This window comes from Pantoea sp. JKS000250 (assembly GCF_003201065.1).
GTDB classification, from domain to species: Bacteria; Pseudomonadota; Gammaproteobacteria; order Enterobacterales; family Enterobacteriaceae; genus Pantoea; species Pantoea vagans.
In genome coordinates, this window is sequence record NZ_QICZ01000001.1 from 2,979,611 (window position 1) to 3,094,953 (window position 115,343).

Genomic DNA, 115,343 nt, shown 5'->3' on the forward strand with positions numbered 1-115,343 from the left:
TTGAGCTGGAAGGAACTGACAGCGAGCCGTATAGCGAGGCGCAGTATCGGGCCTTGCAGCAGGTCACGCAGTTACTGCTGCAACACTATCCGGTAACGCCTTCACGTATCACGGGGCACAGCGACATCGCGCCGGTACGCAAAACCGATCCCGGACCTGCTTTTGACTGGGACTACTACAAACAGCTGTTAACGCAGCAAAAATCGTGATTTTTGCGGAGTCAGTATGACGTTGTTTACCTTGTTGTTGGTTTTAGGCTGGGAGCGCCTGTTCAAACTGGGCGAGCACTGGCAGCTCGAACACCGGCTGGAGCCGATTTTTCGCCATCGCCGCCATTACTCCATGATGCGAACCCTGCTGATGACCGTACTGGCGATGGCGCTGACCGCGCTGGTGGTCTGGAGTCTGAAAGGATTACTGTTTGGCGTACTGCAACTGCTGTTCTGGATCGTTGCCGGACTGCTCTGCATCGGTGCCGGCTCAGTACGTCAGCACTACCATAGCTACCTGAAAGCGGCCAGCCATGACGACGACGCGGCACATCAGGCGATGGCGGCTGAGCTGACGCTAATCCATGGTGTGCCGGTGGAGTGCAGCGAACGTGAGTTCCTGCGCGAGCTGCAGAATGCGCTGATCTGGATAAACTTCCGTTTCTATCTCGCCCCGATGTTCTGGCTGGTGGTGGGTGGGCCGTGGGGACCGGTGCTGCTGGTGGGTTACGCGTTTCTGCGTGCCTGGCAGGGCTGGCTGGCAAAGCACGGTACACCGATGGCGCGTGCACAATCTGGCGTGGATGCGATTCTGCATCTGCTCGACTGGATCCCAGTGCGGCTGGCGGGTGTCGCTTACGCGCTGCTGGGCCACGGCGAAAAAGCGCTGCCCGCCTGGTTTGCCTCGCTGACCGATCGTCACCGTTCTCAGTATCACGTGCTGACGACGCTGGCGCAGTTCTCACTGTCGCGCGATCCGCACACCGATAAAGTTGAAACGCCACGGGTGGCCGTGGCGTTAGCAAAACGGACTTCGCTGGTGCTGGTTGTTGCCGTCGCGTTGCTGACGATTTACGGCACGCTGGTGTAATCAGCAGGTGGCACGCCAAAATCGGGCGTGCCATCTTCCCGCCAGCTGAAATATTTCAGTCGGGTATGGCGGTTCGGATCCCAGAGCGGATCGCCCTCAATTTCAGTGTAATTACGCGCGTGGTAAACCAGCACGTCGCGTCCTGCCTCATCCTGAGTAAAGCTATTGTGACCCGGCCCGTACTGGTGGTTGTCCCAGCTGGACACAAACACTGGTCGCGCTGATTTCTGCCAGGCTGCGGCATCAAGCGGGTTGGCATCTGCGGCAATCGACAGGAGCCCCAGACAGTAATTCTCATCGGTGGCGCTGGCGGAGTAGGTCACAAACAGCCGATCGCCGTGACGGATGACCGCCGGACCTTCATTAACGCTGAACCCTGCACACTCCCACTCATATTCCGGCCGGCTCAGCATTACGGGCGTGCCTTTTAACGTCCAGGGATTCAGCAGCTCAGCCAGGTAGAGGTTAGAGTTGCCAGGAATCAGAGGATCTTTCTGCGCCCAGAGATACCAGTTTTTGCCCTGATGCACGAAGTGGGTAGCATCCAGTGAGAAGCTGTCAAACTGACTGAAGACGCGGCGGCAGGGCTGCCATTCGCCCTGCAACGGATCTGCCGCCTCACACACCAGCGCATACATCCGGTGCTGAAACAGTCCTTCTTTGATCTCCCGCGTCGGGGCTGCCGCGAAATAGATGACCCATTGACCGTCAATGTAGTGCAGCTCAGGTGCCCAGATTAATTCGCTGCAGGAACCACTCGCGGGCTTGCGCCAGACCACAACCGGTTCGGCGCTGCGCAGGCCAGCCAGCGTGGTAGCGCGCCGGATCTCCAGCCGGTCATACTCCGGCACCGAGGCCACAAAATAGTAGTGCTGTTCATGGCGCAGGATAAAGGGATCGGCGCGCTGCTCAATAAAAGGATTCGGCAGGATTGTGGTCATTTAACATCTCCGGTTGGCGTGACAACACCGTTACGCAGGCGAACAGTGTGTAACTCATGGAAGTTTTCGCGGCGCAGCGCAAGATCCTGCTGGATGGTAATCATCATTTTGCGGTCAACTTTCATCAGCCGCACCACACCTGCAGTAATCAGATAGCCAACGCCCGGAATAACGGTGAACAGCAGCATGATGCCGTTAATCGCTTCCGGTGACTGCTGTTTAGCGCCTGCATTGTAGCCGTAGATCGACAGCAGAAAGCCGACCATCGCACCGGCGACCGCCAGCCCCACCTTAAGGAAGAACAGGTTGCCGGAAAAGCTGATACCGGTAATGCGTTTGCCGGTTTTCCATTCGCCATAGTCATCCACATCGGCCATCAGTGACCAGTGCAGCGGAGAGGGGATCTGATGCAGAATATTCAGCACAAAATAGGCGACCACAACCATCACGGTAGCGTGGGGATCGATCCAGTAGAAGGCGCTGGAGAAGAGAGCCAGTACGATATTGGTCCAGAAGAAGACTTTGAGTTTGCACCAGCGATCGGTGAGCAGTTTTGCCAGCGTGCTGCCGAACATCATGCCAATCACCCCCAGGCTGATAAACAGCGTGGCAAAGTGCGTTGACTGGCCCATGACCCAGGTCACGTAATACATGGTGGCCGCCATGCGGATAAAGCCAGGACAGACGTTGCAGAAGGTCAGCAGCAGAATGCGCACCCACTGGTCATTCTTCCAGACGTCACGCAGATCTTTCTTCAGGTCATCATTGCTCGGCACGGCCGGGCGAATACGTTCCCGTACCGTGGCAAAGCAGAACAGAAACATCGCCAGACCAATGGTGGCCAGTACCGCCATCGCCATCTGATAGCCACGTGCTTTGTCTTCACCGCCAAACCACTCCGCCATCGGCAGCAGCGACAGCGACAGTATCAGCGTGGCGATGCCGACCATAACAAAACGGTATGACTGACAGGAGACACGCTCACCGGGATCGTTGGTAATCACGCCGCCCAGCGAACAGTAAGGAATGTTAATCGCGGTGTAGGTCAGCGACATCAGGAAGTAGGTGACGAAGGCCCAGATCACCTTATTGTGATAAGTCCAGTCTGGCGTGGTGAACATGAGAACGCTGAAGACCACATAGGGCACGGAAACCCACAGCAGCCAGGGACGAAAACGGCCCCAGCGACTCTGGGTGCGATCGGCGATGGCACCCATAATCGGGTCGGTGACCGCATCCAGCACCCGGACCGAAAGCAGCAGGGTCCCGACCAGCGCCGGAGCCAGCCCGAAAACATCGGTATAGAAGTAGTTCAGGAACAGCATGATGGCACCGCCAATCATGTTGCATCCGGCATCGCCCATGCCATAACCCAGTTTTTCCCGAAACGAGAGGGCTGCACCTTTCATGGTTTTCTCCTGCGCATCCAGTGTGAACAGGAATTATTGTCATCAAATCAGCGAGATGAACGGGAGTAATTCGTCATGAAGATGGACAAAACAGGTGCGGGAAGAGAAGTGTGAACTGGATCGGGGCTGAAGAGGGGCAGGGGAACGCGGGTGACGTACTGCAACCTCCCACAGGAGGTTGCAGTACGCGGTAAAGCATCAGGCCTTTTGCGTCTGGTTCTTGATAAAGTAACCAATACCCAGAATGACCAGCCAGACCGGGATCAGCCAGACAGAGATCGCCATGCCCGGCGTGGTCGCCATCAGCACCAGAATCGCCGCCAGGAAGACCAGGCAAATCCAGTTACCCGCCGGATAGAGCAGCGCTTTGAAGCGGGTGGTGACGCCCTGCTGATCTTTCTTACGACGGAACTTGAGGTGCGCCAGGCTGATCATCGCCCAGTTAATCACCAGCGCGGAAACGACCAGCGACATCAGCAGGCCAAATGCTTCACCCGGCATCAGGTAGTTGATCAGCACGCACAGCGCAGTGGCGACAGCCGAGACCAGAATCGTTAAGACCGGCACACCGCGACGATCGACTTTCAGCAGCGCTTTCGGCGCATTGCCCTGCTGTGCCAGACCAAACAGCATGCGGCTGTTGCAGTAAACGCAGCTGTTATAGACCGACAGGGCCGCCGTCAGGATCACCACGTTCAGCGCATTCGCCACCATGGCATCGCCCAGCTCGTGGAAAATAAAGACGAACGGGCTGACTTCTGACGTGACACGGCTCCACGGCATCAGAGACAGCAGCACCGCCAGTGAACCAATGTAGAAAATCAGGATACGCCACAGCACCTGGTTAGTTGCTTTTGGAATGCTCACTTCCGGGTTGTCAGCCTCTGCAGCGGTGATACCCACCAGCTCCAGTCCGCCGAACGAGAACATGATAATTGCCATGACCGCGACCAGACCGCCGATGCCATGCGGGAAAAAGCCGCCCTGTTCCCACAGGTTGCGCACGGTCGCCTGCGGACCCGCGTGACCGCTAAACAGCAGCCAGCCACCAAACAGGATCATGCCGATGACCGCGACCACTTTAATAATGGCGAACCAGAACTCCATCTCACCAAACACTTTCACGTTGGTCAGGTTGATGGCGTTGATCATCACGAAGAAGATGGCGGCTGAGGCCCAGGTCGGAAAGTCTGGCCACCAGAACTGGATATATTTACCGACGGCGGTAAGTTCCGCCATGGCAACCAGTACGTAAAGGACCCAGTAGTTCCAGCCCGAGGCGAAGCCGGCAAAGTTGCCCCAGTATTTATACGCGAAGTGGCTGAAGCTGCCGGCGACCGGTTCTTCCACCACCATTTCACCCAGCTGACGCATGATTAAAAAGGCAATAAAACCGGCAATCGCATAGCCCAGAATAACGGCCGGTCCGGCGGATTCAATGACCGATGCACTGCCCAGAAACAGCCCGGTTCCCACTGCACCACCCAGCGCGATGAGCTGAATATGGCGGTTCTTAAGACCACGTTTCAGCGCTTCGCCTTGCTGTTGTTCCATACAAACCTCGTGATGTTTTTATTCTTCGTTCGCAGCGCAGTCCGCTGTAATGAAGTAGTTACAATAACGTATTGATTATTTTACGGTATCTGGCCTGCTGAATGCTGCCATCTGCTACCCTGGCGACAAGAATAGTGATAAGCGAATCGCTTTGCACCTGCTTTCGCCTTTCGTGCTGAGAGTTGACTGAAAAAACGCCGTCCCGGTCACGTCTGTCCCCCGCAAACTTCTGCCATGAAATGCCGTTAATGACGAATAGCTTTCACTTATGGTTACCGCTGCGCTCAGGCCCTGAGCGGGTGTAAGGTTTGGTAAAAGTGCATTTATTTAACATTTACAGGAACGGGGATTTTTCATTTTTTTAACCGCGAGTTAGCGTCAGCACAGGCTTGCGGGGGAGGTGAATGTCGCAGACACCATATAGACACAAGGTGAATACTTTGTTACTTTACCGGCACCTCTTTGCAATTGGTATTACCAATTTACTCCGGACGATTGGCTTAATAAGAAGGGATGATGGCTTACAGTAAGATTCGCCAACCTAAGCTCTCCGACGCTATCGAGCAACAGCTCGAATCCCTGATTATGGAAGGGACACTGCGTCCGGGAGAGAAGCTGCTCCCTGAGCGCGAACTCGCTAAACAATTCGATGTCTCACGTCCATCTCTCCGCGAAGCGATCCAGCGCTTAGAAGCCAAAGGATTATTGCTGCGCCGACAGGGTGGCGGAACATTCGTACAGGAGCATCTCTGGCAAAGCATGAGCGATCCACTCGTTGAGCTTCTCGCCGACCATCCGGAATCACAGTTTGATCTGCTGGAAACGCGTCATGCCTTAGAAGGCATCGCGGCCTATTACGCAGCTCTGCGCGGCACGGAAGAAGACCTGCTGCGCATTCGCGACTGCCATGTGCATATCCAGCAGGCGCAGGACAGCGGCGACTTAGACGCCGAAGCGGACGCAGTGATGCAGTATCAGATCGCTGTCACAGAAGCGGCCCATAATGTTGTGCTTTTACATTTGCTACGCTCAATGGGCCCTATGCTGGAACAAAACGTTCGTCAGAATTTCGAATTGCTCTACTCGCGCCGGGAAATGCTGGCAAAAGTGAGCGGTCACCGCGCCAGAATCTTTGAGGCGATTGTGGCTCGTGAGCCAGAAAAAGCGCGCGAGGCTTCACACCGTCACCTGGCGTTCATAGAGGAAATCTTGCTGGACAGAAGTCGGGAGCAGAGCCGTCGAGAACGCTCCCTGCGTCGTTTACAGCAACGTAAGGAATAACGTGCGACAAAGATCGTACGGACATCAGACGAGGCTGCCTGCATCTGCTTTAACAGGCTCCCGATTATTCAACGTATTAGACACAGATAAGGAACACACCCATGTCAGAACGTTTACACAATGACGTGGATCCGATTGAAACTCGTGACTGGCTACAGGCGATCGAATCGGTCATCCGTGAAGAAGGTGTTGAACGTGCACAGTATCTGATTGATCAGGTACTGGGTGCAGCCCGCAAAGGCGGCGTAAAAGTGGCTGCAGGTTCGTCTGCAATCAGCAACTACATCAACTCTATTGCCGTTGAAGATGAACCCGATTATCCGGGCAACACCTCTCTTGAACGTCGTATCCGTTCCGCAATCCGCTGGAACGCCATCATGTCGGTGCTGCGCGCGTCGAAGAAAGATCTGGAGCTCGGTGGTCACATGTCCTCCTTCCAGTCTTCTGCGACGATTTATGAAGTGTGCTTCAACCACTTCTTCCGCGCCCGCAGTGACAAGGATGGCGGCGATCTGGTCTATTTCCAGGGCCACATCTCTCCAGGCATCTATGCCCGTGCGTTCCTTGAAGGTCGCCTGACTGAAGATCAGATGAACAACTTCCGTCAGGAAGTTGACGGTAAAGGCCTCTCTTCTTATCCGCACCCGAAATTAATGCCGGAATTCTGGCAGTTCCCGACCGTATCAATGGGTCTGGGTCCATTGTCAGCGATCTATCAGGCGAAGTTCCTGAAGTATCTGGAACACCGTGGCCTGAAAGACACCTCTGCTCAGACCGTTTATGCCTTCCTGGGTGACGGCGAGATGGATGAGCCGGAATCTAAAGGTGCGATCACCATCGCCACCCGTGAAAAACTGGATAACCTGGTCTTCATCATCAACTGCAACCTGCAGCGTCTGGATGGTCCGGTAACCGGTAATGGCAAGATCATCAACGAGCTGGAAGGCATCTTTGCCGGTGCTGGCTGGGAAGTGATTAAGGTCATCTGGGGCGGACGCTGGGATGAGCTGCTGCGCAAAGATACCAGCGGCAAGCTGATTCAGCTGATGAACGAAACCGTTGACGGTGACTACCAGACCTTCAAATCCCGTGATGGTGCCTATGTGCGTGAGCACTTCTTCGGCAAGTATCCGGAAACCGCGGCGCTGGTTAAAGATATGTCCGATGATGAAATCTGGGCATTGAACCGTGGCGGCCACGATCCGAAGAAAATCTATGCGGCACTGAAAAAAGCGCAGGACACTAAAGGCAAGCCAGTACTGATCCTGGCGCATACCATCAAAGGTTATGGTATGGGCGACACCGCGGAAGGCAAAAACATTGCTCACCAGGTGAAGAAGATGAACATGGATGGCGTACGCTATATCCGTGATCGCTTCAACGTGCCGGTTGCTGACGATAAAATCGAAGAACTGCCGTACGTCACCTTCGAGAAAGGCTCAGAAGAGCATGCTTATCTGCACGGTCAGCGCGAGAAATTAGGCGGCTACCTGCCAACGCGTCAGCCGAAGTTCACTGAGAAGCTGGAAATGCCAGCACTCGAAGAGTTCAGTGCGCTGCTGGATGAGCAGAACAAAGAGATCTCGACCACCATCGCCTTTGTGCGTGCCCTGAACGTGATGCTGAAGAATAAGTCGATCAAAGATCGTCTGGTTCCGATCCTCGCCGATGAAGCGCGTACCTTTGGTATGGAAGGTCTGTTCCGTCAGATTGGTATCTACAGCCCGAACGGTCAGCAGTACACCCCGCAGGACCGCGAGCAGGTTGCTTACTATAAAGAAGACGAGAAAGGCCAGATTCTGCAGGAAGGGATCAATGAGCTGGGCGCAGGTTCATCCTGGCTGGCTGCGGCGACCTCTTACAGCACCAACAATCTGCCGATGATTCCGTTCTACATCTATTACTCGATGTTCGGCTTCCAGCGTATCGGCGATCTGATGTGGCTGGCGGGCGACCAGCAGGCACGCGGCTTCCTGGTCGGCGGCACCTCCGGTCGTACGACGCTGAACGGCGAAGGTCTGCAGCATGAAGATGGTCACAGCCACATTCAGTCGCTGACTATCCCGAACTGTATCTCTTACGATCCTTCATACGCTTATGAAGTGGCTGTCATCATGCATGACGGTCTGGTGCGTATGTATGGCGAAGCGCAGGAGAATGTTTACTACTACATCACCACGCTGAACGAAAACTACCATATGCCAGCCATGCCCGCTGGTGCAGAAGAAGGTATCCGTAAGGGTATCTACAAGCTGGAAACGGTAGCAGGCAGCAAAGGTAAAGTGCAGCTGCTGGGCTCAGGTTCTATCCTGCGTCACGTGCGTGAAGCCGCGCAGATCCTGGCGAAAGATTACGGTATCGGCTCTGATGTCTACAGCGTGACCTCGTTCACCGAGCTGGCGCGTGATGGCCAGGATTGTGAGCGCTGGAACATGCTGCATCCGACTGAAGAAGCGCGTGTACCTTACATCGCTCAGGTGATGAACGACGCACCAGCTGTTGCTTCAACCGACTACATGAAACTGTTCGCTGAGCAGGTTCGTAGCTATGTCCCGGCCAGCGATTATCGCGTACTGGGTACCGATGGCTTTGGTCGCTCTGACAGCCGTGAGAATCTGCGTCATCACTTCGAAGTTGATGCATCTTATGTGGTGGTTGCCGCGCTGGGTGAGCTGGCTAAACGCGGCGAGATCGAGAAGAAAGTGGTGGCCGATGCGATCACCAAATTCAATATCGATGCCGATAAAGTTAACCCGCGTCTGGCTTAAGAGGTAATAGAGTAATGGCTATCGAAATTAAGGTACCGGATATCGGGTCTGACGAAGTTGAAGTCACCGAGATTCTGGTGAAAGTTGGCGACAAGGTGGAAGCCGAGCAGTCGCTGATCACCGTGGAAGGCGACAAAGCCTCAATGGAAGTGCCGTCGCCACAGGCTGGCGTAGTGAAAGAGATTAAGATCTCTACCGGTGACAAAGTTGAGACCGGCTCACTGATCATGGTGTTTGATGCTGAAGGTGCTGCTGAAGCAGCACCAGCACCGGCCGCAGAGAATAAAGCGGACGCGGCGCCAGCGCCAGCGCCAGCCGCTGCTGCGGCCACTGCCAGCAAAGAAGTGGCGGTTCCGGATATCGGCGGTGACGAAGTCGAAGTCACTGAGATTCTGGTTAAGGTTGGCGACAAAGTCGAAGCCGAGCAGTCACTGATTGTGGTGGAAGGTGATAAAGCCTCAATGGAAGTTCCGGCTCCGTTCGCGGGTGTGGTCAAAGAGATCACCATTGCGACTGGCGACAAAGTCAGCACCGGATCAGCCATCATGGTCTTTGAAGCAGAAGGCGCAGCACCGGCCTCTGATGCGAAGCCAGCAGTGAAAGAAGAAGCAGCATCGGCACCCGCTGCTGTTGCAGGCGCAAAAGAAGTTAACGTGCCGGATATCGGCGGTGATGAAGTCGAAGTCACCGAGATCCTGGTCAAAGTTGGCGACAAAGTTGACGCTGAGCAGTCACTGATCGTGGTTGAAGGCGACAAAGCCTCAATGGAAGTCCCTGCGCCGTTTGCAGGTACGGTCAAAGAGCTGAAAGTCGCAACGGGCGATAAAGTCAGCACCGGCTCACTGATCATGGTGTTCGAAGTCGAAGGTGCAGCTCCGGCCGCCCCTGCGGCTGCGAAACAGGAAGCTGCTCCGGCGCCTGCTGCGAAATCTGATGCTAAGCCAGCCGCCGCGGCGCCAGCAGCCAAAGCCGACAGCAAAGGTGAGTTCGCAGAGAACGACGCTTACGTTCACGCAACTCCGGTGATCCGTCGCCTGGCGCGCGAGTTCGGTGTTAACCTGGCGAAAGTCAAAGGCACCGGCCGTAAAGGTCGCATTCTGAAAGAAGACGTGCAGACTTACGTGAAAGACGCCGTGAAACGCGCTGAAGCAGCACCTGCTGCGGCAAGCGGCGGTGGTCTGCCGGGCATGCTGCCATGGCCGAAAGTTGATTTCAGTAAGTTTGGCGAAATCGAAGAAGTCGAACTGGGTCGTATCCAGAAAATTTCTGGCGCGAACCTGAGCCGTAACTGGGTGATGATCCCGCACGTTACGCATTTCGACAAAACCGATATCACCGATCTGGAAGCGTTCCGTAAGCAGCAGAATGCTGAAGCAGAGAAGCGTAAGCTGGATGTGAAGTACACGCCTGTCGTGTTCATCATGAAAGCGGTCGCGGCGGCGCTTGAGCAGATGCCACGCTTCAACAGCTCGCTGTCTGAAGATGCGCAGAAACTGACGCTGAAGAAATATATCAACATCGGTGTGGCGGTTGATACGCCAAATGGCCTGGTCGTTCCGGTCTTCAAAGACGTGAATAAGAAGGGCATCACCGAGCTGTCGCGTGAACTGATGGCAATTTCGAAGAAAGCGCGTGACGGTAAGCTGACAGCGGGCGACATGCAGGGCGGATGTTTCACCATCTCCAGCCTGGGCGGCCTGGGTACCACACATTTCGCGCCGATCGTTAACGCGCCGGAAGTGGCTATCCTGGGTGTCTCTAAATCGGCGATGGAGCCGGTGTGGAATGGTAAAGAGTTTACGCCGCGTCTGATGATGCCGATTTCTCTCTCCTTCGACCACCGCGTGATCGACGGTGCTGATGGTGCGCGATTCATCACCATTATCGGCAATATGTTGTCTGACATTCGTCGTTTAGTTATGTAAATGTGAAGAAGGCCGGCGGATGCCGGCCTTCCTTTAACGATTCGTCGCGCCGCTGTTGGCAGTTTGTTAACAATTCTGTAAACTCTTGCGGTGAAAGTCCCGGTGGAACAAGGGCATTATAAGAACGTCTGACCCGCCGGATATCAATTAAGAGGTCATGATGAGTACAGAGATTAAAACCCAGGTCGTGGTACTTGGGGCAGGTCCTGCAGGTTACTCTGCAGCCTTCCGTTGTGCGGATTTAGGTCTGGAAACCGTACTGGTAGAGCGTTACAGCACCCTCGGTGGTGTTTGTCTGAACGTCGGTTGTATCCCATCTAAAGCGCTGCTGCACGTTGCTAAAGTGATTGAAGAGGCGAAAGCCCTTGAAGAGCACGGCATTGTGTTTGGCCAGCCATCTACTGATATCAACAAGATTCGCAGCTGGAAAGAAAAGGTTATCAACCAGTTGACTGGCGGCCTGTCAGGTATGGCAAAAGGTCGTAAAGTCACCGTGGTGAATGGTCTGGGCAAATTCACCGGTGCTAACACCCTGGTGGTTGAAGGAGAAGGCGGCGCGACCACCATCAACTTCGATAACGCCATCATCGCTGCGGGTTCACGCCCAATCGAACTGCCATTCATTCCACATGAAGATCCACGCGTCTGGGACTCTACCGATGCGCTGGAACTGAAAGAAGTTCCGAAGCGTCTGCTGGTCATGGGCGGCGGCATCATCGGTCTGGAAATGGCGACGGTATATCACGCGCTGGGTTCAGAGATCGATGTGGTTGAGATGTTCGACCAGGTTATCCCGGCTGCGGATAAAGACGTGGTGAAAGTCTTTACCAAAAAAATCAGCAAGAAATTTAACCTGATGCTGGAAACCAAAGTGACCGCCGTTGAAGCAAAAGACGATGGCATTTACGTTTCAATGGAAGGCAAAAAAGCACCAGGCGAAGCGCAGCGTTATGATGCCGTGCTGGTTGCTATCGGTCGTGTGCCGAACGGTAAAGGTCTGGATGCCGGTAAAGCGGGCGTGGAAGTGGACGATCGCGGCTTCATCCGCGTCGACAAACAGATGCGCACCAACGTGCCACACATCTATGCTATCGGCGACATCGTTGGTCAGCCAATGCTGGCGCATAAAGGCGTGCATGAAGGCCACGTAGCGGCTGAAGTGATCTCTGGTCTGAAGCACTACTTCGATCCGAAAGTGATCCCTTCAATTGCCTATACTGAGCCAGAAGTTGCCTGGGTCGGTCTGACCGAGAAAGAAGCGAAAGAGAAGGGCATCAGCTACGAGACCTCCACCTTCCCGTGGGCTGCCTCAGGCCGTGCTATCGCTTCTGATTGTGCAGACGGCATGACCAAGCTGATTTTCGACAAAGAGACGCACCGTATTATCGGTGGCGCGATTGTCGGTACTAACGGCGGCGAGCTGTTAGGCGAAATCGGTCTGGCCATTGAGATGGGTTGTGATGCGGAAGATATTGCGCTGACCATACACGCTCACCCGACCCTGCATGAGTCAGTGGGTCTGGCTGCAGAAATCTTCGAAGGCAGCATCACCGATCTGCCTAACGCGAAAGCGAAGAAGAAGTAAGTTTCTGCTGCTGCAAAGAGAAAGCTCCCGCTATGGGGGCTTTTTTTTGGTCTGTCATTTTGATCATAAGCGTCAGTAGATTCTGCCATTCATTTCTCTGACAGACACGTTAGGCCGAGGGAAAATCGCCCGGAATCGCACTTCAATATTACTGATATTCAGCCTTTGTGCTGCCGGACTAGCAATGACAGTAAGCCGTTAACCCCTAACGTGCGAGGCGGTGTGTCAAAAAGCCCGGCAGGGGATGTGGGGCATCAGAACGGCTATATAGATTTAAGAGAAGGCATGTTACCTGCCAGAAATGTGCGGATGGCATTATCGATGACTTCACGCGTCAGCTCTGACTCTGCGACGATAATTTGCAGACCAATACCACTACGATAGCCATGTTGGATGCGATAACCAGGGGTGATTACGGGTGGGGTGTCGCGGAGAATATCTGCCACGCGCTTGTTAATGTAATCATGATATGTCATCCCGCCGAACTGGGGATAAGCAACGCGGGTGCGTTTTACCTGCTTATAGCTGACAATCTTTCCTTTCGCGTCATAGTTGGACACTGTCTCTAAACGGAATTCATCCTCCAGTTGGGTCTGGTCAAGCATTGCAGTGGCTTCATTGAGTACCCGGTTTTCGATGATATCCATGCGAGCGACATCAGCAGTAATGATTTCGGCGTTCCAGTAGATGGTGGGATCTTGATCATCCAGGAAAAGAACATCACTCCAGGTCCAGACCCAGCCTGCCGCAATAGCCTCTGCGTTTTCAGAATCACAATCATCGTAATGTAGCCCACCGCAGCGCTCACGCTCGCGATGGATAAGATTTTTGATGTGTTGGACACGCGTGCGACGGTGGCGGCGGGAAAGGGAGGTGAAGGGCTTGAATTTGCGGGTCATGGGTTACTCTGCGCAATTTATGCTGGGAGGAATCCAGCCCCGCAGTTTAGCGAAAGGAAATGATGAGAGCTAGCGAAATAGCGGGGTTATAAGGAGCGAGCGGCCAGAAAGAGCTGCTGTGTGCGTGCCCTTCAATTTACGTTCAGCGGCGCACCTCCCACGCCGCCACCCGTTCCATAAACATCTGCGCCAGTTCAGCAATGGCGCTGTTGCCGGGCAGTCTCTCTTCATTGATGTACATCACCAGCGTACTACTGCGTCGGCGGCCCTGAAGCAGCGGCAGGGGACGGAGTTCACCGCTCTTTAAGAGGCTGGCGATATTTTGTTCCGGCAGCCAGCCATAGCCTAGCTGGTGCTGGACCGCTTCAATCGCTGCCGACAGGGTAGTGAATGACCAGTTTTCTGCCTGATCGCCACTCACCTCTGACTGCTGCTGTTGCTGGCGATCCAGAATGGTAATGCAGGGCCAGCGCGCCAGTGTGGCAGCATTAAGCGGGGCAGGTTCACTGTGCAGCGGGTGATCGCGATGGGCAACGGCGACGAAATCGACACTCATCAGGCTTTCGCCCGCTAAAGGGGTATCACCGTATTGCGCCACCAGCCAGAGATCGGCCTGTTGTTCCGCCAGCCTGTCTGGGGTTTCGCTGCGGACAATTTCGCTGAACCAGATGCGCACATGTGGATAGCGTTGCTGAAATATATTGAGCACATCAAACAGCAGAGGTTTTGGAAAGGTAGCATCCACCATTAAATCAATGCGCGAACGTTCACCCCGTCGCAGGGCACTGGCCTTAGCTTCAAGCGCGCTAAATCCTTCCAGCAGTGGACGCACCTGTGCAAGTAACTGATGTCCTTCAGCACTCAGGACGGCACGGCGTCCCACCTGCTCCAGCAGTTCCATGTCTAGCCGTTGTTGAAGCAGACTCAACTGATAGCTCAATGAGGACTGGCTACGATTATTCTTCTCCGCTGCCAGCGCAAAACTCCCTTCCTTTACGACGGCATCGAGCAGATACCACTGTTCCAGCGTTGTTTTGTACATGGAAACCCATCTAAAAATTGAATAATTTAGTGCTAAAAATAGCGTTATTCATCGCTTTTGTAACGCGCAATAATCACTTCAAGGAAAACAAATGAGGAATTAATTATGAGCACTTTTGATAAACATGACCTGTCTGGCATCGTTGGCAAACATCTGGTTTATACCTATGACAACGGCTGGAACTACGAGCTCTACATTAAAAATGCCAGCACCATCGACTATCGCATTCACAGTGGCATGGTCGGCAATCGCTGGGTTAAAAATCAGCATGTTTATGTGGTTCGCCTGGCGCAGGATGTCTATAAAGTCTCCTGGACTGAACCAACCGGCACTGATGTCAGCCTGGCCGTTAATCTGGCGGATAAAATTTTCCACGGCACCATCTTCTTCCCACGCTGGGTCATGAACAATCCGGAAAAAACCGTCTGCTTCCAGAATGATCACCTGGAAGAGATGGCGAAATTCCGCGAAGCGGGTCCGGCTTATCCAACCGAAGTGATTGATGAGTTCGCGACGCTGACTGTGATTCGTAATGTCGGTGAAAACAACGAAAGCGTGATTGACTGCCCGCCTGATCAGCTGCCCGCCAATTTTCCGGAAAACCTGAAAAATTAAGAGTGAACAAAAGAGGCCATCATGGCCTCTTCTGCTTAGTTGTTTCTGACGTGTAGCTTCTGATGTGTAACGTATGAGGACGAAAAATGGATTTATCGACGAAGGTTTTTATCAGCAGTGACCAGCACGACGGCTTCGGTGTCAGTTCCACCATTATTATGGGTGAGAAAGAGGCGATATTAGTCGATGCCCAGTTCACGCTGGCGAATGCGCATCGGTTAGTCGCTGAAATTATCGAAACCGGTCTCGACCTGAAACGCATTTTTATTACCCACCTGCATCCCGATCATTTTCTGGGTCTTGAAGTGATTAAATCGGTCTTTCCGGCTGCTGAAATTCTCTCTTACAAGCAGGTCGCCGAAGATGTTAATGACGCCTTTGACTTCAAAATTGATTACTGGGGTAAGCAGGTTTTAAAAGAGAACGGTGCCCGCACTAAGTTTGCGATCACCGAACTGGAAGAGGATACGATCTGGCTGGAAGGGCAGGAGATTAAAATTATTAGCGATCTCAGTGGCGATTGTATTCGTGTGACACCGCTCTGGATCCCCTCGACGAAAACGCTAATCGCCTCCGACGTGGTCTTCGCGGATGCACATGTCTGGATTGCCGATATGCGTACGCCGGAACGCATGGCGAAATGGATGGAAAGTCTGGATAAACTTGAAGCGCTGGCGCCGAAAGTCCTGATCCCTGGCCATTCGCGAACGACGCCATCGCTCAGCCCCTCAGCAATAGGCTTTACCCGCACCTATATCAACGATTTCATTAAGACGCTGCACAAGGTCAAAAACAGCGAAGAGCTGGTGCAGGAGATGGAGCGAATCTATCCCAACCTGCCGGTGAAAATCTGTCTCGACTACAGTGCGCGGATTCTGAAAGACCACTACGTCTGGCCGGGTGACTGGCCGGTATCACTGCGGGAAATGAAAACCACGCTGTAATCGTCTCAGGTGCCAATGACACCAGGCTTATCTCTGGCCTGGTGTTGCTATCCGCCTGCATTCGCCTCTGCGGTAACCCGGAGGACCGTTCACTTCTATTCCTGCCAGTTATCTATTCCCCTGAATCACCTCACTAAAACTGCGCCAACGCTGACATAACCCTGCCGTTTTTACTCTGAGATGCGGTACGCTGCGGAGTGACCCGATTAGCCAGCTTAGCTGGCTGATGCGGGAGTATAAGCGGGCAGAACGGGCGCAGTGGATTATGTTGTATTTTTGTAAACAGATTAACAAACAGACGAAATCCTGCTATTCTGCCCTCCGCGAAACCGGGCACCTCAACCTGGACGAGAAAGGGAAGTGTGTTCTCCATAAGTGAGCAAGGTGGTCGGAAAGCCCTACATAATGAGAGCGAGGATAACGTCGTGCTAGAAGAATACCGTAAGCACGTTGCCGAGCGTGCTGCCCAGGGAATTGTACCTAAGCCTTTAGAGGCTTCCCAGATGGCCGCGCTGGTTGAACTGCTGAAAAATCCACCTGCGGGTGAAGAAGAATTTCTGACCGATTTATTGGTCAACCGAGTCCCACCTGGCGTCGATGAAGCGGCGTATGTCAAAGCCGGTTTCCTGGCGGCTGTCGCCAAAGGCGAAGCAACCTCTCCTCTGATATCTCCTGAAAAAGCGGTTGAACTGCTCGGCACCATGCAGGGTGGTTATAATATTCATCCGCTGATTGACGCGCTGGACGATAGCAAACTGGCACCCATCGCGGCGAAAGCCCTTTCACACACGCTGCTGATGTTCGACAACTTCTATGATGTCGAAGAGAAAGCGAAAGCGGGTAATGAATACGCGAAGCAGGTGATGCAATCCTGGGCCGATGCGGAGTGGTATCTGTCACGCCCTGAGCTGGCTGAGAAAATCACCGTTACGGTGTTCAAAGTCACTGGCGAAACCAATACCGACGACCTCTCTCCGGCCCCGGATGCCTGGTCACGTCCTGATATCCCGCTGCACGCCCTGGCGATGCTGAAAAATGCCCGTGAAGGTATTGAGCCGGATGAAGCGGGCAATATCGGCCCGATCAAACAGATCGAAGCACTGAAGACCAAAGGTTTCCCGCTGGCGTATGTCGGTGACGTTGTCGGAACCGGTTCTTCACGTAAATCCGCCACCAACTCGGTGCTGTGGTTTATGGGCGACGACATCCCGAACGTGCCGAATAAAAAAGGCGGCGGCGTGGTACTGGGCAGCAAAATTGCACCCATCTTCTTCAACACCATGGAAGATGCGGGCGCACTGCCGATTGAAGTGGACGTCAATGACCTGAATATGGGCGATGTTATCGACATCTATCCGTTCAAAGGCGAAGTCCGCAACCACGAAACCAACGATCTGCTGGCCAGCTTCGAACTCAAAACCGAAGTGCTGATTGACGAAGTACGCGCCGGTGGCCGTATTCCGCTGATCATCGGTCGCGGTCTGACCACCAAAGCGCGCGAATCTCTGGGTCTGCCGCACAGCACCGTATTCCGTCAGGCGAAAGATGTCGCGGAGAGCACCCGTGGTTTCTCACTGGCGCAGAAAATGGTTGGCCGTGCCTGTGGCGTCGCCGGTATTCGTCCGGGTGCCTATTGTGAACCGAAGATGACCTCGGTTGGCTCGCAGGATACGACCGGTCCGATGACCCGTGATGAGCTGAAAGATCTGGCTTGTCTGGGCTTCTCGACCGATCTGGTGATGCAGTCCTTCTGTCACACCGCTGCGTACCCTAAGCCAGTGGATGTGAACACGCACCATACGCTGCCTGACTTCATCATGAACCGTGGCGGTGTCTCACTGCGTCCGGGCGACGGCATTATCCACAGCTGGCTGAACCGTATGCTGCTGCCGGATACCGTGGGCACCGGTGGTGACTCGCATACCCGTTTCCCTATCGGCATCTCTTTCCCGGCGGGTTCAGGCCTGGTGGCGTTTGCGGCAGCGACGGGCGTCATGCCGCTCGACATGCCGGAATCAGTGCTGGTGCGCTTCAAGGGTAAGATGGAGCCAGGCATTACCCTGCGCGATCTGGTTCACGCCATTCCGCTGTATGCTATCAAGCAGGGTCTGCTGACCGTTGAGAAGAAAGGTAAGAAAAACATCTTCTCTGGCCGCATCCTTGAGATTGAAGGTCTGCCGGATCTGAAAGTCGAGCAGGCGTTTGAACTGTCCGATGCGTCAGCCGAGCGTTCCGCTGCGGGCTGTACCATCAAGCTGGATAAAGCGCCGATTATCGAATACCTGAACTCCAACATCGTGCTGCTGAAGTGGATGATCGCAGAAGGCTACGGCGATCGTCGTACGCTGGAGCGTCGCGTTGAAAGCATGGAGAAATGGCTGGCCGATCCTCAGCTGCTTGAGCCGGATGCGGATGCTGAATATGCCGCCGTAATCGAAATCGATCTGGCTGACATTAAAGAGCCGATCCTGTGTGCGCCAAACGATCCGGACGATGCCCGTCTGCTCTCTGACGTTCAGGGCGAGAAGATCGACGAAGTGTTTATCGGTTCGTGCATGACCAACATTGGTCACTTCCGTGCCGCCGGTAAACTGCTGGATAGCCACAAAGGCCAACTGCCAACCCGTCTGTGGGTGGCTCCGCCAACCAAGATGGATGCGGCACAGCTGACCGAAGAGGGCTACTACAGCGTATTCGGTAAAAGCGGTGCGCGTATTGAGATCCCGGGCTGTTCACTCTGTATGGGTAACCAGGCACGTGTGGCAGATGGTTCGACGGTGGTTTCTACCTCGACCCGTAACTTCCCGAATCGTCTGGGTACCGGCGCTAACGTCTACCTGGCATCTGCAGAGCTGGCGGCAGTGGCTTCACTGTTAGGCCGTCTGCCAACGCCGGATGAGTATCAGCAATTTATGGCGCAGGTCGATAAAACGGCCAGCGACACCTATCGCTATCTCAACTTCGACCAGCTGGCGCAGTACACCGATAAAGCTGACGGCGTGATTTTCCAGACCGCGGTCTGATTCTTCACCTGCCAGTCATGACTAAGGGGCGATGATTCGCCCCTTTTTTACGTCTGTGCATTGAGGGCGGTTCGATCAAAAGCTGGATTTCGCCAGACAGCCTGTAATAATGCGCGACGTGTCACACTACGCCGCGCAGGCAGCGCTGACACTCATTTAGTGACGCGATGACGTTAAGAGGAACGGGCGATGGAATATGAATTTTTACGCGATGTGACCGGACAGATTAAGGTTCGTATGTCGATGGATCATGAAGCGGTCGGCCACTGGTTCAACGAAGAGGTGAAAAACGATCCAGGATTGCTGGATGAAGTGGAAGCCGCAATCGAAGACGTCAAAGGCAGCGTACGTCAGTGGCAGCGCATCGGCAGTGAGTACACCATCCTGCTGGATGAGGAAGAGGTAATGATTCGCGCCAATCTGCTGGCACTGGAAGATGACGGAATGGAAGAGGGGATGAACTACTACGACGAAGAGAGCCTCTCCTTCTGCGGCATTGAAGATTTTCAGCTGGTGATCGCCGCCTATCGCCAGTTTGTGAACCAGTACGGTAAACCCGTACGGTAATTTTTACGCTGATACAGGCCGGGCTACCCGAATCGCCCGGCCTGTTCATTAACTCAGCGACGCACCGCCGCACATCACCAGCTGCTGACCGGTGATTGTCGCGGCCGCAGGCGAAAGCAGGAACCCGACCAGTCCGGCGACTTCCTGCGGCTGAATATAGCGGCCTATCGGTGGCAAGCGCGGCGGGGAACTGGCCCGGCCCGGCTGTTGTAGCATCGGCGTTTCGGTGGCACCTGGCGCCACGATATTGGCTGTAATGCCGCGCGGTGCCAGCTCTGCCGCCCAGCTGCGCACCATGCCGATCATCGCCGATTTAGTGGCCACATACTGACTACGGCACGCCGCACCGCCTGACGTGCGACTACCCAGCAGCACGATTCTGCCGCCCGCGTTCATCCGGGGCGCAAAATGGTTGGCCAGCTGTTCTGCGGCGGCAACATGCAGTTGCCACAGGCGTGTGCTGGCGTTCAGATCCAGCTCCCCGAGCGGCGCGGCCTGCATCATTCCCGCTGCATGGATCACCGCCTGCGGCACCGGCAGTTTGTCCAGTAAAGCCTGCAATGCCGCACTGTCGCTGATATCGATCTGATGGCTCTGCCAGCCCGCGTCTGACCGGTTTATCGCCGATCGGCTCAGGCCAATCACCTGCCAGCCCTCATCCAGCAGGCGATCCACAATCGCCTGACCGATGCCGGAACTTGCGCCGGTCACCAGCGCCATCTTTTCAATCACGCGTCACCTCCCTGCACCCAGGACTCCCCGACCCGCACATATTTAATTGCCTGGCGATACCAGGTGTAGGCGATATGGAGTTCGCCGTTCACACCCTGCTTGATGCTGGGGTAAGAGAACTCACGGTTTAACTTCTGCTGAGAGTTATTGGTCATGCAGTAGCCGTCGCCCTCGTCCAGATTGCGCTGCAGCGGCCAGCTTTTGCCACCATCTGTTGAGATCGCCAGCGTCATTGGCGCTCGTGGCGCGCCCCAGAAGGCGGTGCGCCCGCTGTGCACCACCGGCTCGGCGGCAACCGCAACGTCACCGTCTTCTTCATCATCTTCAATTTCGTCATACAGCGACAACCGGCGCTCGCTGGCCCCTTCGGCGCTCATCGCATTGAACACCAGCGCCAGATGACCGTTGCGCAGCGTCGTGACCTGAATGGAGGAGTTATTGTTGGGCAGCGACAGCGGCTCGGGCGCACTCCAGCTTTCACCCTGATCAAACGAGCGGCTCTGGTAGATATGGTCGGCCCAGCGACTGCGGTAGAGTGCCAGCAGCGAGCCATCATCCAGCAGGGTCACGTTCATATGAACGCAGCCGGTGCTGTCAGGCACGCTGACGTCGCGCCAGCTCTGGCCTTTATCTTCTGAGATTTTTACCGCGCTGACGTCATAGCTGCCGACCCACTTTTCGCCGGGCTGCGTCAGGCAGTAAAACACCGGCAGCAGCCAGTTGCCGTTGGGCAGCACGACAATCGGCTGACGAATAAAGGTGCCGGGCTTATCCAGCAGGGTTTTGATCTCGCCCCAGCTTTTGCCCATATCGTGAGACTGGCGATAGCGCACGATCGCGGTGTCCTGATTGCCCGATTTCTGCGCTGTCCACAGCAGCCACAGCACCTGGTCTGGATCGAGAAACAGCACCGGATTCTGTTCTGAGCGACCCGGATCGTCAGAAAGCTTCTGCGCGTCACTCCAGCGATCGCTGCCTTTTGTCAGCCGGGAACACCAGACTGAGATATCGGCAATCCCTTCCTGCGTGCCACCAAACCAGACGCAAAGCAGATCGCCATCGGGCAGCGGCAGCAGGTTAGCCGCATGGTTTTGCGGGCAGGAGGAGGGCAGCATCGCAATCTGCTGGGCGCTATCCTGCGGGTGCGGCGCAACCAGGCCGGTGCGTTCTGCGGTGACGGTTTCCTGAGTCATATTAGGCTCCACTATTTTGTGCATTGTGTTGCGGTTGAGGCTGAGACTGGCGTGACGGGATACAGCGGTCAATCACCATAATGATGGCCGGCGTAATCAGCGCCACATACATATTGTCGATACCGAACGGATTACCCATCAGGAACCAGACGGACGTGACCACGCAGGCACCAATCAGACCGGCGTTGGCACCGCGCGTGCTCTTAAACCACGGCAGATAGAACGCCATGATCGCCACCACGGTGATCGACAGGCGAATCGCGCGGGTAAAGAACGAGAGCTTCAGCACTTCCGGGAAGAACAGGACAAACAGCAGCGGGAAGAAGCCGATGCCAATCGAGATCCAGCGCGTCACTTTAAATTCGCGCTCCGGCGTCGGGTTACGATAAGGCACGTAAAAATCTTTGACGACCAGCGAGGCGATGGCCAGCGCAACGGTGCCGACGCTGACGAAAATCGAGGCCACCAGCGAGGTGGTGACAATGCCTGCCAGCCACGGTGACATATCCTGCAGAAACACTGGCAGCGCATAGAGGCTCTTGATATCGGGATGCGCGAACTTCGCCGCCACGCCAATCAGCGCCATCGCCAGACCGATTGGCAGGCAGAAGATGAAGGCGACCCAGGTAGCGCGCTTCGCGGACTTCACATCTTTGGTGGAGGAGATCGCCTGGATCACAAACTGCGTACAGAAGATCGATCCCACGGTCCCGATCAGCCAGGCCACAATGGTACTGGCCCCGACGTGACCGTCCCACGTCCAGTAGAACGCCGGCATTTTCTCGATCATCGGGGCCACGCCGCCGGTCATCTTCAGTGCCACATAGAGAATAATCAGAATCCCGATGTACTTGATGGCGCTGTGCAGCAGCGTAACCCAGGCGACGCCTTTCATGCCGCCAAACGCAAAGTAGAAGGTACTGACCACCGCAGTGATAAAGGCCGCCTGCGTCAGGTCGATCTTCAGCACCGTGGAGATCGCCGCCGCACCGCTGATGTAGTTCCCGACGTTCACCAGCAGCAGCGCATAGATCATAATCAGCGAGATAATGTTCTTGGTTGAGCTGCCATATTTCTCGGCGATGGCACCGGAGATCGTGATTTTTCCGGTGTTGTAGATGCGTTTGACCAGAATCAGGCCAAACAGCGGGAACCCAATCGCCGCGCCAATCACCGACCAGGAGGCGGCGAAGCCATCCTCAAAGGCTGCCTGCGCCGTGCCAATGGTCGATTTTGCCCCGATATACTCTGACATCAGCATAATGCCAACGATAAAGGCGGGCATGGCGCGGGAGCCTTCCATGAAGTCGCCGCTGGTTTTACTGCGCAGCCGCCAGGTCAGCCAGGTGGTGAACAGGATATAGGCGACCACCATGCCGACGATCAGTAAGGTGCTCTCAGTTGAAAATGCTTTCATCATGACCTCGATTGTTCTGGCAGATGGCGACCATCAGGTTCGTTCTCATCTGACCGATAGGGTACAAAGGCGATGGACGTTATTGCAGGTAGTGGTTCACGATTTGACGGATCTGCTGCTGCTCGTCGGCGCTGAACTGCACCGCATAGCGGCTTTCACCCACCTCAAAGCCCTGCAGGCTGACCGCTTTTTTCACAGCGGCCGGAGAGAACCCGATGCTGTACAGCGCGGTGCGCAGACCGGTGACGTTCTCCTGTGCCTGATGCGAACCGGCAATGTCACCGGCACTGAAGCGCGCCCAGATGGCGTTAATCGCTTCCGGTGCCACGTTTGCCAGCCCGGAAATGGAGGCGGAGCAGCCATCGACAAATCCCTGATGAATCAGCGAGTCAGGGCCGTTCAGCACATCAAAGCCCTCACAGTCGGCGGTGGCCTGCAGAAATCCGCTCAGACTTTCATAGCTGCCTGCGGAGTCTTTAATACCGATGATGTTCGGGTGCGCGGCCAGCGTACGAACGGTCTCTGGCTGCAGGGTATTGCCGGTTCGCGCCGGGATGTTGTAGAGAAATAGCGGCACCGTCAGCGCGTCCGCTACGCGCTGATAGTGGTCGATCAGCTCCTGCTGTTTCAGCGGCACAAACCACGGCGTGATCGCTGAGACGGCATCCACGCCCAGGCGGGCAATCTGTTTGCCGAGCCGGATCGTTTCGCGGGTCGAAATTTCGCCGATGTGCGCCACGACAGGCGCGCGGCCGTTGATCTCATCGACGCAGGTGGTGGTGACGGCGATCTTCTCCTGCTCGTTCAGCACAAAGAACTCGCCATTGGTGCCGCCACAGAAGATGCCGTTTCCGGCGTTGATCTGGCGTCTGACCTGCTCACGCTGTTTCATCGGATCAAAGGCACCTTCACGGTCAAAGGTGGTGACGATGGCGGTCAGTACGCCGTTGATTTTCTTATTCATGACAATCCTCATTACGCCTGGCAGGAAGGGAACAGCGTCAGGTAGACGGCGCGCACATCGTCGGCGGTGACCGCCATCGGCACGTTTTTCATCAGGCGCTGCACGTCGAGCGCCGCTTCCACTAAATAAGGCAGGTGATTCGGGCCGATGCCCAGTGCTTCCAGGCTGGCAGGCAACTGCAGCCGTGCAACCAGCGCGGTGAAGTAGTCGACCAGCGCGTGTGATTTCTCTTCATCGCTTAAACGGACGTCGGCGTCGGGCAGCAGGTCATAGGCCTGAGCGAATTTGCTCACCGCGGCCGGACGGACAAAGCGCATGCAGGGGGCCAGCAGAATGGCGTTGGCAACGCCGTGTGGCAGGTGATATTTGCCGCCAAGCGGATAGGACATCGCATGCACCAGATGCGTCCCGGCATGGGCAATCGATGCGCCGCCATAATAAGAGGCCCAGAGCATCTCCAGCCGTGCCTGCAGATTCTCCGGCTCGCGCAGCGTGGTTTCGAGATTCGCGAACAGCTTTTTCATCCCAATCAGCGCATAGTTGTCGCTGACCGGGTTAGCCACGTTGGCGGTGAAGCACTCAATCAGGTGACACAGGGCATCAATGCCGGTAGACGAGGCGATGTGCGGCGGCATGCTGGTGGTGAGTTCCGGCACCAGCGCTACCACATCGGGCAGCATCACCGGTGAAATAATGCCGACTTTGGTCTCTTTCTCCGGGATCGCCAGAATCGCATTCGGCGTCGCTTCAGAACCGGTGCCAGCAGTGGTCGGGATGAGCATTGAACGGGTGCGACGCTGCGGTTTTTCGCCTGCCAGCAGGGCGTCCAGCGACGGTGCTCCGTCGATGCACAGCACCGAGAGCAGCTTCGCCACATCCAGTACGCTGCCACCGCCGATGCCAATCACCATGTCGGCCTGGCGCTGCGAGAGCGTTTCTATAATCGCGGCCACATCATGCTGGCTCGGCTCGGGCGGCACGCTGTTGACCACGCTGATACGCGGAATCTGATCCCGGAGTTGCCCCATCAGCGCCTGAACCGCCGGAATCGCTTCAATGTTCCGGTCAGTCACCACTATCGCTGTCGTTACGCCCCTCAGCAGATAGCGCATGTCGTTTAACGCCTGATAACCGCTAATTACCGTGCTGTTAATGTTCATTTCATACCCTTTTTTCTGTCATGACTGAGCAGATGATTAATTTTGCTCAGCGCAATGCGAAGTCAGTCACTCTCTGTGGCTAATTTTATAAGGCATATCGATTTCGATTAATTTGAACTTGCTCACATATAATCAATCATGATTGAATATAATCAAATACAGCGGCAATAGCCTGACAGGAGTGAGGATGGGCTCATCAGTATGGAAAACCCCGGTGCTGGTCATTGCCGATGACTTTACCGGTGCCAACGATGCAGGTAGTGGACTGGCACAGGCCGGCGCCCGTGTAGATGTGCTGTTCGGCACCGCCGTGCCGCAGCCCGACGAGGCGGCGGATGTGCTGGTAATCAGTACTGACAGCCGGGCGGTCAGCATCAGTCAGGCGGCAGAGCGCATCACGCAGGTGGTACAGCATTACGCGGCACAGTTTCAGCAGGGCTGGCTGTTCAAAAAGATCGACTCCACGCTGCGTGGCAACGTCGGTGCTGAAACGGTGGCGGCACTGCGCGCCAGCGGCAAAAGGCTGGCGCTGGTGGCACCGGCCGTGCCACGCCTGGGCCGCACCACACGTGAGGGCAGCGTGTGGGTCAATCAGCAGTTACTGACGGATACCGAATTTGCCAGCGATCCCAAAACCCCGATCCTCAGCGCCCGCATTCTCGATCAGATGCAGATCGACGGCATGGAGATCGATCTCGCCACGCTGCGCAGCGATCGGCTGGATGCCGTGCTGGCGGCTGCGCAGGGCGTGGTGGTGGTAGATGCCGAAACGGAGGCCGACCTGGCGCGACTCATTACCGCTGCGGCGCGGCTGGCAGAGAAGCCTCTGCTGGTCGGGGCCGCCGGATTAAGCGATGCGCTGGGTGCTGCGCTCTCAGTTCGTCCTTCTTGTCCTTCGCGGCCTGTGCTGGCGGTGGTGGGATCGATGAGTCGTCAGGCAGAGCAGCAGATCGCCACGCTGCTTAACCAGCAGGCAGTGGAAATCGTGGATGTTGATATTCGTCAGCTGTTTCAGCAGCCCGCCTGGTGTGGCCGGGATAGCTGGATTGAACAGGCGGCTGCCGCACTGCGCGCCGGTCGCCATACGGTAATCCGCACCTGCCAGCATGAATCGCAGCGACACGCGATCGAGGATCTCTGCCAGCAGCACCGCGTGACGCGCCAGCAGCTGGGCGAGGCAATCTGTCAGCTGCTGGGCGAAATGACGCTGAGTCTGTGCCAGGCACAGCTGCCGCATGCGCTCTATCTGTCGGGTGGCGATGTGGCGATTGCCGTCGCCCAGGCACTCGGCGCCAGCGGCTTTAAAATTCAGGGTCTGGTGGCGGGCTGTGTGCCGCATGGGGTTCTGCTTAACAGTGAATTTACTCTGCCGGTGATGACCAAAGCGGGTGGCTTTGGTGATGAAAATACTCTGGTAGCAGCCATTAGTTTTATTGAGGAGAAGTCGAGTGAGTAAAATTATTGCGATCACCATGGGCGATCCTGCGGGCATCAGCCCGGAAATCATTATCAAATCACTCAGTGAAGGTGAGCTGAATGGCATTCCTGCCGTGGTGATTGGCTGTGCCAGTACGCTGCGCCGTATTATGGCGATGAACATCACGCCACAGGCCGAGCTGCGGGTGCTGGATCGGGTACAGGATGCACGGTTTGCGCCCGGCATTATCAATGTGATCGATGAGCCGCTGGCCGATCCCGACGCGCTGAAACCTGGCGTGGTGCAGAAAGAGGCGGGGGATCTGGCATGGCGCTGCGTAAAGCGTGCCACCGAACTGGCACTGGCCGGTGAGGTGTATGCCATAGCCACCGCGCCGCTGAATAAAGAGGCGATGCATGCGGCGGGCCATCTCTATCCGGGGCACACCGAACTGCTGGCGCACCTGACTGACACCAAAGATTACGCTATGGTGCTCTATACCGATAAGCTGAAAGTCATTCATGTCACAACCCATATTGCGCTGCGTAAGTTCCTCGACACGCTCAACCAGACACGCATTAAAACCGTGATTGGTATGGCGGATACCTTCCTGCGTCGTGTCGGCTACAGCGCCCCGCGTATCGCCGTCGCGGGTGTTAATCCGCACGCTGGTGAGAACGGGCTGTTTGGCGACGAGGAGATCACCACCGTTGCCCCCGCGATTGAGGCGATGAAAGCGCAGGGGATTGATGTCTCCGGGCCTTGCCCGCCGGACACGGTGTTTCTGCAGTGCCAGGATGGACGCTATGACATGGTGGTGGCGATGTACCATGATCAGGGGCACATCCCGCTTAAACTGCTGGGCTTCTATGATGGCGTGAACATTACCGCAGGCCTGCCGTTTATCCGCACCTCTGCTGACCACGGCACGGCATTTGATATCGCCTGGACAGGTAAAGCGAAGTCTGACAGCATGGCGATCTCGATTAAACTCGCGATGCAGCTCGCATAGGGAAATATGAAGGGACAGAGCCGTCTTGACCAGATTATGGATTACCTGAAAAGCCATAATCTGGTGACTGTTGAGCAACTGGTCAGTGCGATTTCCGCCTCACCCGCCACGATTCGACGTGATTTAATTAAGCTGGATAAAGAGGGCGTGATCAGCCGCAGTCATGGCGGCGTCACCCTGAATCGTTTTATTCCTGCCCAGCCGACTACGCTGGAGAAAATGCAGCGGAACCTGGCCGAGAAGCAGGCGATCGCCGAGTGCGCCGCGAGCTTTGTCCGGGCGGGCGATGCGGTGGTGCTGGATGCAGGAACCACCATGCTGGAGCTGGCGCGACAGCTCACGCATCTGCCGCTGCGGGTCATTACGGCCGACCTGCACATTGCGCTGTTTCTGTCAGAATTTAAGCAGATTGAAGTGACCATTATTGGCGGGCGGATCGACGACTCCAGTCAGTCCTGTGTGGGCGAGCATGGACGGCGGTTGCTGCGCAGCATCAATCCCGATATTGCGTTTGTCAGCTGTAACTCCTGGAGCCTTGAGCGCGGTATTACCACGCCGACTGAAGAGAAAGCGGGGCTGAAACATGACCTGCTGGCCAATGCGGCGCGTCGGGTTCTGCTGGCGGACAGCAGTAAATATGGCTCCTGGTCGCTGTTCTGCGCGTCACCGGTGGATGATCTGACCGATGTAGTGACCGACAGCCGGTTAGACGAGGATGTCTGCCGCACGCTGCGCGAGCGCGGTATTACGCTGGCGCTGACCTCTGCCTGAACTGAACGCGCCGTGCTTCTCTGACCTTATCGTAAAGCAGGGCGAGAGCAGCACCGCGCGTTTATCTTCTGCAATCGCCATTAACGTGCGTAGGCGTCATGCTCTTCGCGCGTCATTGCCGGCGCGTCTAACGTAACCCGCTCAAACCTCAGATTCGTTACGCCCGCTATTTTACCAAACTCCTGCGCCTGCAGCGTGATGTCGCTGAAACTCAGCTGTTCGATTGGATTTTCCGGCGTGCCTTCAATAAAAAAGGCGCGGGAAAACACCGCAGCCTCAGTCAGGCTGCTGCTGATATGACTGATACTGATATTCTCAACCCGCGTCAGGCCAGCATCACCCGTGACGCCTGACGCCAGCTTACGCCAGTGCGAAGGCTGTTCGGTATCGGCAGGCTGTTCGCTGTAGCTGTACTGCGGGAACCAGTTCAGCTGCAGCATAAACGGATAACAGACATCCTCCATCTTCAGGTGGCGAACCACGATGTTTTTGATCCAGCCGCCGCGATTCCGGGCGGACTTGATGCGAAAGCCGACGCCGGTTCCAGAAAAGCGGTTATGTTCGATGATGACGTTTTCAATACCGCCAGAGGTTTCGCTGCCCAGGGTAATGCCCGAACCTTTCAGCAGGGTGCAGTCGCGAATAATGATATCGCGTGCGGTTCTCCCGAGCTGCTGTGCTTCCGCGCCGCGACCCGATTTCACGCAGATATTGTCGTCATTGCAGGAGACCGTACAGCCCTCCACACGCACTAACTGGCTGGAATCAATATCAATTCCATCGGTGCTGGGGCCGGTGGCGTTCATGACACGTAGCCTCTGCAGATTCACCTGTTTCGAATAGCAGACGTGCAGGTTCCAGAAGCCGGAATCCTGTGAGGTGAAGTCCTCCAGCGTCACGCATTCGCTCTCGTAAACCACTACGTTACGTGGACGCCTGCAGTCGTAATCCACCACCCAGCGCAGGCCGCGACGGGTATAGTCCGCCAGCATCCCGCTGTTTTCGTCGTCGCCCCAGAATTTATGCCACCAGACGGCACCCTGTCCGTCGAGCGTGCCGCTGCCGCAGACGGTGACGTTGCGGCAGTGATTGATGTTAAGCATCGCCGCGGGCCAGACCATATCAATGCCCGCCACGCGCGTAGGGATGTCCGGGTAGTCCTCCAGCCGCTGGCTGCCGAGCAGTACGGCATCTTTCGCCAGCTCCAGCGTCATCTCACTTTTCAGAAACAGCGCGCCGGTCAGAAAGCGGCCCGCTGGGATCAGTACCGTGTCGCCTGTTGATGCGCTATCAATCGCGCGCTGTATTGCCTGAGTGGAAAGTGAGGTGGCGTCCGGGACGGCAGCGAAATCAATAATGTTAATTCTTGCCATTTTTTTGCCTGTAGTGGTTGAGAAATGAGCGTTCAGCGCTGAAATTAGCACGCTCTGACAGGCAAATTATTGCTGGCGATCAGGGAATTACGGCAGTTGCCGTGATGAAAAGTCGGAGGGATAAGCGGGAAGAGACGCGCAGGTTTTTGGGTGTCACGCTGCGCGCCGGATCATCAGAGGGTCTTCAGGCCCACTGAGGGGATATTTCTGCCGTAGTAGATCTCACGCATCTCTTTCCACAGCAGGTCAGTAATACGCTTGTGCTCCTGCGGGCTGAGATCTTCCGGGCGGGTGTTAAACAGGTAGTGTTTCAGGTCAAACTCTTTCAGCAACATCTTGGTATGGAAGATGTTCTCCTGATAGACATTCACATCCACCATGTCATACATCGCTTTCATATCGTCAGACATGAAGTTCTGAATCGAATTGATCTCGTGATCGATAAAGTGCTTCATCCCTTTCACGTCACGGGTAAAGCCGCGCACCCGGTAATCGACGGTAACGATGTCTGACTCCAGCTGGTGGATCAGGTAGTTCAGCGCCTTGAGCGGTGAGATCACGCCGCAGGTTGAGACTTCAATGTCCGCGCGGAAGGTGCAGAGCCCGCCTTCAGGATGGCTTTCCGGATAGGTATGCACACAGATATGGCTTTTATCCAGATGCGCCACCACCGAATTGGGCAGCGGGCCGGGATGTTCGGAATTATCGATATCTTTGGGATCGATCGGCTCTTCGCTTACCAGAATCGTGACGCTGGCCCCCTGCGGTTCATAATCCTGGCGCGCAATATTAAGCACGTTAGCCCCGATAATAGAGCAGGTTTCGGTCAGGATTTCCGTCAGACGATTAGCGTTATATTGTTCATCAATGTAGGCGATATAACCATCGCGTTCAGCTTCAGTATTTGCATAGCAGATATCGTAAATACAAAAACTCAGGCTTTTCGTCAGGTTGTTGAAGCCATGTAGTTTTAGCTTTTGCAATTTTGTTCACCCCCTTAAAAATGCACTGTCAGCACGCGGCCCATAGCGCATTTAACAGATATTGTGGCAGGGCAAAGCTGCCGGTATGGATCGCTGGTGTGTAGTAACGGCAGGTCAGGCCAGCAGCCTCGAAACGCGCCTGCAGGGTGGCGGTATCGAGCTGGCGCAGCGCCGGATTATCACTCGCCCAGGCAAAGGTCATGATGCCGCCGTAATAGGTCGGAATCGCCGCCTGATAGAAACTGACATCCGCAAAGTAATGGCCCAGTTTGCGATGGCTGTTTACGGCCTCATCCTGCTGCAGGAAGCAGACGCCATTCTGCGCCACGAAGATGCCATTTTCATTAAGGGCCGCTTTGCAGCCGGCATAAAATTCGGAGGTAAACAGACTCTCGCCCGGACCAATCGGATCGGTGCAGTCGGAGATGATGACATCGAATTTTTCCTGCGTCTGATTAACGAAGTTAACCCCGTCATCGATCACCAGCGTAAAGCGCGGATCGTCATAGGCGCCTGCGCTGTGGTTCGGCAGATACTGGCGACAAAAGGTCACCACGCCTGCATCGATTTCCACCATGGTAATCTTTTCGATTTCCGGATGACGTGACACTTCACGCAGCATGGCGCCGTCACCACCGCCGATGATCAGGACGCTCTTCGCCGCGCCGTGCGCCAGCAGCGGAACGTGGGTCATCATTTCATGATAGATAAATTCGTCGCGTTCGGTGGTCTGCACCACGCCGTCCAGCGCCATTACGCGGCCCATCGCGGCATTTTCGAAAATGATTAAATCCTGATGCGCAGTCTTTTCACGGTACAGTTCTTTATCGACCGTGAAATACTGGCCAAAACCGGCATGAAGGGTTTCATACCACGTTTCATTATGGGCCATGGTGCTCTCCTCTGATGACATCGCCATGAAGATGGGCGGCACATGATAGCTAACACTGACCGTGGTTGCACGGTCAATGTCCGGCAGCAGAGGGCAGAGTAATTACCTGACGTAGGCCAGCAGGCTCAGTGAATCGCGGGCCAGTGACTTGCACTTTTTGTCGTTGGTGATGGCGATGCCGCTGAGATCGCGATAGCTGTCTTCACCCAGCGCTTTCATGTTGTAGTTGCTGTAGTTGCTTAAATCCCAGCGGTTCTGCTGAGCAAAAAAGACCAGCGCTTTGCGAATCTGTGCGTCCGGTAAATCCTGATAGCCACAATCATTTTTCAGATAGACGAAAACCGCCGTGAGATCGGCCAGATCTTCCGCTTCGGATTCGCTCAGGGCAAAACTGGTGGAGGAGAAGCCAAGGAGTCCCGTCAGCAGCAGGATCCTGATACTTTGCTTCATAGTCGTTCTCTTCAATGGATATTACTCATGACGTTAGCACAGTTATTCTCAGGTTTTCGATTAATTTGGCGCTGTGAGCCGCTGCACCGCCTTTTTTCATCAGATTCTCACGGCTAACACTTGACCTTCCCATAAGGTCAGGGTTTAGGCTGTGCGCTCTGATGCCACAAGGATGATCACCATGCAACGTCGCCACTTCCTGAAACTCACCGCCGCACTGAGTGCAGCCGGAGCCTTGCCGCTCTGGAGCCGTTCACTGATGGCAGCCACCCGTCCGCTGCTGCCGATTCCGTCACTGCTGGAAGCGGATGCCAGGGGCAGCTACAGCCTTACCGCGATGCAGGGCACCACGCAGTGGAACGGCAAAGCCGTGCCGACCTGGGGGTATAACGGCAGCCTGCTGGGACCGGTGCTGAAGTTGCAGAGTGGCAAACCGGTGACGGTGAATATCCATAACCGGCTCAGCGAAGCGACTACCCTGCACTGGCACGGGCTGGAAATCCCCGGCGCGGTAGATGGTGGTCCGCAGGCCGTGATTGCGCCTGGTGCTTCGCGTCAGGTCTCTTTTACCCCTGACCAGCCCGCTGCAACCTGCTGGTATCACCCGCATCTGCATGGCAAAACCGGGCATCAGGTCGCACAGGGACTCGCAGGACTGATTCTGCTGGAAGACAAGGAGAGCGGCACGCTGCGCCTGCCCACGCAGTGGGGCGTGGATGATGTGCCACTGATTTTCCAGGATAAACAGCTGACCAAAGATGGGCACCTTATCGATTATCAGCTCGACGTGATGCGCGCGGCCGTGGGCTGGTTTGGCGACATGATGCTCACCAACGGCGTGCAGTATCCGCAGCATGCGGTGCCGCGCGGCTGGCTGCGTCTGCGTCTGCTGAACGGCTGTAATGCCCGTTCGCTGCACGTTGCCGCCAGTGATAAACGCCCTCTTTATGTGATCGCCAGCGACGGTGGCCTGCTGGCTGAGCCGGTGAAGCTCGACGCACTGCCGATCCTGCCGGGCGAGCGTTTCGAGGTGATGATCGATACTTCTGACGGTAAAGCGTTTGATCTGGTGACGCTGCCGACCGGACAGATGGGCATGACGCTGCCGCCGTTTGACCAGCCGCTGCCGCTGGTACAGATCCTGCCGCTGCGGGTGATGGCCAGCGCCACGCTGCCGGATAAGCTGGCAACGCTGCCTGCGCTACCCGCCACCGACGGACTGACGACGCGCTGGCTGCAGCTGATGATGGACCCGCAGCTGGACCAGCAGGGAATGCAGGCATTAATGCAGCGCTACGGCGAGAAAGCGATGGGCAAGGGCGGTCATCATTCGATGCCGGAGAAAACGGCTGACGAGCCGATGCCGCCGATGGAAAACATGGAAGGGATGGATCACAGCATGCACGGCATGGCGAAGCCCGCCGTTTACGATTTCCGCAACGGCAATAAGATCAACGGCCAGGCCTTTGATATGACGAAGCCGTCATTTGCGGTGAAGCTGGGTGATTATGAGAAGTGGACGATTTCAGGGGAAGGTGACGCCATGCTGCATCCGTTCCATATTCACGGCACCCAGTTCCGCATTCTCTCCGAGAACGGCAAACCGCCCGCCCCGCATCGGCAGGGCTGGAAAGATATGGTGAATGTCGACGGCTGGCGCAGTGAAGTGCTGGTGCGCTTCAACTATGTCGCCGCCGCCGAACACGCTTACATGGCCCACTGTCATCTGCTGGAGCATGAAGACACCGGCATGATGCTGGGCTTTACTGTGAGCTGATTACGCCTGAACGAGCGCCAGCCTGATATCTTCAATCAGGTCACCGGCGTTCTCGATGCCAATCGACAGCCGCACCGTGGCGTCCGTGATACCAATACGCTGACGCACCGCCTGCGGCACGCCGGAGTGGGTGGTGCTGCCAGGATGGCTGGCCAGCGACTCGGTTCCACCCAGGCTCACCGCCTGTTTAAACAGCGACAGCGCATTGAGAAAACGGAACGCAGCGGGCTGATCGCCGACGATATCAAACGAGAAGGTCGAACCTGCGCCGCTGCACTGTTCGCGATACGTTTTCCCTTCGGCGCTCTCCGCATCCAGATAGGGCAGCCAGTGCAGCTTCGCCACTTTCGGGTGATCGCGCAGAAACGCCGCGACCGCTTCTGCATTGTGAAAGGCTTTCTCCATCCGCAACGATAATGTTTCCAGTGAGCGGCTGAGCATCCAGCTTGAGTGCGGATCCAGTTGCGTACCGATGGCGCTGCGCAGGGCGCGTACTTTCGCCATCAGCGCCTTACTGCCCATCGCCGCGCCCGCAATCAGGTCAGAGTGACCGCCCACATATTTGGTCAGCGAGTAGAGCGAGAGATCCGCGCCCAGCGTCAGCGGCTGCTGGAACAGCGGGCCGAGCAGGGTGTTATCACAGGCGATAATTGGTCGTGAACCCTGCTGCTGGTCAATCTCATCGGCGATGCGCGCCATCAGGCGGATATTGACCAGGCTGTTGGTGGGATTTGCGGGTGTTTCAATCAGGATCACCGCCACCCGGCCCTGGGCCATCGCCTGCTGAGCGGCTTCACGCACTTTGACTTCATCATTCCCGTCGCTGAAACCAACCGCTTTAATATCCAGATTGTGCAGCGTTTTGCTGAGCAGCGTTTCGGTGCCGCCATACAGGGGCTGCGAGTGCAGGATCACCTCGCCCGGGCGGGCAAACGTCAGCAGGGCCGTGGAGATGGCGGCCATACCGGAAGAGAAGAGCGAACAGCTCTCCGCCTGCTCATAAACCGCCAGCCGGTCTTCAACAATTTCGCTGTTAGGATGGTTAAAGCGGGAGTAGACCAGCCCACCCGATTTACCTTCCGGCGGCTCACGACGACCTGAGACATAATCAAAGAAGTCCCGTCCCTCTTCGGCGCTGTTAAAAACAAAGGTTGAAGTCAGAAACACCGGCGGCTTCACCGCACCTTCAGAGAGGCGGGGATCATAGCCATAGTTCAGCATCTGGGTTTCGGGGTGCAGCGGCCTGTCGCCGATATGCGTCTTTTTGCTTGATGATGAAGTCATTGTGATCTCCGGCCAGCGGCGCGAGTAGGGTAACGATCTGTTGGATAAAGGCTACCACGCAGCGAATCATGCTGGTAAATGCCAGAATGTTCTAAGGTAATGCGCATTTCAGCCAGCCGCCGGCAGCAGGGAATAATTTTCACGACGTAATCGTTTGCTCAGGAGCCGGCAGAGCCCTCATAGCTGCGTCTGTGGTAGACTTCGGGGCTTTTCTGACGTAACCGGGCTGAACGCAATGAAACACACTGTTGAAGTGATGATCCCTGAAGAGGCAATCGCCACGCGCATCGCTGAACTGGGCAAAGAGATTAACGAGCACTACCGCGACAGCGGCAGCGATATGGTGCTGGTGGGGCTGCTGCGCGGCTCATTCATGTTCATGGCTGATCTCTGTCGCGCCATTGATGTGCCGCATGAAGTCGACTTTATGACGGCGTCCAGTTACGGCAGCGGCATGTCCAGCACGCGTGATGTGAAAATCCTGAAAGATCTGGATGAAGACATTCGTGGCAAGGATGTGCTGATCGTCGAAGATATCATCGACTCCGGCAACACCCTGAGCAAAGTGCGTGAGATTCTGCAGCTGCGTCATCCAAAATCACTGGCGATCTGTACCCTGCTGGATAAGCCAGAGCGCCGTGAAGTTGAAGTCAATGTCGAGTATGTCGGCTTTGCCATTCCGGATGAGTTCGTGGTGGGCTTTGGTATCGACTACGCTCAGCACTATCGCCATCTGCCTTACATCGGCAAAGTGGTGCCGCTGGAATCCTGATACTGCTCTGACCGCACATTCTTCCAAGGCCTGCACCCGATGCCTGGTGTAGGCTATGTCGCACTTTACGCCGCGATCGGCTCAGGCCTCGCCGTTCATCTGCAGATTAGCAATGCCGTGACGGTAGCGCTGTTCAAGGATCTCCCGGCTGTTTGCCGTGACATCCAGGTTACGCAGACAGCCATCCTGAATGCCGTAAACCCAGCCGTGCAGGGAGACATCCTTGCCACGTTTCCAGGCTGACTGCAGGACGGTCGAGTGCCCCAGGTTATAGACTTGTTCAATAACGTTGATTTCGCACAGCTTGTCCAGGCGCTTATCCGGCGGGAGTTCCCCCAGCAACACGCTATGCTTGTACCAGAGGTCGCGGATGTGCAGCAGCCAGTTGTCGATTAACCCCAGCTCCGGGTTATCCATCGCCGCCTGCACGCCGCCGCAGCCGTAGTGGCCGCATACGATAACGTGTTCCACTTCCAGCACTTCGATAGCGTACTGCACCACGGACAGACAGTTCAGATCGGTGTGGATAACCAGATTGGCAACGTTGCGGTGAACGAAGAGCTCGCCCGGTTCCAGTCCGGTCAGGCGCTCGGCAGGGACTCGGCTGTCAGAGCAGCCAATCCACAGGAAGCGCGGTTTTTGTGCCTGGGCGAGCCGCTCAAAAAAGCTGGGATCTTCTTCAACCAGCAGTTTTGACCATTCGCGGTTGTTTCTGATCAGGGTATTGATGTCTGTCATGGCGTTGAGCGACCGGTTACTGCGCAAAGTGCGCGCGCGTACTATATGCCAGGGCCTGATAAATTTAAACGGCATTGCAATGCCATCAAAACAGGGTATGGATGCAGAATGACTTATGCACTGGAACTTTCCCGGCTGACCAAGACCTATCCCGGCGGCGTGCAGGCGCTAAAGGGCATCGATCTTAACGTTGAAGCGGGTGATTTTTATGCACTGCTGGGGCCAAACGGTGCCGGTAAATCGACCACCATCGGGATTATCAGTTCGCTGGTCAATAAATCCGAAGGTAGCGTGCGGGTGTTTGGCTACGATTTAGAAAAAGATGTGGTGAATGCCAAGCGCCAGCTCGGCCTGGTGCCGCAGGAGTTTAACTTCAACCCGTTTGAGACGGTGATGCAGATCGTCGTGAATCAGGCGGGTTACTACGGCGTTGAGCGTCGTGAAGCCAATGAGCGTGCGGAAAAATATCTGAAGCAGCTCGACCTGTGGGGAAAACGCAGCGAACGTGCGCGCATGCTCTCCGGCGGGATGAAGCGCCGCCTGATGATCGCCCGAGCACTGATGCACGAGCCAAAACTGCTGATTCTGGATGAGCCGACAGCTGGCGTGGATATCGAACTGCGTCGCTCAATGTGGGTGTTCCTGAAAGATCTCAATGCCAAAGGCACTACCATCATTCTCACCACCCACTATCTGGAAGAAGCTGAGATGCTGTGCCGTAACATCGGCATCATCCAGAGCGGTGAGTTGGTGGAAAACACCTCGATGAAAGAACTGCTGTCCAAGCTCAAATCAGAAACCTTTATCCTGGATCTGGCACCGCGCAGTCCGCTGCCGAAACTGGAGGGCTTCCAGTACCGGCTGACCGATACCTCAACGCTGGAAGTGGAAGTGCTGCGTGAGCAGGGCCTTAACAGCGTCTTCAGCCAGCTGAGTGCGCAGGGTGTGCAGGTGCTGAGTATGCGCAATAAAGCCAACCGTCTGGAAGAGCTGTTCGTTGGCCTGACGACGCAGGGAAAAACAGGAGCAAAAGCATGACACATTTGTACTGGGTGGCGCTGAAAAGCATCTGGGCCAAAGAGGTTAACCGTTTCGCCCGTATCTGGATCCAGACGCTGGTGCCGCCGGTCATCACCATGACGCTCTATTTCATCATTTTTGGCAACCTGATCGGGTCGCGCATTGGTGAGATGCACGGCTTCAGCTATATGCAGTTCATTGTGCCGGGATTGATCATGATGGCGGTGATCACCAACGCCTACGCCAACGTGGCATCATCGTTCTTCAGTGCCAAGTTCCAGCGCAACATTGAAGAGCTGCTCGTTGCACCCGTGCCGACCCACATTATCATTGCTGGCTATGTAGGCGGCGGTGTGGCGCGTGGCGTCTGCGTCGGCATTCTGGTGACGGCCATCTCGCTGTTCTTTGTGCCGTTTCATGTGCACTCCTGGTCGATGGTGGCGATCACGCTGCTGCTGACCGCGATTCTGTTTTCACTGGCCGGTCTGCTCAACGCCGTCTTTGCGCGCACCTTTGACGACATCAGCCTGATCCCGACCTTTGTGCTGACGCCACTGACCTATCTGGGCGGCGTATTCTATTCGCTGAGTCTGCTGCCGCCGATCTGGCAGGCTGTCTCTAAACTGAACCCAATCGTTTATATGATTAGCGGATTCCGTTATGGCTTCCTGGGTATTAATGATGTGCCACTGGTCTTTACGCTCTCGGTACTGGTGGCCTTTATTCTGGTGTTCTACTGGCTGGTCTATGCGCTGATTCAGCGCGGACGCGGACTGCGCACCTGACAATACGTTGAATGGTAAGGGCCACGCTGCAATAAGGGCGTGGCTTTTTTTTGGGTGAGTGAAAACAACCCGAACTACGGTTCTCCCTGGCCTTAAAAACGATGTTAAAATCTGCCTGGTCATTTCTTTTCTGTCTCTGAAGCCGCTCACGGCCTCGCTTTCATCCTTTTTCACAAAAAGTAACCCTAAGTATTATCTGATAATAATCTGTCATCTTTCGCTATCTTAATGATTCTTAACTGTTAAATTTTTTTTAAGAATAGGCTTAAAGGCTGGCTGTTGTTTATTTGATTATGAATTATCAAAATACCGCCGGAATAAAGTTATTCCTCTGCTCAGGGATGAACGAGTGGGTTAAGAGTCTTCTTAATAAGCAAAATGGCATCTTAAACAGGGCCAGTTTTTAATCAAAGGCAGGAAAAGATGAATCGTATAACGTGGATCGATAATCTGCGGGGATTGAGTATTCTCGCAATTATTTTTTTGCATAGCACTATTGCCGTACATAATAATGCCGGACATTTTACCGCCTTCAGCAGCCTGTTAAATGAGATGCTGGCACCGGTAAGACTGGGGCTGATGTTCTTTGTTTCGGGTCTGTTTGTCGATGCCGGATTAAGAAAAGGCCTGGGTCCTTTTTTTAATAACAAAGTACGCAGTATTCTCTATCCGTTTGTGGTCTGGGTGGCGGTCTATGGCGGGTTAAAGATCCTGTTCAGCTCAATGGCAAATACGCCGCAGTCACCGATGAATATTATTCTCTCCCACCTGACCGGCGGCGGGGATATGACCTGGTTCCTGCACTCGCTATTTATCTTCTTTATAGTAATTATCTTTGCCCGCCACCTGCCATTCCTGCTGGTGTTTGCTATCTGTATGGCGCTGAGCTGGGCGCTGCCGGCCATCGATCCGGATGGCGTATTTGCCAGCTTCGACAATACGCACATCAACAAATCGCTTTATCTGTTTGTCTTTTTCTACCTGGGCGATTACGTGGTACGTAAGCAGGTGGATATCGCAGAGAAAGTACAGCATGGCCCGACGCTGTTAATCTCAGCGATCAGTTTTGTGCTGCTCTCCTGCCTGAATATCTTTATTCTGGAGCGTCATTCCCAGGCGTTATTATCACCGCTTGCACTCTTATCGGTGCCATTCTTTGTCTGGATTGCGCTGAAGCTGAAATCTGAGCTGGTCTACTACATTGGCGTCAATTCTATCGTCTTCTACCTGTCGCATTATCTGGCGATTCAGTTCTTCAGTAAGATTGTGAAGTTTGAAAGTCCGTCAGCCTGGGTGAATGACCTGAAATTCATTTCGGCGTTTCTGGTGGCGCTGGCGCTGCCATTGACAATATGTCTGATGAGAAAACGCGGCTGGTTTAATTTTCTCTTTACGATGAAAAAGTCATCGAAGCCGATGACAACCAAAGCGGTTTAACTGCAGAAGCAGAAACAAAAAGGGCCGCCCATGTTAATGGCGGCCCTTTTTTATCAGCTGATCGATTAATCAGGCAATTTGTACCGGCAATGCTTTCGCCAGACGCTTCATCTGGTTGTCACCTTCAAAATAGGCGACTTTAGGCTGCCACTGACGCGCGACGGCATCCTCTACCTGCACATAGGAGCAGATAATTAAAATATCGCCTTCGCAGGCGCAGCGGGCAGCCGCACCGTTGACCGAAATAATTTTCGAACCACGCTCAGCCGCGATAGCGTAGGTGGAAAAGCGCTGACCGTTAGTGACGTTATAAATATCGATCGCTTCATATTGCAGAATGCCGGAAGCATCCAGGAAATCCTGATCGATAGCGCAGGAGCCTTCATAATTGAGGTCCGCCTGCGTCACTTTTACGCGGTGCAATTTGCCTTGCAGAACTGTGCGAATCATAGCCAGAAACCTTATCAGAGAAATAAAATAACCTGCAGCGGGCGTACTTACAGCGTCAGGTCAACAGTTTGATTATCAATCAGTCGGGCTTTACCCAGCCAGGCGGCCATCAGCACCACCGCACGCTGGCTGTCCACCGTCAGCGGCTGCAGCGTTTCCGCATCACAGATTGCCAGGCCATCAGGACGCAATCCCTGTGCCAGCAGCGCCTCGCTGGCTGTCTCGATAATCTCTTCAATGTGACGCTCGCCGTTCTCAAGTCGCTGAGCCATCTGATGCATCACCTGGCTCAGCACCGGGGCCAGTTTGCGCTCATCGGATGTCAGGTAGCCGTTGCGTGAACTCAGTGCCAGGCCATCGTTCGCCCGCACGGTTGGTACGCCAACAATCTCAATGTCGAAGCCCATATCAGCCACCATCTTACGAATGATAGCCAGCTGCTGAAAATCCTTTTCACCGAAACAGGCGATATCGGGCTGCACCAGATTAAACAGTTTGCTGACGATGGTGGCCACGCCGCGAAAATGGCCTGGACGCGTTGCCCCTTCCAGCAGGGAAGAGAGCACTGGCACTTCAACAAAGGTCTGATTCTGCGCGCCCTGCGGATAGACTTCAGCCGGGGAGGGCGCAAAGACCACGTCAACCTGATGGCGGTTCAGCTTTTCACAATCTTCCTGCAGGGTGCGCGGGTAGCGCGCTAAATCATCAGCGCGATCAAACTGCATCGGATTGACAAAGATCGAGACAATGACGATGTCGCCGCGCGCCCGGGCTTCATCCACCAGCGTCAGATGGCCTTCATGCAGGTTGCCCATGGTCGGTACCAGCGCAATGCGTTTACCCTGCTGGCGCCAGCGACGGACTTCCTGGCGCAGCATCAGCAGCGTTTCAATGATCAACACGGTGACTCTCCTGAATTACTGGAAACTGTGCTCTGCCGCCGGATAGGTTCCGGCCTCGACTTCGGCGATATAGTGGCGAATCGCCGCGCGAACGTCGCCGGTCTCCGCCAGGAAATTTTTGGCAAATTTGGGAATATGACCGCCGGTTACGCCCAGCGCGTCATGCATCACCAGAATCTGACCATCGGTCACGTTACCGGCACCGATGCCGATCACCGGGATGGTAAGCGCCCCGGTGATCCGCTGCGCCAGCGACACCGGCACGCACTCCAGCACCATCAGCTGTGCGCCTGCCGCTTCCAGCGCCAGGGCATCGGCCAGCAGCTGATCGGCACCGGCCTCATCACGGCCCTGCACTTTATAGCCGCCAAAAATATTCACCGACTGCGGGGTCAGCCCAAGATGACCGCACACCGGCACGGCGCGTTCGGTCAGCATCTGTACGGTCTCTGCCAGCCAGCTGCCGCCTTCCAGTTTCACCATATTGGCACCGGCACGCATCAGCTGTGCGGCACTCTCAAAGGTCTGCTCTGGTGTGGCATAACTCATAAAGGGCAGGTCGGCGAGCAGCAGGGCCTGGGGCGCACCACGGCGCACGGCGGCGGTGTGATAGGCGATGTCGCTGACCGTAACCGGCAGGGTGGAGTCGTGCCCCTGCACCGTCATCCCTAAGGAATCACCAACCAGCAGCACCTGAATGCCTTCATCGGCAAACAGGCGGGCAAAACTGAAATCGTAGGCGGTCAGCGTCGCGAATTTTTTACCGCTGGCTTTCGCCTGACGCAGATGTGAAATCGTGGTGGGTTTCATGGCGCTCTCAACTCAGGAATTCTGATGGGCGCAGTTTACTGGATAGCGTGAAAGAGCGGAATCAGAGATGTGCGTTTGTCTGATCAGTCGTGCCACAGCACGATGTTGCTGCTGTCGAGGGTGGCCAGAACGGTGCTGAGTGCGCGGCCATCGGGCAGGCGGGCATTGGGCGCAATCGCCAGCAGGGGCACCAGCATAAAGGCGCGATTCAGCAGGTCGTAGTGCGGCACAATCAGCCGCTCAGTGTTAATGACTGCGTCGGCAAACAGCATGAGATCGATATCCAGCGTGCGCGGCCCCCAGCGTTCTTCCTTGCGCACCCGGCCATGATCCCGCTCAATCTGCTGGGTATGGTCAAGCAGGGCTTCAGCGCTGAGATCGGTTTCCAGCACCACGGCGGCATTGAGAAAATCGGGCTGATCGGGCGGGCCGTAAGGCGGCGTGCGATAGAACGGCGAGGTCGCGATGCGTTGCGTCTGCGGCAACGCATCCAGTGCTGTCAGCGCTGCATCAACCTGATGCAGCGGATCGGCCAGATTACTGCCTAACGCGAGGTAAACCCGTGTCATGACACGTTTTGATTGTCACGACGTGGCGCGGAAGAGCGGCGGCGCGGACGGCGCGATTTATTGCGCGGCACCGGATCGTCACCCAGATTATTCAGCATGTTTTTCTGATGCGGCGGCGCAGCGACCTGGAATTCACCCCACCACTGGCTCAGACGCAGCAGTTCCGGATTGTTTTCCACTTCCGCGCGCAGCGCCAGCAGATCGTATGCGGCGCGGAATTTCGGATGCTCCATCAGTTTCCAGGCGCGTTTACCGTGACGGCGTGACATGCGTAACTGCAGCAACCAGATATCGCGGATCAGCGAGGTAATACGTTTTGGAATCGCCAGCGCACGGCAGGCTTCGTCCAGCGTATCGTTCATCGCCATCGCAAAGGCTTCGAAGTAGGTCAGGCCACTCTCCTGCGCAATGCGTTCGGCCGCCTCAAGCTGCGGATACCAGAACATCGCTGCAAACAGGAACGCCGGATTCACGCGCATGTCGTTATGAATGCGGTTGTCGGTGTTTTTCAGCACCTGTGCCAGCATCCGCTCCATGTGACTGTCACTGTTTTCCGTGAAGTTGCGCGCCAGCGTCGGGAACAGCGGCTGGAACAGCTGATATTCACACAGCTTCAGATACGTGCTGTAGCCATAACCCGCCTGCAACAGCTTCAGGGACTCTTCAAACAGGCGCGCAGGCGGGATATCACGCAGCAGCGAGGCCAGACGGGGAATCGGCTCGGCGGTTTCCGGCGCAATGCTCATATTGAGCTTGGCGGCAAAGCGCGCGACGCGCAGCATGCGCACCGGATCTTCGCGGTAGCGGGTTTCCGGATCGCCAATCAGGCGAATGATGCCCTGTTCGAGATCGCTGATGCCGCCAACGTAGTCGCGCACGCTGAAATCAGCCACGCTGTAGTAGAGGCTGTTGATGGTGAGATCGCGACGCTGGGCATCATCTTCGATAGAGCCGAAGATATTGTCGCGCAGCAGCATGCCGCTCTGGGCGCGCTGCGAACTGTTGCGATCTTCCGCAATCTCTTCAACCTGATGATGACCACGGAAGGTGGCGACTTCGATCACTTCCGGGCCAAACATCACGTGTGCCAGCCGGAAACGGCGACCGACCAGCCGACAGTTGCGGAACAGCTTGCGCATCTGCTCAGGCGTGGCGTTAGTGGTCACGTCGAAATCTTTGGGTTTTTGCCCCAGTAGCAAATCGCGCACGCCACCGCCTACCAGATAGGCTTCATAACCGGCTTTGTTCAGGCGATAGAGCACTTTGAGGGCATTTTCGCTGATGTCTTTACGTGAGATGGTATGGCTTTCACGAGGGATGATGGTCATCAGACGCTCTGGTTCAACCTCTGCTGGGGCTTCCTCTTCATCACGCTTCAGGACTTTCCGGCAAAAATTAGCTACTCGGGTAAAAATGGGACACCTCGACAGTGGCAATTAGGGTGTAGGTAAAATCAGCGGCTAATCATAGCCTGTTGAGAACCGTTTGAGAATGCTGTTGTCTATGCATCCGGTTTCAGGGCGTTCTGTTGCGGCATCAAAGCGATATTCCACTGTGACATCGCGTCAGACAGCAGTTTGTCCTGCGTTAAGTCCTGCCAGCCGCCTGAAACAGGCTGTCCGAGGAAGCGTAATGCCGCTACCAGCAGGGGTCTGGCATCGCCATCGGGCAGCGAAGGCGCATGATTCTGCTTCGATAACTTATTGCCATCGTGATTAAGCGCCAGCGGCAGGTGCAGCCAGGCCGGCACCGGCCAGCCAAACTGCTGATAAAGCGCAATCTGCCGTACCGTCGGCTCAATCAAATCTGCGCCGCGCACCACTTCGGTAATGCCCTGAAAATGGTCATCGACGACCACCGCCAGGTTGTAGGCAAACAGGCCATCACGACGGTGAATAATAAAATCTTCCTGCGCCAGACGTCTGTCCGCCTCTACGCGCCCGCGTAATCGATCGTCAAAGGCAAAGACCGGCGCATGCTGGCGTAAACGCAGCGCGGCATTCTCTGGTCCGCGTTGCCGTTCACGGCAGTAACCATCATAGAAACCGCCAATCTCCTGAATGCGACGTCGGGGACAGGTGCAGAAATAGCTCTGACGATGCTGCTGCAGCCAGGCCAGTGCGTCACGATAGGCCTCGTGACGTTGCGACTGCCACAGTACCTCGCCATCCCACGTCAAACCGTAGTGTTCCAGCTGATGCAGAATGCGGCTGGCGGCACCCGGCACTTCCCGTGGCGGATCGATATCTTCCATTCTCACCCGCCAGATGCCGTTTTGCGCGCGCGCGCTCAGGTAACTGCCCAGGGCAGCAATCAGCGAGCCAAAATGAAGTTCACCAGAGGGAGAAGGGGCGAAGCGACCAATGCAGGAAGGTGACATAGGGTTCAGAAGTGACCACGCAGCGGACAACACAACGGTTTTTCCACTGCGTGGTAACAGGCTGGACGCGACATTAGCCGGCCATTTGTTTCTCACGAATTTCTGCTAACGTCTTACAGTCGATGCAGAGATCGGCAGTAGGACGTGCTTCGAGACGGCGGATACCAATCTCAACGCCACAGGAATCGCAATAACCGAAGTCGTCGTCTTCGACTTTCTTCAGCGTCTTCTCGATCTTTTTAATCAGTTTACGTTCGCGATCGCGGTTACGCAGCTCCAGGCTGAATTCCTCTTCCTGCGCGGCACGGTCAACCGGGTCCGGGAAGTTAGCGGCTTCATCCTGCATGTGCGATACGGTACGATCGACTTCGTCCCGCAATTGATTACGCCAGGCTTCCAGAATCTTGCGAAAATGGGTCAGCTGCGCGTCGTTCATATACTCTTCGCCAGGCTTAACCTGATAAGGCTCAACGCCAGCGATAGCGAGAATACTCAGGGACGATGTTTTACGGTTTTGACCTTCTTGCATGTTGCTTCTCCTGGATAACACGCACTATACCCTCTGACTTACGTCCCGCAGGGGCGTTACTGCCGGCCTGCATCTGACGTCTGCGGGGTACATCGATCCCCCATTGGGGAAAAAAACAGGCCGCTATAAATAACAGAAGCAGTCAGGGTTGGCAATTCTTCATGAACACACCTTGACAAGCCTGTGAGGAACAGCGTAATCAGCCCTTAGCTCAGAACATTCTTACCACATAAAATTGCAAAAGATATTACAAGGTTACGTTGATTGGCGATTTAAGAAACATTCCCTCTGCCGATAAGTCTGCCTGATACGCTAAAACCTCTACACCTTCCCGTTGCGCCTGAGCCAGTTGTTCTGCATACGCCGCATCAATGTGGCGTGCCGGGGAAACGTCCTCAATCCCCGAGTGCAAAACGGCAAACAATAAAACGGCCCGATGACCCTCTGCCGCCACTGTCGCCAGCTCGCGCAGGTGTTTCTGTCCTCGAATCGTCACCGCATCCGGAAAATAGCCTTTACCTTCATGTAAAAGGGTTACGGATTTCACCTCAATATAGCAGTTGCGCCGTGCCTCTGCTTTGAGCAGGAAATCAATTCTGCTTTTTTCACTGCCATATTTCACTTCCGCCTGTCGATGCGAATAACCGGCCAGCGATGGCAGCTGATGCTGGTCCAGCGCTTCAGCCACCAGCTGGTTCGCGCGCAGGGTATTCACGCAGATCCAGTGGCCCTGTTGCGTTTCGGTCAGTTCCCAGCTGTGAGGGTATTTGCGCGTCAGGCTGTCGGACGTGGAATACCAGACTGTATCGCCCGGCGTGGCGCAGCCGGTCATGGCACCAGTGTTGGCGCAATGAATCGTCAGCACTTCGCCTTCTGGCGTCTCGACATCGGCCAGGAAACGTTTGTAACGGGCGATCAGGCGGGCGGATTTAAGGGGCGGAGAGAAGTGCATGCGGATCCTGAGACGTTAATAGCCAGCTGGCCAGCGCGCGGTAGCGGGTGCGGCCCCGGGCATAGTCAGAGGTGAACAGTGAAAAGGTGGAGACGCGAAAACGCCAGTGGAAACCGCGAGGTGGCAATGCAACCGGCTGGGTGGCCTGGCGTAACAGCGTGATGTGTGGATGAAACGGCTGTGGGCTTTGATAACAGCCATGCCGGGCAGCCTGCGCCCGCAGCAGGCTGGCGAGCTGCAGCAGGCCGCGAGGCGCGCGCTGGCAGCCGAGCCAGACCACGCCGGGACGCGGCCAGTGCCCGGCATCATCCAGGTCGAGATCGAAACCGGGCTGGACGATGCGGGAGGCCAGCATCTGCAGGCGCAGTGAGGTTTCCGGTGCAACCTCACCCAGAAACGCCAGCGTCAGGTGCAGATTCGCTGCGACCACAGGCGTGCCTGCCTCTGCAGGAAAGGTGTCGGCCCGCCAGCGCACCAGCTGTTGCTGCATTTCGTCAGGCAGGCTGATGGCAAAAAATAAGCGTTGTGTCGCCATGGCGCTCTCCGGCAAATATCACGTGCTACAATGCGCGCCATCTTAGCACAGGCAGAAGCGGAGTTTGCTGTGAGCGATTTACCGGTCAGCGCGGTGCTGCCAGACATCCTGGCGGCGCTGCGTGACGCCTCTCAAATCCTGCTGGCCGCCCCTACTGGCGCGGGCAAATCGACCTGGCTGCCGCTGCAGTTGTTGCAGCAGGCGGCGCTGCCAGGACGCATCATTATGCTGGAGCCACGCCGGCTGGCGGCACGTAATGTGGCGCAGCGGCTGGCGGAGCAGCTCGGCGAACAGCCGGGTGCCACGGTGGGATTCCGGATGCGTGGCGAAAGCTGCGTCGGGCCAGAAACCCGGCTGGAAGTCGTTACCGAAGGGATGCTCACGCGCATGCTCCAGCATGATCCGATGCTGGAGGGCGTGTCGCTGGTGATCCTCGATGAGTTTCACGAGCGCAGCCTGCAGGCCGATCTGGCGCTGGCGCTGCTGCTCGATGTGCAGCAGGGATTACGCGACGACCTTAAAATCATGCTGATGTCCGCCACGCTCGACAATGCCCGGCTGGCGGCGCTGCTGCCGGATGCGCCACTGATTATTTCAGAAGGGCGCAGCTATCCGGTTGAATGGCGTTACGCGTCGCTGAATCAGAACGTACGCTTTGAAGAGGCGGTCGCGCGTGAAGTCGCTCAACTGCTGCGCGATGAAGAGGGTTCACTGCTACTGTTTCTGCCGGGCGTGGCAGAAATTGAACGGGTAAAGCGTGAGCTGGAATCACGCATCAGTGACGATGTGGATCTGACACCACTCTATGGCGCACTGCCGCTGGCGGCGCAGCGACGGGCGATCCTGCCCGCCGCCGCCGGACGTCGCAAAGTGGTGCTTGCCACTAATATCGCCGAGACCAGCCTGACCATTGAGGGGATTCGCCTGGTAGTCGACAGTGCGCTGGAGCGCAGCGCCCTGTTTGACGCTCGCAGCGGCGTAACGCGTCTGCAGACGCAGCGCATCAGCCAGGCCTCAATGATTCAGCGCGCAGGTCGCGCCGGGCGACTGATGCCGGGAATCTGTCTGCATCTGCTGCCGCAGGAGCAGGCGTCACGTGCAGCAGCGCAGAGCGAACCGGAAATCGTGAACAGCGATCTCTCGTCGCTGTGGCTGGATCTGCTGCAGTGGGGCTGTACCGGGCCGCAACAGCTGCAGTGGCTGGATCAGCCGCCCGCCAGAAATCTGGACGCGGCACAACGGCAGCTGACCCGTCTGGGTGCGCTGGACAGCAACGGCCTGCTTAACACACTGGGACGGCGTATGGCACAGCTGGGTTGCGATCCGCGACTTGCTGCTATGCTCTGTGCCGCAGGCGATGAGCCGGATGCGGTCGCCAGCGCCGCGCTGCTGGTGGCGATTCTGGAAGATCCTCCACGCAGCGGCAGTGCCGATCTGCGTGATGCGCTGCATCGGCCTCAGGCTCAATGGCAGCGGCGGGCGCAGCAGTGGCAGCAGCGACTCAACATTCGTGGCGGACGGGTGGATAAAGATCGCCTCGCTGGCCTGCTGGCAGTGGGGTTTGGCGATCGGCTGGCGCGGCGTCGCGATCAGAGCGGTCGCTATCAACTGGCCAATGGGCTGGGGGCCAGACTCGATGAGCAGGATGGCCTGACGCGCAACGAATGGCTGATTGCACCCGCCCTGTTGCAGGGCAGTGCGACGCCGGATGCCCGGATGCTGCTGGCACTGCCGGTTGACATTGAAACGCTGTGCCAGCAGCAGCCCGCACTGATTGAGCGCCGGACTGAAGTAGAGTGGGACGAAGAGAAGGGCACGCTGCGTGCGTTCAGACGTGAGCAGATTGGCGCGTTGATACTCCGCACCCAGCCGATGGCGCGCCCGGAGCCGGACGTTCTGCACGCCGCCATACTGCGCTGGATCGCCGAAAAAGGTCTGTCGGTATTGGGCTGGACGCCGGATGCCGAACAGTTGCGCCTGCGCATCCAGTGTGCGGCACAGTGGCTGCCGGAAGAGAGCTGGCCCGCTATGGACGATCAGACGTTGCTTGAGAGCCTGCCGCAGTGGCTGTTGCCGCAGATGTCAGCGGTACGCGATCTGCGCAGCCTGCAGGCGGTAAACCTGACCACGGCGCTCTTACATTTACTCACATGGTCACAACGTCAGCGGCTGGATAGTGTGCTGCCAACTCATTACACTGTGCCGACCGGAAGCCGGCTGCCGATTCGCTACGATGCGGATAAGCCGCCCGCGCTGGCGGTCAGGATTCAGGAGATGTTTGGCGAAGCGCAGAATCCCACCGTGGCGGAAGGACGTATTCCGCTGGTGCTGGAGCTGCTATCGCCCGCCCAGCGACCGTTGCAGATCACCCGCGATCTGGCGGCGTTCTGGCGCGGTGCCTGGCCGGAGGTCAGGAAAGAGATGAAGGGACGCTATCCGAAACACCTCTGGCCAGAGGATCCGGCCACCGCTTTGCCAACAAGGCGAACCAAAAAAATGTCCCCGCAGGGTTGAGTCCGCTGGATCGAATTCAGAGGGTTCTGCCATGCGGCACGCGAGAAAGCAGTTAGAGTAGCGGCGCTGCCGTAAGCACTGCCTGGAGAAGAAAAGTAATGTCTGGGAACGATCGCGAACCAATAGGGCGCAAAGGTAAACCGTTGCCGCCGCGCAGCAGTGCGGGCCGGGGACGACGCAGGGATATCGAACAGGATATCGATCAGGACGATTTTAATGATGACGAGGAGGAAGCGCCGGTGCCACGTAAAGGTAAAGGTGGAAAACCGCCGCGCGGCAAACGCCGTTGGCTGGGATGGATAATTAAACTGTTCCTGGTGTTTGTGGTGGTTATGGCCGCGTGGGGCATCTACCTTGACTCGGAAATTCGCAGTCGTATTGACGGTAAGGTGTGGCAACTGCCCGCCACCGTCTATGGCCGCATGGTCAGCCTGGAACCGGGCATGGCCTACAACAAAAGTGAAATGGTGGCGCTGCTGGAAGGGACTCAGTATCGCGAAGTCTCCCGTATCACCCGCCCCGGCGAGTTTTCGGTGAAGGGCAACACCATTGATCTGCTGCGTCGCCCGTTTGATTTCCCCGACAGTAAAGAGGGGCAGATCCACGCGCGTATGAGCTTCACGAAAGATGAGCTGAGCGAGATTAAAAACCTCGAAACCGGCCGTGATTTTGGCTTTTTCCGCCTCGATCCGCGCCTGATCACCATGCTGCAGTCGCCGAATGGTGAACAGCGACTCTTCGTGCCGCGCACCGGTTTCCCGGATCTGCTGGTCGATACGCTGATCGCCACTGAAGATCGCCATTTCTATGAGCATGATGGTATCAGCCCGTACTCCATTGGTCGCGCTTTCCTGGCGAACATCACGGCAGGAAAAGCGGTGCAGGGCGGCAGTACGCTGACGCAGCAGCTGGTGAAGAACCTGTTCCTGACCAATGAGCGTTCGCTGTGGCGTAAAGCGCGTGAAGCCTATATGGCGGTGATCATGGATGCGCGCTACAGCAAAGATCGCATCCTGGAGCTCTACCTGAACGAGGTCTATCTCGGTCAGGCGGGCAGCGATCAGATCCGCGGTTTCCCGCTGGCGAGCCTCTACTACTTTGGCCGTCCGGTAGATGAACTGAGTCTGGATCAGCAGGCGATGCTGGTTGGCATGGTGAAAGGGGCATCGCTCTATAACCCGTGGCGCAACCCGAAACTGGCGCTGGAACGCCGCAACCTGGTGCTGCGCCTGTTGCAGCAGCAGAAAGTGATCGACCAGGAGCTGTATGACATGCTGTCGGCGCGTCCGCTGGGCGTGCAGCCAAAAGGGGGCGTGATCACGCCGCAGCCTGCCTTTATGCAGATGGTGCGTAACGAGCTTCAGGCGAAACTGGGCGACAAGATTAAAGATCTCTCCGGCGTGAAAATCTTCACCACGCTAGACCCGGTGTCGCAGGATGCAGCTGAAAAAGCGGTGGTTGATGGCATTCCGACGCTGAAAAAACAGCGCGGCCTGAAAGATCTGGAAACCGCGATGGTGGTGGTTGACCGCTTCAGCGGCGAAGTCCGTGCCATGGTCGGCGGTGCCGATCCGCAATACGCCGGTTACAACCGTGCGCTGCAGGCACGTCGCTCTATCGGTTCACTGGCGAAACCGGCGACCTACCTCACCGCGCTGAGCCAGCCAAACAGCTACCGCCTGAACAGCTGGATCGCCGATGAGCCGATTGCGCTGAAGCAGCCAAATGGCACCATCTGGAAACCGATGAACGACGATCGTCGTTTCAGCGGCAAAGTGATGCTGGTGGATGCGCTGACCAACTCCATGAACGTGCCGACGGTTAACCTCGGTATGACGCTGGGGCTGGATGCGGTGGTCGATACCTGGAATAAGCTGGGCGTGCCGAAAGAGCAGCTGCATCCGGTGCCGGCGATGCTGCTGGGTGCCCTGAACCTGACGCCGGTTGAAGTGGCGCAGGCGTTCCAGTCGATCGCCAGCGGCGGTAACCGCGCGTCACTTTCAGCGGTGCGTTCAGTGATTGCGGAAGATGGCAGCGTGCTCTATCAGAGCTATCCGCAGGCGCAGCGTGTGGAACCGGCGCAGGCGGCTTATCTGACGCTTTACACCATGCAGCAGGTCGCTGACCACGGTACTGCCCGTGCGCTGGGCGCGCGTTTCCCGAATGCCCATCTGGCCGGGAAAACCGGTACCACTAACGACCTGATCGACAGCTGGTTTGCCGGTATTGATGGTAAAGAAGTGGCGATCACCTGGGTAGGGCGCGATAACAACCAGCCGACCAAACTCTATGGCGCCAGCGGTGCGATGCAGCTCTATCGTCGCTACCTCGACAATCAGGCACCGATGCCGTTGCAGCTGACGCCGCCGGAAGATGTGTCGATGATGAATGTCGATTCGGCCGGTAACTTTGTCTGTGGCACGGGCAGCAGCACCTGGCGTTCTCTGCCAGTGTGGGCGCTGGATCCGAATGCGCTGTGTCAGCAACAGCAGCAGCAGGTTCAGCAGCAGCAACAGCTGTTTGACCAGCAACAGCAGCAGCAACAGCCGCAACAGCAACCAGCCCAGCAACCGCAGGAGCAGAAAGACAGCGACGGCGTAGCAGGGTGGATAAAAGATATGTTTGGCAAATAAATCAGTCAGACAGGTTAAAAAGGGCGCTTCGGCGCCCTTTTTTTGTTTGTGATCAATACGTGTAAATGGCCCTGCAAACGGCGTCACTACTGGGATTTCTGCTTGCAGTGTCCGCGGCAGTTCGCATATTATCTAATCCGTTATAATAATCATTATCGTTTCGATTCGCTCGCCTGAGCCTATTTTAAGAGACACCTTTTTATGAATGCGCGAACGACTTTTGCAGACAACACCAAAAAAACATTTTCCCGGCCGCTTCTGGGCGTCATGATCTCACTGAGCCTGAGCTCCTCGCTTTACGCCGCGCAGCCAGAGACCATGGTGGTCTCGGCGGATGGCGGCAGCGGCGTCGAGGCGGAAAGCGCCTGGGGGCCGGCACCGACGGTGGCAGCAAAACACAGCGCCACCGGCACCAAAACCGATACCCCGATTGAAAAAAACCCGCAGTCTGTCTCCGTGGTTACCCGCGAAGAGATGGAGATGCGCAACGTGACCAGCGTGAAAGGGGCGTTTAACTATACGCCTGGCGTGCTGACCGGTAACCGTGGCAGCTCAGATGTGATTGATGCGCTTTCGATTCGCGGCTTCAGCGAAACCAATACCAACCAGTATCTGGATGGCCTGAAACTTCAGGGAGATAACTACTCTGAGTTTGCCATCGATCCCTACTTCCTGGAGCGCGCTGAACTGCTGCGCGGTCCGGTCTCTGTGCTTTATGGTAAAAGCAATCCGGGCGGTGTCGTCTCACTGGTGAGCAAGCGTCCCACCCAGGAAACCCTGCGCGAAGTGCAGTTTCAGATGGGCAATGACAATCTCTTCTCGACCGGCTTTGACTTTGGCGGTGCGCTGGATGATAACGGCGTCTACAGCTATCGCCTGACCGGTCAGGCGCGCAGTCAGGATGCGCAGCAGTCGATGAACAAAGAGAAGCGCTACACCATTGCCCCGTCATTCAGCTGGCGTCCCGACGATCGCACCCGCATTGACCTGCTGACCTATTTCCAGAACGAGCCAGAAACCGGCTATTACGGCTGGTTGCCGCGCCAGGGCACCGTGGTGCCGATCACCCGTGCCGATGGCAGCCAGTACAAACTGCCGACCGACTTCGACGAAGGCGAGCAGAGCAATAAGATTTCGCGCACCACCAAAATGGTGGGCTATAACGCCGAGCACAGCCTCAACGACACCTGGACGCTGCGCCAGAACCTGCGTTATGCCGACCTGCGCACCGATTACCGCAGTATCTATGGCAATGGTTTCAATACAGCAACTCAGGAGATTACCCGTGGTTCAGCGGTCTCCAGCGAGACGCTGAACCAGTTTGCCGTGGATACTCAGGCGCAGGCGAAATTCGCCACCGGCCAGGTCGATCATACGCTGCTGCTGGGTGTGGATTTCCAGCGTACCCGCAATGATATCGACGCACAGTTTGGCTCGGCATCCAGCCTGAATGCGGTTAACCCGCAATATGGCGATGATAGTGTGACGCCGTTTGCCGATCCTTATCAGCATCTGAATAAGCAGCGTCAGACCGGCCTCTATGCACAGGATCAGATGGAGTGGAACCGCTGGGTGCTGACGCTGGGTGGCCGCTACGACTATGCCATGAACTCCGTTTACGATCGGGTGGCAGACAGTGTTGATCGCCAGAACGATCAGGCCTTTACCTGGCGTGGTGGTCTGAACTATGTGTTTGATAACGGCATCGCGCCTTACTTTAGTTACAGCGAAGCCTTTATTCCGAATGCGGGTTCAACCTATGACGGTCAGGCATTTGATCCGTCACGCGCTAAGCAGTATGAAGCGGGCGTGAAGTATGTACCGAAAGATCGCCCAGTGGTGCTCACCGCCGCGCTTTACCAGCTGACCAAAACCAAAAACCTGACTGCCGATCCGGATACGGCTAATCATCCGTTTGCCAGCGTACAGAGCGGTGAAATCCGGTCGCGCGGCGTAGAGCTGGAAGCTAAAGCGGCGCTAAATGCCAACGTTAACCTGACGGCCTCCTACACCTACACTGATGCGGAATACACCGAAGACACTCAGCTTAAAGGCAAAACGCCGGTGCAGGTGCCGAAGCATATGGCTTCACTCTGGAGCGACTACTCCTTCCACGAAACCGCCTTATCGGGTGTGACAGTGGGCGCAGGTGTGCGTTATGTCGGCGAAAGCCAGGGGCTCTACAGCACCGGCACGGAGCAGAACCAGAACTTTAAGGTAGCCGGTTACACCACGGTGGATGCGGCGCTGAAGTATGATCTGGGTCGTTTCGGTCTGCCAGGTTCGACGGTAGGCGTCAACGTTAACAATCTGTTCAACCGCGAGTATGTCGCCAGTTGCTATCGTGAATACGCCTGCTACTGGGGTGCGGAACGCCAGATTGTCGGCACCGCGACCTTCAGATTCTGATTTAACCGGGCGCTCCGGCGCCCGTTCACAGGGATAATCATGCCGCATCCGCACGCAGAAGAGGCAACCTTCAGGCTGGAGAATGCCAGTTTCGAGGTGCCCGGCCGCACTCTCCTCCAGCCCCTGTCGCTGACTTTTCCACCGGGTAAAATGACCGCGCTGATTGGTCACAACGGCTCGGGCAAATCGACGCTGCTGAAAATGCTGGGCCGTCATCATGCGGCCAGCAGCGGAGAGGTTTTGCTGAATCAGCAGCCGGTCGGGCGATGGAACAGTAAAGCCTTTGCCCGCGAGGTGGCCTATCTGCCGCAGCAATTACCGGCAGCCGAAGGGATGACGGTGCGTGAGCTGGTGGCGATTGGCCGCTATTCCTGGCACGGGGCGCTGGGGCGCTTTGGTCAGGAGGATCGCGATAGGGTGGAGGATGCCATTACGCAGGTCGGGCTAAAGCCCTTTGCCGGTCGGCTGGTGGACAGTCTGTCAGGCGGTGAGCGTCAGCGCGCCTGGCTGGCGATGATGGTGGCGCAGAACAGCCGCTGTCTGCTGCTGGATGAACCGACCTCGGCGCTGGATATTGCCCATCAGGTTGAGGTACTGGCGCTGATCAAAGATCTGAGCCAGCAGCGCGGCCTGACAGTGATTGCGGTGCTGCACGATATCAATATGGCGGCACGCTACTGCGATCATCTGGTGGCGCTGCGTCAGGGCGCGATGATTGCCGAAGGTGACGCCGGAGCGATTATGCAGCCTGAGGTGCTCGGTGCAATTTATGGCATTCCGATGGGCATTTTACCGCACCCGCAGGGCGGCGCGCCGGTTAGTTTTGTCTGTTAAGGAAAGGATGATGCCCGATCTTTATCGCCGCCGACTGTTGCTGGCACTGGCGGCCTCGCCGCTGTTTTGTGCGCTTCCTCTGCGTGCTGCCACGCCGAATCCGGGTCGGATTATTGCACTGGAGTGGTTACCCACCGAACTGCTGATCGCGCTGGGCGTTACTCCCTTTGGCGTGGCCGATCTGCACAACTACAACATCTGGGTAGGTGAGCCGAAGCTGCCTGCAGACGTGATCGACGTCGGTCTGCGCACCGAACCCAATCTTGAGCTGATGGCGCAAATGCAGCCGTCGCTGATCCTTTGCTCCAATGGCTATGGCCCGCCCAAAGAGAAACTGACGCGCATCGCACCCATCATGGGCTTCGACCTTCACAGCGGCGACGGAAAACCCTTCACCGCCGCGCGCGCATCACTGCGTCAGCTGGCGGCGCGCCTGGGATTAAGCGAGCGGGCGGAGCAGCATCTGCGTGAGGTCGATGATCAGCTGGCAGCGGCGCGTGAGCGGCTGGCACCCTATGCCGGACGCACGCTTCTGCTGATGTCGCTGCTCGACAGTCGTCACGCCATTACCTTCGGTAAAAACAGCCTGTTCCTGGAAGTGATGACCCTGCTGGGCCTGAAAAATGGCTGGCAGGGTGAAACCAATTTCTGGGGCAGCGCAGTGATCGGCATCGAACAGCTGGCGCAGGCCGGGGAGGTGGATGTTATCTGTTTCGATCACGACAACGACGTGGAGATGCAGCAGCTGATGCGCAGTCCGCTGTGGCAGGCCATGCCGTTTGTCCGCACCGGACGCTTTCAGCGCGTCCCGGCGGTCTGGTATTACGGTGCAACGCTCTCGGCGCTGCACTTTGTTCGCGTGCTGGAACGCGCGCTGGAGACGCACTGATGCGCCATGCTCTGTTTCCCGCAGGCCTTCTCAGCCTGCTGTTTCTGCTCTCACTCAGCCTGACGCTGGTTAATCTGCATTACGCGCTGCCACAGGCTGAATGGTGGCAGGCACTCTGGTCACCGACGATCGATAGCCTGCCGCAGATGGTGTTTCACTACAGCCTGCTGCCACGTACGGCGCTGGCGCTGCTGGTGGGTGCCGGACTGGGGTTAGCCGGTCTGCTGTTTCAGCAGATCTTGCGCAACCCGCTGGCGGAGCCGACGACGCTGGGCGTCTCTTCCGGCGCGCAACTGGGCATTACCGTCGCGACGCTGTGGCATCTGCCGGGCGGGGCGCTGACACAGCAGTTTGCTGCGCTCAGCGGGGCGCTGCTGGTAGGCGCGCTGGTGTTTGGTGTGGCCTGGAGCAAACGTCTGTCGCCAGTGACGCTGATTCTGGCCGGGCTGGTACTGAGCCTGTACAGCGGCGCGGTCAATCAAATCTTCGCAATCTTCAATCACGATCAGCTGCAGAACATGTTTCTGTGGAGCACCGGCGCGCTGAATCAGATGAGCTGGGAAAACGTGCAGCAGCTCTGGCCGCGCCTGCTGCTGGCGTTTGTGCTGGCACTGGCGCTGCTGCGTCCGCTGACGCTGATGGGGCTGGATGATGGTGTCGCGAAAAACCTGGGTCTGGCGCTCTCTGTGGCGCGGATTGGCGGCCTTGGACTGGCGATTCTGCTCAGCGCACAGCTGGTCAATGTCGCCGGTATCATCGGCTTTATCGGGCTGTTTGCACCGCTACTGGCGAAGCTGCTGGGTGGACGACGGCTCCTCACCCGGATGCTGCTGGCACCGCTGACTGGCGCGCTGCTGCTGTGGCTGGCAGACAGCTGCGTGTTATGGCTCAGCACGCACTGGCGCGATATCCCGACCGGCACGGCCACGGCCCTGCTTGGCGTACCGATTCTGCTGTGGCTGCTGCCGCGACTGCGCACCGGTTCAGTGCCGCCCGCGCTGAATCAGGGTGACAATGTGCCCGCCGAGCGACAGAACCTGCTGCGCTGGGCGTTGATCGGTCTCGCTGTTCTGGCGCTGCTGGGGTGGGGGGCGCTCGCGTTTGGGCGTGATGCGCAGGGCTGGAGCGGGTCCGCAGGCGAGATGCTGCAATCACTGCTGCCGTGGCGCGCACCGCGCGTGCTGGCGGCGCTGGTAACCGGTCTGATGCTGGGCGTGGCGGGAAGTCTGATTCAGCGGCTGACCGGCAATCCTATGGCCAGCCCGGAAGTACTGGGCATCAGTTCCGGGGCCGCCTGCGGCGTAGTGGTCATGATGTTCTTTGTGCCGGGCGATGCGATGGCCTGGCTGCTGCCCGCCGGTGCGGTGGGGGCCGCGCTGACGCTGCTGGTGATTATGGCGGTAGCCAGCCGTGGCGGCTTCTCGCCGGAGCGGATGCTGCTGGCGGGTATGGCGCTTAACAGCGCCTTTGTCACCCTGCTGATGCTGCTGCTGGCCAGCGGCGATCCGCGCATGGGCGGGTTGCTGAGCTGGATCTCCGGCTCGACCTATAACATCAGCGGCAGTCAGGCAGTTCAGAGCGCAATCTGCGCGCTGGTGCTGGTGTCGCTGGCTCCGCTGGCGAGCCGCTGGCTGACGCTGCTGCCGCTGGGAAGTGCGACCGCGCGCTCGGCGGGTATGGCATTGACGCCTGCACGGCTGAGTCTGCTGCTGCTGGCGGCAGCACTGACCGCCAGCGCGACGCTGACTATCGGTCCGCTGAGTTTTGTCGGACTCATGGCACCGCATATGGCGCGCATGCTGGGATTCCGGCGGGCTTTGCCACAGCTGTTGCTGTCGGGATTGCTGGGAGGCGGATTGATGATGCTGGCTGACTGGTGCGGGCGGATGCTGGCGTTTCCGGATCAAATCCCTGCCGGACTGATGGCGACGTTTTTAGGTGCGCCTTACTTTATCTGGCTGCTGCGGCGTTCAGGTTAAAAAAAAGACCGGTGCAAGCCGGTCTGAGCTTATTAACAAAGTCTGGCCCGATTGGCTGTGAGACTGAGCCTGCGAAGGGAACACGGTCAGATCGGAAAGAAGCAAAAGCCGTCATCCCTGACACGCTCGTCCCGCGCCGTCCCTGGCGCGGGACGCTTTCCTCCTCTGCCCGTGTTCCCTTCGTGTTGAGTTTTATGTTGCTGTGAGATTCGGGACCAGCTGCTGCCGGTCTTTGTCTTTAACGCTGCCGAAATTACAGCTTCGCGAAACAACGACGCGCGGCGTCGACCGTGCGCTGAATGTCCTCTTCGCTGTGCGCCAGCGACATAAAGCCTGCTTCATAAGCTGATGGCGCAAAGTAAACGCCTTCCTCTAGCATCAGATGGAAGAAAGTTTTAAAGCGCTCTACATCGCAGCGGGTCACATCGGCATAACAGGTCACGCTGTCAGCCTCGGTGAAGAACAGGCCAAACATCCCGCCAACATGGTTGATCACCAGCGGGATATTTTGCTGTTGTGCTGCCTCGCGCAGACCCTCAGCCAGCTGGCGGGTCAGGGCATTCAGCTTTTCGTGCGTACCAGGCTGCGCGATCTGCGTCAGGCAGGCAAAACCGGCGGCCATCGCGATCGGGTTACCGGAGAGCGTCCCCGCCTGATAGACCGGGCCGGTCGGGGCCAGCGCGGCCATCACGTCGCGACGTCCACCGAATGCGCCAACCGGCATCCCGCCACCGATAATTTTTCCAAGGCAGGTCAGGTCAGGACGCACATTGTAGTGAGCCTGTGCGCCGCCCAGCGCCACGCGGAAACCGGTCATCACTTCATCAATAATCAGCAGTGCGCCGAACTCATCACAGAGCGCGCGCAGGCCTGGCAGGAATTCTGGCTGCGGCAGAATGCAGTTCATGTTGCCGGCAACCGGCTCAACGATGATGGCCGCGATGGCATCAGGATATTGCTCAAAGGCACTGCGCACTGAGTCGAGGTCGTTAAAGGTGCAGGTCAGGGTGTGTTTAGCGAAATCAGCCGGTACGCCCGGCGAGTTTGGCTGACCCAGCGTCAGGGCACCAGAACCGGCTTTCACCAGCAGATGATCGGCGTGACCGTGATAGCAGCCTTCAAACTTGATAATTTTATCGCGGCCGGTAAAGCCACGTGCCAGGCGAATCGCGCTCATGGTCGCTTCGGTGCCGGAGTTGACCATCCGCACCATCTCCATGGAAGGCACCAGCTCACACACCAGCTGCGCCATGGTCACTTCCATTTCGGTCGGTGCGCCAAAGCTCAGGCCGCGCTGGGCCGCTTCGATCACGGCATTGCGGATCGCCGCATTGTTATGACCCAGCACCATCGGGCCCCATGAGCCGACATAGTCGATATAGGCTTTGCCATCGGCGTCATAGAGATACGCGCCATCAGCATGTTCAATAAACAGCGGAACGCCGCCCACACCGGTAAATGCGCGTACTGGCGAGTTTACCCCGCCCGGGATCAGGCGTTGTGCCTCGGCAAACAGTTGTTCGGACTTACTCATTTTCGGCTCCAGCGGTTCATAAAAATATTGCACCATTCTACGGAAGAGGGGCAGCAGACGAAAGGCGGATTCACTCGCCGCGCCCTTAACGGAGGTGAAAGCGGCACAGAGTGCGAAGGGCAGAGCTTGATTGCGCTGAGGTGCTGGCTGATAATAGCGGTATTAAGGTCGTTTTCTGACCTGGGCGTTTACCGGAGTAAAACATGAGTGATGAAGTAGTAGCACTGCCGTTGCAGTTTACCGACGCCGCAGCCACCAAGGTGAAGAACCTGATTGCCGACGAAGAGAACCCGGCGCTGAAACTTCGCGTCTATATTACCGGTGGCGGTTGCAGTGGTTTCCAGTACGGCTTCACCTTTGATGATCAGCTGAATGATGGCGACATGACGATCGAAAAGCAGGGCGTCTCGCTGGTGGTTGACCCGATGAGCCTGCAATATCTGGTGGGCGGTTCAGTGGATTATACCGAAGGTCTGGAAGGCTCACGCTTTATCGTGACCAATCCGAATGCCAAAACCACCTGTGGCTGTGGCTCTTCCTTCAGTATCTGATGACGAAGGCCGTCATCGCGACGGCCTCGTTTACCACTCTATTGTGACCAGCCGGTTACTCTGTTTCACACTTCCCTGCGACTGAATCTGACTATGGGTCACGCGTGGCTGCGCGCTTGCCTGTCTGCCGCAGTTCACCTGCGGCGCGGGCTGACCGTTAGCCGTGTTGATTTCACAGCGTGAATAGATGACAAGCCTGGCGCCTATAGAGCCATTAATCGATCCCGCAAATGCAGATCCGGCGAGCGATAGCCCTATGGCCAGCAGCAGTGCTCTGGTCATAGATGGTTCCTGGTGTTTTAAAAAAGCGCCGTGGCGCTAAAAGGACGGCAAGCATACGTGGCCGGCTCGTCTCTGGTATTGATTAACGGCAAAAAGTGCAGCAACTTTAATCATTTCGCCGATTTATTCATCGGGATGCAGGGCCACACAGAGTTGCTGCGCCGCCAGCAGCAGTCGTGGACCTGGCCGGCTCAGCCAGTCCTCGCTGATGGCAATCACCGGCACAGTGAGCTGTGGCCGCCAGAAGTCACGGATGTTCTCCGCCTGCTGGGCACTGCCCGCTGTTACAACGGCCTGAGGATGGCGCATCAGTACCTGCTCGCGGCTGACCTGTGGCCAGCTGACGCGGCTGTCGGCAAAAATATTCCTGCCACCACATAATGTAATAATCTCATTCTGCAGCGTGGCTCTGGCGGCGGTAAAAAGCGGCTGCTGTCCAAACTGCAAAAAAAGCGGAACCGCAGTCAGGTGAGTATAGCGCTGACGCAGTGCGGCTTCCTGCTGCCGTAACGCCTGGGCAGCTCTGCTTGCCTGTTCCGGGCTGGGACTCCAGCGGCCCAGATCGGCCAGCGCCGTGAACATCTCATCCAGCGTCTGCGGATCAATCCATTTAACCGGTACGCCGAGCTGTTGCAACTGATCGATCTGCCGCTGCGGATTACCGCCACGCCAGGCTAAGACCAGATCCGGTTTGAGCTGCAGAATGCGTTCGGCTTTAATGCCCTGCCAGTTGGCAACCTGCTCAATCTGTTTTGCCTGCGGCGGATAGTCAGACCATGCACTGACCGCAATCGGCGTAATCCCGGCAGCAAAGGCGAGTTCGGTAAGGTGGGGAGCAAGGGTGATAACACGGGGCGGGGAGGCAAGCAGGCTGCCGCTCAACAGCAGCAGCCAGCAGAAAAGCAGCGTTTTAGCCACGCGCCAGATGCGCCAGCAGGTTCTCCACTAACAGCGAAGATTGCTTCGCCGCTACGCTTAAGAACTCATCAAAGCTGAGGTGAGATTCCTTATCGGCCACATCGGAAATCGCACGGACCACCACAAACGGTACCTGGAACTGATGACAGACGTGACCGATGGCAGTCGCTTCCATCTCAACGGCAATCGCCTGCGGGAACAGGTTGCGAATGCGCGCCAGCGGTTCGGCACCATTGATAAAGGCATCGCCGCTTACCACCAGACCGCGTACGGCATTCAGATCCAACTGCTTAATGCAGGCTTCTGCCGCAGCAATCAGCTTGCTGTCTGCCACAAACGCGGCCGGACAACCCGCCATCTGACCCGGCTCATAACCAAAAGCGGTGACATCCGCATCGTGATAACGCACTTCGTCTGACACCACGATATCGCCGACGCTGAGCGACGGCGCTAAACCGCCCGCCGAACCGGTGTTGATCACCACATCGGGTTTGCAGAGCTGCAGCAGCAGCGTGGTGCCCAGCGCCGCAGAGGTTTTACCAATGCCCGATTTCAGCAGTGCCACCTCAACGCCCTGCAGGGTGCCGGTATAGATTTCACAACCCGCCAGCGACAGCGTTTGACGGTTTTCAATTTTGTCGCGCAGCAGTGTGACTTCCTGCTCCATCGCGCCAATAATGCCTGCTTTCATAGTGAGTTCCGCTAATGTAAAGAATCAAAATTTAGGGCATAGTCTACCATGGCATCCAGGGGATTAATTCACGAAAAAGTCAGGGGTAATTCATGTCAGCGATCAATTTCAGGAAGAAGATCAGCTTCTCGCGCCCTTATACCAGTCGAAAAGATCCGGAAGGCGAATATTACATTACCCGACATTTTGAGAGTGACCGTGGACGGATTATCAACTCCGCTGCCATCCGGCGACTGCAGCAGAAAACGCAGGTCTTTCCGCTGGAGCGCAATGCCGCCGTCCGTTCCCGACTGACACACTCGCTGGAGGTGCAGCAGACCGGACGCTACATCACCAAAGAGATCCTGCAAACCCTGAAGATGCAGGGCGGGCTGGCGCAGTATGGTCTGGATGAGCTTGAAGGCGCATTTGAAAGCCTGATCGAAATGGCGTGTCTGCTGCATGACGTGGGTAATCCGCCGTTTGGTCATTTTGGTGAGGCAGCCATTAACGACTGGTTTGAAGAGAACCTGGCTGCCGAACTGGTCGATCCGCTGGTGGCAGGCGTTGAAGGGGATGCGCAGCGTAAAGCCTTTGATGAGCTGAATGCCATGATACGCCAGGATCTCTGCCATTTTGAGGGCAACGCGCAGGCTATCCGTATGGTTCACACCCTGCTGCAGCTCAATCTCAGCTACTCTCAGGTCGCCTGTATCCTCAAATATACTGCTCCTGCCTGGTGGCAGGGTGAAAAGCCCGCCGAATTTAGCGTGTTAATGAAGAAACCCGGTTTTTATCTCTCCGAGCAGGATTATATTGCCGACCTGCGTGCTGCCACCAATATGGAAGAACACCACCGCTTTCCGCTCACCTATATAATGGAAGCGGCGGATGATATCTCCTATTGTATTGCCGATTTGGACGACGCTGTAGAAAAAGATATCTTTAATGTTGAGAGTTTGTTTGAATTTCTCAATAAAGCCTGGGGGCCGGTAAAAAATAATGACGCCTTTAGCCGGACTATTGGCGAAGCATGGCGTGAAGCCTGCAGTAAAAAACGCCGCAGCCGCAGCGATCAATTTTTTATGTCATTACGCGTAAATGTTCAGAGCGTGCTGGTCAGTTACGCGGTGAAACGTTTTGTTGATAATCTTCCTGCAATATTCGAGGGAAGTTTTAACCATGCGCTGCTGGAAGATGAGGGTGAAGAGGGCCGTTTACTGCAACTGTTTAAGACCGTTGCGCGCCAGCAGGTGTTTAATCACTCCGAAGTTGAACAGCTGGAGCTGCAGGGTTACCGCGTGATTAAAGGGCTGCTGGAGATCTATCAGCCGCTGATGCGCCTTAATTATGAAGCCTTTACCACGCTGATGAATGAGGATTTTTTACGCCAGCACCCGATTGAAACGCGGCTTTTTCATAAGCTCTCCGGGAAACACCGCAAAGCCTATTTGCACAAGATGCGTAATCTGGTTGTGGAGCATAAATATCAGCGGCTGTTGTGGGAACGTTATTATCGCTTCCGGCTTATTCAGGATTATATTAGCGGCATGACCGATCTCTATGCCTGGGATGAGTACCGGCGGCTGATGGCAGTAGAATAAGCCGCCGATTGTAAAGAGCGCGAATAAATTTTTACCTTTGGCTTAAACTTTTAAAGGAACTTCGCGCTAAAACATTTATCTCACCTTTCGACCACAGCAATGGTCTGAACAGTAATCTTATTGAGAAACGAAAAATGAAAAAAAAGACTTTAGTGTTAAGTGCGCTGGCGTTGAGCCTGAGCATGGCGCTCGCCCCTGTTACTGTTTCTGCTGCGCAAACGGCCTCTTCCGAAAGCCAGCAACTGCCAAGCCTGGCTCCCATGCTGGAGAAGGTGATGCCGTCTGTGGTCAGTATCAGCGTTGAGGGCACCACCACAGTAAAAACCCCACGCATGCCGCAGCAGTTTCAGCAATTCTTTGGCGATAATTCGCCTTTCTGTCAGGACGGTTCCCCGTTCCAGGGTTCACCCATGTGCCAGAACGGTGGCGGTGAAGGTGGTAATGGTGGCGCACCCGTCCCTGATACCCAGCAGGAAAAATTCCGTGCACTGGGATCGGGCGTGATTATCAACGCCGAAAAAGGCTACGTGGTGACCAACAACCACGTGGTGAATAATGCCACCAAAATTCAGGTGCAGCTCAGCGACGGTCGTCGCTATGACGCAAAAGTCATCGGTAAAGATCCCAGCTCTGACATTGCACTGATTCAGTTGCAGGAAGCTAAAAATCTGACCGCCGTGAAAATCGCTGACTCTGACAATCTGCGCGTCGGTGACTACACCGTGGCAATCGGTAACCCGTATGGACTGGGTGAAACCGTAACCTCCGGTATCGTTTCGGCACTGGGACGCAGCGGCCTGAATGTAGAAAATTACGAAAACTTTATCCAGACGGATGCGGCGATTAACCGGGGCAACTCCGGTGGTGCGCTGGTTAACCTCAACGGTGAACTGATTGGGATTAACACCGCTATTCTGGCGCCGGATGGCGGTAACATTGGTATCGGCTTTGCTATTCCGAGCAACATGGTGAAAAACCTGACGGCGCAGATGGTTGAGTTTGGACAGGTTAAACGCGGCGAGCTGGGTGTGCAGGGCACGGAACTGAACTCCGAACTGGCAAAAGCGATGAAAGTCGACGCACAGCGTGGTGCATTTGTCAGCCAGGTACTGCCAGACTCTGCTGCCGCAAAAGCGGGCATCAAAGCGGGTGACGTGATTGTCTCCATGAACGGCAAACCGCTGAGCAGCTTTGCTTCACTGCGTGCAGAAGTGGGTTCACTGCCGGTTGGCACCACCCTGAAACTGGGCCTGCTGCGTGACGGCAAACCGGTCGATGTATCTGTTCAGTTGCAGCAGAGCAGCCAGGCGAAAGTGCAGTCCGCCACCATCTACAACGGCATTGAAGGGGCTGACCTTAGCAATGTTGAAACCGGTGATAAAGGCGTTCGCGTTGATAATGTGAAAGCAGGCAGTGCCGCAGCGCGTATCGGCCTGAAGAAGGGGGACGTGATTCAGGGCGTTAACCAGCAGCCGGTAACCAACCTCGGCGAGTTGCGCAAAGTCCTTGATACCAAGCCAGCCGTTCTGGCGCTGAATGTGAAGCGCGGCGATAGCAGCATCTACCTGCTGATGCAGTAACGGAACGACCACTGATGAAGAGGCGGACTGCGGTCCGCCTTTTTTATGTCCGGCATTTGCCCTGGCAGAGTGTGATGCTCACCGCAAATTCGGCAAATGACCGCCTGGCTCTGTGCAAATGCACAATGTTCTGCCTGCTATCCATGCGTATTCTGTTTCTCCCCCTCTTTTTCAGGAGTAATGGATGGCTACCTATCACCTTGATGCCCGGCTGGCACAGGATATCGTGGCGCGCACCATGAAAATTATTGACAGCAATGTCAATGTGATGGATGCGCGGGGCCGCATTATCGGCAGCGGTGACCGGGAACGCATTGGGGAGTTGCACGAAGGTGCGCTGCTGGTGCTTTCACAGGGTCGCGTAGTCGACATTGATGAAGCGGTGGCTAAACATCTTCATGGCGTACGGCCCGGCATTAACCTGCCGCTGCGCATTGATGGTGACATCGTCGGGGTGATTGGCCTGACCGGCGAGCCGCTGGCATTGCGGCACTACGGCGAGCTGGTCTGCATGACCGCAGAGATGATGCTGGAGCAGGCGCGGCTTCTGCATATGCTGGCACAGGACAGCCGTCTACGTGAAGAGCTGGTGCTGAATCTCATCCGCAGCGATACCCTGTCGCCACAGCTGACTGAATGGGCTCAGCGGCTCGGCATCGATCTCAATCAACCGCGTGTGGTGGCCGTTCTGGAGGTGGATAGCGGTCAGCTTGGCGTCGACAGCGCGATGTCAGAGTTACAACAGCTGCAAACGCTGCTGACCACACCGGAGCGCGATAATCTGATCGCCATTGTCTCACTGACCGAAATGGTGGTGCTGAAACCAGCCCTGAACGGGCATGGACGTTACGATCAGGATGATCATCGCCGCCGCGTCGAGCAGTTGCTGCAGCGGATGAAAGAGAGTGGCCATCTCCGGATGCGCATCGCGCTGGGTAACTTCTTTATCGGGCCGGGCAGCATTGCACGCTCTTACCGGACGGCGCGCACCACCATGATGGTGGGCAAGCAGCGTATGCCCGAAGTGCGCAGCTATTTTTATCAGGATCTGGTGCTGCCGGTGCTGCTCGACAGCCTGCGCGGCGGCTGGCAGGCCAATGAGCTCGCCCGGCCGCTGGCGAAGCTCAAGAGCATGGATAACAATGGTTTGCTGCGCCGCACGCTAATCGCCTGGTTCACCCATAACGTCCAGCCGAGCGCTACCGCACGTGCGCTGTTCATTCATCGCAATACGCTGGAGTACCGCCTGAACCGGATTTCTGAACTGACGGGACTGAATCTGGGTCATTTTGACGACAGGCTATTGCTCTATGTGGCTTTGCAACTGGATGAGCAGGGGTAGAGGGCAGGTTTGCGGCATAAAAAAGGCCAGCAAAGCTGGCCTCTCTTGTCGGACAGGAAATTAACGGCTGTTACGGGTTAATTTTTCCAGGTCCGATTCAATTTCCGAGATCTTGTGGGCGACCACGCTTTCCAGGTGACGCAGGTCATCCAGAATTTTGCGTTTCAGATCCACTTCAACCTGATCGCGCTGGCAAATCTGGTCCAGTTCATCGATGACATAACGCAGATTCGGACTGATTTCCTGAACTTCTTTGTAGCCCTGCGTCGCGTGATCGGCAACGACAGTTTTGCGCTGGCGCGGATATTTGAATTTAACGCTCTTCGCGAAAAACTCGCCTTTATCTTTGCGGAAGTAGATCTTCAGAATGTCGTTATTGGCTTCCTGACGCAGGCTGTAGCGGTCAATGTCGTCCGGGTTACTGATACCTAAGCTTTTCAGATTGTCATACATAGCGTTGTTTCCATCAAAAGTGAGAAGCGCGCAGACTTGTTCATGACGTCCGTCAACTGTAGACATAAATAAGCGGGATGAACATTGCGCGACAGGATTTAACTGGCGCGGATTATGACCTGGATAAAAACTAAACGCACCAGTTAATTCGCGGCGCGAAGCATGTTATTTGGTAACAACTGTAAAGAAAAGATGACGGGCTGGTTTCCAGCCCGTCAGTGAAATCAGTCGATGGTGCGCAGCAGTTCGTTGATACCGGTTTTGCCCAGCGTTTTCGCATCCACTTTCTTCACGATCACGGCACAATAGAGGCTGTAGCTGCCATCTTTGGACGGCAGGTTACCTGAAACCACGACGGAGCCGGCAGGCACACGACCATAATGTACTTCGCCTGTTTCACGGTCATAAATTTTGGTGCTCTGACCGATGTAAACACCCATTGAGATCACTGAGCCTTCTTCAACAATCACGCCTTCAACGATTTCAGAGCGTGCGCCAATGAAGCAGTTGTCTTCGATAATGGTCGGGTTGGCCTGCAGCGGTTCCAGCACGCCACCGATACCCACGCCGCCAGAAAGGTGAACGTTTTTACCAATCTGTGCACAGGAGCCGACGGTCGCCCAGGTGTCTACCATGGTGCCTTCATCCACAAATGCACCGATGTTGACGTAAGAAGGCATCAGCACCGTGTTGCGGGCGATATAGGCACCCTGACGCACAGCCGCAGGCGGCACGACGCGGAAGCCTGCTGCTTTGAAACGCGCTTCATCCCAGCCGGCAAATTTCATCGGCACTTTGTCGTAAAAGCGGGTTTCCGAACCTTCCATCACCTTGTTGTCATTGATGCGGAAAGAGAGCAGCACTGCTTTCTTCAGCCACTGATGCGTTACCCACTCGCCGTCGATCTTCTCAGAAACGCGCAGCTCACCGCTGTCCAGCAAAGAGATCACCTGGTTAATGGCATCACGGGTTTCGCTGTCAACGCTGGCAGGTGTGATATCAGCGCGACGTTCGAAGGCGGATTCAATAACGCTCTGTAACTGTTGCATATTTTTTTCCTGATCTGTCATGTGCGATGCCGGGCAATAACCCGACACAAGTAAAGAGATTAATGTTTACAAATCGAGTCTGGTCACACTTTATCGTTTGGATTAAGGGCCTCTGTCAACCGTTGTTGCAACGCTTTGCGCATTTCTTCGTCCAGCGCCTGACGTTCACTGTTGGCCAGAATAAACAAATCTTCGACCCGCTCGCCAATGGTGCTGATGCGTGCGCCGTGCAGTGAGACACCGAGATCGGCAAAGACTTCACCCACGCGCGCCAGCAGGCCAGGCTGATCCAGCGCCACCAGTTCAAGGTAGCTGCGACGGTCGGTGTGCGTCGGCAGGAAATTGACCTCGGTATCCACGCTGAAATGCCGCAGTTTGGCCGACGGACGACGGGTTCGTGGCGCCACCCAGTCAGACTGGGTGATCGCCTGCTCCAGCGCCTGAATGATCATCGGATGGCGGTCCGGCGACAGCGGGCTGCCATCCGGTTCCAGCACAATAAAGGTATCCATGGCCATGCCGTCGCGGCTGGTAAAGATTTGCGCGTCGTGGACGCTGAGGTTGCGGCGGTCGAGTTCTCCGGCGACGGCGGCAAACAGGTGTGGGCGATCGGGACTCCAGATGAAAATTTCGGTTCCGCCGCGTGTGGCCTGCGGGCTGACCAGCACTAATGGTTTCTTCAGGTCGTGAACCAGTAAGTGGCGGGCATGCCAGGCAATCTGATTAGGCGTATGGCGCAGGAAATAATCTGCGCGGCAGCGATTCCAGATCTGGTGCAGACGCTCTTCATCGATGTTGTCCATCCGCAGCAGCGCCAGCGCCTGCAGGCGATGGTGACGCACCCGCTCACGCAGGTCCGGACTGTTTTCCATGCCGCGTCGCAACTGCTTCTCGGTGGCGAAAAAGAGCTCACGCAGCAGGCTCTGCTTCCAGCTATTCCACAGGCTTTCGTTGGTGGCGCAGATATCGGCGACGGTCAGGCAAACCAGATAGCGCAGCCGGTTCTCATTCTGCATCACCTCAGCGAACTGCTGGATCACCGTCGGGTCCTGAATATCGCGCCGTTGCGCCGTCACTGACATCAGCAGATGATGGCGAACCAGCCAGGCCACCAGCTGCGTTTCACGCGAGTTAAGGCCATGCATTTCAGCGAAATCGAGTGCATCCTGTGCGCCGAGAATAGAGTGGTCGCCGCCGCGCCCTTTGGCAATGTCATGCAGCAGTGCGGCCATCAGCAGCAGCTCCTGCTGCGGCAGGCGCGGCCATAACTCTACGCACAGCGGATGCTGCGGCCGGGTGGTTTCATTGGCAAAGCTTTCCAGCTTCTGCAACACGCGGATAGTGTGCTCATCCACGGTGTAGGCGTGGAACAGGTCGAACTGCATCTGCCCGACAATATGGCCCCACAGCGGCGTGTAAGCCCATAACACGCTGTGACGGTGCATCGGCACCAGTGCCCGGCTGACCGCGCCGGGATGACGCAGAATCGACATAAAGGTACGTCGCGCTTCCGGAATCTGGCACAGCGGCTGTTTAAGATGACGACGCGCATGGCGCAGATGACGGAGGGTAGTGGAGTAGATCCCCTTGATGCTGTCGTTACGCACCATGACATAGAACATACGCAGAATGGCCTGCGGTTCGCGGGTAAACAGCGTTTCGTCGCGCAGGTCGATCAAATTGCCACGCAGCTGGAAATCGTCATCGACAGGTCTCGGTTTTTCGCTGGTAGAGAGCGCCAGAATCGCCTCATCAAACAGCTGCAGCAGCATCTGATTCAGTTCGCCGATGCGCCGCGTGACGCGATAGAAATCTTTCATCATCCGCTCGACCGGCTCATTGCCTTCGCCCTGGTAATTCAGGCGCTGCGCCACGCTGAGCTGGCGATCGAACAGCAGGCGATTATCGTAGCGGGGCAGGGAGAGGTGCAGGGCAAAACGGATGCGCCAGAGAAATTCCTGGCATTCGTTGAGTTCGCTGCGTTCCGCGTCGGTGAGGAAACCAAAGCCAACCATCTCATCCAGCGTGGTGGCGCCAAAATGGCGTCGGGCAACCCATTGCAGCGTGTGGATATCGCGCAGGCCACCCGGACTGCTCTTGATGTCCGGCTCAAGGTTATAGCTGGTGCCGTGGTAACGCTTGTGGCGTTCCTGCTGTTCTTCGATTTTGGCCGCAAAGAAGGTGGATGAGGGCCAGAAACCATCGCTGAAGATGTTTTTCTGCAGTTCCAGAAACAGCGCCACGTCGCCGGTCAGCATCCGTGATTCAATCAGGTTAGTGGCAACGGTCAGGTCAGACAGCCCCTCCAGCAGACACTCTTCCAAAGTGCGCACGCTATGGCCCACTTCCAGCTTGAGGTCCCACATCAGCGTCAGCAGATCGCTGGTACGCTGTGCAGCCTGTTCATTCAGCGGCTGGCGGCTGAGGATCAGGACATCAATATCAGAGAGCGGATGCAGTTCGGCACGGCCATAGCCGCCCACGGCGACCAGCGCGATAGAGGGCATCGCATCAAAGCCATAGAAGCGCCACAGGCGACGCAGCAGCCGATCGATAAACAGCGTGCGGGCATCTATCAGCGGCTCAACGGCTTCACCGGCATCAAATGCGGCAGCCAGATGCTGCTGAAACTGCTCCAGCCGCGGCTTCAGAATGTCGCGGGTCAACTGGTCGTCACCCCATTCGGCTGGCGAATCGACCAGACCGTTTTTTACCTCTTCCGACAGACTCACGCTCATGCAGCTCTTCTCTTTTTTAGCCAAAAAAAGCCGGCTCATCGCCGGCTTGATCTGCGTGAAGAAAATTACCCTTCAGCAACGAGCACGGCAGGGATCGTGTCATCTTTACGCAGGGTTAAAATCTCACAGCCGTTTTCCGTCACCACAATAGTATGCTCATACTGTGCGGACAAGCTGCGATCTTTGGTTTTTACCGTCCAGCCATCTTTCATGGTGCGGATGCGGTAATCACCGGCATTGACCATCGGTTCTACCGTAAAGGTCATGCCCGCCTGCAGTACAACGCCGCTATCATCGGCATCGTAATGCAGCACCTGCGGCTCTTCGTGGAAGCCCTTGCCGATGCCGTGACCGCAATATTCGCGCACAACAGAGAAGTCGTTCGCTTCCACATACTTCTGGATAGCCCGGCCCAGTTCGCGCAGACGAATACCGGGCTTAATCAGACGCAGGGAAAGATAGAGGCTCTCCTGCGTGACGCGGCACAGGCGCTCACCCTGAATGGTCGGTTTACCAACGATAAACATCTTTGAGGTATCGCCGTGGTACTCATCTTTAATCACGGTGACATCAATATTGACGATATCGCCATCTTTTAACGGGCGGTCATCGCTGGGAATGCCGTGGCACACCACTTCGTTGACGGAGATGCAGACCGACTTCGGAAAGCCGTGATAGCCGAGGCAGGCAGAGACCGCCTGTTGCTGTTGAGTAATGTGCTCGTGGCAGATGCGGTCCAGCTCACCGGTGGTCACACCCGGTTTCACGTAAGGTTCGATCATCTCCAGCACCTCGGCGGCCAGTCGGCCTGCGACGCGCATTTTTTCGATTTCTTCAGGGGTTTTAATTGAAATTGCCATTAAATTAATCCGCATTTGTCGAAATTTTCGACAATAATAAGTTCTGTGCTGTCATGTTAGCAGCCAGCAAATGGGCTGCCAAATAGAGAACGCGCTGGCCTCTGTCAGCGATGATTTATTGGCGTCACTGGGCTGGTTGTGATATAAAGCGCGCCGACGATTCTCTGTATGGCCGTTTCGGTCAGCAGGAAACGCATAACTCTCATTATGTGTACTAAAACACACATGTATCGACACATACGCCGGGGTGCCTTGAAAGAGGTCGGTCGTATGGGATACATGGAGGCCCAACCCCAATCAAACTTTAGAGGTTTTATCATGGCAACTGTTTCCATGCGCGACATGCTCCAGGCTGGTGTTCACTTCGGTCACCAGACCCGTTACTGGAACCCAAAAATGAAGCCATTCATCTTTGGTGCACGTAACAAGGTTCACATCATCAACCTGGAAAAAACTGTACCTATGTTCAACGAAGCTCTGGCTGAACTGAACAAGATCTCTTCCCGTAAAGGTAAGATCCTGATCGTAGGTACTAAGCGCGCTGCTGCTGAAGCGGTAAAAGAGTCTGCACTGAGCTGCGACCAGTTCTTCGTAAACCACCGCTGGTTGGGTGGCATGCTGACTAACTGGAAAACCGTGCGTCAGTCAATCAAGCGTCTGAAAGATCTGGAGATTCAGTCTCAGGATGGTACTTTCGACAAACTGACTAAAAAAGAAGCGCTGATGCGTGCGCGTGAGCTGGCCAAGCTGGAAAACAGCCTGGGCGGTATCAAAGACATGGGCGGTCTGCCAGACGCGCTGTTTGTTGTTGATGCTGACCACGAACACATCGCAATCAAAGAAGCAAACAACCTGGGTATCCCGGTATTTGCTATCGTTGATACCAACTCAGATCCAGATGGCGTTGATTTCGTTATCCCAGGTAACGACGATGCGATCCGTGCTGTAAACCTGTACCTGACTGCCGTTGCGACCACCGTTCGCGAAGGCCGCTCTCAGGACCTGGCTGAGCAAGCTGAAGAAGCGTCTTTAGAAAACGCTTAATTAAGGTTTGCTCTGCATAAGAGCCCTTAGCATTCAGATGTGATCTGTAAGGGGCCTATAGTGGCCCCTTTATTTATCTAAGTCTGTTACGCCCCTAACCGGACGGCGGGACAGAGTAAATTTTCCGCAAATAAGTGTCTGCATGTACGTATGTACACAGGCACGAACCGAGGATTCTGGAATGGCTGACATTACCGCTGCATTGGTAAAAGAACTGCGCGAGCGTACTGGCGCTGGCATGATGGATTGCAAAAAAGCGCTGACTGAAGCGAACGGCGACATTGAGCTGGCGATTGAGAACATGCGTAAGTCTGGCGCAATCAAAGCAGCGAAAAAAGCAGGCAACGTTGCTGCTGATGGCGTAATCAAAACCAAAATCGTTGGCGACTACGGTGTGATTCTGGAAGTTAACTGCCAGACTGACTTCGTAGCAAAAGATGGCGGTTTCCAGGCGTTCGCAGACAAAGTTCTGGATGCGGCTGCCGCTGATCGTGTTACTGACGTTGAAGTCCTGAAAGCGCAGTTCGAAGAAGAGCGCGTTGCACTGGTTGCTAAAATCGGTGAGAACATCAACATCCGTCGCGTTGCAATCCTGGAAGGCGCAGAGCTGGGCAGCTACCTGCACGGCGCGCGTATCGGCGTTCTGGTTTCAGCGAAAGGCGCTAACGAAGATCTGATCAAACAGATCGCGATGCACGTTGCAGCGAGCAAGCCTGAATTCGTTAAGCCAGAAGACGTTTCTGCTGACGTGGTAGATAAAGAGTACCAGGTTCAGCTGGACATCGCGATGCAGTCTGGCAAGCCAAAAGAGATCGCAGAGAAGATGGTTGAAGGCCGTATGAAGAAATTCACCGGCGAAGTCTCTCTGACGGGTCAGGCTTTCGTTATCGACCCAAGCAAAACCGTTGGCCAGGCTCTGAAAGAACAGGGCGCTGACGTGATCAACTTCATCCGCTTCGAAGTGGGTGAAGGCATCGAGAAAGTTGAATCAGACTTCGCTGCAGAAGTTGCAGCAATGTCCAAACAGTCTTAATGCTCTGAAAGAACCGCCAGATGGCGGTTCTTTTTTGTCTGTGAATCGCAACAGACACGTTTTCAGTTTCATCCCAATAGCATTTTCTTTGCGGTAAGCGGATGATCGATCAGAATTTACTTCTCCTTTACACCCAATCTTCCAGGAAGAACTGACCATGGCGACCAACGCAAAACCTGTTTATCAACGTATCCTGCTTAAACTCAGCGGCGAAGCTCTGCAAGGCGCTGAAGGTTTTGGTATCGACGCGAGTGTGCTTGACCGCATGGCACAAGAGGTAAAAGAGCTGGTTGAGCTGGGCATCCAGGTTGGCGTGGTAATTGGCGGAGGGAACCTGTTCCGCGGCGCGAGCCTGCAGCAGGCAGGTATGAACCGCGTCGTAGGTGACCACATGGGTATGCTGGCGACCGTGATGAACGGCCTGGCGATGCGTGATGCACTGCACCGCGCCTATGTGAATGCACGCCTGATGTCAGCGATTCCACTGAATGGCGTCTGTGACAACTACAGCTGGGCAGAAGCGATCAGCCTGCTGCGTAACAACCGCGTCGTCATCTTCTCCGCCGGTACCGGCAATCCGTTCTTTACCACCGACTCTGCGGCGTGTCTGCGCGGCATTGAGATTGAAGCGGACGTGGTACTGAAGGCGACCAAAGTTGACGGCGTTTACTCTGCCGATCCGGTGAAAAGCCCGGACGCGACGCTGTATGATCAACTGACCTATGCCGAAGTCCTGGATAAAGAGCTGAAAGTGATGGATCTGGCGGCCTTTACCCTGGCACGTGACCACAAATTACCTATCCGTGTTTTCAACATGAATAAACCTGGCGCACTGCGTCGCGTAGTGATGGGTGAAAAAGAAGGCACCCTGATTACGCATTAATACCCGAGGCGAGATAAAATAAGGTATATTCTGTCAGCGCGATGAGAACGCATCGAGCACCAGTCAGGATTATCGATGATTATCGATCCCGCTTCCGGTTATGCCGGAACTGGCCAGGTCAAACCGAATCCAAGGGTTTCAACGTGATTAACGACATCAAAAAAGATGCTGACACGCGCATGGAAAAATGCGTTGAAGCATTCAAAACTACCATCAGCAAAGTGCGTACCGGTCGTGCGTCACCTTCGCTGCTCGACGGCATCGTCGTCGAATATTACGGCACGCCGACGCCACTGCGTCAGCTGGCTTCTGTCACTGTGGAAGATTCACGCACGCTGAAAATCAACGTGTTTGATCGTTCACTAAGCCAGGCAGTCGAAAAAGCGATCATGAAGTCCGATCTCGGTCTGAACCCAAGTTCAGCCGGTACTGACATCCGTGTTCCGCTGCCAGCGCTGACAGAAGAGCGTCGTAAAGATCTGATTAAAATCGTGCGCGGCGAAGCCGAGCAGGGCCGTGTGTCGGTACGTAACGTCCGTCGCGATGCCAACGATAAAATCAAAGCGCTGCTGAAAGATAAAGAAATCAGCGAAGACGACGAACGTCGTGCGCAGGACGAAGTGCAAAAAATGACCGATGCGTACATCAAGAAAGTTGATGCTGCACTGTCAGAAAAAGAAACGGAGCTGATGGATTTCTGATTCCATCACTGCCGGACAAAACGCCGTACAGAGAGGTATTCGTATGAATGCGACATCTGGCGGCGTTTTACATTGTGCCTGCGGGCACGCTGACTTCACACGGATAGCCTCATGAAGCGATTAACCCTGCTGGGATCCACCGGCTCGATCGGCACCAGTACGCTGGCGGTGGTTCGCGCCAACCCAGAGCTTTATCAGATTACGGCGCTGGTTGCCGGCCATAACGTGGCGCTGATGGCCGAACAGTGTGCGGCCTTTACGCCACGTTACGCCTGCATGGCAGACGAAACTTCTGCCGCTGCGCTGCGTGAGCGACTGAGAGCAATCAGGGTCAATACTGAAGTGCTCTCCGGCGTTCAGGCAGCCTGTGAACTGGCCGCGCTGGATGAGGTGGATCAGGTGATGGCGGCCATTGTCGGTGCGTCAGGTTTGCTGCCAACGCTGGCCGCCATTCGCGCCGGTAAAACGGTACTGCTGGCCAACAAAGAATCGCTTGTCACCTGCGGCCGTTTGTTTATGGAGGCGGTGCGTCATCATAACGCGCAGTTACTACCGGTCGACAGCGAACATAACGCCATTTTTCAGAGTTTACCGGCTACCATCCAGTATCAGTTAGGTTACGCTGACCTGCGGGATAATGGCATTGAGTCAATTATCCTTACGGGATCGGGTGGTCCTTTTCGTGACACAGAGTTAGCGGATCTCAGCGCCATGTCGCCGGATCAGGCCTGTGCACATCCGAACTGGTCGATGGGGAGAAAAATCTCTGTCGATTCGGCCACCATGATGAATAAAGGTCTTGAGTACATTGAAGCCCGTTGGTTGTTTAATGCCAGCGCAGCGCAGATGGAAGTGATCCTTCACCCACAGTCGGTGATTCACTCTATGGTGCGATACTGCGATGGCAGCGTGCTGGCTCAGTTAGGTTCTCCCGATATGCGTACGCCCATTGCCCATAGCATGGCCTGGCCTTCGCGCATCAAAGCAGGCGTGACGCCGCTGGATTTTACCCGCATGTCGGCGCTGAGCTTTGCAGAACCTGATTTTAGTCGCTACCCCTGCCTGAAACTGGCCATTGATGCCTGTGATGCAGGGCAGGCGGCGACCACCACGCTGAATGCAGCCAACGAGGTTGCCGTCGCGGCTTTCCTGAACCACCAGATCCGCTTCACCGACATCGCAGCGCTTAATAGCGCGGTGATGGCGGCACAGGTGTGTCCGGAGCCTGATTCGGTGGACGCTGTCCTTGAAATTGATCGCTCCGCGCGCGCGCTGGCGGCAGAAATGTTGCCGCGCTTCACGTCGTGAAGCCGATCGTTATGAGGCCATTTGTTCGCTTCAGGTGAAAATGGTATAGTCGCTGGCTCGCGTTTCACGGTCTGTCACCGAATTCGGTGTGGCCCGGCACCAAAAGCGTGTCGGGATTTGAATCGGGCGCAATGTATTCAGAAACCACAGCATTTCTGATGAAAGGAATTGGTTAAGCGTTATGTCGTCTAACAATCACAACAACACTGATGACCAGCAGGGAAACGGTCCGCGCCACGTCGCTATCATCATGGATGGCAACGGTCGCTGGGCCAAAAATCAGGGAAAATTGCGTATTTCAGGCCACAAAGCGGGCGTTAAATCGGTGCGCCGCGCCGTCAGCTTTGCTGTCAGCAACAATCTTGAAGCCCTGACGCTTTACGCCTTCAGCAGTGAAAACTGGAGCCGTCCGGCGCAGGAAGTCACCGCGTTAATGGAACTGTTTGTCTGGGCGCTCGACAGCGAAGTGAAAAGCCTGCACAAACACAATGTTCGCTTACGCGTCATTGGCGATACCAGCCGTTTCAGCCCGCGTATTCAGGAACGTATTCGCCGTTCTGAGACGCTGACCGCAAATAATAGTGGCCTGACGCTCAACATTGCTGCCAACTATGGCGGCCGTTGGGATATTATCGAAGGCGTGAAAAAACTGGCTGAGCAGGTGCAGGAAGGATTACTGCGTCCTGACCAGATTACCGAAGAGAGCCTGACGTCGCAGCTCTGTATGCAGGAGCTGGCGCCAGTGGATTTAGTGATAAGGACCGGGGGAGAGCATCGGATTAGCAACTTCCTGCTGTGGCAGATTGCCTATGCTGAATTCTATTTTACCGATGTGCTCTGGCCGGATTTCGATGAACACGTTTTTGAAGGTGCACTGAATGCATTCTCTCTGCGGGAGCGTCGTTTTGGCGGCGCTGCACCAGGCGGCGCCTGAGCAATCTGGGGGTAACCTTTGCTGAAGTCTCGTCTGATTACCGCGTTGATATTAATTCCGCTGGTAATAGCTGCACTGTTCTGGTTACCACCTGTGGGCTTTGCCCTTACAACCATCGTTATCTGCATGCTGGCCGCCTGGGAATGGGGTCAGTTTGCAGGGATGGCATCACGGCAACAGCGCGTCTGGCTGGCTGTACTTTGTGGTCTGCTGCTGGCGCTGATGCAGTTTACGCTGCCGCCTTATCAACACACGGTGCATCTGCCCCAGGTCGCGACATCGCTTTGGGCGTCGCTGGTGTGGTGGGTCGTTGCACTGCTGCTGGTCCTCTCCTATCCCGCATCTGCGGCCTTCTGGCGTCATTCGCGCCCGCTCCGCTTACTGTTTGGCGTGTTAACGCTGGTGCCTTTTTTCTGGGGCATGGTGGCGCTGCGGCAGTATCACTACGAAACCGATCACTTCGCCGGTGCCTGGTGGCTGCTGTTTGTGTTGCTGCTGGTGTGGGGTGCGGATTCAGGTGCCTATATGTTTGGCAAGATGTTCGGCAAGCACAAGCTGGCACCGAAGGTCTCGCCAGGTAAAACCTGGGAAGGCTTCCTGGGCGGCCTGGTCTCCTCTGCGCTGATTGCGCTGCTGTTTGCCTCGCTGGCGCCGCTGACGGTCTCTACCGGTACGCTGGTGATTTGCGCGGTTATCGCAACGCTGGCCTCCGTGCTGGGCGACCTCACTGAGAGTATGTTTAAACGTGAAGCGGGTATCAAAGACAGTGGCAATCTGATACCGGGTCACGGCGGCATTCTTGATCGCATTGATAGTCTGACTGCGGCGGTGCCGGTGTTTGCCTGTTTATTGCTGCTGGTGTTCCGCACCCTTTAAGGACAGGCAAAGATGTTGAGCATAATCTGGAGTTTCTTCGCCTTTATCGTTGCGCTGGGCGTGTTGATTACCGTTCATGAGTTTGGCCATTTCTGGGTCGCTCGTCGCTGTGGCGTCAAGGTTGAGCGTTTTTCCATTGGGTTTGGTAAGTCGCTCTGGCAGCGCCGTGACCGCCACGGCACGGAATTTGTCATCGCGCTGATTCCCCTTGGTGGCTACGTGAAAATGCTCGACGAACGTGTCGAAAGCGTGCCAGCCGAGCTGCGTCATCAGGCTTTTAATAATAAAGCCGTCTGGCAACGTGCCTCCATCATTGCGGCAGGTCCTGTCGCTAACTTCCTCTTTGCCATCTTTGCCTACTGGGTTGTGTTTATTCACGGCGTGCCTGGTGTGCGCCCGGTAATCGGTGAAATTTTAAACGGTTCGATCGCTGCGGAAGCGCAAATTGCGCCCGGCATGGAACTTAAGGCCGTTGACGGTATCGAAACGCCTGACTGGGATGCTGTGCGTATGGCGCTGGTGGGTAAAATCGGCGACAGCAGCACCACGTTAACGGTGGCACGATTTAGCGAGGACGCGACTCAGCAGAAGCAGCTGGATTTGCGTAACTGGCAGTTTGAGCCTGATAAGCAGGATCCGGTCGTCGCGTTAGGCATTCAGCCTCGCGGTCCGCAAATTGAGACCACACTGGCAGAAGTTCAGGCGAATTCGCCAGCCAGTGAAGCCGGTTTGCAAGCAGGCGACAGGATCGTTAAAGTCGATGGTCAGCCATTATCGCAGTGGCAGACGTTTGTTACCCAGGTCCGGGACAATCCCGGCAAAAGCATGGCGCTTGAGGTGGATCGCGGCGGTGAATCAATTGCGCTGACGATGACGCCAGAAGCGAAAGCTGGCACGACAGCGGGCTTTGCGGGTGTGATTCCGCGCATTGTTCCGCTGCCCGAAGAGTACAAGACGGTAAGGCAGTATGGCGCGTTTGCGGCTATCGGTGAGGCCAGTGTAAAAACCTGGCAACTGATGAAGCTCACCGTTTCCATGCTGGGCAAGTTAATAACCGGTGATGTGAAGCTGAACAACCTGAGCGGGCCAATCTCGATTGCGCAGGGTGCAGGGTTGTCAGCGGAGTATGGGTTGATTTACTACCTGATGTTCCTGGCGTTGATTAGCGTCAACCTGGGCATTATCAACCTGTTCCCTCTGCCGGTTTTAGATGGTGGGCACCTGCTGTTCCTGGCGATCGAAAAGATCAAAGGTGGACCGGTGTCCGAGCGAGTTCAGGACTTTAGTTATCGCATCGGCTCAATTCTGCTGGTGCTGTTAATGGGGCTTGCACTTTTCAATGATTTCTCACGTTTGTAACCGCTGGAACGCGAACATTCGAGGGATGTGTTAGGAAAACGCATAACAACGATGGCGATGAAAAAGTTGCTCATAGCGTCGCTGCTGTTTAGCAGCGCCACCGTTTACGGTGCAGACGATTTCGTGGTGAAGGATATTCATTTCGAAGGGCTGCAGCGAGTCGCCGTCGGCGCGGCTCTGCTGAGCATGCCAGTACGGGTTGGCGATACGGTGAATGACGATGATGTCAGAAATACCATTCGCTCGCTGTTCGCTACTGGCAACTTTGAGGATGTTCAGGTCCTGCGAGACGGTACAACGCTGATTGTCCAGGTCAAAGAACGTCCTACCATTGCCAGCATTACCTTCACCGGTAACAAAGCGGTGAAAGAGGATCAGCTCAAACAAAATCTGGAAGCTTCAGGTGTCCGTGTCGGCGAAGCGCTGGACCGTACTACCATCTCTTCTATCGAGAAGGGACTTGAAGACTTCTATTACAGCGTCGGTAAATATACCGCCAACGTGAAAGCCGTGGTCACGCCACTGCCGCGTAACCGCGTTGATCTGAAACTGGTCTTTACGGAAGGTGTCTCTGCCAAAATTCAGCAGATCAACATCGTCGGTAATAAAGCCTTCAGCTCCGATGAACTGATCTCCCGTTTCCAGCTGCGCGATGAAGTGCCATGGTGGAACGTGGTCGGCGATCGTAAATACCAGAAGCAGAAACTGGCGGGCGACCTTGAGACCCTGCGCAGCTTCTATCTGGATCGCGGTTATGCCCGCTTCAACATCGATTCGACTCAGGTCAGCCTGACGCCAGATAAAAAAGGCATCTACATCACGGTGAATATCACCGAAGGTGACCAGTACAAAATTGCTGGTGTGATCGTCAATGGCAGCATGGCGGGCCATTCAGCAGAAATTGAGCATCTGACCAAAATTCCTGCAGGCGAGCTTTATAACGGCGCCAAAGTCACGAAAATGGAAGATGACATCAAGAAACTGCTGGGCCGCTACGGCTATGCCTATCCGCGTGTCGCCACACAGCCTGAAATCAACGACGCCGATAAAACCGTAAAACTGCATATCAACGTCGATGCGGGTAACCGCTACTACGTGCGTAATGTCCGTTTCGAAGGCAATGACACCTCTAAAGACTCGGTGTTACGTCGCGAAATGCGTCAGATGGAAGGCGCATGGCTGGGCAGCGATCTGGTTGAGCAGGGTAAAGAGCGTCTGAACCGTACCGGTTACTTTGAAACCGTGGATGTGGATACGCAGCGTGTGCCTGGTTCGCCGGACCAGGTTGATGTGGTCTACAAGGTTAAAGAGCGTAACACCGGTACCTTTAACTTCGGCGTCGGCTACGGCACCGAAAGTGGTGTGAGCTTCCAGGTCGGGGTAACGCAGGATAACTGGCTGGGCACCGGTAATACCGTGGGCATCAGCGGCACCAAAAATGACTACCAGACCTATGCTGAATTCTCGCTTACTGACCCTTACTTCACCGTTGATGGTGTGAGTCTGGGTGGTCGTCTGTTCTATAACGACTTCAAAGCGGACAATGCGGATCTGTCTGACTATACCAACCGAAGTTATGGTCTGGATGGCACGCTTGGCTTCCCGGTTAACGAAAACAACACCCTGCGTGTCGGTCTGGGCTATGTCCACAATGACCTGTCAAACATGCAGCCGCAGGTTGCGATGTGGCGTTATCTGGATTCAGTCGGCAAGCCGCAGCAGTTAAATGACAAAGGCGAATTCTCAGCCGATGACTTCACCTTTAACTACGGCTGGACATACAACACGCTGGACCGTGGCTTCTTCCCGACATCTGGTAACCGTACCAACCTGAACGGTAAGGTAACGATTCCAGGCTCAGATAACAGCTTCTATAAGGCCACGCTGGACACCCAGCAGTATGTGCCGATTAACCAGGATCGTACCTGGGTGCTGCTGGGCCGTGGTCGTGTTGGCTATGGCGATGGTCTCGGCGGCAAAGAGATGCCGTTCTATGAGAACTTCTACGCCGGTGGCTCGAGCACCGTGCGTGGCTTCCAGTCCAACACCATTGGACCGAAAGCGGCTTACTACAATAACAACTCGTCGAACTGCCGCATTGCCGATCCAAATGGCGTCTGTAAGTCTGACGATGCGGTGGGCGGTAATGCCATGGCGATTGCCAGCCTTGAGCTGATTACGCCAACGCCGTTCCTGAGCGAGAAGTATGCTAACTCGGTGCGTACCTCGGTGTTTGTTGATACCGGTACTGCGTGGGATACCCACTGGGAAAACACCGCTGAAACACGTGCTGCGGGTATTCCTGACTACAGCGATCCAAACAATATCCGCGTATCAAGCGGTGTGGCGCTGCAGTGGATGTCACCGCTCGGCCCGCTGGTGTTCTCGTATGCCCAGCCGATTAAGAAAGTCGATGGAGACAAGTCAGAGCAGTTCCAGTTTAACATTGGTAAAACCTGGTAATGTTCTGAGCATGGATGCATAGCTGAAGTCTTGCTGCCGGGCAGCACTTGTTGCTGTTCCGGGGCAAACACTGTGTCGCTGACACAAACGTTGATGGTAAGGAGTTTATAGTGAAAAAGTTGTTGTGTGCCGCAGGTCTGGGTCTTGCTTTAGCGGTCTCCGCTGGTGTTCAGGCTGCTGACAAAATTGCAGTGGTAAACGTGTCCAGCATTTTCCAACAGTTACCGCAACGTGCGACTGTTGCTAAACAGCTGGAAAACGAGTTCAAAGGCCGTGCAACTGAGTTGCAGAGCCAGGAGCGCGATCTGCAAACCAAAATGCAGCGTCTGCAGCGTGACGGTTCTACCATGAAGGCCAGCGAACGCAGCCGTATGGAAAAAGATGTCATGTCACAGCGTGAAGCTTTCTCTTCAAAAGCGCAGGCTTTTGAGCAGGACAATCGCCGTCGTCAGATGGAAGAGCGTAATAAGCTGCTGAGCCGTATTCAGGATGCCGTGAAGAAAGTCGCTGACAGCGATGGTTACGACGTCGTGATCGACGCTAACGCGGTGGCTTATGCATCAAACGCAAAAGACATCACTGCTGACGTGCTGAAACAGGTTAAATAATTCATGTCATCTATTCGACTGGCTGATTTAGCCCAGCAGTTGGATGCAGAATTGCACGGAGATGGCGATATCGTCATCTCCGGCATTGCTTCTATGCAATCCGCCACAACTGGCCAAATCACTTTTCTTGCAAACAGCCGTTACCGCGAGCAACTCGCCCTGATAAAGGCCTCAGCCGTGGTGCTGACGGAAGCGGATCTGGAGTGGTGCAAAACCGCAGCGCTGGTAGTCAAAAATCCCTACCTGACCTATGCGCGTATGGCACAAATACTCGATACCACGCCACAGCCGGCGCAGAATATCGCCCCCAGCGCAGTCATCGATCCCTCAGCGCGACTTGGCAATAACGTTGCCATTGGTGCCAATGCGGTGATCGAAGCGGACGTTGAGCTGGGTGATAACGTAGTCATTGGTGCGGGATGCTTTGTGGGCAAAAAAACCCGTATCGGCAGCGGAACCCGTTTCTGGGCCAACGTCTCTGTGTATCACGAGATCGAAATCGGCCAGGATTGTCTGATTCAGTCAGGTACTGTCATTGGTTCTGATGGTTTCGGCTATGCCAACGATCGCGGTAACTGGGTGAAAATCCCGCAGTTAGGCGCGGTAATTATCGGCGATCGCGTCGAAATAGGTGCCTGCACCACCATCGATCGCGGTGCGCTTGATAACACTCTGATCGGCAATGGTGTTATCATAGACAACCAGTGCCAGATCGCTCACAACGTAGTTATTGGCGACAATACTGCGGTTGCAGGCGGTGTGATCATGGCGGGTAGTTTGAAAATTGGGCGTTACTGTATGATTGGCGGTGCCAGCGTCATTAACGGCCATATGGAAATCTGTGACAAAGTAACGGTGACCGGTATGGGTATGGTCATGCGTCCTATCACAGAGCCTGGTGTCTATTCGTCAGGCATTCCGCTGCAACCCAACAAAACCTGGCGCAAAACTGCAGCGCTGGTGATGAACATCGATGACATGAGCAAACGCTTAAAAGCCATCGAGCGCAAGGTCGGCAAAGACGACTAACCGCCATCCCAAAACTGACCGGCTTTCATAATAAAAATGTTAAGCAGGGAAGCCCGGCGCCACAGAACCTATTTGCGGCCTGCGGAAGATCATTTTGATCTGTGCAGGCCGTGTTATTGATGTCATCAGATTTTTAGGACAGGAAGAGTATTTTGACTACTGAAACTCATACTCTGAAAATTGAAGAGATTTTAGAGCTGCTGCCGCACCGCTATCCGTTTCTGCTGGTAGACCGCGTGCTGGAATTTGAAGAGCACAAATACCTGCGTGCAGTGAAGAACGTTTCTGTTAATGAACCGTTTTTCCAGGGGCATTTCCCTGGTAAACCGATTTTTCCTGGCGTTCTGATCCTGGAAGCGATGGCGCAGGCCACCGGTATTCTGGCGTTTAAAAGCGTAGGTAAACTGGAACCAGGTGAACTCTATTACTTTGCCGGTATCGACAGTGCCCGCTTCAAGCGCCCTGTGGTACCAGGCGACCAGATGATCATGGAAGTCACTTTCGAGAAAACCCGCCGTGGTCTGACCCGCTTTAAAGGCGTGGCGACTGTCGATGGTAAAATCGTTTGTGAAGCGACCATGATGTGTGCCCGCAGCCGGGAGGCATAATTCGTGATTGATCCAACCGCCACTATCCATCCCAGTTCTGTCATTGAAGAGGGCGCTGTTATTGGCGCCCGCGTTCACATTGGCCCGTTTTGCTTTATTGGCGCGAATGTTGAAATCGGTGAAGGAACGGTACTGAAGTCACACGTTGTGGTGAACGGCCACACGCGTATCGGTAAAGATAATCAGATCTATCAGTTTGCCTCTATTGGTGAAGTGAATCAGGATCTGAAATATGCCGGTGAGCCAACACGGGTTGAGATCGGCGATCGCAACCGCATCCGTGAAAGCGTGACGATTCATCGCGGCACCACGCAGGGTGGCCATGTCACCACGGTGGGCAGCGATAATCTGCTGATGGTGAATGTCCATATTGCGCATGACTGCGTGATTGGTAACCGCTGTATCTTCGCCAACAACGCCACCCTGGGTGGTCACGTGACGGTCGATGATTTCGCCATTATTGGCGGCATGACAGCGGTACATCAGTGGTGCATCATCGGTGCTCACGTGATGGTAGGTGGCTGTTCCGGCGTGGCGCAGGATGTGCCGCCTTACGTTATTGCGCAGGGCAACCACGCGACGCCGTTCGGGATCAATATCGAAGGTCTTAAGCGCCGTGGCTTCAGCAAAGAGTCGTTGCACGCGATTCGCAACGCCTACAAGCTGCTCTATCGCAGCGGCAGAACGCTGGAAGAAGTGAAGCCAGAAATCGAAGCCATCGCGCAGCAGCACAGCGAAGTGCAGCCTTTCTACGACTTCTTCACCCGTTCAACCCGTGGATTAATTCGTTAATCCATGTCAGCGCGTCCTTTAACGATTGCCCTGGTCGCCGGAGAAACCTCCGGCGATATTCTTGGTGCAGGTCTCATTCGTGCCCTGAAAGCCCGTCATCCTGATGCACGCTTTGTCGGCGTGGCGGGACCACTGATGCAGGCGGAAGGGTGCGAAGCCTGGTATGAGATGGAAGAGCTGGCGGTGATGGGCATTGTTGAGGTGCTGGGCCGCCTGCGACGTCTGCTGACAATCCGCCGCGATCTCACCCGGCGTTTTACCGAACTCAGACCCGATGTCTTTGTCGGGATTGATGCGCCCGATTTCAATATCACGCTGGAAGGCAACCTTAAACGCACGGGCATTCGCACGATCCACTATGTCAGTCCCTCGGTGTGGGCATGGCGGCAAAAGCGCGTGTTTAAAATTGGTCGTAACACCAATCTGGTGCTGGCCTTCCTGCCGTTTGAAAAAGCTTTCTACGATCGCTATAACGTTCCCTGTCGCTTTATCGGCCACACCATGGCAGATGCCATGCCGCTGCAACCTGATAAGCAGGCTGCGCGCCGTCATCTCGGCATTGCCGATGATGCACTCTGTCTGGCTTTGCTGCCCGGCAGCAGAGGCGCAGAAGTGGAAATGCTCAGCGCTGATTTCCTGAAAACAGCGCAATTGTTGCGTCGTCACTATCCGGCACTGGAAATCGTGGTGCCGCTGGTTAATGCCCGTCGCCGCGAACAGTTTGAAAAAATTAAAGCTGACGTCGCTCCTGAGCTGCCGATGCATCTGCTGGATGGTCAGGGACGTGAAGCGATGATTGCGAGCGATGCCGCACTCCTGGCGTCAGGTACTGCCGCACTGGAGTGCATGCTGGCAAAATGCCCTATGGTCGTCGGTTATCGCATGAAGCCGGCCACGTTCTGGCTGGCGAAACGGCTGGTAAAGACGCCTTATGTCTCTCTGCCGAATCTGCTGGCCGGGCGTGAGCTGGTCAAAGAGCTACTGCAGGATGAGTGTCAGCCAGAAGCCCTGGCCGCGGCGTTAGATCCGCTGCTGCATACCGGGCCTGAGCGCGAAACCCTGCTGCAGACGTTTCATGAATTACATCAACAGATCCGCTGGAACGCCGATGAGCAGGCAGCGGATGCGGTACTGGAGCTGGTGAATGCCTGATTTTATCTATCCTGTCGCCAGACTGATTGCCGGTGTGGACGAAGTGGGGCGCGGTCCGCTGGTCGGCGCGGTGGTCACTGCTGCCGTCATCCTCGACCCGGCTAATCCGATTACCGGTTTGGCTGACTCCAAGAAATTGTCGGAAAAGCGCCGCCTGTCATTGTATGACGAAATCAAAGAGAAGGCGCTGGCCTGGAGTCTGGGACGTGCAGAGCCGGAAGAGATTGATCAGTTCAACATTCTGCACGCCACTATGCTGGCGATGCAGCGCGCCGTTGATGGCCTGAGTATTCAGCCCGACTATGTGCTGATTGATGGTAATCGTTGTCCGGCGTTGCCAATGTCTTCACAGGCCGTGGTGAAAGGGGATAGCCTGGTGGCCGAAATCAGTGCAGCCTCCATCATCGCCAAAGTGTCGCGCGATCGTGAAATGGCCGAGCTGGATCTGCTGTTCCCGCAGTATGGTTTTGCGCAGCACAAAGGTTATCCGACGGCGCTGCATATGGAAAAACTGACGCAGTATGGCGCCACGCCGCACCACCGTCGCAGTTTTGCGCCTGTACGCAACGCGCTGCTCGACGCTGAAGTACTGGCTGCCCGCCAGATCCTTACGCTTTAATAGCCTGACGCTGTTTTAACCGGAAACTGATATGGCTGAACCCCGTTTTATACATCTGCGTGTCCATAGTGACTATTCGATGGTTGATGGCCTGGCGAAAACCGGGCCGTTGATCAAGAAGGCGGCTGCCCTTGGCATGCCTGCTATCGCGATTACCGACTTCACTAACCTGTGTGGTCTGGTGAAATTTTACGGTGGCGCACACAGCGCAGGGATAAAGCCGGTCATTGGTGCCGATTTTAACGTTGCCAGTGAGCTGATGGGAGATGAGCTGACCCAACTGACCGTGCTGGCGTCCAGTGATACCGGATACCAGAACCTGACGCTGTTGATCTCCCGCGCTTATCAGCGTGGTTATGGCGTGGACGGACCGATCATCGATCGCGACTGGCTGATTGAACTGCAGGAAGGGTTAATTCTGCTGTCGGGCGGGCGACGTGGCGACGTGGGCCGCAGCCTGTTGCGTGGCAACAATGCCCTGGTTTCGCAGTGTCTGTCGTTTTACCAGCAGCATTTCCCCGATCGCTACTATCTGGAACTGATCCGCACCGGTCGTCAGGACGAAGAGAGCTATCTGCATGCCGCCGTTGAACTGGCGATTGCCGAGGGCATCCCGGTCGTCGCCACCAATGAAGTCTGCTTTATCAACGCAGAAGATTTCGATGCGCACGAAATTCGCGTTGCCATTCACGACGGCTATACGCTGGACGATCCCAAGCGCCCGCGCAACTACAGTCCTCAGCAATATATGCGCAGCGAAGAGGAGATGTGCGAGCTGTTCTCGGATATCCCGGAAGCGCTGGAAAACAGCGTAGAGATTGCTAAGCGTTGTAACGTGACTGTCCGGCTCGGTGAGTACTTCCTGCCGCAGTTCCCGACCGGCGATATGACCACTGAAGATTATCTGGTGGTGAAATCCCGTGAGGGACTGGAAGAACGTCTGGTCTTCCTGTTCCCGGACGAGGCTGAGCGCGCGGAAAAACGCCCGGAATATGATGAGCGTCTGGAAATTGAACTCAACGTTATCAACCAGATGGGATTCCCCGGCTACTTCCTGATCGTAATGGAGTTCATCCAGTGGTCCAAAGATAACGGCGTGCCGGTCGGACCGGGCCGTGGTTCGGGTGCGGGTTCGCTGGTGGCCTATGCGCTGAAAATCACCGATATCGATCCGCTGGAATTTGACCTGCTGTTTGAACGCTTCCTGAACCCGGAACGTGTTTCGATGCCCGACTTTGACGTCGACTTCTGCATGGAGAAACGCGATCAGGTGATTGAACACGTCGCCGATATGTACGGTCGTGAAGCAGTTTCCCAGATTATTACCTTCGGTACCATGGCGGCGAAAGCGGTTATCCGCGATGTGGGTCGCGTGCTGGGGCATCCTTACGGCTTTGTTGACCGCATTTCAAAACTGATCCCGCCCGATCCCGGCATGACGCTGGAAAAAGCGTTTATTGCTGAACCACAACTTCCTGCGATGTATGACGCAGATGAAGAGGTTAAAGCGCTGATCGACATGGCGCGCAAGCTGGAAGGGGTTACGCGTAACGCCGGTAAGCATGCGGGTGGCGTGGTCATTGCGCCAACGAAGATCACCGATTTTGCGCCGCTCTATTGCGATGAGCACGGCCAGTTCCCGGTCACCCAGTTCGATAAAAATGATGTGGAATATGCCGGCCTGGTGAAGTTCGACTTCCTGGGACTGCGAACGCTGACCATCATCGACTGGGCACTGAAGATGATCAACCCGCGCCGGGAAAAAGAGGGACTGGAGCCGATCGATATCGCCGCGATCCCGCTGGATGACAAGAAAAGCTTCGATATGCTGCAGCGCTCGGAAACCACCGCGGTATTCCAGCTTGAATCGCGCGGCATGAAAGATCTGATTAAGCGTCTTAAGCCTGACTGCTTCGAAGATATGATCGCACTGGTGGCGCTGTTCCGCCCTGGTCCTCTGCAGTCCGGCATGGTAGATAACTTCATCGACCGTAAGCATGGCCGTGAAGCGATCTCCTATCCCGATATCCAGTGGCAGCACGAGAGCCTGAAGCCAGTGCTGGAGCCAACGTACGGCATCATCCTCTATCAGGAACAGGTGATGCAGATCGCCCAGGTCCTGTCCGGTTACACTCTGGGCGGTGCAGATATGCTGCGTCGCGCCATGGGTAAAAAGAAACCCGAGGAGATGGCTAAGCAGCGTTCAGTTTTCCGCGACGGTGCCGAAAGCATGGGCATCGACGGCGAACTGTCGATGAAGATCTTCGATCTGGTGGAAAAATTTGCAGGTTATGGCTTTAACAAGTCACACTCTGCGGCCTACGCACTGGTCTCCTATCAGACGCTGTGGCTGAAAGCGCACTATCCGGCTGAGTTTATGGCGGCGGTGATGACCGCCGATATGGATAACACCGAGAAAGTGGTCGGCCTGGTCGATGAGTGCTGGCGGATGGGGCTGAAGGTCCTGCCGCCCGATATTAACTCCGGTCTCTATCCGTTCCACGTTAACGAAGCGGGCGAGATCGTGTACGGCATAGGCGCGATCAAAGGCGTGGGCGAAGGTCCGATCGAAGCGATCATCGACGCCCGTAACGAAGGCGGCTATTTCCGCGAACTGTTTGATCTCTGCGCCCGTACCGACACCAAAAAGATCAACCGTCGGGTGATGGAGAAACTGATCATGTCCGGGGCCTTTGATCGCCTCGGACCGCACCGCGCCGCGCTGATGAGTGCACTCAGCGACGCGCTGAAAGCGGCCGATCAGCACGCGAAAGCGGAAGCGATTGGTCAGGCGGATATGTTTGGCGTGCTGGCAGAAGAGCCAGAGCAGGTGGAGAAATCATACGCCAGCGTCACGCCGTGGCCTGAGCAGGTGCAGCTGGATGGTGAACGGGAAACGCTGGGGTTATACCTGACCGGCCACCCGATTAATCAGTATCTGAAAGAAATTGAGCGTTACGTTGGCGGGGTGCGGCTGAAAGATATGCATCCTACCGATCGGGGGAAAATTACCGTGGCGGCCGGTCTGGTGATCGCCGCGCGGGTAATGGTGACCAAACGCGGCAACCGAATTGGTATCTGTACTCTGGACGATCGCTCCGGTCGTCTTGAGGTGATGTTATTTACCGATGCGTTAGATAAATACCAGCAGTTGCTGGAGAAAGACCGAATCCTGATCGTCAGCGGACAGGTCAGCTTTGATGACTTCAGTGGTGGGCTTAAAATGACCGCGCGTGAAGTCATGGACATCGACGAAGCTCGCGAAAAATACGCGCGCGGACTTGCTATCTCGCTGACGGACAGGCAAATTGATGACCAGCTATTAAACCGACTCCGTCAGTCCCTGGAACCCCATCGATCAGGGACTATTCCGGTACATCTCTATTATCAGAGAGCCGACGCGCGAGCGAAGCTGCGCTTTGGTGCAGCGTGGCGTATTTCGCCCAGCGATCGTTTACTTAACGATCTGCGCTCGTTGATTGGATCGGAGCAGGTGGAACTGGAGTTTGACTAGAACAGGAACATTATGAGTCTTAATTACCTGGATTTTGAACAGCCAATTGCAGAACTGGAAGCGAAGATTGATTCGCTGACCTCAATTGGTCGTCAGGATGATAAACACGTTAATCTGGATGAAGAAGTTCAGCGTCTGCGTGAGAAAAGCGTTGAGCTGACCCGTAAAATCTTCGCCGATTTGGGCGCATGGCAGATTGCCCAACTGGCACGCCATCCTTTACGTCCTTACACCTTTGACTACGTTCGCAACGCTTTCGACGATTTCGATGAGCTGGCGGGCGACCGTGCTTATGCGGATGACAAAGCGATTGTCGGCGGGATTGCGCGTCTTGATGGACGTCCGGTGATGATCATCGGGCACCAGAAAGGCCGTGAAACTAAAGAGAAGATTCGCCGTAACTTCGGCATGCCTGCACCGGAAGGCTATCGTAAAGCGCTGCGCCTGATGGAGATGGCTGAACGTTTCAAAATGCCAATCATCACCTTCATCGACACACCGGGTGCTTATCCGGGCGTGGGCGCGGAAGAGCGTGGGCAGTCTGAAGCGATTGCCCGCAACCTGCGTGAAATGTCTGGCCTGAAAGTGCCGGTGATCTGTACGGTCATCGGTGAAGGCGGTTCAGGTGGCGCGCTGGCGATTGGCGTGGGTGATAAAGTGAATATGCTGCAGTACAGCACCTATTCAGTGATCTCACCAGAAGGTTGCGCCTCCATTCTGTGGAAAAGCGCTGACAAAGCGCCGCTGGCCGCTGAAGCGATGGGCATTACCGCGCATCGTCTGAAAGAGCTGAAGCTGATTGACTCCGTGATCCCTGAGCCGCTGGGTGGCGCACATCGCCGTCCGGTGGATATGGCGCAGTCACTCAAGCAGCAGCTGCTGGCTGACCTGGCCGACCTCGATGGATTAACCACCGAAGAGCTGCTGGATCGTCGTTATCAGCGTCTGATGAGCTACGGCTACGCCTGATTTTAGCTCATCCATAAAAGCGGACTCCGGTCCGCTTTTTTTATGCCGCCAGTTCAGTCCCCGCACGCGGTCTGACGCCTTTCAGCCTCATCTGATCGTCCCCTTGCTACACCTTCCCTGAGTTAGCGGTTATGCTTGTCCGGTTCCACAACAATCAGGGAGAGGGGCATTGAATATTCTGGCGATCATGGGCGCGCACGGCGTGTTTTATAAAGATGAACCGTTACGCGAACTCGACGCGGCGTTAAATCTGCAAGGCTTCCAGCTGCTTTACCCGAAAAACAGTGACGATCTGCTGAAGCTGATCGAACACAATCCGCGTATCAGTGGCGTGATCTTCGACTGGGACGCGCACAACAGTCCGGAACTTTGCGGCGAGATTAATCAGCTCAATGAATACCTGCCGCTGTATGCCTTTATCAATACCCACTCGCAGATGGACATCAGCATCAATGAGATGCGCATGCCACTGCACTTTTTTGAATATGCGCTGAATGCCGCCGACGATATCGCGCTGCATATCCGGCAGTATACCGATGACTATCTCGACCACATTACCCCACCGCTGACCAAAGCACTTTTCACCTATGTGAAAGAGGGCAAGTACACCTTCTGCACGCCAGGCCATATGGCGGGCACCGCATTTCAGAAGAGCCCGGTAGGCTGCCTGTTTTACGATTTCTTCGGGGCCAATACGCTGAAGTCGGACATCTCTATTTCAGTGACAGAGCTGGGTTCGCTGCTGGATCACACCGGCCCGCACCTTGAAGCGGAAGAGTACATCGCACGCACGTTTGGCGCCGAGCAGAGTTACATGGTGACCAATGGCACCTCGACCTCGAATAAAATTGTCGGCATGTATGCGGCACCGGCGGGCAGCACCGTATTGATCGATCGCAACTGCCACAAGTCTCTGACTCATCTGCTGATGATGAGCGATCTGATCCCGATCTGGCTGAAGCCGACCCGCAATGCGCTGGGGATTCTCGGCGGTATCCCGAAGCACGAGTTCACCCGCGAGAGCATTACGCAGAAGGTCGCGACCACCGATCGCGCGACCTGGCCGGTGCATGCGGTGATCACCAACTCCACTTACGATGGGCTGCTCTACAACACCCAGTACATCAAAGAGACGCTGGATGTGCCGTCGATTCATTTCGATTCGGCCTGGGTGCCATATACCAATTTCCATCCGATTTATGCCGGTAAAAGCGGCATGAGTGGCGATCGTATTCCGGGCAAGGTGGTATATGAGACGCAATCGACCCACAAACTGCTGGCGGCGTTCTCGCAGGCCTCCATGATTCACATTAAAGGCGACTACGACGAACAGACGTTTAACGAAGCGTACATGATGCACACCACCACCTCACCCAATTACGCTATTGTCTCCTCCATTGAAACTGCCGCCGCCATGCTGCGCGGTAACCCCGGTAAGCGGTTGATCAATCGCTCGGTGGAACGTGCCTTGCACTTCCGTCGGGAAATCCAGCGCCTGCGCGAAGAGTCTGACAGCTGGTTCTTCGATATCTGGCAGCCGGAACAGATTGACGAAGCACAATGCTGGGCGATCCAGCCCGGCGAAGAAGAGTGGCATGGATTTACGCAGGCCGATCGCGATCACATGTACCTCGATCCGATCAAAGTCACTATCCTGACGCCAGGCATGAGTGAGCTGGGTGAAATGGCGGAAGAGGGGATCCCGGCCGCGCTGGTAGCGAAGTTTCTTGATGAGCGCGGCATTGTAGTGGAGAAGACCGGCCCCTATAACCTGCTGTTCCTGTTCAGCATCGGCATCGACAAAACCAAAGCGATGAGCGTGCTGCGCGGTCTGACTGAGTTTAAACGCGCCTACGATCTCAATCTGCGGGTGAAAAACATGCTGCCGGATCTCTACGCTGAAGATCCCGACTTCTATCGCAATATGCGTATTCAGACCCTGGCGCAGGGGATCCATCAGTTGATCCGCCATCACGATCTGCCGCGTCTGATGCTGCAGGCATTTGATGTCCTGCCCGAAATGAAGATGACGCCGCATCAGGCGTTTCAGCAGCAGGTGAAGGGCAACATCGAAACGGTGGACCTCAGCGAACTGGTCGGGCGGGTGTCGGCCAACATGATCCTGCCTTATCCGCCGGGCGTTCCGCTGGTGATGCCGGGCGAGATGATCACCGAAAAGAGCCGTGCCGTGCTCGATTTCCTGCTGATGCTGTGCAGCATTGGCCGGCATTATCCGGGCTTCGAAACCGATATTCACGGTGCCAGCCTGACGGAAGAGGGCGAGTATCGCGTCCGCGTACTGAAAAACGACCTCGCGTAACCCTTTAAATCACTATCAGCGGCAGGCGGTCTGCGGACAGCCTGCCCCAATCAGGAAATTCACTATGTTGCAGTTAACCGCTATTCACCACATCGCCATCATCGCCTCCGACTATCAGCGCAGCAAAGCGTTCTATTGCGACGTGCTGGGCTTTCGTCTGATGGGCGAAGTTTACCGCGAGGCGCGCGACTCCTGGAAAGGGGATCTGGCCCTACAGGATCGCTATACCATTGAGCTGTTCTCTTTCCCCGAGCCGCCAGCACGCGTCAGTCATCCCGAGGCGTGTGGCCTGCGTCATCTGGCCTTTGCCGTGCCCGACGTGGCCGCTGCCGTTGCGACGCTGGCCGATAAAGGCGTGGTCTGCGAGCCGATTCGCATCGATGAACTGACCGGTAAACAGTGTACGTTCTTTGCCGATCCGGATGGTTTGCCGCTGGAGCTTTATCAGGCGTAAAATAGCGCGCTCAGCGGGCGACATTCAGTGGCCCGATTATCCGGATTCTGCCATGCCTTTGCCCGCTTTTGACGCCCTGTTGCAACCCGATGCCGCGCTGGTGGTTGCGTTCAGCGGCGGACTCGATTCAACGGTGCTGCTGCATCAGCTTCTCGGCTGGCAGCTGCAGCATCCTCAGTCGCACCTGCGGGCGTTGCATGTACATCACGGTCTCAGCCCAAATGCCGATGCATGGGCCGCCCATTGTAAGACGATATGCGAACAGTGGCAGCTGAGATGTGACGTGTTGCGCGTGACGGTGGATGGCAGGGAAAATGGGATTGAAGCAGCTGCCCGCACCGCCCGTTATCAGGCGCTGAGCGCCGCGCTCAAGCCGGGCGAGATATTGCTTACCGCGCAGCACCTCGACGATCAGTGTGAAACCTTTCTGCTGGCGCTGAAGCGCGGCAGTGGTCCGGCCGGGCTGGCAGCAATGCCTTTATCGCGCATGCTGGGTACGCATCAGCTGGTGCGTCCGCTGCTGAATCAGTCGCGACAGTCGCTGGAAGCTTATGCCGACGTCCATCAGCTGGTATGGATAGACGACGAAAGTAATCAGGATCTTCGCTACGATCGTAACTTCCTTCGCCAGCGGCTGCTGCCTGAGCTTTATCAGCGCTGGCCCCATTTTGCTGAGGCAACGGCCCGAAGTGCGGCATTGTGCAGTGAGCAGGAGCAGTTACTGGATGAGCTGCTTGCCGGGCAACTGGCCGAGCTGATCCAGCCTGACGGCAGCCTCTATTTTCCACCTTTAATGAACATGAGCACGCTGCGCGCTAACGCGTTATTGCGCCGCTGGATCGCCGGACAGGGTGGAGCGATGCCATCACGGGATGCGCTGAAGCGTATTCGCGATGAAGTGATGGCGAGCCGGGAAGATGCACAGCCCCGGCTACGCTTCGGCCAGGCTGAATTGCGTCGTTTCCGTCAGCAACTCTACTGGCTGCCGTTATTCACATCGCTGCGCGACACCGAGCTGGCATGGCCCGATATCCGCCAGCCGCTGTCATTACCGCAGAACCTCGGTACGCTGCGTGCCAGCATGTCGCAGAGCCTGTTGCGCTATCCTCTGCCGGATGAGCAGATCAGCGTGCGGTTCCATGCGCAGGGTCAGGTCCATCTGGTGGGCCGCAATGGCGGAAGAGAAATGAAAAAGCTGTGGCAGGAGTTACAGATACCGCCGTGGCAGCGAGAACGGCTGCCGTTAATTTTTTATAACCAGACGCTGGTCTGTGTGCCGAATCTCTTTGTCACACACGCGGGCGCGACCAGTGATCAGCAGGGCTGGCAGATAATCTGGGACAGGGCATCCCGCTCAGGAGAGCAGTAACAATGAAGCAATGGCTTATCGTCTGTTTAGTGGCCGCCGTATTACCGGCATGGGCGGCGGGTGATGCGCAGCGCGGCGCAGAAAAAGCGGCCAGTTGCATGGCGTGTCATGGCGCAGCGGGCAAAGCGGCGGTGCCGCTCTACCCAAACCTGGCCGGACAACACGCCCCTTATCTGGAGCATGCGCTGCAGGCGTACAAAAAGGGCGAACGCAGTGGCGGTCAGGCTGAGGTCATGAAGGCGTTTGTGGCGGGATTAAGCGATAGTGATATGGCGGATCTGGCGGCATACTACGGTTCATTACAACCCTGACGTTTAACAGGGCGGGAAGGTCCCGCCCGGAATACGTGGATTACTCTGCGCTGACCACGACCGTACCCAGTTCGGGATGGGTAAAGCTGGCGATATGGTCGAGACGTAATTCGCGATGCTCACCGGAAAGATCGATAGCCAGATATTCCACATTCTTGCGTGAGAAGATCTCTTTAGCCTTTGCCTTGAGCTGCTCGCCATCTTTCATTTCCAGCGACAGCATCCATTGGTTCTGGCAGGCGAGCTCCAGATTATCGTAATCATCGCAATTGATAGGTTGGTACGCTTCATTTATCAACATAGTCGCTCACCAATAAGTTAGCAGCGGCGTAAGCCGCCTGTTCCCTGACAGAAGAGTTTAGCTCAGTATTTGCGGCAATATCATTAAGCGCCTTTAATGCGCAGCCAATCGCATCCGGTATGTAACCTAAATCCCCGCTGCCGATTTCGGCATATTTCCGGCGAACTAACTCACAATAATTTTGCACGTGGCCCTCCTCAGCAGAGCGTAAATACTCTGGTTAACTGGCGACTATATCATAGCCATTTAGAGGAAATCAGCCTGCGTAAAGCAGGATCAGTGCGCGAATCACTGCTAAAGTGACAGATTCCGCTGTCTGAGACGGAATGAATCAGAGCACAAAAGGTTAATTTGATGAACAGGTTATCGGAGGTCAACGTGATTAAGGTGTGGGGAGCGCGCTAATGATTATGCTATCCCGTTCGGTTGAGATTCCGGAGAGTGAGATCGAGCTGACGGCGATTCGTGCCCAGGGGGCGGGCGGACAACATGTCAACAAAGCCAGTACCGCCATTCATCTGCGCTTCGATATTGCGGCCTCTTCACTGCCTGCGTTTTATAAAGAGCGGTTGCTCACCGCCAGCCATCATCTGATTACCGGTGAGGGCGTGGTGGTGATCAAGGCGCAGGAGTATCGTAGTCAGGAAATGAATCGTGAAGCGGCATTGCAGCGTCTGGTCAATCTGATCCAGGAGTTGAGCACTGTCGAAAAAGCCCGGCGCGCCACGCGCCCAACCCGCGCCTCGAAAGAGCGGCGTCTGGAAGGAAAAGCGCGACGCAGTTCGACGAAAGCGATGCGCGGCAGGGTGCAATAAAAAACGCCCCGCAGGCGGGGCGTTTGTTTCCTGGGCAGGCCCGGTCTCAAAGCAACCGGGCAAACTCTTCAGCTATCAGACGCCCCTCAGGAGAGGCATCTGACCGTTCCTTCAAAGCTTACTTATTCAGAGCCTTCAGCAGGAAATCAACGATTTCATCCTGCTTAATCATCTGCTTCTCACCGGCGCGACGTGATTTATATTCAATCTCCTGATTGTCGAGATTGCGGTCGCCGATGACGATGGTGTGTGGCACACCGATCAGTTCCATATCTGCGAACATCACGCCCGGACGCTCTTTACGGTCATCCAGGATAACTTCAACGCCTTTAGCACGCAGGGTGGCATACAGCTCTTCCGCCAGCTCTTTAACGCGGAACGATTTCTGCATATTCATCGGCAGAATCGCCACCTCGAACGGTGCCAGTGCATCTGGCCAGATGATGCCGCGATCGTCATGGTTCTGCTCAATGGCTGCGGCAACCACGCGGGTGATGCCGATGCCGTAGCAGCCCATGCTCATCACCTGATTACGGCCATCTTCACCCTGAACGGAGGCTTTCAGCGCGTCAGAATACTTAGTGCCGAGCTGGAAGATGTGACCCACTTCGATGCCGCGTTTAATCTGCAGTGTACCTTTGCCATCCGGGCTTAAATCGCCTTCGACCACGTTACGGATATCCGCCACGCTCGCCAGCGGCAGATCGCGCTCCCAGTTAATGCCGAAATAATGCTTACCATCGACGTTGGCACCGGCGCTGAAGTCGCTCATCTTCGCCACGGTACGGTCAGCAATGATTGGCATCTGCAGACCTACTGGTCCGATTGAACCCGGACCGGCACCGACGGCAGCGCGAATCTCTTCTTCCGTCGCGAACACCAATGGTGATGCCACGATAGCTGACTTCTCGGCTTTGATCTCATTCAGTTGATGATCGCCGCGAACCAGCAGGGCAACCAGTGCATGACCGCTCTCTTCAGCACCTTTAACAATCAGCGTTTTCACTGTCTTTTCAACAGGCACACTGAATTGCTCAACCAGCTCCGCGATGGTTTTGGCATCTGGCGTCTCAACCAGCTGCATCTCCTGCGACGGCGCAGCACGTTCACCGGCGGGGGCGACGGCTTCGGCCAGCTCAATGTTGGCGGCGTAATCAGAATCGGTAGAGAAGATCACATCATCTTCACCGCTCTGCGCCAGCACCTGGAACTCATGTGATGCGCTGCCGCCGATAGAGCCGGTGTCGGCCTGCACGGCACGGAAATCCAGGCCCATACGGCTGAAGATCTGGCTATAGGCGCGATACATCGCATCATACGTTTCCTGCAGCGATTCCTGTGAAACGTGGAATGAGTAAGCATCTTTCATGATGAACTCGCGTGAACGCATCACGCCAAAGCGTGGACGCACTTCATCACGGAATTTGGTCTGAATCTGATACAGGTTGAGCGGCAGTTGCTTATATGAGCTCAGCTCATTGCGGATCAGGTCAGTGACTACTTCTTCATGCGTCGGACCCAGCACGAAAGGACGCTCGTGGCGATCGGCAATACGTAACAGTTCCGGGCCATACTCCTCCCAGCGACCGCTCTCCTGCCACAGGTCGGCGGGCTGCACAACCGGCATTAAAATCTCAACCGCGCCCGCGTTGTTCATCTCTTCGCGCACGATATTTTCGACTTTCTTCAGCACGCGAACACCGGTCGGTAACCAGGTGTACAAGCCAGAAGCCAGTTTGCGGATCATACCGGCGCGCAGCATCAGCTGGTGGCTGATCACTTCAGCGTCGGAAGGCGTCTCTTTCTGAGTAGAGAGCAGATATTGAGTAGTACGCATTGATTACGGTTCCAGTTGATCGGAAAGTCACAGACAGAATTTTGCTGGCGGCTAGTGTACCAGCGAGATCACCGGCTCAAAAGCGGGTTTTAACGCGGGTCGATAGCGATCACTTCAGTACCGGCATCGTCAATGCGCCAGCGTACATTAAAATCCATCAGCAAGGCCGCATATTCCCGCTCCTGTGTTTCACCCTGACGGTAAGCGGGACGAGGGTCCTGTGCCAGCACCTCACTGATAAAGCGTGCGAGATTGGGATAGCGCGACTGCTGCTGAAGCTGTTGCTGGGCCAGCGCGGAGAAGCGAACCGGCATATCCGCCGCCGGTGCCGCCTGAGCAAACCCGGCCTGCGCATGAGGCAGCGCTTCGGCAAAGGGCAGATAAGGTTTGATATCCACCACCGGCGTGCCATCGACCAGATCCAGACTGCCAAGCTGCAGGATTACCTGCTGTTTTTCAATCCTGATCCCTTTCAGTTCAACCAGCGACATGCCAATGGGATTGGGACGGAACGTTGAACGTGTCGCAAAAACACCCATGCGCGCATTGCCGCCCAGCCGGGGAGGGCGAACCGTAGGACGCCAGCCGCCTGCCATCGTCTGATGGAAGACAAACAGCAGCCAGAGGTGACTGAAGTCTTCCAGCCCGCGAACGGCTTCCGGCTGATTGTAGGGGGGCAGCAGGTGAAGTTCGCCGCCGCCATCCTGCACCAGACCTGGCTGGCGCGGCACGGCAAACTTCTCTTTCCACGGTGAACGGATTACCCCAATTTGCGCAAAGGCGAATTCACTCATTGATTGCTGACTTTCAGCGCTGAACCCTGGCAGACGGCCTGACGATAGCAGCCCGGCGTGCCGGTGACGATTTCACACTGATGCAGCAGCACCGCATTGGCTTTCATCTGTGAGGCTTTGATCTGCAGACGTTTACGTGCTGTGGCGATGTTGGCCGGGGAGTTCTGATTACTGATCTGGCAATCTTCAGCGGAGACTTCACCCAGATCGCGGAACGGTTTGCTGACCAGATCGGCGGCATCGGTATAGAGCTTAACCGGGGCCGGTCGTACCACGGGTTTGCGGGTCGGTTGGCTGGATTGCTGCGGCCGGGACGGTGCGCTGCTTATCGGGTGATACTCATGAACACACCCTGTCAGCATCAATGCTAACAAGCAGAGCGGTAAAAAACGCATGGCAACATCCTCAGGTTTCAAAAAGTGGCGTTATTGAAACAAGGACGGGAATAAATAACAAGTCGGGCAGGGTACCCAATAACAGAAAGGGCGACATAGCGTCGCCCTTAAAGAGATGAATAGCTGAATTACCAGCCTTTAACCGCGCCGCCGTTAAAGACTTTGTTAGCGGCTTCGTTCACTTCGTCAGACTGGTAAGCCTGAACGAACTTCTTCACGTTTTCCGCATCTTTATTATCTTCGCGGGCAACAATCAGGTTCACGTAAGGTGAATCTTTATCTTCGACGAAAATGCCATCTTTAGCCGGGGTCAGGCCAATCTGGCTGGCGTAAGTGGTATTGATTACGGCCAGTGCGATCTGCTGATCGTCTAATGAGCGCGGCAGCTGTGGTGCTTCCAGCTCAACGATTTTCAGATGCTTAGGATTCTCAGTGATATCCAGTGAGGTTGGCAGCAAGCCCACGCCATCTTTCAGTTTGATCAGCCCCACTTTCTGCAGCAGCAGCAGCGTACGACCCAGGTTGGTCGGGTCATTCGGAATGGCAACCTGTGCGCCATCCTGCAGCTCATCCAGTGACTTGATCTTCTTCGAATAGCCCGCGATTGGGTAGACGAAAGAGTTACCCACTGAAACCAGCTTGTAACCACGATCTTTGATCTGCTGATCCAGATACGGTTTGTGCTGGAAGGCGTTGACGTCGATATCGCCTTTACTCAGCGCTTCATTCGGCAGCACGTAGTCGTTAAACGTGACCAGCTCAACGTCCAGACCATACTTCTCTTTAGCCACTTTCTGTGCGGCTTCAGCAACCTGCTGCTCAGCACCGACAATGACGCCCACTTTAATGTGGTTAGCGTCTTTCTCTTTTTGATCGCATCCTGCCAGCGCAATCGCGCCAATCAGTGCACCCACAGCGGCAATTTTTTTGAATCTGAAAGACATATCCTTTCCTTCTTAATAATGTGAGATTGCTGGCTTACTTATGGGACACTGCACGCACGATGCGGTCGCCACAGAATTGAATGAGATACACCAAAACCACTAACAACACCAATACCGTATTCATCACCGTGGCGTTGTATCCGATATAACCATACTGATAGCCGATCTGACCCAGACCACCGGCACCCACTGCGCCACCCATGGCAGAGTAACCGACCAGCGTAATCAGGGTAATGGTGGCTGCATTCACCAGGCCCGGCATCGCTTCCGGCAGCAGGACCTTACGGACGATCTGCATTGGCGTAGCGCCCATGGCACGTGATGCTTCAATCAGACCGGTAGGCAGTTCCAGCAAGGCATTTTCAACCATACGCGCAATAAACGGTGCAGCGCCAACGGTCAGCGGCACGATGGCTGCCTGCAGTCCGATGGAGGTGCCAACGATAACGCGGGTAAAAGGAATCATCCAGACCAGTAAAATAATGAAAGGAATGGAGCGGAAGATATTCACCAGCGCGGAGAGCACGCGGTACAGCCCCTGATTCTGTAGAATCTGCCCTGGACGGGTGACATAAAGTAAAACGCCGACCGGCAGGCCCAGTACAAAACCGAAAAAGCCTGAGACGAAGGTCATCATCAGCGTTTCCCATACGCCCCGTCCCAGCAACCACATCATCGCTTCAGACATAACCCAGCACCTCTACTTTCACATGATTCTCTTTCAGCCAGGCTATCGCCTCGCGCGTATCGCTTTCTGCGCCGTGCATTTCGGCCAGCATAATGCCGAACTTCACACCACCGGCGTAATCCATCTGGGCACTGATAATGTTGTTATTCACATTGTAACGGCGGGCCGCTTCGGAAAGCAGCGGCGCATCAACTGATTTACCGGTGAACTCCAGTCGCAGCAGGGGCACGGTGCCTTCAGCGGCCGTGGCTGAAAGACGCTGCTGGTAATCATCCGGAATATCCAGATGCAGAGTCGACTGAATAAACTGCTGTGCTAACGGCGTCTTAGGGTGTGAGAACACTTCACTGACGCTGTCTTTCTCGATCAGCTCACCGTGACTGATGACCGCAACCTGATCGCAGATGCGTTTCACCACATCCATCTCATGCGTGATCAGGAGAATCGTCAGTCCAAGCCGGCGGTTGATATCTTTCAGCAATTCCAGAATAGAGCGGGTTGTTGCGGGATCCAGTGCGCTGGTGGCTTCATCACACAGCAGAACCTTAGGATTGCTGGCCAGCGCACGGGCAATCGCGACACGCTGCTTCTGACCGCCCGAGAGATTGGCAGGCCAGGCATCATGTTTATCGGATAATCCCACCAGTTCCAGCAGCTCAGTAACGCGAGCGTTGATCTGGGCGCGGGAGAGATTACCGAGTTCCAGTGGCAGAGAAACGTTGCCCGCGACAGTGCGTGAGTTCATCAGGTTAAAGTGCTGGAAGATCATGCCAATCTGGCGGCGCGCCTGGGTTAACTGACGCTCATTAAGTGCAGTCAGATCGGCTCCGTCGACCAGTACGCGGCCTGAAGTGGGGCGCTCCAGCAGATTCACACAACGAATCAATGTACTTTTACCGGCACCGGAAGCGCCGATAACGCCATAAATCTGTCCGGCAGGCACGTGCAGGCTGACATCCGTTAATGCCGGAATAGTCCGCGAGCCCTGCTGAAATACCTTAGTAATATTTTCTAGTTTAATCATTATGTTATTAATTATCGTGTTGCGTTGTCCGTGGTGTGAGAAGCCTCGTCACTTTTAATTGCTATAAAAGCTGGATGGATGTTAAGGCATCCAGACGTCTGAATCAATGGAAGTGATTCAATCTGACATTCTCCCTTTTATAGCAATCATGCGATACTGATCGGCAATTTTTACAGCAGGAGTTTCTACGTGGCGAATAAAGTCCCCGCTATTTTTCTTGATCGTGATGGCACCCTTAATGTCGACAGTGGCTATGTTCATGAGATCGATGACTTCCAGTTTATTGACGGCACAATTGAAGCGCTGCAGCAACTGAAGGCAATGGGATATGCGCTGGTGGTCGTGACCAATCAGTCTGGCATAGCGCGCGGTATGTTTACCGAAGATACCTTTATGCGTCTGACAGAGTGGATGGACTGGTCGCTGGCCGATCGCGACGTCGATCTTGATGGCATTTATTTCTGTCCTCACCATCCCGAAGCAACAGTTGAAGAGTTCCGTCAGGAATGTGATTGCCGTAAGCCACAGCCAGGCATGCTGCTGACCGCACAGGAAGAGCTGCATATTGATATGGCTGCTTCTTATATGGTGGGCGACAAGCTGGAAGATATGCTGGCAGGAAAGGCTGCCGGTGTTGGCACCAAAGTGCTGGTGCGTAGCGGTAAACCGGTCACGGCTGAAGGTGAAGCTGCAGCAGACTGGGTGATTAATAGCCTCGCAGAGCTGCCAGCACGCATTAAACAGGGCTAAAACGGCGCTTTTGTGCAAATTTCAGACGAACAGCAAAAAAGTCTCAATTTGCACTTGCGCTATCTGAGCCGTTCCCTATAATGCGCCTCCACTGACACGGCAAACCGGAAACGGGAAACGGGTTGAGAGGCACAGGAGACTGCGCCGCCGGAGAAAAACCTCTGAAAAAGAGGTTGACTCTGCAGGAGGAAAGCGTAATATACGCCACCTCGCGACAGGACGCTAACGCACTGTTCGCACTGCTCTTTAACAATTTATCAGACAATCTGTGTGGGCACTCGCAGGATTGATATCAGCGTCTCCGGACGCAGCAAAATATCAAAGCCTCACGAGTGAACACATAATGAAATTCATTATGACGTTTTACAGATGAGCACCGCTTAACTTGTTTAAGCAAATCAAACTTAAATTGAAGAGTTTGATCATGGCTCAGATTGAACGCTGGCGGCAGGCCTAACACATGCAAGTCGGACGGTAGCACAGAGGAGCTTGCTCCTTGGGTGACGAGTGGCGGACGGGTGAGTAATGTCTGGGGATCTGCCCGATAGAGGGGGATAACCACTGGAAACGGTGGCTAATACCGCATAACGTCGCAAGACCAAAGAGGGGGACCTTCGGGCCTCTCACTATCGGATGAACCCAGATGGGATTAGCTAGTAGGCGGGGTAATGGCCCACCTAGGCGACGATCCCTAGCTGGTCTGAGAGGATGACCAGCCACACTGGAACTGAGACACGGTCCAGACTCCTACGGGAGGCAGCAGTGGGGAATATTGCACAATGGGCGCAAGCCTGATGCAGCCATGCCGCGTGTATGAAGAAGGCCTTCGGGTTGTAAAGTACTTTCAGCGGGGAGGAAGGCGATGTGGTTAATAACCGCGTCGATTGACGTTACCCGCAGAAGAAGCACCGGCTAACTCCGTGCCAGCAGCCGCGGTAATACGGAGGGTGCAAGCGTTAATCGGAATTACTGGGCGTAAAGCGCACGCAGGCGGTCTGTTAAGTCAGATGTGAAATCCCCGGGCTTAACCTGGGAACTGCATTTGAAACTGGCAGGCTTGAGTCTTGTAGAGGGGGGTAGAATTCCAGGTGTAGCGGTGAAATGCGTAGAGATCTGGAGGAATACCGGTGGCGAAGGCGGCCCCCTGGACAAAGACTGACGCTCAGGTGCGAAAGCGTGGGGAGCAAACAGGATTAGATACCCTGGTAGTCCACGCCGTAAACGATGTCGACTTGGAGGTTGTTCCCTTGAGGAGTGGCTTCCGGAGCTAACGCGTTAAGTCGACCGCCTGGGGAGTACGGCCGCAAGGTTAAAACTCAAATGAATTGACGGGGGCCCGCACAAGCGGTGGAGCATGTGGTTTAATTCGATGCAACGCGAAGAACCTTACCTACTCTTGACATCCACGGAATTTGGCAGAGATGCCTTAGTGCCTTCGGGAACCGTGAGACAGGTGCTGCATGGCTGTCGTCAGCTCGTGTTGTGAAATGTTGGGTTAAGTCCCGCAACGAGCGCAACCCTTATCCTTTGTTGCCAGCGATTCGGTCGGGAACTCAAAGGAGACTGCCGGTGATAAACCGGAGGAAGGTGGGGATGACGTCAAGTCATCATGGCCCTTACGAGTAGGGCTACACACGTGCTACAATGGCGCATACAAAGAGAAGCGACCTCGCGAGAGCAAGCGGACCTCACAAAGTGCGTCGTAGTCCGGATCGGAGTCTGCAACTCGACTCCGTGAAGTCGGAATCGCTAGTAATCGTGGATCAGAATGCCACGGTGAATACGTTCCCGGGCCTTGTACACACCGCCCGTCACACCATGGGAGTGGGTTGCAAAAGAAGTAGGTAGCTTAACCTTCGGGAGGGCGCTTACCACTTTGTGATTCATGACTGGGGTGAAGTCGTAACAAGGTAACCGTAGGGGAACCTGCGGTTGGATCACCTCCTTACCTGAAGATACCTTCCCGCGCAGTGTCCACACAGATTGTCTGATAAAAAGTAATGAGCAGGACGGCTGCGAAGTCGTGACACTATCGTGTCCCCTTCGTCTAGCGGTTAGGACTCCGCCCTTTCACGGCGGCAACAGGGGTTCGAATCCCCTAGGGGACGCCACCTGCTTGGTGACAGGTGAAAGGTGTCTCCATACAGTATCTCAAAACCGATTTGGTTGCGTAAGCAGCCGGGCCGCGTTTGAGATATTTGCTCTTTAACAATCCGGAACAAGCTGAAAATTGAAACGACGTGTCGTTTTCATTCTCCGTAATAAGAATGAAAAATACGATGCGTTCGAGTCTCTCAAATGCTTACAGCTTACAGCGTTGAAAAACGCCTGTGGGTTGTGAGGTTAAGCGACTAAGCGTACACGGTGGATGCCCAGGCAGTCAGAGGCGATGAAGGACGTGCTAATCTGCGTAAAGCGACGGTAAGGTGATATGAACCGCTACAGCCGTCGATGTCCGAATGGGGAAACCCGGTGCACTCTGTGCATCATTGCAGCATGAATACATAGTGCTGCAAGGCGAACCGGGGGAACTGAAACATCTAAGTACCCCGAGGAAAAGAAATCAACCGAGATTCCCCCAGTAGCGGCGAGCGAACGGGGAGCAGCCCAGAGCCTGAATCAGCATGTGTGTTAGTGGAAGCGTCTGGAAAGTCGCAGGGTACAGGGTGATACTCCCGTACACAAAAGCGCATATGCTGTGAGCTCGATGAGTAAGGCGGGACACGTGGTATCCTGTCTGAATATGGGGGGACCATCCTCCAAGGCTAAATACTCCTGACTGACCGATAGTGAACCAGTACCGTGAGGGAAAGGCGAAAAGAACCCCGGCGAGGGGAGTGAAACAGAACCTGAAACCGTGTACGTACAAGCAGTGGGAGCCTTGATTTATCAGGGTGACTGCGTACCTTTTGTATAATGGGTCAGCGACTTATATTCTGTAGCAAGGTTAACCGTATAGGGGAGCCGCAGGGAAACCGAGTCTTAACTGGGCGTTAAGTTGCAGGGTATAGACCCGAAACCCGGTGATCTAGCCATGGGCAGGTTGAAGGTTGGGTAACACTAACTGGAGGACCGAACCGACTAATGTTGAAAAATTAGCGGATGACCTGTGGCTGGGGGTGAAAGGCCAATCAAACCGGGAGATAGCTGGTTCTCCCCGAAAGCTATTTAGGTAGCGCCTCGTGAACTCATCCTCGGGGGTAGAGCACTGTTTCGGCTAGGGGGCCATCCCGGCTTACCAACCCGATGCAAACTGCGAATACCGAGGAATGTTATCACGGGAGACACACGGCGGGTGCTAACGTCCGTCGTGAAGAGGGAAACAACCCAGACCGCCAGCTAAGGTCCCAAAGTCATGGTTAAGTGGGAAACGATGTGGGAAGGCACAGACAGCCAGGATGTTGGCTTAGAAGCAGCCATCATTTAAAGAAAGCGTAATAGCTCACTGGTCGAGTCGGCCTGCGCGGAAGATGTAACGGGGCTAAACCATGCACCGAAGCTGCGGCAGCGACGCTTATGCGTTGTTGGGTAGGGGAGCGTTCTGTAAGCCGTCGAAGGTGTGCTGTGAGGCATGCTGGAGGTATCAGAAGTGCGAATGCTGACATAAGTAACGATAAAGCGGGTGAAAAGCCCGCTCGCCGGAAGACCAAGGGTTCCTGTTCAACGTTAATCGGAGCAGGGTGAGTCGACCCCTAAGGCGAGGCCGAAAGGCGTAGTCGATGGGAAACAGGTTAATATTCCTGTACTCGGTGTTACTGCGAAGGGGGGACGGAGAAGGCTATATCAGCCGGGCGACGGTTGTCCCGGTTTAAGCGTGTAGGCGGAGGGTCCAGGTAAATCCGGTCCCTTATTAACGCTGAGGCGTGACGACGAGGCACTACGGTGCTGAAGTGATAAATGCCCTGCTTCCAGGAAAAGCCTCTAAGCATCAGGTAACACAGAATCGTACCCCAAACCGACACAGGTGGTCAGGTAGAGAATACCAAGGCGCTTGAGAGAACTCGGGTGAAGGAACTAGGCAAAATGGTGCCGTAACTTCGGGAGAAGGCACGCTGGCGCGTAGGTGGAGGGATTTACTCCCCGAGCCGAAGCCAGTCGAAGATACCAGCTGGCTGCAACTGTTTATTAAAAACACAGCACTGTGCAAACACGAAAGTGGACGTATACGGTGTGACGCCTGCCCGGTGCCGGAAGGTTAATTGATGGGGTTATCCGCAAGGAGAAGCTCTTGATCGAAGCCCCGGTAAACGGCGGCCGTAACTATAACGGTCCTAAGGTAGCGAAATTCCTTGTCGGGTAAGTTCCGACCTGCACGAATGGCGTAATGATGGCCAGGCTGTCTCCACCCGAGACTCAGTGAAATTGAACTCGCTGTGAAGATGCAGTGTACCCGCGGCAAGACGGAAAGACCCCGTGAACCTTTACTACAGCTTGACACTGAACATTGAGCCTTGATGTGTAGGATAGGTGGGAGGCTTTGAAGCGCGGACGCCAGTCTGCGTGGAGCCAACCTTGAAATACCACCCTTTAATGTTTGATGTTCTAACGTAGGCCCGTGATCCGGGCTGCGGACAGTGTCTGGTGGGTAGTTTGACTGGGGCGGTCTCCTCCTAAAGAGTAACGGAGGAGCACGAAGGTCAGCTAATCACGGTCGGACATCGTGAGGTTAGTGCAATGGCATAAGCTGGCTTGACTGCGAGAGTGACGGCTCGAGCAGGTGCGAAAGCAGGTCATAGTGATCCGGTGGTTCTGAATGGAAGGGCCATCGCTCAACGGATAAAAGGTACTCCGGGGATAACAGGCTGATACCGCCCAAGAGTTCATATCGACGGCGGTGTTTGGCACCTCGATGTCGGCTCATCACATCCTGGGGCTGAAGTAGGTCCCAAGGGTACGGCTGTTCGCCGTTTAAAGTGGTACGCGAGCTGGGTTTAGAACGTCGTGAGACAGTTCGGTCCCTATCTGCCGTGGGCGCTGGAGAATTGAGGGGGGTTGCTCCTAGTACGAGAGGACCGGAGTGAACGCACCACTGGTGTTCGGGTTGTCATGCCAATGGCATTGCCCGGTAGCTAAGTGCGGAAAAGATAAGTGCTGAAAGCATCTAAGCACGAAACTTGCCCCGAGATGAGTTCTCCCTGACCCCTTGAGGGTCCTGAAGGGACGTTGAAGACTACGACGTTGATAGGCCGGGTGTGTAAGCGCAGCGATGCGTTGAGCTAACCGGTACTAATGACCCGTGAGGCTTAACCTTACAACGCCAGAGGCGTTTTTGAGAGACACGATTTTCAGCTTCGTTACCGGATAATAGTTGTATCCTGCGGACTGAAGTCCGAAGGATTCTGCGCTGAGGCAAGGCGGCAACCGACCGATGTGAAGGAGCATACTGACGTATGTGACTGAGCAGCGCGAGGGCGGCCAACGCAGCATCAGCACAGAAGACACAGGACAGAGCACAAAGAATTTGCCTGGCGGCTGTAGCGCGGTGGTCCCACCTGACCCCATGCCGAACTCAGAAGTGAAACGCCGTAGCGCCGATGGTAGTGTGGGGCCTCCCCATGCGAGAGTAGGGAACTGCCAGGCATCAAATTTGTTCCTTTTCCTCTGACAGGGAAAATAACGGGAACAGACGGTTATCAGCCGGTTGCTGATAAGCGTGAAAGAATCGGTGGAGCGGTAGTTCAGTTGGTTAGAATACCTGCCTGTCACGCAGGGGGTCGCGGGTTCGAGCCCCGTCCGTTCCGCCACTTAATTGGAAAGCCCTGACTTAACGGTCAGGGCTTTTTCCATTGCAGCAAATAAGCCAGTTCAAAAGACCTCACGTGCGCCACGGCTGCTCAGCTGTCCACTCGCTGAGAAAATCGATAAAAGCCCGCACACGCTGACTCACGCCGATATCGCTGTAGTAGACCGCATTGAAGGGCATCTCGACCGGCAGACGTTGATCGGCCAGCACCTCCACCAGTGTTCCTTCTGCAACCTCACGATCGATCATATAGTCTGACAGACAGGCAATACCATTGCCGGTAAGGCAGAGCTGCTTAATCGTCTCTCCACTATTAGAAGAGATAGCCCAGTCAATATCATAAAGTTCGCCGCTTTCACGTGCGATGGGCCAGCGATTGAGCCTCGGGGATTCTTCAAAGCCAAGACAAGCGTGGTTATCCAGATCGGTTACCTTTTGTGGTACACCGTACTCACGGAGATAGGCTGGTGAGGCGACAACCCTGCGAAAACTGTTAAACAGCAATCTGGCGCGTAGCGTTGAGTCCGTAAGATTGCCGGCACGAATCGCAATATCCACTTTCCGTTCAATCAGATTGATAAAACTCTCTGAGGAGATCAACGAAAGCGTCACCCCGGGATAGCGCTGGCGAAAGGGCTTAACCATCGGCATCAGCAAATGCAGAATAACCGGTGTCGCGGCATCAACGCGCAATAGCCCTTTGGGCTCATGTAAGCTTTCTATCAAATCGCTTTCTGCGGTAGTCATCTCCTGCAAAAAGCGCTGAACATGGCGGAAATAGCATTCGCCTTCCTGCGTAAGTGCCAGCTGTCGCGTGGTACGGGTCAGCAGAGCAATGCCCAGCTTGTTTTCCAGTTTTTTTATGGTTCTGCTGACGGCAGAGTTTGCCATCTGCAACTGCTCAGCAGCGCGGCTGAAACTTCCACTCTCTACTACACTGACAAACACTTTAAGTTCGTCAGAAGATGCCTTCATTTTGCCGCCCTATAGTATCGTATTTATTTAGCTATTTTATGAACGATTATACTGGCATAACCAGTACAGGTGTCCTCAATGATGGCACCGTTGATGTGGCCTGGCTCTGCCTCGTTTAGCTTAGCGAGCTTAAACTAACGCCTTTATTCTGGAAAAGCGTGATGAATTCTGACATTCACCTGCATCCATTGAAACCCCGGTCTAGAATCCCTATAACAGACAGGTGTTAACTGTATTTTTGAATTATCAGCCAGGCGGGAAAGTGCGCAAAAAAACTTATGCAATGCGATATGTAGCAGGACAACCAGTGGAACAGATCTTTCCACCTGGGGCGATGCTCCATCTCGGACAGGCACTGCCCCCCGGCGCACCGTTGCCCGCACATCCAAACCTTAAAGTTCTGGTATGGAATATTTTCAAGCAGCAGCGTGCTGACTGGATGTCAGTGCTGGAAGGATTTGGTAAGGATGCGCATCTGGTGTTACTGCAGGAAGCGCAGACCACACCCGAACTGGTGCAGTTTGCCACCAGTAATTATCTGGCTGCCGATCAGGTGCCTGCCTTTGTGCTGCCTCAGCATCCCTCTGGCGTGATGACGCTTGCTTCTGCCCATCCGGTCTATTGTTGCCCATTACGCGAGCGTGAGCCTCTGCTGAGGCTGTCAAAATCGGCACTGGTTACGGCGTATCCGCTGCCAGCAGGAGAAATGCTGATGGTGGTTAACATCCATGCGGTTAACTTCAGCCTGGGTGTCGACGTCTACAGTAAACAGCTGGGGCCCATCGGCGAACAGATCATGCATCATCAGGGACCGGTAATCATGGCAGGGGATTTCAATGCCTGGAGCCGTCAGCGCATCAATGCGCTCTACCGGTTTGCACAGAGGATGAAGCTGGAAGAGGTGATGTTTACGGCCGATCACCGCCGCAAAGCGTTTGGTCGCCCGCTGGATTTCGTCTTCTATCGCGATCTCAGAGTAAGTGAGGCATCCGTACTGGTGACGCGCGCTTCCGATCATAATCCGTTACTGGTGGAGTTCAGTTCAGGCGGCTAATATGGCGCCGGGCCTGAGAGGGATATGGGTGTGAGGCCTGAATAGCGGCACATGAATAAAAGAAAAAGGCTGACAAATGTCAGCCTTTTCAACGCATCAGGTATCCGGTGTTGCGTTATTATTCACAAACAGCGTTAAGTTATCGCCGGGTTGAATATCTTTCGCACTGTCCAGCACACTGTTCCAGCGCATCACGTCTTTGATATTGACGCCGTGATGACGGGCAATACTGTCAAGAGAATCACCCTTACGAACACGGTAGGTGATGCTGTTGCCGTTATCAGCCAGTCGGGTGCCGTTCGAACCGATGGTCAGTGTCTGACCCGGTCGGATATCAGCACCGCGCAGGTTGTTTTCCTGCTTCAGTGTCGAGACGCTAACGCCAAGTTTAGCGGCGATACCGGAAAGCGTATCACCCCGTCGCACTTTGTACCCGCCACTCGCGCTGGCTTTCGCAAGCTGCACAGGCTGTACCGCTGCGATGTCACCGGAAGCCAGTGAGTTTCGCAATTTCGCGACGTTCGACTTCGGCACCATAATATAGTGCGGGCCGTTTGGCGCTGTTGCACCGCCTTTGTAGCCGGTATTGAAGCTCTTCAGTTTCGTGAGCGACATACCTGCCATTTCGGCAGCCTGCGTCAGCTGTATCTGCTGACCCACTTCCACTCGTGCCAGAGCACGACTTTCATTGGGTGTCGGCAGTTTGATACCGTAACGCTTGTTATTTTTGAGCAGTTCACTCAGAGCTAACATTTTAGGCACATACACGGTCGTTTCGCGTGGCAGCGATAAATGCCAGAAGTCAGTCGGCTTACCGCGCGCCTTATTCTGCTTGATCGCTTTGAGCACCCGTCCTTCACCACTGTTGTAAGCAGCGATGGTCAGTAACCAGTCACCGTCAAACATGGTGTTAAGACGCTGCATCATATCCAGCGCAACTTTCGTGGATGCGACTACATCACGTCGCCCATCGTAATACTGGTTTTGTTTCAAACCATAGTTTCGACCCGTAGCTGCAACAATCTGCCAGATACCAGCGGCATTGGCGGATGAGGTTGCATGGGGGTCAAAAGCGCTCTCCACTATGGGTAGCAGTACCAGTTCCATCGGCATTTTACGTTTCTGTATCTGCTCGACTATCCAGTACATGTACGGCTCTGCCCGTAATGTTACATCGTGGAGATAGCTCTTATTTTTTAAAAATTTACTTTTTTGTTCGCGGATTGCCGGGTTTTCCGGAATCCCCATCTTCAACTCGTCACTAATGAAACTCCAGAGATCTGCGTCTGCTGCGAGGCCAGTTCCATCTTCCTGCCATCGCGGCGACAAAAACTCGTCTCCGTACTTTCCATTTTCACCTTGACCAGCTGAAGACAGACTCTGTGCATGCTGTTCGGGGATATTGGCATCGTTCCTGGACGCCTGACATCCTACCAGCAAGACTGAGGCGAGTAAGATCGCTTTAGCCTTCATGTGTGTGTCAATAGTTCGCTTAAAAGACGAGCAACTATACGTGACGACTTTTCACAACACAACCCGAAAAATCAAAAAGCGTCTTTCTTCTCGCGTAGAACGGCAAATGTCCGCCATACCGGTTCATCAGTAACGTTAACGTTTAATGCCCTTTGCAAATCAATATCTTGCGTACGCAGAAATAAATTTATTGACCGTTCGTGTGCCAGTTTTGTTGGCAGACTAATGCCATTTTCGGCACGTAAGTCCTTAATTTTCTGGTACTCGGCCGTTATTTGCGGGTCATGGGGCAGAATAGCCGCAGCAAACTTCAGATTGGATAAAGTATATTCATGCGCGCAGCAGACTAAGGTTTCTCCTGGATGCTGATTAAGCTTTTGAAACGAATCATACATCTGCTCTGGTGTACCCTCAAAAAGGCGTCCGCAGCCGCCTGAAAAGAGAGTGTCGCCACAGAAAAGATAAGGTGAGCTGTAATATGAGATATGTCCTAAAGTGTGACCAGGGGTATGGATCACTTCAAAGGTCAGGCCCAGTACGGTGACTTTATCTCCTTCGCTGACTATCGTTCTGGCCCCTTTCGCTTCGGTTTCCTGAGGACCGTAAACCTCAAGGTGAGGGAAGTGCTCACATAATGTTTTCACGCCGCCCGTATGGTCGTTATGGTGGTGAGTCAACAGAATCGCGACTGGCTGCCAGCCGTTTGACGCCATTTTTTCTAACACTGGCTGAGCTTCGCCGGGATCAACGATCAGGCATTTACCCTCATCATCATTCAGCGTCCAGATGTAGTTGTCCTGCAACGCAGGAATACTGGTAAGATTCATCATCACCTCTCGCAGGTCGTAGGAAAAGGAAGAGCGTAAAGCATGAAGCCCGCTAAATCACGCCAGGTTCTGAACGCACCGCTGTCCTGGCGCAATATGCCGTGGGGAGATTATTTCCGCGACGCGCTAACGCAGCAGCTTCAGCCTTACCTCGGAAAGCTTTATGGCTTTCATATGCTTAAGCTTGGCAACCTCAGCGCAGAAATCAACACTGAAAACTGTGCTATTTCACATCAGGTCAATGTGGGCAGTGAAGGCGAGCTGTTACAGGTGCGGGCTGACCCGATGCAGTTGCCGTTTGAGTCGAAGTCTATTGATGCCTGTTTGCTGGCCCATACGCTCGCCTGGAGTCAGGATCCTCACCGGGTGCTACGCGAAGTGGACAGGGTGTTAATCGATGATGGCTGGATGATCATCAGCGGCTTCAATCCCTTCAGCCTGCTTGGTGTGAGTAAAATGGTACCGGGATTAACCCGCAAAGCACCCTGGAGCGGGCGGATGTTCAGCCAGATGCGGCTACTCGACTGGCTGGGATTGCTGAATTATGAGGTGGTCTACCGCACCCGATTTCAGGTTCTGCCGTGGCACCGGCAGGGCGGAAAACTGATCAGCGCCCACTTACCGGCGCTGGGGTGTCTGAATATTGTGGTGGCGCGTAAGCGAACCTTCCCGCTGCTGCCAACCCGGGCAAAGAAGAGCCTGAGCACCAGCAAGATCCGCCAGACGGTCAATGCCACGCGTCAGTTTCGCAAGGCAGAGGATCAGGACTCCGCTTTATAGCCGATATCCTCAAAGGCAGGATTTTCGGCCGCGCTGCGGGCCAGCACGTCGCAGCGCTCGTTTTCCGGGTGTCCGGTATGCCCTTTAACCCACTCCCACTGAATCTTATGGGTGCTGAGGGCTAAGTCGAGACGCTGCCAGAGATCGACATTCTTCACCGGCTTTTTATCGGCAGTTTTCCAGCCACGCTTTTTCCAGTTATGGATCCAGCTGGTGATCCCCTGACGCACATACTGACTGTCGGTGCTGAGCACCACATCGCACGGCTGGGTCAGCGCTTCAAGCGAGACAATCGCCGCCATCAGCTCCATCCGGTTGTTAGTGGTAAGGTAATAGCCCGCGCTGAAGGTTTTCTCATGCTGACCGTAGCGTAAAATCGCACCGTAACCGCCGGGACCGGGATTTCCAAGACAGGATCCATCGGTGAATATCTCTACCTGTTTGCGCATCTCTGGTAGACTTCCTCTCAAAAGCGCCAAGTCTGACATAAAACGGGTCTTATGAGCACTGCAAATAACCGCCAGATCGTTCTCGATACTGAAACCACCGGCATGAATATGATCGGGGTACATTATGAGGGGCACCGCATCATTGAGATTGGTGCGGTAGAGGTGATTAACCGTCGCCTGACCGGCAACAATTTCCATATGTATCTCAAGCCCGATCGGCTGGTCGATCCTGAAGCTTTTGGTGTACATGGGATTGCGGATGAGTTTCTGGCCGACAAGCCCGCGTTCAGCGAAATCGCCGATGAGTTTCTCGACTACATTCGCGGTGCCGAGTTAGTCATTCATAACGCGCCGTTTGATATCGGCTTTATG

The 115,343-nt window shown here is 55.4% G+C and carries 99 protein-coding genes, 2 tRNA genes and 3 rRNA genes (2 of these 104 running past the window's edge); 59 read left to right on the forward strand and 45 right to left on the reverse strand.

What is annotated here, in order from left to right; translation table 11 throughout:
- Together ampD and ampE are read left to right on the forward strand one after the other, a co-directional pair.
- On the forward strand, positions 1-209 hold the end of the coding sequence (ampD, locus tag BY447_RS14025) for a 1,6-anhydro-N-acetylmuramyl-L-alanine amidase AmpD (protein WP_013356783.1). It extends 343 nt beyond the left edge of the window; only the last 209 of its 552 coding nucleotides appear in the window; its start codon lies off the left edge, out of view; the stop codon is at positions 207-209.
- Positions 210-225: 16 nt separating this feature from the next.
- On the forward strand, positions 226-1,080 hold the full coding sequence (gene ampE / locus BY447_RS14030) for a beta-lactamase regulator AmpE (RefSeq protein ID WP_013356784.1): 855 nt from the start codon (positions 226-228) through the stop codon (positions 1,078-1,080).
- Here ampE and BY447_RS14035 read toward each other — a convergent pair.
- The 3 genes from BY447_RS14035 to aroP form a co-directional block, all read right to left on the reverse strand.
- Positions 1,062-2,021: a family 43 glycosylhydrolase gene (locus BY447_RS14035; RefSeq protein WP_110331367.1), complete on the reverse strand. Its 960-nt coding sequence runs from the start codon at positions 2,019-2,021 to the stop codon at positions 1,062-1,064. The two genes, ampE and BY447_RS14035, sit on opposite strands and share 19 nt — an antisense overlap.
- A complete protein-coding gene (locus BY447_RS14040) occupies positions 2,018-3,430 on the reverse strand; it encodes a glycoside-pentoside-hexuronide (GPH):cation symporter (protein ID WP_033781877.1) in 1,413 nt (470 codons plus the stop codon). The genes BY447_RS14035 and BY447_RS14040 overlap by 4 nt, the downstream gene beginning before the upstream one ends.
- Positions 3,431-3,628: 198 nt before the next feature.
- Complete coding sequence (aroP, locus tag BY447_RS14045) at positions 3,629-4,984, reverse strand: aromatic amino acid transporter AroP (RefSeq protein ID WP_013356787.1); 1,356 nt, start codon at positions 4,982-4,984, stop codon at positions 3,629-3,631.
- Between the two features lie 516 nt (positions 4,985-5,500).
- Here aroP and pdhR point away from each other — a divergent pair.
- The 4 genes from pdhR to lpdA all read left to right on the forward strand — a co-directional run bounded on the left by pdhR (position 5,501) and on the right by lpdA (position 12,543).
- Positions 5,501-6,265, forward strand: a complete 765-nt coding sequence (gene pdhR, locus BY447_RS14050; protein ID WP_033781878.1) for a pyruvate dehydrogenase complex transcriptional repressor PdhR — start codon at positions 5,501-5,503, stop codon at positions 6,263-6,265.
- Positions 6,266-6,366: 101 nt separating this feature from the next.
- A complete protein-coding gene (gene aceE, locus BY447_RS14055) occupies positions 6,367-9,033 on the forward strand; it encodes a pyruvate dehydrogenase (acetyl-transferring), homodimeric type (RefSeq protein WP_110331368.1) in 2,667 nt (888 codons plus the stop codon).
- A gap of 14 nt (positions 9,034-9,047) precedes the next feature.
- Positions 9,048-10,958: a pyruvate dehydrogenase complex dihydrolipoyllysine-residue acetyltransferase gene (aceF, locus tag BY447_RS14060; RefSeq protein ID WP_110331369.1), complete on the forward strand. Its 1,911-nt coding sequence runs from the start codon at positions 9,048-9,050 to the stop codon at positions 10,956-10,958.
- Positions 10,959-11,118: 160 nt separating this feature from the next.
- The gene (lpdA, locus tag BY447_RS14065) at positions 11,119-12,543 is read left to right on the forward strand and encodes a dihydrolipoyl dehydrogenase (RefSeq protein ID WP_010253950.1); all 1,425 of its coding nucleotides are present in this window, start codon (positions 11,119-11,121) and stop codon (positions 12,541-12,543) included.
- A gap of 263 nt (positions 12,544-12,806) precedes the next feature.
- Here the strand turns inward: lpdA and BY447_RS14070 are convergent, their stop codons facing one another.
- Together BY447_RS14070 and BY447_RS14075 are read right to left on the reverse strand one after the other, a co-directional pair.
- On the reverse strand, positions 12,807-13,442 hold the full coding sequence (locus BY447_RS14070; RefSeq protein WP_110331370.1) for a hypothetical protein: 636 nt from the start codon (positions 13,440-13,442) through the stop codon (positions 12,807-12,809).
- Between the two features lie 142 nt (positions 13,443-13,584).
- Positions 13,585-14,484, reverse strand: coding sequence for a LysR family transcriptional regulator (locus tag BY447_RS14075; RefSeq protein ID WP_110331371.1), 900 nt, complete (start codon positions 14,482-14,484; stop codon positions 13,585-13,587).
- A 105-nt stretch (positions 14,485-14,589) separates the two neighbouring features.
- Between BY447_RS14075 and BY447_RS14080 the strand changes: the two genes are divergently transcribed.
- The 4 genes from BY447_RS14080 to yacL all read left to right on the forward strand — a co-directional run bounded on the left by BY447_RS14080 (position 14,590) and on the right by yacL (position 19,633).
- Positions 14,590-15,099, forward strand: coding sequence for a phenolic acid decarboxylase (locus BY447_RS14080; protein WP_013356794.1), 510 nt, complete (start codon positions 14,590-14,592; stop codon positions 15,097-15,099).
- A gap of 86 nt (positions 15,100-15,185) precedes the next feature.
- Entirely contained in the window at positions 15,186-16,043 is an 858-nt protein-coding gene (locus tag BY447_RS14085; protein WP_110331372.1) for an MBL fold metallo-hydrolase, read from the forward strand.
- Between the two features lie 425 nt (positions 16,044-16,468).
- Positions 16,469-19,066: a bifunctional aconitate hydratase 2/2-methylisocitrate dehydratase gene (gene acnB / locus BY447_RS14090; protein ID WP_110331373.1), complete on the forward strand. Its 2,598-nt coding sequence runs from the start codon at positions 16,469-16,471 to the stop codon at positions 19,064-19,066.
- Positions 19,067-19,255: 189 nt separating this feature from the next.
- Complete coding sequence (gene yacL, locus BY447_RS14095; RefSeq protein ID WP_013356797.1) at positions 19,256-19,633, forward strand: protein YacL; 378 nt, start codon at positions 19,256-19,258, stop codon at positions 19,631-19,633.
- A gap of 48 nt (positions 19,634-19,681) precedes the next feature.
- On the opposite strand, the gene BY447_RS14100 is transcribed toward yacL, so the two are convergent.
- The 5 genes from BY447_RS14100 to BY447_RS14120 form a co-directional block, all read right to left on the reverse strand.
- The gene (locus tag BY447_RS14100) at positions 19,682-20,353 is read right to left on the reverse strand and encodes an SDR family NAD(P)-dependent oxidoreductase (protein ID WP_179291181.1); all 672 of its coding nucleotides are present in this window, start codon (positions 20,351-20,353) and stop codon (positions 19,682-19,684) included.
- Between the two features lie 8 nt (positions 20,354-20,361).
- Entirely contained in the window at positions 20,362-21,558 is a 1,197-nt protein-coding gene (locus tag BY447_RS14105; protein ID WP_008925597.1) for a sialidase family protein, read from the reverse strand.
- A 1-nt stretch (position 21,559) separates the two neighbouring features.
- Complete coding sequence (locus tag BY447_RS14110) at positions 21,560-22,975, reverse strand: sodium:solute symporter family protein (RefSeq protein ID WP_013356800.1); 1,416 nt, start codon at positions 22,973-22,975, stop codon at positions 21,560-21,562.
- A gap of 79 nt (positions 22,976-23,054) precedes the next feature.
- Positions 23,055-23,939, reverse strand: coding sequence for a dihydrodipicolinate synthase family protein (locus BY447_RS14115; protein ID WP_110331374.1), 885 nt, complete (start codon positions 23,937-23,939; stop codon positions 23,055-23,057).
- A gap of 11 nt (positions 23,940-23,950) precedes the next feature.
- Positions 23,951-25,099, reverse strand: a complete 1,149-nt coding sequence (locus BY447_RS14120; RefSeq protein WP_110331375.1) for an iron-containing alcohol dehydrogenase — start codon at positions 25,097-25,099, stop codon at positions 23,951-23,953.
- 187 nt (positions 25,100-25,286) lie between these two features.
- On the opposite strand from BY447_RS14120, the gene dtnK reads away from it, so the two are divergent.
- Genes dtnK through BY447_RS14135 form a run of 3 tightly spaced genes read left to right on the forward strand, consistent with a single transcriptional unit; the run spans position 25,287 to position 28,299 of the window.
- The gene (gene dtnK, locus BY447_RS14125; RefSeq protein ID WP_110331376.1) at positions 25,287-26,555 is read left to right on the forward strand and encodes a D-threonate kinase; all 1,269 of its coding nucleotides are present in this window, start codon (positions 25,287-25,289) and stop codon (positions 26,553-26,555) included.
- Complete coding sequence (locus BY447_RS14130; protein WP_110331377.1) at positions 26,548-27,528, forward strand: D-threonate 4-phosphate dehydrogenase; 981 nt, start codon at positions 26,548-26,550, stop codon at positions 27,526-27,528. The genes dtnK and BY447_RS14130 overlap by 8 nt, the downstream gene beginning before the upstream one ends.
- 6 nt (positions 27,529-27,534) lie before the next feature.
- Entirely contained in the window at positions 27,535-28,299 is a 765-nt protein-coding gene (locus BY447_RS14135) for a DeoR/GlpR family DNA-binding transcription regulator (protein WP_013356803.1), read from the forward strand.
- Between the two features lie 80 nt (positions 28,300-28,379).
- Here the strand turns inward: BY447_RS14135 and BY447_RS14140 are convergent, their stop codons facing one another.
- The 4 genes from BY447_RS14140 to BY447_RS14155 all read right to left on the reverse strand — a co-directional run bounded on the left by BY447_RS14140 (position 28,380) and on the right by BY447_RS14155 (position 31,997).
- On the reverse strand, positions 28,380-29,672 hold the full coding sequence (locus BY447_RS14140) for a glycoside hydrolase family 28 protein (protein ID WP_110331378.1): 1,293 nt from the start codon (positions 29,670-29,672) through the stop codon (positions 28,380-28,382).
- Between the two features lie 173 nt (positions 29,673-29,845).
- Positions 29,846-30,655 carry an adenosylmethionine decarboxylase gene (speD, locus tag BY447_RS14145; RefSeq protein WP_003854677.1) on the reverse strand — a complete coding sequence of 270 codons (810 nt, stop codon included), beginning with the start codon at positions 30,653-30,655 and terminating at the stop codon, positions 29,846-29,848.
- A gap of 28 nt (positions 30,656-30,683) precedes the next feature.
- Positions 30,684-31,547 carry a polyamine aminopropyltransferase gene (gene speE / locus BY447_RS14150; protein WP_110331379.1) on the reverse strand — a complete coding sequence of 288 codons (864 nt, stop codon included), beginning with the start codon at positions 31,545-31,547 and terminating at the stop codon, positions 30,684-30,686.
- Positions 31,548-31,649: 102 nt separating this feature from the next.
- Positions 31,650-31,997 carry a YacC family pilotin-like protein gene (locus BY447_RS14155; RefSeq protein ID WP_003854673.1) on the reverse strand — a complete coding sequence of 116 codons (348 nt, stop codon included), beginning with the start codon at positions 31,995-31,997 and terminating at the stop codon, positions 31,650-31,652.
- A gap of 181 nt (positions 31,998-32,178) precedes the next feature.
- Between BY447_RS14155 and cueO the strand changes: the two genes are divergently transcribed.
- Complete coding sequence (cueO, locus tag BY447_RS14160; RefSeq protein WP_110331380.1) at positions 32,179-33,774, forward strand: multicopper oxidase CueO; 1,596 nt, start codon at positions 32,179-32,181, stop codon at positions 33,772-33,774.
- On the opposite strand, the gene BY447_RS14165 is transcribed toward cueO, so the two are convergent.
- Positions 33,775-35,058: a cystathionine gamma-synthase family protein gene (locus BY447_RS14165; protein WP_110331381.1), complete on the reverse strand. Its 1,284-nt coding sequence runs from the start codon at positions 35,056-35,058 to the stop codon at positions 33,775-33,777.
- Positions 35,059-35,293: 235 nt separating this feature from the next.
- On the opposite strand from BY447_RS14165, the gene hpt reads away from it, so the two are divergent.
- Positions 35,294-35,830 carry a hypoxanthine phosphoribosyltransferase gene (hpt, locus tag BY447_RS14170; protein WP_110331382.1) on the forward strand — a complete coding sequence of 179 codons (537 nt, stop codon included), beginning with the start codon at positions 35,294-35,296 and terminating at the stop codon, positions 35,828-35,830.
- An 81-nt stretch (positions 35,831-35,911) separates the two neighbouring features.
- Here the strand turns inward: hpt and can are convergent, their stop codons facing one another.
- On the reverse strand, positions 35,912-36,568 hold the full coding sequence (gene can, locus BY447_RS14175; RefSeq protein ID WP_033784496.1) for a carbonate dehydratase: 657 nt from the start codon (positions 36,566-36,568) through the stop codon (positions 35,912-35,914).
- 108 nt (positions 36,569-36,676) lie between these two features.
- Between can and BY447_RS14180 the strand changes: the two genes are divergently transcribed.
- The 3 genes from BY447_RS14180 (at position 36,677) to BY447_RS14190 (ending at position 39,810) form a co-directional block, all read left to right on the forward strand.
- A complete protein-coding gene (locus tag BY447_RS14180) occupies positions 36,677-37,606 on the forward strand; it encodes an ABC transporter ATP-binding protein (protein WP_033731601.1) in 930 nt (309 codons plus the stop codon).
- Complete coding sequence (locus BY447_RS14185; RefSeq protein WP_013356813.1) at positions 37,603-38,373, forward strand: ABC transporter permease; 771 nt, start codon at positions 37,603-37,605, stop codon at positions 38,371-38,373. Before BY447_RS14180 ends, BY447_RS14185 begins: the two co-directional genes overlap by 4 nt.
- A gap of 423 nt (positions 38,374-38,796) precedes the next feature.
- The gene (locus BY447_RS14190) at positions 38,797-39,810 is read left to right on the forward strand and encodes an acyltransferase family protein (protein ID WP_013356814.1); all 1,014 of its coding nucleotides are present in this window, start codon (positions 38,797-38,799) and stop codon (positions 39,808-39,810) included.
- Positions 39,811-39,879: 69 nt separating this feature from the next.
- On the opposite strand, the gene panD is transcribed toward BY447_RS14190, so the two are convergent.
- From panD to thpR, 9 genes are all read right to left on the reverse strand, one after another.
- Complete coding sequence (panD, locus tag BY447_RS14195; protein WP_013356815.1) at positions 39,880-40,260, reverse strand: aspartate 1-decarboxylase; 381 nt, start codon at positions 40,258-40,260, stop codon at positions 39,880-39,882.
- 47 nt (positions 40,261-40,307) lie between these two features.
- Positions 40,308-41,162, reverse strand: a complete 855-nt coding sequence (gene panC, locus BY447_RS14200) for a pantoate--beta-alanine ligase (protein WP_033781903.1) — start codon at positions 41,160-41,162, stop codon at positions 40,308-40,310.
- Positions 41,163-41,177: 15 nt separating this feature from the next.
- The gene (panB, locus tag BY447_RS14205; protein ID WP_013356817.1) at positions 41,178-41,972 is read right to left on the reverse strand and encodes a 3-methyl-2-oxobutanoate hydroxymethyltransferase; all 795 of its coding nucleotides are present in this window, start codon (positions 41,970-41,972) and stop codon (positions 41,178-41,180) included.
- Between the two features lie 83 nt (positions 41,973-42,055).
- Positions 42,056-42,541, reverse strand: coding sequence for a 2-amino-4-hydroxy-6-hydroxymethyldihydropteridine diphosphokinase (gene folK / locus BY447_RS14210; protein ID WP_110331383.1), 486 nt, complete (start codon positions 42,539-42,541; stop codon positions 42,056-42,058).
- Complete coding sequence (gene pcnB / locus BY447_RS14215; protein ID WP_218832235.1) at positions 42,538-43,956, reverse strand: polynucleotide adenylyltransferase PcnB; 1,419 nt, start codon at positions 43,954-43,956, stop codon at positions 42,538-42,540. The genes folK and pcnB overlap by 4 nt, the downstream gene beginning before the upstream one ends.
- 86 nt (positions 43,957-44,042) lie before the next feature.
- A complete protein-coding gene (gene gluQRS, locus BY447_RS14220) occupies positions 44,043-44,921 on the reverse strand; it encodes a tRNA glutamyl-Q(34) synthetase GluQRS (protein ID WP_110331384.1) in 879 nt (292 codons plus the stop codon).
- A gap of 73 nt (positions 44,922-44,994) precedes the next feature.
- Positions 44,995-45,450, reverse strand: a complete 456-nt coding sequence (dksA, locus tag BY447_RS14225) for an RNA polymerase-binding protein DksA (protein ID WP_008925615.1) — start codon at positions 45,448-45,450, stop codon at positions 44,995-44,997.
- A gap of 247 nt (positions 45,451-45,697) precedes the next feature.
- Positions 45,698-46,402: a DNA/RNA nuclease SfsA gene (sfsA, locus tag BY447_RS14235; protein ID WP_110331385.1), complete on the reverse strand. Its 705-nt coding sequence runs from the start codon at positions 46,400-46,402 to the stop codon at positions 45,698-45,700.
- A complete protein-coding gene (thpR, locus tag BY447_RS14240) occupies positions 46,380-46,937 on the reverse strand; it encodes an RNA 2',3'-cyclic phosphodiesterase (RefSeq protein WP_110331386.1) in 558 nt (185 codons plus the stop codon). Before thpR ends, sfsA begins: the two co-directional genes overlap by 23 nt.
- Before the next feature lie 30 nt (positions 46,938-46,967).
- On the opposite strand from thpR, the gene hrpB reads away from it, so the two are divergent.
- From hrpB to fhuB, 6 genes are all read left to right on the forward strand, one after another.
- Positions 46,968-49,451, forward strand: coding sequence for an ATP-dependent helicase HrpB (gene hrpB, locus BY447_RS14245; protein WP_110331387.1), 2,484 nt, complete (start codon positions 46,968-46,970; stop codon positions 49,449-49,451).
- A gap of 98 nt (positions 49,452-49,549) precedes the next feature.
- Complete coding sequence (mrcB, locus tag BY447_RS14250; RefSeq protein ID WP_095706176.1) at positions 49,550-52,084, forward strand: bifunctional glycosyl transferase/transpeptidase; 2,535 nt, start codon at positions 49,550-49,552, stop codon at positions 52,082-52,084.
- A gap of 201 nt (positions 52,085-52,285) precedes the next feature.
- Positions 52,286-54,493, forward strand: coding sequence for a ferrichrome porin FhuA (fhuA, locus tag BY447_RS14255; RefSeq protein WP_110331388.1), 2,208 nt, complete (start codon positions 52,286-52,288; stop codon positions 54,491-54,493).
- A gap of 39 nt (positions 54,494-54,532) precedes the next feature.
- Positions 54,533-55,327, forward strand: a complete 795-nt coding sequence (fhuC, locus tag BY447_RS14260; protein ID WP_110331389.1) for a Fe3+-hydroxamate ABC transporter ATP-binding protein FhuC — start codon at positions 54,533-54,535, stop codon at positions 55,325-55,327.
- Positions 55,328-55,337: 10 nt separating this feature from the next.
- Entirely contained in the window at positions 55,338-56,216 is an 879-nt protein-coding gene (gene fhuD, locus BY447_RS14265; protein ID WP_110331390.1) for a Fe(3+)-hydroxamate ABC transporter substrate-binding protein FhuD, read from the forward strand.
- Entirely contained in the window at positions 56,216-58,195 is a 1,980-nt protein-coding gene (fhuB, locus tag BY447_RS14270) for a Fe(3+)-hydroxamate ABC transporter permease FhuB (protein WP_013356827.1), read from the forward strand. The genes fhuD and fhuB overlap by 1 nt, the downstream gene beginning before the upstream one ends.
- 253 nt (positions 58,196-58,448) lie before the next feature.
- Here fhuB and hemL read toward each other — a convergent pair whose 3' ends face one another.
- Positions 58,449-59,729 (reverse strand): glutamate-1-semialdehyde 2,1-aminomutase, encoded by a 1,281-nt coding sequence (gene hemL / locus BY447_RS14275; protein ID WP_110331391.1) that lies wholly within the window; start codon positions 59,727-59,729, stop codon positions 58,449-58,451.
- A gap of 203 nt (positions 59,730-59,932) precedes the next feature.
- Here hemL and erpA point away from each other — a divergent pair, with 203 nt between their 5' ends.
- Positions 59,933-60,280 carry an iron-sulfur cluster insertion protein ErpA gene (gene erpA, locus BY447_RS14280; RefSeq protein WP_008925625.1) on the forward strand — a complete coding sequence of 116 codons (348 nt, stop codon included), beginning with the start codon at positions 59,933-59,935 and terminating at the stop codon, positions 60,278-60,280.
- A gap of 30 nt (positions 60,281-60,310) precedes the next feature.
- Here the strand turns inward: erpA and BY447_RS14285 are convergent, their stop codons facing one another.
- The 3 genes from BY447_RS14285 to mtnN all read right to left on the reverse strand — a co-directional run bounded on the left by BY447_RS14285 (position 60,311) and on the right by mtnN (position 62,171).
- Positions 60,311-60,562, reverse strand: coding sequence for a hypothetical protein (locus BY447_RS14285; protein WP_033781925.1), 252 nt, complete (start codon positions 60,560-60,562; stop codon positions 60,311-60,313).
- Between the two features lie 123 nt (positions 60,563-60,685).
- Positions 60,686-61,480, reverse strand: coding sequence for a vitamin B12 ABC transporter substrate-binding protein BtuF (gene btuF / locus BY447_RS14290; RefSeq protein WP_110331392.1), 795 nt, complete (start codon positions 61,478-61,480; stop codon positions 60,686-60,688).
- Complete coding sequence (gene mtnN / locus BY447_RS14295) at positions 61,473-62,171, reverse strand: 5'-methylthioadenosine/S-adenosylhomocysteine nucleosidase (protein ID WP_013356830.1); 699 nt, start codon at positions 62,169-62,171, stop codon at positions 61,473-61,475. The genes btuF and mtnN overlap by 8 nt, the downstream gene beginning before the upstream one ends.
- 92 nt (positions 62,172-62,263) lie before the next feature.
- Here mtnN and dgt point away from each other — a divergent pair, with 92 nt between their 5' ends.
- From dgt to BY447_RS14310, 3 genes are all read left to right on the forward strand, one after another.
- Positions 62,264-63,754 (forward strand): dGTPase, encoded by a 1,491-nt coding sequence (gene dgt / locus BY447_RS14300; protein ID WP_013356831.1) that lies wholly within the window; start codon positions 62,264-62,266, stop codon positions 63,752-63,754.
- Positions 63,755-63,888: 134 nt separating this feature from the next.
- Positions 63,889-65,334, forward strand: a complete 1,446-nt coding sequence (gene degP / locus BY447_RS14305) for a serine endoprotease DegP (protein WP_033781929.1) — start codon at positions 63,889-63,891, stop codon at positions 65,332-65,334.
- Positions 65,335-65,518: 184 nt separating this feature from the next.
- Positions 65,519-66,676, forward strand: coding sequence for a CdaR family transcriptional regulator (locus BY447_RS14310; protein WP_110331393.1), 1,158 nt, complete (start codon positions 65,519-65,521; stop codon positions 66,674-66,676).
- A 60-nt stretch (positions 66,677-66,736) separates the two neighbouring features.
- On the opposite strand, the gene BY447_RS14315 is transcribed toward BY447_RS14310, so the two are convergent.
- The 4 genes from BY447_RS14315 to map all read right to left on the reverse strand — a co-directional run bounded on the left by BY447_RS14315 (position 66,737) and on the right by map (position 71,776).
- The gene (locus BY447_RS14315; protein WP_033731626.1) at positions 66,737-67,129 is read right to left on the reverse strand and encodes a DUF3461 family protein; all 393 of its coding nucleotides are present in this window, start codon (positions 67,127-67,129) and stop codon (positions 66,737-66,739) included.
- Positions 67,130-67,353: 224 nt separating this feature from the next.
- A complete protein-coding gene (gene dapD / locus BY447_RS14320) occupies positions 67,354-68,178 on the reverse strand; it encodes a 2,3,4,5-tetrahydropyridine-2,6-dicarboxylate N-succinyltransferase (protein ID WP_110331948.1) in 825 nt (274 codons plus the stop codon).
- A gap of 83 nt (positions 68,179-68,261) precedes the next feature.
- On the reverse strand, positions 68,262-70,916 hold the full coding sequence (gene glnD, locus BY447_RS14325; RefSeq protein WP_110331394.1) for a bifunctional uridylyltransferase/uridylyl-removing protein GlnD: 2,655 nt from the start codon (positions 70,914-70,916) through the stop codon (positions 68,262-68,264).
- A 65-nt stretch (positions 70,917-70,981) separates the two neighbouring features.
- A complete protein-coding gene (gene map / locus BY447_RS14330; protein WP_110331395.1) occupies positions 70,982-71,776 on the reverse strand; it encodes a type I methionyl aminopeptidase in 795 nt (264 codons plus the stop codon).
- Positions 71,777-72,094: 318 nt separating this feature from the next.
- Here map and rpsB point away from each other — a divergent pair, with 318 nt between their 5' ends.
- The 21 genes from rpsB (at position 72,095) to BY447_RS14435 (ending at position 96,122) form a co-directional block, all read left to right on the forward strand.
- Positions 72,095-72,820, forward strand: a complete 726-nt coding sequence (gene rpsB, locus BY447_RS14335) for a 30S ribosomal protein S2 (RefSeq protein ID WP_033731630.1) — start codon at positions 72,095-72,097, stop codon at positions 72,818-72,820.
- A gap of 181 nt (positions 72,821-73,001) precedes the next feature.
- Positions 73,002-73,853, forward strand: a complete 852-nt coding sequence (tsf, locus tag BY447_RS14340; RefSeq protein ID WP_013356839.1) for a translation elongation factor Ts — start codon at positions 73,002-73,004, stop codon at positions 73,851-73,853.
- Between the two features lie 157 nt (positions 73,854-74,010).
- On the forward strand, positions 74,011-74,736 hold the full coding sequence (gene pyrH, locus BY447_RS14345) for a UMP kinase (RefSeq protein ID WP_013356840.1): 726 nt from the start codon (positions 74,011-74,013) through the stop codon (positions 74,734-74,736).
- A gap of 143 nt (positions 74,737-74,879) precedes the next feature.
- On the forward strand, positions 74,880-75,437 hold the full coding sequence (frr, locus tag BY447_RS14350; protein ID WP_033731632.1) for a ribosome recycling factor: 558 nt from the start codon (positions 74,880-74,882) through the stop codon (positions 75,435-75,437).
- A 111-nt stretch (positions 75,438-75,548) separates the two neighbouring features.
- Positions 75,549-76,745, forward strand: a complete 1,197-nt coding sequence (gene ispC / locus BY447_RS14355) for a 1-deoxy-D-xylulose-5-phosphate reductoisomerase (RefSeq protein WP_110331396.1) — start codon at positions 75,549-75,551, stop codon at positions 76,743-76,745.
- 181 nt (positions 76,746-76,926) lie between these two features.
- Positions 76,927-77,679, forward strand: a complete 753-nt coding sequence (gene ispU, locus BY447_RS14360; RefSeq protein ID WP_009091989.1) for a (2E,6E)-farnesyl-diphosphate-specific ditrans,polycis-undecaprenyl-diphosphate synthase — start codon at positions 76,927-76,929, stop codon at positions 77,677-77,679.
- 18 nt (positions 77,680-77,697) lie between these two features.
- A complete protein-coding gene (gene cdsA / locus BY447_RS14365) occupies positions 77,698-78,555 on the forward strand; it encodes a phosphatidate cytidylyltransferase (RefSeq protein WP_013356843.1) in 858 nt (285 codons plus the stop codon).
- A gap of 12 nt (positions 78,556-78,567) precedes the next feature.
- Positions 78,568-79,914, forward strand: a complete 1,347-nt coding sequence (rseP, locus tag BY447_RS14370; protein ID WP_110331397.1) for a sigma E protease regulator RseP — start codon at positions 78,568-78,570, stop codon at positions 79,912-79,914.
- A gap of 51 nt (positions 79,915-79,965) precedes the next feature.
- Positions 79,966-82,377, forward strand: a complete 2,412-nt coding sequence (gene bamA, locus BY447_RS14375; protein WP_013356845.1) for an outer membrane protein assembly factor BamA — start codon at positions 79,966-79,968, stop codon at positions 82,375-82,377.
- 110 nt (positions 82,378-82,487) lie between these two features.
- Positions 82,488-82,985: a molecular chaperone Skp gene (gene skp, locus BY447_RS14380; RefSeq protein ID WP_003852644.1), complete on the forward strand. Its 498-nt coding sequence runs from the start codon at positions 82,488-82,490 to the stop codon at positions 82,983-82,985.
- 3 nt (positions 82,986-82,988) lie between these two features.
- Positions 82,989-84,014: a UDP-3-O-(3-hydroxymyristoyl)glucosamine N-acyltransferase gene (gene lpxD / locus BY447_RS14385; protein ID WP_110331398.1), complete on the forward strand. Its 1,026-nt coding sequence runs from the start codon at positions 82,989-82,991 to the stop codon at positions 84,012-84,014.
- Between the two features lie 152 nt (positions 84,015-84,166).
- Complete coding sequence (fabZ, locus tag BY447_RS14390; protein WP_003852639.1) at positions 84,167-84,622, forward strand: 3-hydroxyacyl-ACP dehydratase FabZ; 456 nt, start codon at positions 84,167-84,169, stop codon at positions 84,620-84,622.
- Positions 84,623-84,625: 3 nt separating this feature from the next.
- Positions 84,626-85,414 carry an acyl-ACP--UDP-N-acetylglucosamine O-acyltransferase gene (gene lpxA, locus BY447_RS14395; protein ID WP_013356847.1) on the forward strand — a complete coding sequence of 263 codons (789 nt, stop codon included), beginning with the start codon at positions 84,626-84,628 and terminating at the stop codon, positions 85,412-85,414.
- A gap of 3 nt (positions 85,415-85,417) precedes the next feature.
- Complete coding sequence (lpxB, locus tag BY447_RS14400; protein WP_110331399.1) at positions 85,418-86,566, forward strand: lipid-A-disaccharide synthase; 1,149 nt, start codon at positions 85,418-85,420, stop codon at positions 86,564-86,566.
- Positions 86,559-87,185, forward strand: coding sequence for a ribonuclease HII (gene rnhB, locus BY447_RS14405; RefSeq protein ID WP_110331400.1), 627 nt, complete (start codon positions 86,559-86,561; stop codon positions 87,183-87,185). The genes lpxB and rnhB overlap by 8 nt, the downstream gene beginning before the upstream one ends.
- Before the next feature lie 31 nt (positions 87,186-87,216).
- Positions 87,217-90,699 carry a DNA polymerase III subunit alpha gene (gene dnaE / locus BY447_RS14410; RefSeq protein WP_013356850.1) on the forward strand — a complete coding sequence of 1,161 codons (3,483 nt, stop codon included), beginning with the start codon at positions 87,217-87,219 and terminating at the stop codon, positions 90,697-90,699.
- Positions 90,700-90,711: 12 nt separating this feature from the next.
- Positions 90,712-91,668 (forward strand): acetyl-CoA carboxylase carboxyl transferase subunit alpha, encoded by a 957-nt coding sequence (gene accA, locus BY447_RS14415; protein ID WP_013356851.1) that lies wholly within the window; start codon positions 90,712-90,714, stop codon positions 91,666-91,668.
- A 169-nt stretch (positions 91,669-91,837) separates the two neighbouring features.
- On the forward strand, positions 91,838-93,988 hold the full coding sequence (locus BY447_RS14420) for a lysine decarboxylase LdcC (RefSeq protein WP_033731640.1): 2,151 nt from the start codon (positions 91,838-91,840) through the stop codon (positions 93,986-93,988).
- 64 nt (positions 93,989-94,052) lie between these two features.
- Positions 94,053-94,442, forward strand: a complete 390-nt coding sequence (locus tag BY447_RS14425) for a VOC family protein (RefSeq protein WP_110331401.1) — start codon at positions 94,053-94,055, stop codon at positions 94,440-94,442.
- 52 nt (positions 94,443-94,494) lie between these two features.
- Positions 94,495-95,811: a tRNA lysidine(34) synthetase TilS gene (gene tilS, locus BY447_RS14430; RefSeq protein ID WP_110331402.1), complete on the forward strand. Its 1,317-nt coding sequence runs from the start codon at positions 94,495-94,497 to the stop codon at positions 95,809-95,811.
- Between the two features lie 2 nt (positions 95,812-95,813).
- Positions 95,814-96,122 carry a c-type cytochrome gene (locus BY447_RS14435; protein ID WP_013356855.1) on the forward strand — a complete coding sequence of 103 codons (309 nt, stop codon included), beginning with the start codon at positions 95,814-95,816 and terminating at the stop codon, positions 96,120-96,122.
- A gap of 40 nt (positions 96,123-96,162) precedes the next feature.
- On the opposite strand, the gene rof is transcribed toward BY447_RS14435, so the two are convergent.
- Both rof and BY447_RS14445 read right to left on the reverse strand, forming a co-directional pair.
- Positions 96,163-96,423 carry a Rho-binding antiterminator gene (rof, locus tag BY447_RS14440; protein ID WP_013356856.1) on the reverse strand — a complete coding sequence of 87 codons (261 nt, stop codon included), beginning with the start codon at positions 96,421-96,423 and terminating at the stop codon, positions 96,163-96,165.
- Positions 96,410-96,610: a YaeP family protein gene (locus BY447_RS14445; RefSeq protein ID WP_003852623.1), complete on the reverse strand. Its 201-nt coding sequence runs from the start codon at positions 96,608-96,610 to the stop codon at positions 96,410-96,412. Before BY447_RS14445 ends, rof begins: the two co-directional genes overlap by 14 nt.
- A 217-nt stretch (positions 96,611-96,827) precedes the next feature.
- Here BY447_RS14445 and arfB point away from each other — a divergent pair, with 217 nt between their 5' ends.
- Positions 96,828-97,238 (forward strand): alternative ribosome rescue aminoacyl-tRNA hydrolase ArfB, encoded by a 411-nt coding sequence (gene arfB, locus BY447_RS14450; RefSeq protein WP_095707659.1) that lies wholly within the window; start codon positions 96,828-96,830, stop codon positions 97,236-97,238.
- Between the two features lie 118 nt (positions 97,239-97,356).
- On the opposite strand, the gene proS is transcribed toward arfB, so the two are convergent.
- From proS to metN, 6 genes are all read right to left on the reverse strand, one after another.
- Entirely contained in the window at positions 97,357-99,075 is a 1,719-nt protein-coding gene (gene proS, locus BY447_RS14455; protein ID WP_013356858.1) for a proline--tRNA ligase, read from the reverse strand.
- 89 nt (positions 99,076-99,164) lie between these two features.
- On the reverse strand, positions 99,165-99,869 hold the full coding sequence (gene tsaA / locus BY447_RS14460) for a tRNA (N6-threonylcarbamoyladenosine(37)-N6)-methyltransferase TrmO (RefSeq protein WP_033781942.1): 705 nt from the start codon (positions 99,867-99,869) through the stop codon (positions 99,165-99,167).
- A complete protein-coding gene (gene rcsF / locus BY447_RS14465) occupies positions 99,866-100,264 on the reverse strand; it encodes an Rcs stress response system protein RcsF (protein WP_013356860.1) in 399 nt (132 codons plus the stop codon). Before rcsF ends, tsaA begins: the two co-directional genes overlap by 4 nt.
- Before the next feature lie 128 nt (positions 100,265-100,392).
- Positions 100,393-101,208, reverse strand: a complete 816-nt coding sequence (locus BY447_RS14470) for a MetQ/NlpA family lipoprotein (RefSeq protein WP_013356861.1) — start codon at positions 101,206-101,208, stop codon at positions 100,393-100,395.
- Between the two features lie 34 nt (positions 101,209-101,242).
- Entirely contained in the window at positions 101,243-101,896 is a 654-nt protein-coding gene (locus BY447_RS14475; RefSeq protein ID WP_009091958.1) for a methionine ABC transporter permease MetI, read from the reverse strand.
- Positions 101,889-102,920, reverse strand: a complete 1,032-nt coding sequence (metN, locus tag BY447_RS14480; protein ID WP_033731647.1) for a methionine ABC transporter ATP-binding protein MetN — start codon at positions 102,918-102,920, stop codon at positions 101,889-101,891. Before metN ends, BY447_RS14475 begins: the two co-directional genes overlap by 8 nt.
- Before the next feature lie 189 nt (positions 102,921-103,109).
- On the opposite strand from metN, the gene gmhB reads away from it, so the two are divergent.
- From gmhB to BY447_RS14510, 6 genes are all read left to right on the forward strand, one after another.
- Positions 103,110-103,670 carry a D-glycero-beta-D-manno-heptose 1,7-bisphosphate 7-phosphatase gene (gene gmhB / locus BY447_RS14485; protein WP_061061670.1) on the forward strand — a complete coding sequence of 187 codons (561 nt, stop codon included), beginning with the start codon at positions 103,110-103,112 and terminating at the stop codon, positions 103,668-103,670.
- Between the two features lie 406 nt (positions 103,671-104,076).
- Positions 104,077-105,618, forward strand: a 16S ribosomal RNA gene (locus BY447_RS14490).
- 88 nt (positions 105,619-105,706) lie between these two features.
- Positions 105,707-105,781 (forward strand) — tRNA-Glu (locus BY447_RS14495).
- Positions 105,782-106,011: 230 nt separating this feature from the next.
- Positions 106,012-108,921, forward strand: a 23S ribosomal RNA gene (locus BY447_RS14500).
- Positions 108,922-109,134: 213 nt separating this feature from the next.
- A 5S ribosomal RNA gene (gene rrf / locus BY447_RS14505) occupies positions 109,135-109,250 on the forward strand.
- Together the 16S, 23S and 5S rRNA genes with 2 tRNA genes alongside form the textbook arrangement of a ribosomal RNA operon.
- Positions 109,251-109,337: 87 nt before the next feature.
- A tRNA-Asp gene (locus tag BY447_RS14510) sits at positions 109,338-109,414 on the forward strand.
- A gap of 71 nt (positions 109,415-109,485) precedes the next feature.
- Here BY447_RS14510 and yafC read toward each other — a convergent pair.
- Positions 109,486-110,388, reverse strand: a complete 903-nt coding sequence (gene yafC, locus BY447_RS14515; RefSeq protein WP_110331403.1) for a DNA-binding transcriptional regulator YafC — start codon at positions 110,386-110,388, stop codon at positions 109,486-109,488.
- A 262-nt stretch (positions 110,389-110,650) separates the two neighbouring features.
- On the opposite strand from yafC, the gene BY447_RS14520 reads away from it, so the two are divergent.
- Positions 110,651-111,442 (forward strand): endonuclease/exonuclease/phosphatase family protein, encoded by a 792-nt coding sequence (locus BY447_RS14520; RefSeq protein WP_033732016.1) that lies wholly within the window; start codon positions 110,651-110,653, stop codon positions 111,440-111,442.
- Positions 111,443-111,538: 96 nt separating this feature from the next.
- On the opposite strand, the gene mltD is transcribed toward BY447_RS14520, so the two are convergent.
- Together mltD and gloB are read right to left on the reverse strand one after the other, a co-directional pair.
- On the reverse strand, positions 111,539-112,915 hold the full coding sequence (gene mltD / locus BY447_RS14525; RefSeq protein ID WP_061061673.1) for a murein transglycosylase D: 1,377 nt from the start codon (positions 112,913-112,915) through the stop codon (positions 111,539-111,541).
- Positions 112,916-112,986: 71 nt separating this feature from the next.
- Positions 112,987-113,742 (reverse strand): hydroxyacylglutathione hydrolase, encoded by a 756-nt coding sequence (gene gloB / locus BY447_RS14530; RefSeq protein WP_033781946.1) that lies wholly within the window; start codon positions 113,740-113,742, stop codon positions 112,987-112,989.
- A gap of 42 nt (positions 113,743-113,784) precedes the next feature.
- Between gloB and BY447_RS14535 the strand changes: the two genes are divergently transcribed.
- Positions 113,785-114,522: a class I SAM-dependent methyltransferase gene (locus BY447_RS14535; RefSeq protein WP_013356868.1), complete on the forward strand. Its 738-nt coding sequence runs from the start codon at positions 113,785-113,787 to the stop codon at positions 114,520-114,522.
- Here the strand turns inward: BY447_RS14535 and rnhA are convergent.
- Complete coding sequence (gene rnhA / locus BY447_RS14540) at positions 114,504-114,971, reverse strand: ribonuclease HI (RefSeq protein ID WP_110331404.1); 468 nt, start codon at positions 114,969-114,971, stop codon at positions 114,504-114,506. The two genes, BY447_RS14535 and rnhA, sit on opposite strands and share 19 nt — an antisense overlap.
- A 51-nt stretch (positions 114,972-115,022) precedes the next feature.
- On the opposite strand from rnhA, the gene dnaQ reads away from it, so the two are divergent.
- A protein-coding gene (gene dnaQ / locus BY447_RS14545) for a DNA polymerase III subunit epsilon (protein ID WP_013356870.1) crosses the window boundary here: on the forward strand, positions 115,023-115,343 show its start. Its footprint extends 411 nt past the window's final position; 321 of the gene's 732 nt are visible here — the first part of the coding sequence; its start codon is at positions 115,023-115,025; its stop codon lies off the right edge, out of view.

Coding starts and splice junctions, on each gene's coding strand:
- ampE (WP_013356784.1), top strand. CDS start 226: ATGACGTTGTTTACCTTGTTGTTGGTTTTAGGCTGGGAGCGCCTGTTC.
- BY447_RS14035 (WP_110331367.1), bottom strand. CDS start 2,021: ATGACCACAATCCTGCCGAATCCTTTTATTGAGCAGCGCGCCGATCCC.
- BY447_RS14040 (WP_033781877.1), bottom strand. CDS start 3,430: ATGAAAGGTGCAGCCCTCTCGTTTCGGGAAAAACTGGGTTATGGCATG.
- aroP (WP_013356787.1), bottom strand. CDS start 4,984: ATGGAACAACAGCAAGGCGAAGCGCTGAAACGTGGTCTTAAGAACCGC.
- pdhR (WP_033781878.1), top strand. CDS start 5,501: ATGGCTTACAGTAAGATTCGCCAACCTAAGCTCTCCGACGCTATCGAG.
- aceE (WP_110331368.1), top strand. CDS start 6,367: ATGTCAGAACGTTTACACAATGACGTGGATCCGATTGAAACTCGTGAC.
- aceF (WP_110331369.1), top strand. CDS start 9,048: ATGGCTATCGAAATTAAGGTACCGGATATCGGGTCTGACGAAGTTGAA.
- lpdA (WP_010253950.1), top strand. CDS start 11,119: ATGAGTACAGAGATTAAAACCCAGGTCGTGGTACTTGGGGCAGGTCCT.
- BY447_RS14070 (WP_110331370.1), bottom strand. CDS start 13,442: ATGACCCGCAAATTCAAGCCCTTCACCTCCCTTTCCCGCCGCCACCGT.
- BY447_RS14075 (WP_110331371.1), bottom strand. CDS start 14,484: ATGTACAAAACAACGCTGGAACAGTGGTATCTGCTCGATGCCGTCGTA.
- BY447_RS14080 (WP_013356794.1), top strand. CDS start 14,590: ATGAGCACTTTTGATAAACATGACCTGTCTGGCATCGTTGGCAAACAT.
- BY447_RS14085 (WP_110331372.1), top strand. CDS start 15,186: ATGGATTTATCGACGAAGGTTTTTATCAGCAGTGACCAGCACGACGGC.
- yacL (WP_013356797.1), top strand. CDS start 19,256: ATGGAATATGAATTTTTACGCGATGTGACCGGACAGATTAAGGTTCGT.
- BY447_RS14100 (WP_179291181.1), bottom strand. CDS start 20,353: ATGGCGCTGGTGACCGGCGCAAGTTCCGGCATCGGTCAGGCGATTGTG.
- BY447_RS14105 (WP_008925597.1), bottom strand. CDS start 21,558: ATGACTCAGGAAACCGTCACCGCAGAACGCACCGGCCTGGTTGCGCCG.
- BY447_RS14110 (WP_013356800.1), bottom strand. CDS start 22,975: ATGAAAGCATTTTCAACTGAGAGCACCTTACTGATCGTCGGCATGGTG.
- BY447_RS14115 (WP_110331374.1), bottom strand. CDS start 23,939: ATGAATAAGAAAATCAACGGCGTACTGACCGCCATCGTCACCACCTTT.
- BY447_RS14120 (WP_110331375.1), bottom strand. CDS start 25,099: ATGAACATTAACAGCACGGTAATTAGCGGTTATCAGGCGTTAAACGAC.
- dtnK (WP_110331376.1), top strand. CDS start 25,287: ATGGGCTCATCAGTATGGAAAACCCCGGTGCTGGTCATTGCCGATGAC.
- BY447_RS14135 (WP_013356803.1), top strand. CDS start 27,535: ATGAAGGGACAGAGCCGTCTTGACCAGATTATGGATTACCTGAAAAGC.
- BY447_RS14140 (WP_110331378.1), bottom strand. CDS start 29,672: ATGGCAAGAATTAACATTATTGATTTCGCTGCCGTCCCGGACGCCACC.
- speE (WP_110331379.1), bottom strand. CDS start 31,547: ATGGCCCATAATGAAACGTGGTATGAAACCCTTCATGCCGGTTTTGGC.
- BY447_RS14155 (WP_003854673.1), bottom strand. CDS start 31,997: ATGAAGCAAAGTATCAGGATCCTGCTGCTGACGGGACTCCTTGGCTTC.
- cueO (WP_110331380.1), top strand. CDS start 32,179: ATGCAACGTCGCCACTTCCTGAAACTCACCGCCGCACTGAGTGCAGCC.
- BY447_RS14165 (WP_110331381.1), bottom strand. CDS start 35,058: ATGACTTCATCATCAAGCAAAAAGACGCATATCGGCGACAGGCCGCTG.
- hpt (WP_110331382.1), top strand. CDS start 35,294: ATGAAACACACTGTTGAAGTGATGATCCCTGAAGAGGCAATCGCCACG.
- can (WP_033784496.1), bottom strand. CDS start 36,568: ATGACAGACATCAATACCCTGATCAGAAACAACCGCGAATGGTCAAAA.
- BY447_RS14180 (WP_033731601.1), top strand. CDS start 36,677: ATGACTTATGCACTGGAACTTTCCCGGCTGACCAAGACCTATCCCGGC.
- BY447_RS14185 (WP_013356813.1), top strand. CDS start 37,603: ATGACACATTTGTACTGGGTGGCGCTGAAAAGCATCTGGGCCAAAGAG.
- BY447_RS14190 (WP_013356814.1), top strand. CDS start 38,797: ATGAATCGTATAACGTGGATCGATAATCTGCGGGGATTGAGTATTCTC.
- panD (WP_013356815.1), bottom strand. CDS start 40,260: ATGATTCGCACAGTTCTGCAAGGCAAATTGCACCGCGTAAAAGTGACG.
- panB (WP_013356817.1), bottom strand. CDS start 41,972: ATGAAACCCACCACGATTTCACATCTGCGTCAGGCGAAAGCCAGCGGT.
- folK (WP_110331383.1), bottom strand. CDS start 42,541: ATGACACGGGTTTACCTCGCGTTAGGCAGTAATCTGGCCGATCCGCTG.
- gluQRS (WP_110331384.1), bottom strand. CDS start 44,921: ATGTCACCTTCCTGCATTGGTCGCTTCGCCCCTTCTCCCTCTGGTGAA.
- dksA (WP_008925615.1), bottom strand. CDS start 45,450: ATGCAAGAAGGTCAAAACCGTAAAACATCGTCCCTGAGTATTCTCGCT.
- sfsA (WP_110331385.1), bottom strand. CDS start 46,402: ATGCACTTCTCTCCGCCCCTTAAATCCGCCCGCCTGATCGCCCGTTAC.
- thpR (WP_110331386.1), bottom strand. CDS start 46,937: ATGGCGACACAACGCTTATTTTTTGCCATCAGCCTGCCTGACGAAATG.
- hrpB (WP_110331387.1), top strand. CDS start 46,968: ATGCGCGCCATCTTAGCACAGGCAGAAGCGGAGTTTGCTGTGAGCGAT.
- mrcB (WP_095706176.1), top strand. CDS start 49,550: ATGTCTGGGAACGATCGCGAACCAATAGGGCGCAAAGGTAAACCGTTG.
- fhuA (WP_110331388.1), top strand. CDS start 52,286: ATGAATGCGCGAACGACTTTTGCAGACAACACCAAAAAAACATTTTCC.
- fhuC (WP_110331389.1), top strand. CDS start 54,533: ATGCCGCATCCGCACGCAGAAGAGGCAACCTTCAGGCTGGAGAATGCC.
- fhuD (WP_110331390.1), top strand. CDS start 55,338: ATGCCCGATCTTTATCGCCGCCGACTGTTGCTGGCACTGGCGGCCTCG.
- fhuB (WP_013356827.1), top strand. CDS start 56,216: ATGCGCCATGCTCTGTTTCCCGCAGGCCTTCTCAGCCTGCTGTTTCTG.
- hemL (WP_110331391.1), bottom strand. CDS start 59,729: ATGAGTAAGTCCGAACAACTGTTTGCCGAGGCACAACGCCTGATCCCG.
- erpA (WP_008925625.1), top strand. CDS start 59,933: ATGAGTGATGAAGTAGTAGCACTGCCGTTGCAGTTTACCGACGCCGCA.
- BY447_RS14285 (WP_033781925.1), bottom strand. CDS start 60,562: ATGACCAGAGCACTGCTGCTGGCCATAGGGCTATCGCTCGCCGGATCT.
- mtnN (WP_013356830.1), bottom strand. CDS start 62,171: ATGAAAGCAGGCATTATTGGCGCGATGGAGCAGGAAGTCACACTGCTG.
- dgt (WP_013356831.1), top strand. CDS start 62,264: ATGTCAGCGATCAATTTCAGGAAGAAGATCAGCTTCTCGCGCCCTTAT.
- degP (WP_033781929.1), top strand. CDS start 63,889: ATGAAAAAAAAGACTTTAGTGTTAAGTGCGCTGGCGTTGAGCCTGAGC.
- BY447_RS14310 (WP_110331393.1), top strand. CDS start 65,519: ATGGCTACCTATCACCTTGATGCCCGGCTGGCACAGGATATCGTGGCG.
- BY447_RS14315 (WP_033731626.1), bottom strand. CDS start 67,129: ATGTATGACAATCTGAAAAGCTTAGGTATCAGTAACCCGGACGACATT.
- dapD (WP_110331948.1), bottom strand. CDS start 68,178: ATGCAACAGTTACAGAGCGTTATTGAATCCGCCTTCGAACGTCGCGCT.
- glnD (WP_110331394.1), bottom strand. CDS start 70,916: ATGAGCGTGAGTCTGTCGGAAGAGGTAAAAAACGGTCTGGTCGATTCG.
- map (WP_110331395.1), bottom strand. CDS start 71,776: ATGGCAATTTCAATTAAAACCCCTGAAGAAATCGAAAAAATGCGCGTC.
- rpsB (WP_033731630.1), top strand. CDS start 72,095: ATGGCAACTGTTTCCATGCGCGACATGCTCCAGGCTGGTGTTCACTTC.
- tsf (WP_013356839.1), top strand. CDS start 73,002: ATGGCTGACATTACCGCTGCATTGGTAAAAGAACTGCGCGAGCGTACT.
- pyrH (WP_013356840.1), top strand. CDS start 74,011: ATGGCGACCAACGCAAAACCTGTTTATCAACGTATCCTGCTTAAACTC.
- ispC (WP_110331396.1), top strand. CDS start 75,549: ATGAAGCGATTAACCCTGCTGGGATCCACCGGCTCGATCGGCACCAGT.
- ispU (WP_009091989.1), top strand. CDS start 76,927: ATGTCGTCTAACAATCACAACAACACTGATGACCAGCAGGGAAACGGT.
- rseP (WP_110331397.1), top strand. CDS start 78,568: ATGTTGAGCATAATCTGGAGTTTCTTCGCCTTTATCGTTGCGCTGGGC.
- bamA (WP_013356845.1), top strand. CDS start 79,966: ATGGCGATGAAAAAGTTGCTCATAGCGTCGCTGCTGTTTAGCAGCGCC.
- lpxD (WP_110331398.1), top strand. CDS start 82,989: ATGTCATCTATTCGACTGGCTGATTTAGCCCAGCAGTTGGATGCAGAA.
- lpxB (WP_110331399.1), top strand. CDS start 85,418: ATGTCAGCGCGTCCTTTAACGATTGCCCTGGTCGCCGGAGAAACCTCC.
- rnhB (WP_110331400.1), top strand. CDS start 86,559: ATGCCTGATTTTATCTATCCTGTCGCCAGACTGATTGCCGGTGTGGAC.
- dnaE (WP_013356850.1), top strand. CDS start 87,217: ATGGCTGAACCCCGTTTTATACATCTGCGTGTCCATAGTGACTATTCG.
- accA (WP_013356851.1), top strand. CDS start 90,712: ATGAGTCTTAATTACCTGGATTTTGAACAGCCAATTGCAGAACTGGAA.
- BY447_RS14425 (WP_110331401.1), top strand. CDS start 94,053: ATGTTGCAGTTAACCGCTATTCACCACATCGCCATCATCGCCTCCGAC.
- tilS (WP_110331402.1), top strand. CDS start 94,495: ATGCCTTTGCCCGCTTTTGACGCCCTGTTGCAACCCGATGCCGCGCTG.
- BY447_RS14435 (WP_013356855.1), top strand. CDS start 95,814: ATGAAGCAATGGCTTATCGTCTGTTTAGTGGCCGCCGTATTACCGGCA.
- rof (WP_013356856.1), bottom strand. CDS start 96,423: ATGTTGATAAATGAAGCGTACCAACCTATCAATTGCGATGATTACGAT.
- arfB (WP_095707659.1), top strand. CDS start 96,828: ATGATTATGCTATCCCGTTCGGTTGAGATTCCGGAGAGTGAGATCGAG.
- proS (WP_013356858.1), bottom strand. CDS start 99,075: ATGCGTACTACTCAATATCTGCTCTCTACTCAGAAAGAGACGCCTTCC.
- tsaA (WP_033781942.1), bottom strand. CDS start 99,869: ATGAGTGAATTCGCCTTTGCGCAAATTGGGGTAATCCGTTCACCGTGG.
- rcsF (WP_013356860.1), bottom strand. CDS start 100,264: ATGCGTTTTTTACCGCTCTGCTTGTTAGCATTGATGCTGACAGGGTGT.
- BY447_RS14470 (WP_013356861.1), bottom strand. CDS start 101,208: ATGTCTTTCAGATTCAAAAAAATTGCCGCTGTGGGTGCACTGATTGGC.
- BY447_RS14475 (WP_009091958.1), bottom strand. CDS start 101,896: ATGTCTGAAGCGATGATGTGGTTGCTGGGACGGGGCGTATGGGAAACG.
- metN (WP_033731647.1), bottom strand. CDS start 102,920: ATGATTAAACTAGAAAATATTACTAAGGTATTTCAGCAGGGCTCGCGG.
- yafC (WP_110331403.1), bottom strand. CDS start 110,388: ATGAAGGCATCTTCTGACGAACTTAAAGTGTTTGTCAGTGTAGTAGAG.
- mltD (WP_061061673.1), bottom strand. CDS start 112,915: ATGAAGGCTAAAGCGATCTTACTCGCCTCAGTCTTGCTGGTAGGATGT.
- gloB (WP_033781946.1), bottom strand. CDS start 113,742: ATGAATCTTACCAGTATTCCTGCGTTGCAGGACAACTACATCTGGACG.
- BY447_RS14535 (WP_013356868.1), top strand. CDS start 113,785: ATGAAGCCCGCTAAATCACGCCAGGTTCTGAACGCACCGCTGTCCTGG.
- rnhA (WP_110331404.1), bottom strand. CDS start 114,971: ATGCGCAAACAGGTAGAGATATTCACCGATGGATCCTGTCTTGGAAAT.